Origin of the sequence: Streptomyces chengmaiensis (genome assembly GCF_029846775.1) — a bacterium.
Classification (GTDB): domain Bacteria; phylum Actinomycetota; class Actinomycetes; order Streptomycetales; family Streptomycetaceae; genus Streptomyces; species Streptomyces chengmaiensis.
In genome coordinates this window covers 170,327-284,383 of record NZ_JARWBG010000004.1, presented here as the reverse complement: position 1 = coordinate 284,383, position 114,057 = coordinate 170,327, and the positions used below count along the sequence as shown (strand labels likewise).

103 protein-coding genes, 5 tRNA genes and 3 pseudogenes (1 of these 111 running past the window's edge) are annotated in these 114,057 nt (G+C 70.9%); 57 read left to right on the top strand and 54 right to left on the bottom strand.

Annotated elements, in window-relative coordinates:
- Window positions 1-252 precede the first annotated feature (252 nt).
- Window positions 253-340 (top strand) — tRNA-Ser (locus QCN29_RS06200).
- A 62-nt stretch (window positions 341-402) separates the two neighbouring features.
- Here the strand turns inward: QCN29_RS06200 and QCN29_RS06195 are convergent.
- Window positions 403-1,152: pseudogene (locus QCN29_RS06195) on the bottom strand (tyrosine-type recombinase/integrase); the annotation flags it as partial.
- 2,009 nt (window positions 1,153-3,161) lie between these two features.
- Here QCN29_RS06195 and QCN29_RS06190 point away from each other — a divergent pair.
- Genes QCN29_RS06190 through QCN29_RS06170 form a run of 5 tightly spaced genes read left to right on the top strand, consistent with a single transcriptional unit; the run spans window position 3,162 to window position 7,537 of the window.
- Complete coding sequence (locus tag QCN29_RS06190) at window positions 3,162-4,607, top strand: ATP-binding protein (RefSeq protein ID WP_279926670.1); 1,446 nt, start codon at window positions 3,162-3,164, stop codon at window positions 4,605-4,607.
- Window positions 4,608-4,661: 54 nt separating this feature from the next.
- Window positions 4,662-5,048: a roadblock/LC7 domain-containing protein gene (locus QCN29_RS06185; RefSeq protein ID WP_398859136.1), complete on the top strand. Its 387-nt coding sequence runs from the start codon at window positions 4,662-4,664 to the stop codon at window positions 5,046-5,048.
- Window positions 5,045-5,419: a DUF742 domain-containing protein gene (locus tag QCN29_RS06180; RefSeq protein WP_279926669.1), complete on the top strand. Its 375-nt coding sequence runs from the start codon at window positions 5,045-5,047 to the stop codon at window positions 5,417-5,419. The genes QCN29_RS06185 and QCN29_RS06180 overlap by 4 nt, the downstream gene beginning before the upstream one ends.
- Window positions 5,400-6,023 (top strand): GTP-binding protein, encoded by a 624-nt coding sequence (locus QCN29_RS06175; protein WP_279926668.1) that lies wholly within the window; start codon window positions 5,400-5,402, stop codon window positions 6,021-6,023. Before QCN29_RS06180 ends, QCN29_RS06175 begins: the two co-directional genes overlap by 20 nt.
- Window positions 6,020-7,537 (top strand): cytochrome P450, encoded by a 1,518-nt coding sequence (locus QCN29_RS06170; RefSeq protein ID WP_279926666.1) that lies wholly within the window; start codon window positions 6,020-6,022, stop codon window positions 7,535-7,537. The genes QCN29_RS06175 and QCN29_RS06170 overlap by 4 nt, the downstream gene beginning before the upstream one ends.
- A 33-nt stretch (window positions 7,538-7,570) precedes the next feature.
- Here the strand turns inward: QCN29_RS06170 and QCN29_RS06165 are convergent, their stop codons facing one another.
- On the bottom strand, window positions 7,571-8,830 hold the full coding sequence (locus QCN29_RS06165; protein WP_279926665.1) for a pyridoxal phosphate-dependent aminotransferase: 1,260 nt from the start codon (window positions 8,828-8,830) through the stop codon (window positions 7,571-7,573).
- Between the two features lie 5 nt (window positions 8,831-8,835).
- A complete protein-coding gene (locus tag QCN29_RS06160; RefSeq protein ID WP_279926664.1) occupies window positions 8,836-9,942 on the bottom strand; it encodes a tryptophan dimethylallyltransferase family protein in 1,107 nt (368 codons plus the stop codon).
- Window positions 9,943-10,234: 292 nt separating this feature from the next.
- Between QCN29_RS06160 and QCN29_RS06155 the strand changes: the two genes are divergently transcribed.
- The 6 genes from QCN29_RS06155 to QCN29_RS06130 all read left to right on the top strand — a co-directional run bounded on the left by QCN29_RS06155 (window position 10,235) and on the right by QCN29_RS06130 (window position 17,860).
- The gene (locus QCN29_RS06155; RefSeq protein ID WP_279926662.1) at window positions 10,235-10,822 is read left to right on the top strand and encodes a GNAT family N-acetyltransferase; all 588 of its coding nucleotides are present in this window, start codon (window positions 10,235-10,237) and stop codon (window positions 10,820-10,822) included.
- 180 nt (window positions 10,823-11,002) lie between these two features.
- The gene (locus QCN29_RS06150; protein ID WP_279926661.1) at window positions 11,003-12,649 is read left to right on the top strand and encodes a type III PLP-dependent enzyme domain-containing protein; all 1,647 of its coding nucleotides are present in this window, start codon (window positions 11,003-11,005) and stop codon (window positions 12,647-12,649) included.
- The gene (locus QCN29_RS06145) at window positions 12,646-13,998 is read left to right on the top strand and encodes a pyridoxal-phosphate dependent enzyme (RefSeq protein ID WP_279926660.1); all 1,353 of its coding nucleotides are present in this window, start codon (window positions 12,646-12,648) and stop codon (window positions 13,996-13,998) included. Before QCN29_RS06150 ends, QCN29_RS06145 begins: the two co-directional genes overlap by 4 nt.
- Before the next feature lies 1 nt (window position 13,999).
- Window positions 14,000-15,277 (top strand): aminotransferase class V-fold PLP-dependent enzyme, encoded by a 1,278-nt coding sequence (locus tag QCN29_RS06140; RefSeq protein WP_398859135.1) that lies wholly within the window; start codon window positions 14,000-14,002, stop codon window positions 15,275-15,277.
- A 57-nt stretch (window positions 15,278-15,334) separates the two neighbouring features.
- Window positions 15,335-16,084, top strand: coding sequence for a class I SAM-dependent methyltransferase (locus QCN29_RS06135; RefSeq protein WP_398859130.1), 750 nt, complete (start codon window positions 15,335-15,337; stop codon window positions 16,082-16,084).
- A gap of 408 nt (window positions 16,085-16,492) precedes the next feature.
- Window positions 16,493-17,860, top strand: coding sequence for a sugar transferase (locus tag QCN29_RS06130; protein WP_279926710.1), 1,368 nt, complete (start codon window positions 16,493-16,495; stop codon window positions 17,858-17,860).
- Between the two features lie 663 nt (window positions 17,861-18,523).
- Here QCN29_RS06130 and QCN29_RS06125 read toward each other — a convergent pair.
- Window positions 18,524-19,579 carry a GDP-L-fucose synthase family protein gene (locus QCN29_RS06125; protein ID WP_279926657.1) on the bottom strand — a complete coding sequence of 352 codons (1,056 nt, stop codon included), beginning with the start codon at window positions 19,577-19,579 and terminating at the stop codon, window positions 18,524-18,526.
- A gap of 110 nt (window positions 19,580-19,689) precedes the next feature.
- Here QCN29_RS06125 and gmd point away from each other — a divergent pair, with 110 nt between their 5' ends.
- The 3 genes from gmd (at window position 19,690) to QCN29_RS06110 (ending at window position 24,541) form a co-directional block, all read left to right on the top strand.
- Complete coding sequence (gene gmd, locus QCN29_RS06120) at window positions 19,690-20,703, top strand: GDP-mannose 4,6-dehydratase (RefSeq protein WP_279926656.1); 1,014 nt, start codon at window positions 19,690-19,692, stop codon at window positions 20,701-20,703.
- Between the two features lie 366 nt (window positions 20,704-21,069).
- A complete protein-coding gene (locus QCN29_RS06115; RefSeq protein WP_279926655.1) occupies window positions 21,070-23,748 on the top strand; it encodes a DNRLRE domain-containing protein in 2,679 nt (892 codons plus the stop codon).
- Between the two features lie 79 nt (window positions 23,749-23,827).
- Window positions 23,828-24,541 (top strand): hypothetical protein, encoded by a 714-nt coding sequence (locus QCN29_RS06110; protein ID WP_279926654.1) that lies wholly within the window; start codon window positions 23,828-23,830, stop codon window positions 24,539-24,541.
- Window positions 24,542-24,774: 233 nt separating this feature from the next.
- On the opposite strand, the gene QCN29_RS06105 is transcribed toward QCN29_RS06110, so the two are convergent.
- Window positions 24,775-25,923 (bottom strand): glycosyltransferase, encoded by a 1,149-nt coding sequence (locus QCN29_RS06105; protein WP_279926708.1) that lies wholly within the window; start codon window positions 25,921-25,923, stop codon window positions 24,775-24,777.
- Between the two features lie 14 nt (window positions 25,924-25,937).
- Complete coding sequence (locus tag QCN29_RS06100; protein ID WP_240139357.1) at window positions 25,938-26,477, bottom strand: WcaF family extracellular polysaccharide biosynthesis acetyltransferase; 540 nt, start codon at window positions 26,475-26,477, stop codon at window positions 25,938-25,940.
- A gap of 279 nt (window positions 26,478-26,756) precedes the next feature.
- On the opposite strand from QCN29_RS06100, the gene QCN29_RS06095 reads away from it, so the two are divergent.
- The gene (locus QCN29_RS06095; protein ID WP_279926706.1) at window positions 26,757-28,211 is read left to right on the top strand and encodes a hypothetical protein; all 1,455 of its coding nucleotides are present in this window, start codon (window positions 26,757-26,759) and stop codon (window positions 28,209-28,211) included.
- A 37-nt stretch (window positions 28,212-28,248) separates the two neighbouring features.
- Here the strand turns inward: QCN29_RS06095 and QCN29_RS06090 are convergent, their stop codons facing one another.
- The 6 genes from QCN29_RS06090 to QCN29_RS06065 all read right to left on the bottom strand — a co-directional run bounded on the left by QCN29_RS06090 (window position 28,249) and on the right by QCN29_RS06065 (window position 34,332).
- The gene (locus QCN29_RS06090; protein ID WP_279926653.1) at window positions 28,249-28,629 is read right to left on the bottom strand and encodes a peptidase inhibitor family I36 protein; all 381 of its coding nucleotides are present in this window, start codon (window positions 28,627-28,629) and stop codon (window positions 28,249-28,251) included.
- A gap of 56 nt (window positions 28,630-28,685) precedes the next feature.
- Window positions 28,686-29,345 carry a hypothetical protein gene (locus QCN29_RS06085; protein WP_279926652.1) on the bottom strand — a complete coding sequence of 220 codons (660 nt, stop codon included), beginning with the start codon at window positions 29,343-29,345 and terminating at the stop codon, window positions 28,686-28,688.
- A gap of 12 nt (window positions 29,346-29,357) precedes the next feature.
- A complete protein-coding gene (locus tag QCN29_RS06080; RefSeq protein WP_279926651.1) occupies window positions 29,358-29,795 on the bottom strand; it encodes a hypothetical protein in 438 nt (145 codons plus the stop codon).
- A gap of 147 nt (window positions 29,796-29,942) precedes the next feature.
- Window positions 29,943-31,196 (bottom strand): MATE family efflux transporter, encoded by a 1,254-nt coding sequence (locus QCN29_RS06075; RefSeq protein ID WP_279926650.1) that lies wholly within the window; start codon window positions 31,194-31,196, stop codon window positions 29,943-29,945.
- Window positions 31,193-32,947, bottom strand: a complete 1,755-nt coding sequence (locus QCN29_RS06070) for a lipopolysaccharide biosynthesis protein (protein ID WP_398859134.1) — start codon at window positions 32,945-32,947, stop codon at window positions 31,193-31,195. The genes QCN29_RS06075 and QCN29_RS06070 overlap by 4 nt, the downstream gene beginning before the upstream one ends.
- Window positions 32,948-33,114: 167 nt before the next feature.
- On the bottom strand, window positions 33,115-34,332 hold the full coding sequence (locus QCN29_RS06065; protein WP_279926648.1) for a glycosyltransferase: 1,218 nt from the start codon (window positions 34,330-34,332) through the stop codon (window positions 33,115-33,117).
- A 127-nt stretch (window positions 34,333-34,459) separates the two neighbouring features.
- Here QCN29_RS06065 and QCN29_RS06060 point away from each other — a divergent pair, with 127 nt between their 5' ends.
- Window positions 34,460-34,939 carry an adenylyltransferase/cytidyltransferase family protein gene (locus QCN29_RS06060; protein WP_279926647.1) on the top strand — a complete coding sequence of 160 codons (480 nt, stop codon included), beginning with the start codon at window positions 34,460-34,462 and terminating at the stop codon, window positions 34,937-34,939.
- 66 nt (window positions 34,940-35,005) lie between these two features.
- On the opposite strand, the gene QCN29_RS06055 is transcribed toward QCN29_RS06060, so the two are convergent.
- The 3 genes from QCN29_RS06055 to QCN29_RS06045 all read right to left on the bottom strand — a co-directional run bounded on the left by QCN29_RS06055 (window position 35,006) and on the right by QCN29_RS06045 (window position 37,790).
- Entirely contained in the window at window positions 35,006-35,779 is a 774-nt protein-coding gene (locus QCN29_RS06055) for a CDP-alcohol phosphatidyltransferase family protein (protein WP_398859129.1), read from the bottom strand.
- Window positions 35,780-35,946: 167 nt separating this feature from the next.
- Entirely contained in the window at window positions 35,947-36,666 is a 720-nt protein-coding gene (locus tag QCN29_RS06050; RefSeq protein ID WP_240139365.1) for a flavodoxin family protein, read from the bottom strand.
- Window positions 36,667-36,812: 146 nt separating this feature from the next.
- A complete protein-coding gene (locus tag QCN29_RS06045) occupies window positions 36,813-37,790 on the bottom strand; it encodes an LAETG motif-containing sortase-dependent surface protein (RefSeq protein WP_279926645.1) in 978 nt (325 codons plus the stop codon).
- Window positions 37,791-37,997: 207 nt separating this feature from the next.
- Between QCN29_RS06045 and QCN29_RS06040 the strand changes: the two genes are divergently transcribed.
- Window positions 37,998-38,417 carry a YciI family protein gene (locus QCN29_RS06040; RefSeq protein WP_279926644.1) on the top strand — a complete coding sequence of 140 codons (420 nt, stop codon included), beginning with the start codon at window positions 37,998-38,000 and terminating at the stop codon, window positions 38,415-38,417.
- 102 nt (window positions 38,418-38,519) lie between these two features.
- Here QCN29_RS06040 and QCN29_RS06035 read toward each other — a convergent pair whose 3' ends face one another.
- The 3 genes from QCN29_RS06035 to QCN29_RS06025 are packed head-to-tail and all read right to left on the bottom strand — an operon-like array spanning window position 38,520 to window position 42,065.
- On the bottom strand, window positions 38,520-39,377 hold the full coding sequence (locus QCN29_RS06035; protein ID WP_279926643.1) for a copper chaperone PCu(A)C: 858 nt from the start codon (window positions 39,375-39,377) through the stop codon (window positions 38,520-38,522).
- Entirely contained in the window at window positions 39,358-41,835 is a 2,478-nt protein-coding gene (locus QCN29_RS06030) for a heavy metal translocating P-type ATPase (protein ID WP_279926642.1), read from the bottom strand. Before QCN29_RS06030 ends, QCN29_RS06035 begins: the two co-directional genes overlap by 20 nt.
- On the bottom strand, window positions 41,832-42,065 hold the full coding sequence (locus tag QCN29_RS06025) for a hypothetical protein (protein ID WP_279926641.1): 234 nt from the start codon (window positions 42,063-42,065) through the stop codon (window positions 41,832-41,834). The genes QCN29_RS06030 and QCN29_RS06025 overlap by 4 nt, the downstream gene beginning before the upstream one ends.
- A 180-nt stretch (window positions 42,066-42,245) precedes the next feature.
- Between QCN29_RS06025 and QCN29_RS06020 the strand changes: the two genes are divergently transcribed.
- A complete protein-coding gene (locus tag QCN29_RS06020) occupies window positions 42,246-42,836 on the top strand; it encodes an HhH-GPD-type base excision DNA repair protein (RefSeq protein ID WP_279926639.1) in 591 nt (196 codons plus the stop codon).
- Between the two features lie 153 nt (window positions 42,837-42,989).
- Window positions 42,990-44,534 (top strand): M28 family metallopeptidase, encoded by a 1,545-nt coding sequence (locus QCN29_RS06015; RefSeq protein ID WP_398859133.1) that lies wholly within the window; start codon window positions 42,990-42,992, stop codon window positions 44,532-44,534.
- Window positions 44,535-44,639: 105 nt separating this feature from the next.
- On the opposite strand, the gene QCN29_RS06010 is transcribed toward QCN29_RS06015, so the two are convergent.
- Window positions 44,640-46,304, bottom strand: a complete 1,665-nt coding sequence (locus tag QCN29_RS06010; RefSeq protein ID WP_279926638.1) for a helicase HerA-like domain-containing protein — start codon at window positions 46,302-46,304, stop codon at window positions 44,640-44,642.
- Window positions 46,305-46,411: 107 nt separating this feature from the next.
- Between QCN29_RS06010 and QCN29_RS06005 the strand changes: the two genes are divergently transcribed.
- Window positions 46,412-46,708: a type II toxin-antitoxin system VapB family antitoxin gene (locus tag QCN29_RS06005; RefSeq protein ID WP_003955420.1), complete on the top strand. Its 297-nt coding sequence runs from the start codon at window positions 46,412-46,414 to the stop codon at window positions 46,706-46,708.
- A 156-nt stretch (window positions 46,709-46,864) separates the two neighbouring features.
- Window positions 46,865-47,500: a LytR C-terminal domain-containing protein gene (locus QCN29_RS06000; protein ID WP_279926637.1), complete on the top strand. Its 636-nt coding sequence runs from the start codon at window positions 46,865-46,867 to the stop codon at window positions 47,498-47,500.
- A 76-nt stretch (window positions 47,501-47,576) separates the two neighbouring features.
- Here QCN29_RS06000 and upp read toward each other — a convergent pair whose 3' ends face one another.
- Window positions 47,577-48,212, bottom strand: a complete 636-nt coding sequence (upp, locus tag QCN29_RS05995; protein ID WP_279926636.1) for a uracil phosphoribosyltransferase — start codon at window positions 48,210-48,212, stop codon at window positions 47,577-47,579.
- Window positions 48,213-48,300: 88 nt separating this feature from the next.
- On the opposite strand from upp, the gene QCN29_RS05990 reads away from it, so the two are divergent.
- The 4 genes from QCN29_RS05990 (at window position 48,301) to QCN29_RS05975 (ending at window position 49,918) form a co-directional block, all read left to right on the top strand.
- A complete protein-coding gene (locus tag QCN29_RS05990) occupies window positions 48,301-48,543 on the top strand; it encodes a hypothetical protein (protein WP_279926635.1) in 243 nt (80 codons plus the stop codon).
- 180 nt (window positions 48,544-48,723) lie between these two features.
- Window positions 48,724-49,248, top strand: coding sequence for a tRNA adenosine deaminase-associated protein (locus QCN29_RS05985; protein ID WP_240140013.1), 525 nt, complete (start codon window positions 48,724-48,726; stop codon window positions 49,246-49,248).
- A gap of 77 nt (window positions 49,249-49,325) precedes the next feature.
- On the top strand, window positions 49,326-49,754 hold the full coding sequence (gene tadA, locus QCN29_RS05980) for a tRNA adenosine(34) deaminase TadA (RefSeq protein ID WP_279926701.1): 429 nt from the start codon (window positions 49,326-49,328) through the stop codon (window positions 49,752-49,754).
- Window positions 49,755-49,833: 79 nt separating this feature from the next.
- Window positions 49,834-49,918 (top strand) — tRNA-Ser (locus tag QCN29_RS05975).
- A 65-nt stretch (window positions 49,919-49,983) separates the two neighbouring features.
- Here QCN29_RS05975 and QCN29_RS05970 read toward each other — a convergent pair.
- The 14 genes from QCN29_RS05970 to QCN29_RS05905 all read right to left on the bottom strand — a co-directional run bounded on the left by QCN29_RS05970 (window position 49,984) and on the right by QCN29_RS05905 (window position 60,862).
- On the bottom strand, window positions 49,984-51,261 hold the full coding sequence (locus QCN29_RS05970) for a tyrosine-type recombinase/integrase (protein ID WP_279926633.1): 1,278 nt from the start codon (window positions 51,259-51,261) through the stop codon (window positions 49,984-49,986).
- A 79-nt stretch (window positions 51,262-51,340) separates the two neighbouring features.
- Window positions 51,341-51,574: an excisionase family DNA-binding protein gene (locus QCN29_RS05965; protein WP_279926632.1), complete on the bottom strand. Its 234-nt coding sequence runs from the start codon at window positions 51,572-51,574 to the stop codon at window positions 51,341-51,343.
- A 452-nt stretch (window positions 51,575-52,026) separates the two neighbouring features.
- A complete protein-coding gene (locus tag QCN29_RS05960) occupies window positions 52,027-53,505 on the bottom strand; it encodes an ATP-binding protein (protein WP_279926631.1) in 1,479 nt (492 codons plus the stop codon).
- Between the two features lie 2 nt (window positions 53,506-53,507).
- On the bottom strand, window positions 53,508-54,350 hold the full coding sequence (locus QCN29_RS05955) for a bifunctional DNA primase/polymerase (RefSeq protein ID WP_279926630.1): 843 nt from the start codon (window positions 54,348-54,350) through the stop codon (window positions 53,508-53,510).
- A 132-nt stretch (window positions 54,351-54,482) separates the two neighbouring features.
- Window positions 54,483-54,944, bottom strand: a complete 462-nt coding sequence (locus QCN29_RS05950; RefSeq protein WP_279926629.1) for a hypothetical protein — start codon at window positions 54,942-54,944, stop codon at window positions 54,483-54,485.
- Between the two features lie 23 nt (window positions 54,945-54,967).
- Window positions 54,968-55,432, bottom strand: a complete 465-nt coding sequence (locus QCN29_RS05945) for a hypothetical protein (RefSeq protein ID WP_279926628.1) — start codon at window positions 55,430-55,432, stop codon at window positions 54,968-54,970.
- Window positions 55,433-55,636: 204 nt separating this feature from the next.
- The gene (locus QCN29_RS05940; RefSeq protein WP_279926627.1) at window positions 55,637-57,766 is read right to left on the bottom strand and encodes an FtsK/SpoIIIE domain-containing protein; all 2,130 of its coding nucleotides are present in this window, start codon (window positions 57,764-57,766) and stop codon (window positions 55,637-55,639) included.
- Between the two features lie 93 nt (window positions 57,767-57,859).
- Entirely contained in the window at window positions 57,860-58,174 is a 315-nt protein-coding gene (locus QCN29_RS05935) for a hypothetical protein (RefSeq protein WP_279926626.1), read from the bottom strand.
- Entirely contained in the window at window positions 58,165-58,341 is a 177-nt protein-coding gene (locus tag QCN29_RS05930) for a pRL2-8 (RefSeq protein ID WP_279926700.1), read from the bottom strand. The genes QCN29_RS05935 and QCN29_RS05930 overlap by 10 nt, the downstream gene beginning before the upstream one ends.
- Window positions 58,338-58,655, bottom strand: coding sequence for a hypothetical protein (locus tag QCN29_RS05925; RefSeq protein ID WP_240139640.1), 318 nt, complete (start codon window positions 58,653-58,655; stop codon window positions 58,338-58,340). The genes QCN29_RS05930 and QCN29_RS05925 overlap by 4 nt, the downstream gene beginning before the upstream one ends.
- Before the next feature lie 2 nt (window positions 58,656-58,657).
- Window positions 58,658-59,047: an RRQRL motif-containing zinc-binding protein gene (locus tag QCN29_RS05920; protein ID WP_279926625.1), complete on the bottom strand. Its 390-nt coding sequence runs from the start codon at window positions 59,045-59,047 to the stop codon at window positions 58,658-58,660.
- Window positions 59,047-60,093: a conjugal transfer protein gene (locus QCN29_RS05915; RefSeq protein ID WP_279926699.1), complete on the bottom strand. Its 1,047-nt coding sequence runs from the start codon at window positions 60,091-60,093 to the stop codon at window positions 59,047-59,049. Before QCN29_RS05915 ends, QCN29_RS05920 begins: the two co-directional genes overlap by 1 nt.
- Window positions 60,094-60,149: 56 nt before the next feature.
- Window positions 60,150-60,596 (bottom strand): Pycsar system effector family protein, encoded by a 447-nt coding sequence (locus QCN29_RS05910; RefSeq protein WP_279926624.1) that lies wholly within the window; start codon window positions 60,594-60,596, stop codon window positions 60,150-60,152.
- On the bottom strand, window positions 60,593-60,862 hold the full coding sequence (locus QCN29_RS05905; protein ID WP_279926623.1) for a DUF6284 family protein: 270 nt from the start codon (window positions 60,860-60,862) through the stop codon (window positions 60,593-60,595). Before QCN29_RS05905 ends, QCN29_RS05910 begins: the two co-directional genes overlap by 4 nt.
- A 431-nt stretch (window positions 60,863-61,293) precedes the next feature.
- Here QCN29_RS05905 and QCN29_RS05900 point away from each other — a divergent pair, with 431 nt between their 5' ends.
- The 7 genes from QCN29_RS05900 (at window position 61,294) to QCN29_RS05870 (ending at window position 67,029) form a co-directional block, all read left to right on the top strand.
- Window positions 61,294-62,052, top strand: coding sequence for a GntR family transcriptional regulator (locus tag QCN29_RS05900; RefSeq protein ID WP_279926622.1), 759 nt, complete (start codon window positions 61,294-61,296; stop codon window positions 62,050-62,052).
- Entirely contained in the window at window positions 62,049-62,726 is a 678-nt protein-coding gene (locus QCN29_RS05895; RefSeq protein WP_279926621.1) for an AAA family ATPase, read from the top strand. The genes QCN29_RS05900 and QCN29_RS05895 overlap by 4 nt, the downstream gene beginning before the upstream one ends.
- A gap of 532 nt (window positions 62,727-63,258) precedes the next feature.
- Window positions 63,259-63,423 carry a hypothetical protein gene (locus tag QCN29_RS05890; protein WP_279926619.1) on the top strand — a complete coding sequence of 55 codons (165 nt, stop codon included), beginning with the start codon at window positions 63,259-63,261 and terminating at the stop codon, window positions 63,421-63,423.
- Between the two features lie 9 nt (window positions 63,424-63,432).
- Window positions 63,433-63,726 (top strand): Dabb family protein, encoded by a 294-nt coding sequence (locus tag QCN29_RS05885; protein WP_240139633.1) that lies wholly within the window; start codon window positions 63,433-63,435, stop codon window positions 63,724-63,726.
- 207 nt (window positions 63,727-63,933) lie between these two features.
- On the top strand, window positions 63,934-65,022 hold the full coding sequence (locus QCN29_RS05880; protein WP_279926618.1) for an RNA polymerase sigma factor SigF: 1,089 nt from the start codon (window positions 63,934-63,936) through the stop codon (window positions 65,020-65,022).
- A 235-nt stretch (window positions 65,023-65,257) separates the two neighbouring features.
- Window positions 65,258-66,112, top strand: coding sequence for an RNA polymerase sigma factor SigF (locus QCN29_RS05875; protein WP_279926617.1), 855 nt, complete (start codon window positions 65,258-65,260; stop codon window positions 66,110-66,112).
- 98 nt (window positions 66,113-66,210) lie between these two features.
- A complete protein-coding gene (locus tag QCN29_RS05870) occupies window positions 66,211-67,029 on the top strand; it encodes a hypothetical protein (protein WP_279926616.1) in 819 nt (272 codons plus the stop codon).
- A gap of 8 nt (window positions 67,030-67,037) precedes the next feature.
- Here QCN29_RS05870 and QCN29_RS05865 read toward each other — a convergent pair whose 3' ends face one another.
- Complete coding sequence (locus QCN29_RS05865) at window positions 67,038-67,250, bottom strand: hypothetical protein (RefSeq protein ID WP_279926615.1); 213 nt, start codon at window positions 67,248-67,250, stop codon at window positions 67,038-67,040.
- 219 nt (window positions 67,251-67,469) lie between these two features.
- Here QCN29_RS05865 and QCN29_RS05860 point away from each other — a divergent pair, with 219 nt between their 5' ends.
- Window positions 67,470-67,931, top strand: a complete 462-nt coding sequence (locus QCN29_RS05860; RefSeq protein ID WP_398859128.1) for a MarR family winged helix-turn-helix transcriptional regulator — start codon at window positions 67,470-67,472, stop codon at window positions 67,929-67,931.
- A 23-nt stretch (window positions 67,932-67,954) separates the two neighbouring features.
- Entirely contained in the window at window positions 67,955-69,568 is a 1,614-nt protein-coding gene (locus QCN29_RS05855; protein ID WP_279926614.1) for an MDR family MFS transporter, read from the top strand.
- 75 nt (window positions 69,569-69,643) lie between these two features.
- On the opposite strand, the gene QCN29_RS05850 is transcribed toward QCN29_RS05855, so the two are convergent.
- Genes QCN29_RS05850 through QCN29_RS05825 form a run of 6 tightly spaced genes read right to left on the bottom strand, consistent with a single transcriptional unit; the run spans window position 69,644 to window position 77,445 of the window.
- Window positions 69,644-71,809 carry an ArnT family glycosyltransferase gene (locus QCN29_RS05850; protein ID WP_398859127.1) on the bottom strand — a complete coding sequence of 722 codons (2,166 nt, stop codon included), beginning with the start codon at window positions 71,807-71,809 and terminating at the stop codon, window positions 69,644-69,646.
- A complete protein-coding gene (locus tag QCN29_RS05845; protein WP_279926613.1) occupies window positions 71,806-73,209 on the bottom strand; it encodes a bifunctional glycosyltransferase family 2/GtrA family protein in 1,404 nt (467 codons plus the stop codon). The genes QCN29_RS05850 and QCN29_RS05845 overlap by 4 nt, the downstream gene beginning before the upstream one ends.
- A 26-nt stretch (window positions 73,210-73,235) precedes the next feature.
- On the bottom strand, window positions 73,236-74,882 hold the full coding sequence (locus QCN29_RS05840; protein ID WP_279926612.1) for a sensor histidine kinase: 1,647 nt from the start codon (window positions 74,880-74,882) through the stop codon (window positions 73,236-73,238).
- Between the two features lie 7 nt (window positions 74,883-74,889).
- Window positions 74,890-75,666, bottom strand: coding sequence for a response regulator transcription factor (locus QCN29_RS05835; RefSeq protein WP_279926610.1), 777 nt, complete (start codon window positions 75,664-75,666; stop codon window positions 74,890-74,892).
- The gene (locus QCN29_RS05830) at window positions 75,596-76,588 is read right to left on the bottom strand and encodes an amidohydrolase family protein (protein WP_279926609.1); all 993 of its coding nucleotides are present in this window, start codon (window positions 76,586-76,588) and stop codon (window positions 75,596-75,598) included. The genes QCN29_RS05835 and QCN29_RS05830 overlap by 71 nt, the downstream gene beginning before the upstream one ends.
- The gene (locus QCN29_RS05825) at window positions 76,585-77,445 is read right to left on the bottom strand and encodes a DUF2797 domain-containing protein (RefSeq protein ID WP_279926608.1); all 861 of its coding nucleotides are present in this window, start codon (window positions 77,443-77,445) and stop codon (window positions 76,585-76,587) included. The genes QCN29_RS05830 and QCN29_RS05825 overlap by 4 nt, the downstream gene beginning before the upstream one ends.
- Window positions 77,446-77,570: 125 nt before the next feature.
- Here QCN29_RS05825 and QCN29_RS05820 point away from each other — a divergent pair.
- Window positions 77,571-78,587 (top strand): annotated as a pseudogene (locus tag QCN29_RS05820) (hypothetical protein).
- A 141-nt stretch (window positions 78,588-78,728) separates the two neighbouring features.
- Here the strand turns inward: QCN29_RS05820 and QCN29_RS05815 are convergent.
- A tRNA-Arg gene (locus tag QCN29_RS05815) sits at window positions 78,729-78,801 on the bottom strand.
- 221 nt (window positions 78,802-79,022) lie between these two features.
- Window positions 79,023-79,116, bottom strand: a tRNA-Ser gene (locus QCN29_RS05810).
- Window positions 79,117-79,415: 299 nt separating this feature from the next.
- On the opposite strand from QCN29_RS05810, the gene QCN29_RS05805 reads away from it, so the two are divergent.
- Together QCN29_RS05805 and QCN29_RS05800 are read left to right on the top strand one after the other, a co-directional pair.
- On the top strand, window positions 79,416-79,916 hold the full coding sequence (locus QCN29_RS05805; protein ID WP_279926607.1) for an SSI family serine proteinase inhibitor: 501 nt from the start codon (window positions 79,416-79,418) through the stop codon (window positions 79,914-79,916).
- A 172-nt stretch (window positions 79,917-80,088) separates the two neighbouring features.
- Entirely contained in the window at window positions 80,089-84,198 is a 4,110-nt protein-coding gene (locus QCN29_RS05800) for a hybrid sensor histidine kinase/response regulator (RefSeq protein WP_279926606.1), read from the top strand.
- Window positions 84,199-84,431: 233 nt separating this feature from the next.
- Here the strand turns inward: QCN29_RS05800 and QCN29_RS05795 are convergent, their stop codons facing one another.
- The 7 genes from QCN29_RS05795 to QCN29_RS05765 form a co-directional block, all read right to left on the bottom strand.
- Complete coding sequence (locus QCN29_RS05795; RefSeq protein ID WP_279926605.1) at window positions 84,432-86,078, bottom strand: long-chain fatty acid--CoA ligase; 1,647 nt, start codon at window positions 86,076-86,078, stop codon at window positions 84,432-84,434.
- Between the two features lie 131 nt (window positions 86,079-86,209).
- The gene (locus tag QCN29_RS05790) at window positions 86,210-86,767 is read right to left on the bottom strand and encodes a SigE family RNA polymerase sigma factor (protein ID WP_279926603.1); all 558 of its coding nucleotides are present in this window, start codon (window positions 86,765-86,767) and stop codon (window positions 86,210-86,212) included.
- Window positions 86,768-87,052: 285 nt separating this feature from the next.
- Complete coding sequence (locus tag QCN29_RS05785; RefSeq protein ID WP_279926601.1) at window positions 87,053-88,219, bottom strand: lipid-transfer protein; 1,167 nt, start codon at window positions 88,217-88,219, stop codon at window positions 87,053-87,055.
- Window positions 88,216-88,632, bottom strand: coding sequence for a MaoC family dehydratase (locus tag QCN29_RS05780; RefSeq protein WP_279926600.1), 417 nt, complete (start codon window positions 88,630-88,632; stop codon window positions 88,216-88,218). Before QCN29_RS05780 ends, QCN29_RS05785 begins: the two co-directional genes overlap by 4 nt.
- Window position 88,633: 1 nt before the next feature.
- Window positions 88,634-89,641, bottom strand: coding sequence for a bifunctional MaoC family dehydratase N-terminal/OB-fold nucleic acid binding domain-containing protein (locus tag QCN29_RS05775; RefSeq protein ID WP_279926697.1), 1,008 nt, complete (start codon window positions 89,639-89,641; stop codon window positions 88,634-88,636).
- Between the two features lie 200 nt (window positions 89,642-89,841).
- Complete coding sequence (locus QCN29_RS05770; protein ID WP_240139616.1) at window positions 89,842-90,153, bottom strand: hypothetical protein; 312 nt, start codon at window positions 90,151-90,153, stop codon at window positions 89,842-89,844.
- A gap of 332 nt (window positions 90,154-90,485) precedes the next feature.
- Window positions 90,486-91,637, bottom strand: coding sequence for an isoafricanol synthase (locus QCN29_RS05765; RefSeq protein WP_279926696.1), 1,152 nt, complete (start codon window positions 91,635-91,637; stop codon window positions 90,486-90,488).
- 423 nt (window positions 91,638-92,060) lie between these two features.
- On the opposite strand from QCN29_RS05765, the gene QCN29_RS37035 reads away from it, so the two are divergent.
- The 5 genes from QCN29_RS37035 to QCN29_RS05745 all read left to right on the top strand — a co-directional run bounded on the left by QCN29_RS37035 (window position 92,061) and on the right by QCN29_RS05745 (window position 98,874).
- Window positions 92,061-93,053, top strand: coding sequence for an AAA family ATPase (locus QCN29_RS37035; RefSeq protein WP_398859126.1), 993 nt, complete (start codon window positions 92,061-92,063; stop codon window positions 93,051-93,053).
- A gap of 153 nt (window positions 93,054-93,206) precedes the next feature.
- Complete coding sequence (locus QCN29_RS37030; protein ID WP_398859125.1) at window positions 93,207-95,006, top strand: helix-turn-helix transcriptional regulator; 1,800 nt, start codon at window positions 93,207-93,209, stop codon at window positions 95,004-95,006.
- A gap of 275 nt (window positions 95,007-95,281) precedes the next feature.
- The gene (locus tag QCN29_RS05755; RefSeq protein WP_398859124.1) at window positions 95,282-95,965 is read left to right on the top strand and encodes a hypothetical protein; all 684 of its coding nucleotides are present in this window, start codon (window positions 95,282-95,284) and stop codon (window positions 95,963-95,965) included.
- 705 nt (window positions 95,966-96,670) lie between these two features.
- The gene (locus QCN29_RS05750) at window positions 96,671-98,011 is read left to right on the top strand and encodes an AAA family ATPase (protein WP_279926598.1); all 1,341 of its coding nucleotides are present in this window, start codon (window positions 96,671-96,673) and stop codon (window positions 98,009-98,011) included.
- 5 nt (window positions 98,012-98,016) lie between these two features.
- Window positions 98,017-98,874: a DUF4435 domain-containing protein gene (locus QCN29_RS05745; protein ID WP_279926597.1), complete on the top strand. Its 858-nt coding sequence runs from the start codon at window positions 98,017-98,019 to the stop codon at window positions 98,872-98,874.
- A gap of 243 nt (window positions 98,875-99,117) precedes the next feature.
- On the opposite strand, the gene QCN29_RS05740 is transcribed toward QCN29_RS05745, so the two are convergent.
- On the bottom strand, window positions 99,118-99,795 hold the full coding sequence (locus QCN29_RS05740) for a YdcF family protein (RefSeq protein WP_279926596.1): 678 nt from the start codon (window positions 99,793-99,795) through the stop codon (window positions 99,118-99,120).
- The gene (locus tag QCN29_RS05735; RefSeq protein WP_279926595.1) at window positions 99,792-100,583 is read right to left on the bottom strand and encodes a GntR family transcriptional regulator; all 792 of its coding nucleotides are present in this window, start codon (window positions 100,581-100,583) and stop codon (window positions 99,792-99,794) included. Before QCN29_RS05735 ends, QCN29_RS05740 begins: the two co-directional genes overlap by 4 nt.
- A 546-nt stretch (window positions 100,584-101,129) precedes the next feature.
- On the opposite strand from QCN29_RS05735, the gene QCN29_RS05730 reads away from it, so the two are divergent.
- The 14 genes and pseudogenes from QCN29_RS05730 (at window position 101,130) to QCN29_RS05665 (ending at window position 112,325) form a co-directional block, all read left to right on the top strand.
- Window positions 101,130-101,393: a DUF6284 family protein gene (locus QCN29_RS05730; protein ID WP_279926594.1), complete on the top strand. Its 264-nt coding sequence runs from the start codon at window positions 101,130-101,132 to the stop codon at window positions 101,391-101,393.
- Window positions 101,393-101,671 (top strand): DUF6303 family protein, encoded by a 279-nt coding sequence (locus tag QCN29_RS05725; RefSeq protein ID WP_279926593.1) that lies wholly within the window; start codon window positions 101,393-101,395, stop codon window positions 101,669-101,671. Before QCN29_RS05730 ends, QCN29_RS05725 begins: the two co-directional genes overlap by 1 nt.
- Complete coding sequence (locus QCN29_RS05720) at window positions 101,668-102,639, top strand: DUF2637 domain-containing protein (RefSeq protein WP_279926592.1); 972 nt, start codon at window positions 101,668-101,670, stop codon at window positions 102,637-102,639. The genes QCN29_RS05725 and QCN29_RS05720 overlap by 4 nt, the downstream gene beginning before the upstream one ends.
- Window positions 102,636-102,971 carry an RRQRL motif-containing zinc-binding protein gene (locus QCN29_RS05715; RefSeq protein WP_279926591.1) on the top strand — a complete coding sequence of 112 codons (336 nt, stop codon included), beginning with the start codon at window positions 102,636-102,638 and terminating at the stop codon, window positions 102,969-102,971. Before QCN29_RS05720 ends, QCN29_RS05715 begins: the two co-directional genes overlap by 4 nt.
- A gap of 19 nt (window positions 102,972-102,990) precedes the next feature.
- Window positions 102,991-103,233 carry a hypothetical protein gene (locus QCN29_RS05710; RefSeq protein WP_279926590.1) on the top strand — a complete coding sequence of 81 codons (243 nt, stop codon included), beginning with the start codon at window positions 102,991-102,993 and terminating at the stop codon, window positions 103,231-103,233.
- 94 nt (window positions 103,234-103,327) lie between these two features.
- Window positions 103,328-104,875, top strand: a complete 1,548-nt coding sequence (locus tag QCN29_RS05705) for a hypothetical protein (protein WP_279926589.1) — start codon at window positions 103,328-103,330, stop codon at window positions 104,873-104,875.
- 2 nt (window positions 104,876-104,877) lie between these two features.
- A complete protein-coding gene (locus tag QCN29_RS05700; RefSeq protein WP_279926588.1) occupies window positions 104,878-106,965 on the top strand; it encodes a P-loop NTPase family protein in 2,088 nt (695 codons plus the stop codon).
- Between the two features lie 211 nt (window positions 106,966-107,176).
- Window positions 107,177-107,647: a hypothetical protein gene (locus tag QCN29_RS05695; RefSeq protein ID WP_398859123.1), complete on the top strand. Its 471-nt coding sequence runs from the start codon at window positions 107,177-107,179 to the stop codon at window positions 107,645-107,647.
- A gap of 10 nt (window positions 107,648-107,657) precedes the next feature.
- Window positions 107,658-107,943, top strand: a pseudogene (locus QCN29_RS05690) (hypothetical protein).
- 86 nt (window positions 107,944-108,029) lie between these two features.
- Window positions 108,030-108,935 carry a bifunctional DNA primase/polymerase gene (locus QCN29_RS05685; protein WP_279926587.1) on the top strand — a complete coding sequence of 302 codons (906 nt, stop codon included), beginning with the start codon at window positions 108,030-108,032 and terminating at the stop codon, window positions 108,933-108,935.
- Window positions 108,932-109,291 carry a hypothetical protein gene (locus tag QCN29_RS05680; RefSeq protein ID WP_279926586.1) on the top strand — a complete coding sequence of 120 codons (360 nt, stop codon included), beginning with the start codon at window positions 108,932-108,934 and terminating at the stop codon, window positions 109,289-109,291. The genes QCN29_RS05685 and QCN29_RS05680 overlap by 4 nt, the downstream gene beginning before the upstream one ends.
- On the top strand, window positions 109,288-110,544 hold the full coding sequence (locus QCN29_RS05675; RefSeq protein ID WP_279926585.1) for a DUF3631 domain-containing protein: 1,257 nt from the start codon (window positions 109,288-109,290) through the stop codon (window positions 110,542-110,544). Before QCN29_RS05680 ends, QCN29_RS05675 begins: the two co-directional genes overlap by 4 nt.
- Before the next feature lie 140 nt (window positions 110,545-110,684).
- Window positions 110,685-110,870: a helix-turn-helix transcriptional regulator gene (locus tag QCN29_RS05670; RefSeq protein WP_279926584.1), complete on the top strand. Its 186-nt coding sequence runs from the start codon at window positions 110,685-110,687 to the stop codon at window positions 110,868-110,870.
- Between the two features lie 66 nt (window positions 110,871-110,936).
- A complete protein-coding gene (locus QCN29_RS05665) occupies window positions 110,937-112,325 on the top strand; it encodes a tyrosine-type recombinase/integrase (protein WP_279926583.1) in 1,389 nt (462 codons plus the stop codon).
- Between the two features lie 143 nt (window positions 112,326-112,468).
- Here QCN29_RS05665 and QCN29_RS05660 read toward each other — a convergent pair.
- Both QCN29_RS05660 and QCN29_RS05655 read right to left on the bottom strand, forming a co-directional pair.
- Window positions 112,469-112,553, bottom strand: a tRNA-Ser gene (locus QCN29_RS05660).
- Window positions 112,554-112,626: 73 nt separating this feature from the next.
- Window positions 112,627-114,057: the 3' portion of a S1C family serine protease gene (locus tag QCN29_RS05655; RefSeq protein WP_398859122.1), read on the bottom strand. Its footprint extends 132 nt past the window's final position; the window shows 1,431 of its 1,563 coding nt (coding positions 133-1,563); its start codon lies beyond the right edge, outside the window — the gene reads right to left on this strand; its stop codon occupies window positions 112,627-112,629.

Here is a 114,057-nt window from a genome sequence, read left to right as displayed (position 1 = left end):
TGCGTGAGTGGTCCGGGAGGGTCCCCCCAGAGCGAGCGCCAGGGCGAGAGCCTGTGAGCCGTGAGGCAGGCTTGCGCTCTACGCTCTGTGCATTCGGCAGGTACGGCAAGTGACCCCACGTACCCGTCAGACCACGTCTGACCAGCGCGTTAGGCGAGACGCTTTGTGCCTGGTGTGACTTGACCCACAGATCACCTGGCACAGACACTCGCCGTGTCATCGCACCTCACAGAGTCGGGTACAGTTGTCGGCGGAGGATTCGCCTAGAGGCCTAGGGCGCACGCTTGGAAAGCGTGTTGGGGGCAACCCCTCACGAGTTCGAATCTCGTATCCTCCGCCAGTGCCTCACCGGGCACGATGTCGAAGGGCCCCCTGGAAACAGGGGGCCCTTCGACGTTGTCCTTACGCCTCGTTGTCCTGGTCTTTGTCCACAGTGAGGTTTTCCGGAGCTCCCCAGATGGCGCGCTCGATCTTCCGGGCCGCCTCCTTGAGCATGGGATCGGTCACGTGCAGGTACCGCGCCCGCATCCGGGCGGCGCCGCCCGGCTCCCAACCCATGATCTGGTCAATGACCCGATCCGGAACCCCGAGCAGCATCAGCACGGTGCCCGCGGTGTGCCGCGCATCGTGCAGACGCCCGTCCCGAACGCCGGCGTCTTCCAGCAGCCGCTTCCAGTCGTGATAGTCCGTGTTCGGACTGAGCGGCCCGCCCAACGGCTTGGTGAACACGTACGCGGACTCGGTCCACAGGTTTCCGGCCGCCGCGCGCTCTCGGGCCTGCGCCTCCCTGTGGGAGCGGAGCATCACGACCAGCGGACCCGGGAGGGGCACGGCGCGACGCCCGGCGCGTGACTTCGTGTTCTTCGTCTCGCGCCGCACCTGCACCCGGGTCGGGCAGTAGCCGGCCTTCCGGCCGCACTGCGCTGCCTCACCACACCCGTGCTCGTACTTCGGCCGCAACCGGTTCCGGCGAAGCTTCAGGTACTCATTGTCCAGGTCCGCGTCGGACCACCGCAGGCCGAGCGTCTCCCCCTGCCGCAACCCCAGCGCCAGGGCCAGCATCCAACGGGCACTGTTCCGGCGCTTGTTCACTTCGAGTAGGAGACTCTGCACCTCATCGACCGAGTAGGGCTCCACCTCCGTCTTCTGATCCGACCCTTGCGCGACCGACCATCGCGCCCGCCGGGTCGCCGACCGATTCCTTGGGGGGAGTCACCATGTCCGCTCGCCTTGTCGCAGCCGCCGCCGTCACGGCGGCCACCGTCGGAGCCACGCTCGTTCCGGTCCATGCCTATGCCGCGCCGGCCGCGACCGAAGGGCTTGCGGCGCTCAGCATCGAGCTTGGTGCACCGGCGCCGGCGGGGGCTCTGGAGCGGGGTGGGGCGAAGGCCTCGTTCTCGTTCACCGTGAAGAACTCCTCGGACGAGGCAGTGGACTTCCAGCCCTGGCTGGTCGGGGAGGCGGACGGGGCCAGCCCCGTCCAGCCCGATCAGGTCGCCTTCGATGTGAGCGCCGTGAACGCTCCCGAGACCGCCTCGCGGCTTCTCGGCGAGGGCACGGGGGTTCAGGGGGCCTTCTTCCCCAAGAGCGGTGGAGCGGGCGAGCCGTTCTCGGTGCCGGCCGGGTCGGAGCTCAGCTGGAAGGTCACGGTCGGGCTCGGCAAGGACTTCCCTTCCAACGACGGCAGTCTGAAACTGACCGCCGCGGACCTGAACGGGCCGGTGGGCCGCACCGGCTCGGTGGTCTTCAAGGCCTCCCCGGCGGTCGACGCCAAGCCGCTGGAGGTGTGGTGGGGCAATGGGCCCGAGGGCGTCCTCCGCCCCGGCGGGCCCGCGCGGCACATCAATGTGTATCTGCACGCCCCCGGCGAGGGCGCTTACGACAAGGCGCTGGAGACCCGCGTACGCCTGGTGTCGCCCGGAGACGGCGCACCGCTCCCGAAGCTGGGGGTCGAGCTCTACCGCGACGGGCGCTGGAGCCCGCTGAAGGCCGTTGACGAGGGCGCCGGCGAGTGGCTGCTTCCCGCGGTCCCCAAGGGCTTCGGCGGCGAGAAGCGGGAGAGCTTCCCGCTGCGTCTGACCGTGGTCGACCCGAGGGGACTGACCGCGGACACCAAGGTCACGTTGATGGCCGCGGTGAATCCGGAGGGTGAGAGCGGCCCGGCCTTCGCCGAGACCGAGGGCGTGGTCACCGTGGGGCCCGCCGCCGAGGCGCCCTCCTCGCCCGGCCCGTCCGCGACCGCCGCCCACGCCGAACCGGCCACCGCCGCTGCCGGAGCGGCTGCCGCCGGCTCCGGGTCCGCGAGCGGCAGTGCTCCGGACTCGGCGGCCACCGCACCCGCTTCCGTCTCCGCCGCCCGGGCGGACGCCTCTACTCCGGCCGCCTCGGGCGCCCTCGCCCGCACCGGCGCCTCCTCGACGCTGCCGCTGTACGGCGGGGTCGCGGCGGTGCTGCTGGCCGTCGGCGCCGNCCTCGACGCTGCCGCTGTACGGCGGGGTCGCGGCGGTGCTGCTGGCCGTCGGCGCCGCGCTCGCCTTCGTGGGCATACGCCGCCGTGGGGCCGCACGCGCCTGACAGAAAATTCCATGACGCAAGGCCCCGACCGGCGAACGGTCGGGGCCTTGCGTCATTGTGTGTTCGATACCCGCCAGGCCTCCCGACACCTGCGCCATTACGGCTTTGGCACTAGCGTCGTTGCAGGTCAGCGGCGCTTTCGCGATCGACGTACGGATCATCTAATTCGCCGTTTCGCCGACCGGCCCCCGCCAAACGGATCTTTCGAATTTCGCACATGAGTGCATTCATGTGTTCTATGCATTTGGGGCACATAATCATTCCGACCCCGCTATGCTCGCTGTCGCGCAGCGAGTTGCGACGATTACAGCACGTCGCTGCTGGCTGTCGTGGTGCCGCCGATCGCACGAGGGCTCGGGCGTCCTGGGACCCGGCTCCATGCGCGCGGAACGCCGACGTGACACGCGCCGTGGTCAAGCGCTGGTGAAGCGTGACCCGACAGTCGTCGACAGCCGGCGGTCTTGATCACGCGACCCTCCTCGGCACCCGTATACGCCGTATATGACGCCCTATCCGTTAGCGCTCTGAGGATGCCGATGGTTCGTGCTGGTTCGTCACCCGGGAGGCAGAGGTCCGCCTCCACCTCAATGTGGCTGCTGCCACCCGCTCTACTGGCCTTCTGCACGGTCGCGGCCGTCGCGTTGACGCCCTCGACGGCACGTGGCCAGGTCGCCTGGATGGGCGCCATCGCGACGGCGGCGGTGGCCATCGCGGCCGGAGAGGCCGCACGCCGGGGACATGCGATCGACGAACTGCGCAGGCAGAGCGCCGAGCGAGAGGCTGCCCTGCATCGGCAGCTGGCCGAGCAGGAGTCCGAGACCGTGCGGATGGCCGAGGAGACCCTGCCCAAGGCCATGGGCCGGCTGCAACAAGGCACCCCGGCCGAGGAGGTGCTGCGCGGCATCGACCATGACTCCCACGTCGGCCCCCGGTTCGAAGCCGCGAATCTGGATGTGCTGCGCTACGTGCTCCAGGCCGTCGAGGCCCAGGAAGACCTTCGGGACTCCGCCCAGCGGGCCTTCGTCAACATCGCCCGACGCGTCCAGGCCATCGTCCACCAGCAGGCCCAGGAACTCAGGGAGATGGAGGACCGGCACGGCCATGACCCCCAGGTGTTCGGCGACCTGCTGCACCTGGACCACAGGACCGCGCTGATCGGCCGGCTCGCGGACAGCATCGCCGTACTGGGCGGGGCCCGCCCCGGCCGTCAGTGGCAGAAGACCATTCCGCTGTTCAACGTGCTGCGCGGCGCCATGTCCCGGATCACCGACTACCAGCGGGTCGATCTGCACTCGGTGGCCGAGGTCGGCATCATCGGACGCGGGGTCGAACCGCTCATCCACGCCGTGTCCGAGCTGCTGGACAACGCCACGCGCTACTCGCCGCCCCAGACACGGGTCCATCTCACCGCGACCGAGGTCCAGTCCGGTGTGGCCATCGAGATCGAGGACGCCGGGTTTGGACTGACCGATGAAGCCCGCGTCCGCGCCGAGCGGGCCCTGGCGCAGAACGCCACCAGCGGACTCGACCTCGACGACCTGGGCGAGGCCCCCCGCCTCGGCCTGGCGGTGGTCGGTCGGCTCTCACACACGAACAACTTCAAGGTCGCCCTGCGGGCGTCGGCGTACGGCGGCGTACGGGTGGTCCTGATCGTCCCGCCGAACCTGCTCACCACGACCCCGGTGCCCGGCGGAGCGGTGGCCAAGGCCGCCAGCCTGCCGCCGCCCCGGCACCCCGCCGGTCCGTGGGGGCGTCGCACCGCCCCGCCGACCGTGGAGGAGCCGATGCCCGCTCCGCGCGGCGTCAACGGTCTGCCGCAGCGCAGGCGCCGTACGCGCGCCGTGGCTCCTCCCGTGCGGCGGCCCAAGCCCGCAGTCCCCACAGCTGACTCCGCGTCCCCGGTGTCGGCAGCCCCACCCCCGCAGGCCGGTCTGTGGCTGGCCGCCTTCCAGGAGGGCATTTCCGGCGAGCCCCGAGCTGAGTCCCCAGCACATCGTCGCCATGGCCTGAGCGCTGAAGAGTCCGAGCAGTAACGGAGCCATTAGGTAAGGATGAGTAAGTAAGTGGTGACAAAGCAGCGGCTCAACATGGACTGGATGCTCGAGGAATTGGCATCCAGCGTTCCGCAGACCCGTAACGTCGTGGTGCTGTCCTCCGACGGGTTGTGCATGGCGCAGTTCGGCACGGACGAGGACACCGCAGACCGCCTCGCCGCCGCCTGTGCCGGGCTGCAGAGCCTGTCGACGGCCATCGCCACCGAATTCCCGCACGGCGACGGAAAGATGAAACTCGTCGTCATCGAGATCAACGGCGGCTTCTTCTATCTGATGGCGGCCGGCGCGGGAGCGTATCTCGCGGTGCTGGCAGATGACGACGTCGACGCCGGACTCATGGGGCAGCGTATGCGGGACCTCGTCGCCCGGATCGGTCAGCATCTCTCCAGCCCGCCTCGGGCCGACCGGCGGGTTCCGTGAGCGACCCGACACACGACCAGCCCCGAACCTGGGAAGAAGGCGGCCCCGAACGGCTCTATGTCATCACATCAGGCCGAAGCCTGCCCGCCGAAGACGGCCCTCTGGACGTGGTCACCCTGATCGTGACCAAGAAGGACGTCCCCGGTTCGGGCATGCAGCCCGAGCACGCCGCAATCATCCATATTTGCGACTACCCGCTGTCCGTCGCGGAGATCTCCGCATACCTCCGCCTGCCGGTCAGTGCGGTCACGGTGCTGCTCGCGGACCTGCTGGAGAGCGGCCATGTCGAAGCGAGGGCGCCGATCCCGGCCGCGTCGTTGCCCGATGTCGAACTCTTGGAGGCGGTGATGCATGGACTCCAGAATCTCTGAACCCGTCCTCGGTCCACGGAGCGAGGACACCCTGCCGGCTTCTGTCACCACGGCGGTGAAGGTGGTGATCGTCGGCGGCTTCGGGGTCGGGAAGACCACCCTGGTCGGCGCCGTCAGCGAGATCCGGCCGCTCACCACCGAAGAGACCATGACGCAGGCCGGCGCAGGCGTGGACGACATCGCCGGAGTCGAGCGCAAGACCGAGACCACCGTGGCGATGGATTTCGGCCGGATCACCCTCAGCGACGAGCTGGTGCTGTATCTGTTCGGAACGCCCGGTCAGCAGCGCTTCTGGTTCCTGTGGAACGGCCTCTTCGAGGGCGCGCTGGGCGCGGTGGTCCTGATCGACACCCGGCGTCTCGAAGACAGCTTCGACGTCATGTGCCGGCTCGAGGAGCGCGGCGTGCCCTTCGTCGTCGCCATCAACGCGTTCCCGGACGCCCCCTCGTACCCCATGTCCGAGCTCAGAGAGGCCATGGACATCCCCGACACCGTGCCCCTGATCGACTGCGACGCCCGCAACCGCGGCTCCAGCCGCGATGCCCTGCTGACGCTCCTGCGCTATCTGCACACCCTCACCACCACACCCCCGGAGTCCCGGTGACCGCCTCTTCGTTCCACCAGCCCCGCACCACGTCGGCGTCCGAGCCGCCCCCCGGGTGCCCGGCGCACGCCCGATCCGGGAACCCCGACGGCCTGGCGCGGCTCTTCGGGCCGGAGGCGGCCGAGGATCCCATGGGCTTGTACGAGCGGCTGCGCGCCAGGCACGGACCCGTCGCGCCCGTCCTGCTGGACGGCGACCTGCCGGCCTGGATCGTCCTCGGCTACCGGGAGATCCTGGAAGTCGTCGGCACGCCCTCCCGGTTCAGTCGCGACTCGCGCATCTGGCGCTGGTTCAGGGAAGGCAAGGTCCCGCAGAATTCCCCGCTGCTCCCGATGATCGCCTGGCAGCCGGTCTGCCTGTTCCTGGACGGCGAGGAGCGCCACCGGCTGCGCCTGGCCCTCAACGAGAGTCTGGAGCGGTTCAACCGGCGTGGAATCCGACGCCACATCACCCGGTTCACCCACCAGTTGGTCGACGACTTCGCCGCCCGGGGAGAAGCGGATCTGGCCGACGACTTCGCGGAGCATCTGCCGATGCTCGTCATGACCCAGCTCCTGGGCATGCCCGATGCGTACGGTCCGCAGCTGGTCGAAGCCAGCAGGGACATGGTGGCGGGCACCGAGACGTCGGTGGCCAGCAACGACTTCATCGTCGACACCCTCCAGCAGCTCACCAGGCGCAAGCGCGAGAAGCCGGGCGACGACGTCACGTCGTGGCTGCTCGAGCACTCCTCCAAGCTCACCGACGAGGAGGTCTGGAACCACCTCAGGGTCATCCTCATCGCCGCGAACGAAACCACGGTCAACCTGCTCAAGAGCACCCTGCGGATGGTGCTGACCGACCCCCGGTGCCACGCGTCGCTGGCCGGGGGGCAGATGACCCTTCCGGACGTGGTGGAGCAGGTGCTGTGGAGCGAGCCGCCCCTGATGACCATCCCCGGTCGGTGGGCCGCCGTGGACACCGAGGTCGGCGGGCAGAAGATCGAGGCGGGAGACATGCTGCTGCTCGGTCTGGGCGCCGGGAACCACGACCCCGCGATCCGCCCCGACCTCTCGGTTCCCCTGCACGGAAACCGCTCCCATCTCGCCTTCAGCAGCGGCCCACAGGAGTGCCCGGGCCAGGACATCGGCCGCGCCATCGCCGACACCGGCATCGACACCCTGCTGACGAGGCTGCCCGACCTCCAGCTGAGCGTCCCCGAGGAGGAGTTGCACTGGCAGTCGGGCTGGATGACACGCCATCTGACCAGTCTGCCGGTGAAGTTCACCCCGCCCCGGTCCGATGCGTCCGCCGCCTCTGCCGGTCCGGGCGACACCGACGCGGAGGTTCCGCGTCCGCTCCAGGACACCGCGGACGCCACCGGCCTGGACGCCGGGAACGAACCCCTTGTGCAGGCTCCGTCGGTGCAGGCCCCCTCGGTGCGGGCGCCTTCGGCGTCGGCTCCGACCGCTGCCGTTCCCACGGCGCGCGCGTCGTGGTGGGACTCGCTGAAAGCATGGCTGCGCAGGCGCTGATCCGGGCGCGTCCACCGGGCGCCACGCCGTTCGTCAGGTGCCCGGTGGAAGGCCATGTGTGCGGGGCACGGCGCTCACGGCTCTCCGGGCCGACCCTGCTGAAAGACTCGCAACAGCCCGTTCCATGCGGTCCAGCGCCTCTTTCATCATCCCCCGGGAGGTGGCATAGCTGATGCGGATGTTGCCTTCCGCGCCCGGGCCGAACCACTCGGTCGTACCGGCCACGACCGCGACCCGGGCCTCCGTCAGAAGGAACTCGGCCATCGCCTGACTGCCCAGCCCCGTGGAGGATATGTCGGGGAACAGGACGAACGTCCCGTCCGGGCGGCTGCACGACATGCCCGGGATCGCGTTCAGCCGCGCCACACAGTAGTCCCGCGTCTCGTGCAGATGCTCCAGGAAGGCATCCCGCCACGGCCAGCCGTGGCGGAGCGCGGCCAAGGCGCCGACCTGGGCGAAGGGCGTCAGGCTGTACGCGGCGCCGAGCTGCTGGAAGGCGAGCTGCAGATCGGCCGCCTCACGTGCGTTCGGGGCGATCACGAATCCCATGCGCAGCCCGGGAAGCGCGAACGTCTTGGACAGTCCGATCACCGTGTGGATTCTCCGGCCGGCCGCTGCATCCAGGCCTGCCAAGCTGACATGTGCTGCGGGAGGGTAGACGATCTCGTTCCAGACCTCGTCGGAGAGTATCGGCACACCGTGCGCATCCGCTGTCTCGGCGATCGCCCGGAGCGTCTCCTCCGTGAAGACCGTGCCTAAGGGATTGTGCGGATTGCACAGACAGATCAGAGCGGTGCGCGGCGAAATCAGAGAGGCGAGACGATCCGGGTCGAGCTGTCCGGTGGTCTTGTCCATGGGGCAGTACACCCGCCGGGCTCCTGCGGCGTCGATGGCCTGGCCGAACAGCAGATCAACCGGATCCAGCAGTATGCACTCATCGCCTTCCCGGCACAGAAGGTGCACCACACCCCAGAGCGCCGCCGCCGTTCCGGAGGCCGGCACCACGCAGTCGGGGTCCGCGCTGATCCCGTAGCGGGTCTTCGCCATATCGGAGAAGACCTCACGGAGTTCGCTGATTCCCTCGGGTGAGGCATAGGGGAAGTAGCCGTCGGCAAGAGAAGCCATCACGGCGTCCGTGACGGCCTGGGGTCCGGGGAAGTCGGCTTCCGCCGCCGTCAGCGGGATGACGTCGGGGGGGTATGAGCCCCACCGGATATGCGATCGGCGCCGCAGCAGATCGGGCTGGATCTGCGAGTCGTCGAAGAGCGATCCGGTCGCAGCCTGAGATGACATCGCGATCAGCCTCTCTGATAGCGGGCAGGCGGATATCGGTCGTACAGTTCCGAGGACCAGTACGTGGTCATACGAGGACGCCCCCGGTGGACGCGCACGGAGGCGTAGGTGTGGATGCCGCGCCCGTCCGACAGCGTGCGGCGGGCCATATGGTTCAGCAGCGACCGATAGCGGTCGTCGGAAAGACCCACATCGGCCATCACGGAGCTGATGCGGTCCCGTGCCGCCCTGTCGCTCTCCGCGTACAGCCACAGCGGGACGTACGCCGTGGCTGAGACGGGGGCACAGCCGCCGGCGTCCGTGAAGGTCAGATTGCTCACCAGGGGTTGGTCCCTTATCGCGCCGACCCTGCCGGTCAGCGTACGGCAGAAGCCTCCCAGGAGCCCCGGCTCATGGGAAGCGGCAATCTCCATGCAGGCGTCAAGGTCCGCCGGGGCTATGTCGTAGTGCCGGAAATAGACCTTCACGCGCGACTCGGGCCCCTCGCTCAAGTCGAGCCCGAAGTAGACGATTCGATCGAGGTCGAACCCCCGGCGGGCGTATTCGACGACCGCGTCCCAGGCTTTTCCGAAGCCCAGGCTCTCCAGCGCCTCTCGCGTCCTCTGGCGTCCGGTCATACGACTGTTCGCGTTCGGATTCAGATATATCTTGAACTCAGGTTCTCCCGCCGGTGTGAAAACAGCGGCGTGCATCATGGCGAATCCGGTCGGATCCTCGTCCGGGAGGAACAGGTCGGATACCGCGGCCAGTCGGCCGTCGGCAGCGCCGAAGTCCTCGATCAGCACACGAGTCAGCGCAAGAGCGGACTTCTGCGCGCCCGGAGTGGTGAGCTCGTCCGGCACCGCCTCCACGAGCACCCGGATCTGCGTGCATCGATCCGAGAAGGCGGCGGAGAACTCGATGGGCGAACCGTCGGCGCACACGTCCGAATGCCAGTCGGGGCGCCGGCTGATCGGCCTCTCCCCCCATGGCGAGAGCATCCCGCGGAGAACCGCTCTGCCCTGTTCCACATCCATGCCCGCACTGCCGAGAAGGCGGGCGGCGGTCGCGGTTCCGTAATCCAGTAAAGTACCCTCCGTGGAAACACGTGATTCCGGTCGCGGAAGCTCCATGGAATTCCTCCCCCAACTCTCACCGGGCGCCGGCATGGACATGCGCCCACTGCGGGGCTACCCGGCTGCTGACGTCTGCATTCCTCTGCGTTCCTCGGCGGATGCTGTGCTCGACATGACATGCGGGCTATCAGAATTACGTTGAAGGCGCGGTTGCGTTTGGTCCATTGATAATGAGGGCTCCAGGGAACCGACAGCGGCGCGCGGGGGGCTGGCGAGGCACTCCCCGTCGGTTGTATACACCTTCGCCTGGTGGATGTGGAGGCCGTCGTCCAGGGAGACGGGAGCGGTTGTGAGTGGTCAGTGCGTCGAGTACCGGCAGTTCTGCCGTGATCGTGACATCACCTTGGCACTCCGCGAGCAGCTTGCGGAGTGCTGGCTGGGAGTGGCCAACGCCGGAGGGGCCGTACTCGCCCCGGAGTTCGGGCGGCCTCCGGTGCGCGCGGCGGATGTGAGTCTGGCGGTGGACCGGCTTCTCGGGCACCTGGACCCGCGGTCCGCCCGGCTGCTGGTCGCCGTCGCCCCGGAGGCGGAGACGGAGACGGAGACGGAGGCGGCGGTGGAGGCGGCGGTGGCGGGATGGCTGATCGTACGCAGGGACATGCATCCGCTGGTCGCCCACTGCGGTGTGGTGAACCACGTGCAGACACATCTGAAACACCGAGGTCGCGGGATCGGCGTGGAGCTGATGCGGCGTGTGCGCGATGTCGCCCGGGAGGAGATGGGGCTGGAGCGGCTGCGGCTCTCCACGCGGGGCGGGATGGGGCTCGAGGGCTTCTACCGGAGGCTGAGGTGGGTGGAGGTGGGGCGCTGGCCCGGCCTCCTGCGCCTCGCGCCCGGAGACGACCGGGACGAGATTCTGATGGATCTTCCCTTGTGAGCCCTGCGCGGATGCGGCCCGTGCGGCTGATGGTGCGGCGGACCGTGCGAACCGGCCGTATCCGCCGTGGAAAGCCGTCCGGGGCCTGGAAGTCGGGCATAAAGCGGCCGAGCATGGATATGGTCCTACGATCGAAGGCTGGCGCGGGTCCGCATTCCTCGTCGGGGAGGAACAGCTGGGATGAGCAATGCCCCCATGCACCAGGAACCGCCATCTCCGGAACCGCCGTTTCCGGAACCGCTGTACCTGGAGCCGCGGCTCGAGTCTGCGCTTGAGTCGCTGCTGAAGGAGACCGCTTTCCTCCAGGGGCTGGTGGCCGCCCTGGGCTCGCCCCTGCACATCCTGCTGCCGGAGCAGATCGCATCGAACGCGGAGCGGTTCCGCGATGTCTTCCGCCGCCATCAGCTCACCGGGCGGATCTTCTTCGCGCACAAGGCGAACCGCTCCAGCGCCCTGGTCCGGAGGCTCGCCGCGACCGGCGAGCGGGTCGGCGCCGGGCTCGATGTGGCCTCCCTGGGCGAGCTTCGGCACGGCCTCGGAGCCGGGTTCGCCGGGGAGCGGGTCGTGGCGACCGGCCCCAAGAGCCCGGAGTTCCTCTGGCTGGCGGCGCGTTCGGGGGTGACGGTGAACGCCGACGGCGTACAGGAGGTGGAGGAGGCGGCGCGCCTGGTGCGCGCATACGGGCTGCCGCGCGTCCGGCTGCTGCTGCGGCTGTCGGAGTTCCAGACGCCCGCGTCGGGCACGCGGACCCTCTCCCGCCGCAGCCGCTTCGGCACTCCGGTGAAGGCCCTGGACACGCTGCTCGACGCCGTGGAGCGGCACCGTGACGCGCTGGAGCCGATCGGCGTGGGCTACCACCTCGACACCACCGGCCTGGACGAGAAGGCCACGGCGCTCGAAGGCTGCCTGCGGGCCATGGAGGAGTTGCGGATACGGGGGTTCACCCCGCGCGCCGTCGACGTCGGCGGCGGCTTCGGCACCGGCTATCTGGCCCACGCCGGCCAGTGGGACCGCTACACCAGCGCGCTCACGGACGCGGTCATGGGCGGACGGCCCCCGCTGACCTGGGGCGGCCACGGCTATGGCCTGCGCGTCGAGAACGGCACGCTCAAGGGATCGCTCGCCCTGTATCCGGCGTACCGGTCCGTCGCCGGACCGGGCTATCTCGACGCCCTGCTGTCCCGCCCGGCGCCCTGCTTGGGCAGGCCGCTCGGCACCCTGCTGCTGGAGAGCATGTACGAGCTGTTCGCCGAGCCGGGGCGGGCGCTGGCCGACCAGTGCGGCCTGTCCCTGGCGACGGTGCTGGAGGTGCGGCGGGCGGAGGCGGGCGAGCATCTCGTACGCCTCGCGATGAACGCGGGCGACGTCAGCCTGGAGGATCACGGCGTGCTGATGGACCCCGTACTGCTGCCTCAGCAGGACGGCCGCGGACACGGCCGCGGGGAGGGGCCCGTCGGGGTGCACCTCATGGGGAACCTCTGCCTCGAATCGGATCTGATCACCCGCAGAAGGGTCTGCCTGCCCCGCCTGCCCCGGCAGGGGGATCTGCTCGCCTTCGCCAACACCGCTGGCTACTGCATGGACTTCGGGGCCACGCACGCGCAACAACAGCCGCTCGCCCGCCGGGTCGCCGTCTGGCAGGAGGAGCGGGGGACGGGCGGCTGGCGGTGGATGCTCGACGAGGAGTACTGGCCGGTCACCCGCACACGCACGGACACAGGCACGGACGCAGGCACAGGCACGGACGCAGGCACAGGCACGGACGCAGGCACGGGCACGGACGCAGGCACGGGCACGGGCACACCTACGGGGGGACCGTACGCATGAGGTACGACAGCATCACCGAGGCCATCGGCAACACCCCGCTGGTCCGCATCGCTCCGGATGTGCACGGGCTCCGCCATATCGACCTCTACGCCAAGCTGGAGATGCTCAACCCCTTCGGCTCCCTCAAGGACCGCGCCGCATGGAACATGGCCCGCCCGGGACTGCACGACGCGCAGCGGAGCGGGGCGACGGTCGTGGAGCTGTCCAGCGGGAACACCGCCAAGGCGCTGGCGCTCATCGCGGGCATGCACGGGCTGCCGTTCAAGTCCGTCACAAACCGGATGCGCATACCGGAGATCAAGGATCTGCTCCTGCTGCTGGGCGCGGAGATCGAGGAACTGCCCGGGCAGTCGGAGTGCCTGGACCCGACCGACACCGACGATCCGCTGACCCTGTTCCATCAGCGGCTCAGCCGACCGGGCGGCGCCCATCTGCATACGGACCAGTACTTCAACGACCTCAACACCGAGGCGCATGCGACAGGCACCGGCCCGGAGATCATTGCGGACCTGGACGGCCGGGCCCCGGACTGGCTGATCGCGTGTGTGGGGACGGCCGGCTCGTCCACCGGGACCGCCAGGACGCTGCGGGAGCACGATCCCTCCAGGCCCGTGTCCGTCGTGGGCCTGGTCGGTGAGAAGTCGGACTTCATCCCCGGCATCCGGACCATCGACGAGGTGCAGGAGGTGGGGATATTTGATCCGGGCACCTATGACGCGATCGAGTCGGTGAGCGCCGACGAGGCCATCGACGGGATGCTGACGCTGCTGCGCCGCTGCGGGATGCTCGCGGGGCCCACCGGCGGGGCGGCGTACCACGGGGCGGTGCGGCATCTCACGGCGGTCGACGCGGAGTTGGCGGAGCGGCGGGCTCGGGGGGCCGCGGCTGAGCGCGGGACCGCCGTGTTCATCGTCTGCGACCGGGTGGAGAGCTATCTCGGATACCTGCGGCAGCGGCGTCCCGAGCTGCTGGGCAGGCCCCCGGCGAAGAACTCCGCCGCCTCGGTCACCGAGGCCGAGATCCGCGGGGCGTCCGTCGTCGAGGTCGCCGAGGCACAGAAGTGGATCGCCGAGCAGCGGCCCCTGGTGGTCGATCTGCGCGGGCCGTTCGCCTATGCCGCGCTGCACATCGAAGGCTCGGTGAACATCGTGGACGAACTGTTCGAGGAACTGGTGCGGGGCGGACTGCCGTTCGGCAGGCGGCAACCGGTGCTGCTGGCATGCCCGGTGGGCGAGAAGTCGGCGCGGTACGCGGCGCTGCTGACGCGCATGGGGCATCCCGATGTACGGAGCCTCGCCGGCGGCATCATCGCCTGGCGGGACGCGGGTGCTCCCCTGGTGCGTGACTGAGATGGCCGGCGGACGCGTCGACCCCGCAGAGCCCGCAGATCCCGCAGATCCCGCAGATCCCGTAGAGCCCGTAGATCCCGCTCGGGAGCTGAAGGAGCTGGCGTCGTGGCAGCGTCCGCTGCGCGACGAGTTCCCGATCATCCGCCGCAACCCGGAGCTGGCGTACTGCGACAGCGCGGCCACCACCCAGAAGCCGCAGGCCGTCCTGGACGCCGTCCACCGCTATCTCACCACCTCCAACGCCAACGCCGGCCGGGGCTCCTACCCCTGGGCCAACACCACGACGGCGCTGGTGGAGGACGCCCGCGACCGTGTCAGGCGTTTCCTGGGCGACCCCGATCCCGAACGGTCGTCCGTGCACTTCACCAGCGGGACGACCGAAGGGCTGAGCGCCGTCGCCCGCGACTGGCTGCCGGAGCTGGTGGCCGACGGCGACGAGATCGTCGTGCCGTTCGCCGACCACCAGGCGAATCTGACGCCATGGCTCCAGGCGCGGGAGCTGCTGGCCCGTCAGGGGGTGCGGATCTCGGTGCGGGAGCTGCCGCGCCAGCAGGGCTCCGGAGACTACGACCCCGTGGCGCTCGCCGATGCCGTCGGCCCGCGCACCCGCTTTGTGGCGGCGACCCATGTGCACCATGTGTACGGCGGCGACATGAACGTGCACCGCGTCCGGCAGGCCGTCGGCCCGGAGGTGCCCATCTGTCTGGACGCGGCCCAGAGCATCGGCCATCTGCCCGTCTCCGTGGCGGATCTGGATGTGGACTTCGTGGTCTTTTCCGGCCACAAGGCCATGGCGCTGCCCGGCACCGGGGCGGTCTGGGCGCGGGGGCGGCGCGGGCCTGCGTTCCGGCCGGGCGGCTGGTCGGGCACGCCGAACACGGTCGGGGTGGCCAGTCTGACGGCCGCGCTGGACTGGCTGGACGCCGCCGGAACCGACCGGATCGAGCGCTGGACCACGGCGCTGACGTCCCGGCTCACCGACGGGCTCGGCCGGATGGACGCATATGAGGTCCTGGGCTGTCAGACGAGCCTGGCCGCAAGGTCGCGGGTGCAGCGACGGCGGAGCATCGTGACGTTCCGGCACCGTGAGATCGGCGCTCAGGACCTCGGCTTCATCCTCTTCAGCCGCGGCTTCATGGTGCGGTCGGACGGCCACTGCCAGGCCGGGGGCGCACACGGCGGGGGTAGGACGGAGACCTCGGTTCGGGTGAGCCTGCATGTGCACAACACCCCGGAAGAGGTACAAGAGTTGCTCATAGCCCTCGCCAGTCTGCAATGATTTTCATAAGCAAGACTGGGCCACGACGGCGGAGGCGCACGAGCGGTTATGGGCAGCATGAGCACGGTGACGGCCGCGCGGTGGGTGGAGCGCTGGGAGTGCCAGCAGCAGCGGTATGCGGTCGACCGCGAGGAGAGGTTCACGGTCATCGCGGACGTGGTCGAGCACGCCACCCGCGGTCGGCCCGACCCGGTGATCCTCGACCTGGGCAGCGGCCCGGGGTCGCTGGCCGCACGGCTGGCGGAGCGCCTCCCGCACGCCGAGGTGACGGCCGTGGACGCCGATCCGCTGCTGCTGGCCCTGGGGCGCGCGTGCTACGGCCAAGCCCTGCGCTACGCCGAGGCCGTGATCGGCGAACCCGGCTGGCTGGACGGACTCACCCTGGAGCGCCCGGCAGACGCGGCCGTGTCCACCACCGCCCTGCACTATCTCAGCGAGTCCACCCTGGGCCGTGTCTACCGGGAGCTGGCCGACCGACTGCGCCCGGGCGGCGTGCTCGTCAACGGCGACCACATCAGCCCGGACTCGGCGCGCCTCGCCGACCTCGCCGTCGTCATCGGCCGCCGCCACGCGGAACGGCATCTGGCCTTCGCCCACGAGGACTGGGACTCCTGGTGGACCTGCGCGGCGGCCGACCCCGAACTCGCGCCGCTGCTCTCCGGCATCGGCCCGCGGCGGCATCCGCGCTGCGAGGGCAACGAGCTGACGCTGTCGGGCCATGTCGCCCTGCTGCGGGAAGCGGGCTTCTCGCATGTGGGGACGGTCTGGCAGTTCGGCAACAGCCATGTCCTGGTCGCCGTCCGCTGAGCCTGCGCGAGGGCCGGACCGGGCGGGTCCGGGCCGGCCCGGGGGAGACTCGGCGACCCTGCCCATCACTACGCAGCGTAGCGATGGCGCAAAGCAGTTGAGGACAAAAGTGATGTATCCGGGCCTAAGTGTGAACGTGTTCTGTAGAACGTGCGTGTGGCGTAATGTTCTCTGGCACGCAAGGCGTGTGTAACCCACCGAAGCGGCACGAGCGCCACGAGCTGACGATTCCAAGCCTGGGGGGGCGTGGGCACCTTGGGGGACGTTCACATTCGTACGTATGAGACGCATGAGGCTGAAGTGCCGTCCGTGCGCGGCACACGGCCCCGCGACGGGGCGGCAGCGGCACGCGTGCGTGGACATCGGGTGAAGGCGCGGTGGTATCTGCCCGTAGCGCTGAGCGTGGACATGGCCGTCGCCGCGGGGTCCGTGGGAGCGGTCTTCGACCTCGCTCGGCAGCCGCACCCCGCCCTGTCCGCCGTCCTCGCCTCGATGGCCTGGGCGGGCGTGCAGACGGCCAGAGGGCGGTACGCGCGCGTGGCGCTCGGGGAGTCGCGGGGTGCGCTGCCCGTGCTGCACGACTGGTTCATCCTGATCGCCGTGCTGGCGGTCCTGTCGATCGCCGCCGCGCAGAACCCGGATCCGCTCATCGCACTGGCCGCGCTGCTGCCCGTGCTGGCGTGCACCCTGGTCTGCCGGCGGATGACACACCGGCATCTGACGTCCGTCCGGCGCGAGGCGCAGGCGGTCGACCGGGTGCTGGTCGTCGGCGAGGCGGCCGCCGTGGACAGCGCGCTGGGCCGCCTGGCGACGCGCACCGACCATCCGTACGCCGTCGTCGGCACCGTCCTCGTCGGGGACGGGGCGCCGGCCGACGGCACCCGCGCCGACGGCCGGATCGACCCGGCCGCACTGGACCCGGGACGGGGCGCCGGACAGGGCGGCGGCCGGCTCGTCGTGGAGTCGGCGCGGCGGCACCAGGCGGATCTCGTACTGGTGGCCCCCGGCGCGCAGTTCGCCGGCGACCGGCTGCGCGGCCTGTGCTGGGCACTGCACGACGCCGGACTCGAAGTGGCGCTCGCGCCGGGACTGGTGGAGACCTCCGTCAAGCGGCTCACGGCTGCCTCCGTGGCCGGACTCACCGTGCTGCGGGTGGCGCCGCCGCTGAGCCGGGGTGCGCAGACGGCGCTGAAGACCGTCGCCGACCGGTGCGGTGCGGCGCTCGGGCTGGCGCTGCTCTCCCCGCTGTTCCTGCTGCTGGCCGTGGCGATACGGCTCGACTCGCGCGGGCCGGTCATGTATCGGCAGCAGCGGATAGGGCGGAACCGGCAGCCGTTCACCATGTGGAAGTTCCGCACGATGGTCGCCGACGCGGACCGGATCAAGAGCGAGCTGGCGGAGCGGAACGAACACGACGGGCTGATGTTCAAGATGCGCCGCGACCCCCGGGTGACCCGGGTGGGCCGGCTGCTGCGCCGCACCTCGCTGGACGAGCTGCCGCAGCTGATCAATGTGCTGGCGGGTGAGATGTCGCTGGTGGGTCCACGCCCGCCGCTGCCCGAGGAGGTGGCCGCGTACGACGGCACGGAGCTGCGCAGGCTGCGGGTGAAGCCCGGTATGACGGGGCTGTGGCAGGTGAGCGGACGCTCGGACCTCTCCTGGGACGAAACGATTCAGCTAGATCTTCACTACGTCGACAACTGGTCCTTCAGCAGTGACCTCGACGTGATGAGCCGTACGCTCCGGGCCGTGGTCGACGGCCGCGGAGCGTACTGAGGGGCGGCCGTGCGGACACACCCCGCCGCCGCGGCGCACCGCCCGGCCGAGAGGCTGCCGGGCCGCGGGCGCCGTGAGGCCGTGTGCGCCGACGGCCCGGCCCGGCGCGCGCGCCCTGAACCCGGGGCGCCGTCCCGGACCCCGCACCTCGATCACCCCGGGACTTCGTCCGGGGGTGCCTCCGGGCGGGGCTCCGATGGAGCCCGCCCGGCGACCGAGCACACGGCCGGAGGCCGTACGAGGAGCCGGGAAGAGCCCGGCACGCGCAGGACCGCCGGACGCACGACGGCCGTGCCCGAAGAGCCGCAGAGGGCAGCGCCGGCGCCCGGGAAGGCACGACGGACAGCGCCCGCACCCGAAGAGCCGCACCGGGCACGGCACACATCAGGGAAAGCCCACGGGGCCATGCCCGTGTCCGACGAGGCACACCAAGCGGGGCCCGCACCCGAAGAGCCGCACCGGGCCAGGCCCGTGCCCGGCAAGACGCGCAAGACAGCGTCCGCACCCGGGAAGGCTCGACGGACAGCGCCCGCACCCGAAGAGCCGCGCACACCGCGCAAGGTTCAAAGGACTGCGCCCGCACCTGGAAAGACGCAGAAGGCGCGGCAGCGGCGCGGTCGCGCGGTCGCGCCCCGGGGCGCGACCGCGGCCGTCACGCCGGCGTCAGTCGAGGGACCCCTGCCACCAGGCGTACGTCGACGCGATGCCGTCCCGCAGGCCGATCTTCGGCTTCCAGCCCAGGGATGCCAGCCGGGAGACGTCCAGCAGCTTGCGCGGGGTGCCGTCCGGCTTGCCGGTGTCCCAGGCGATGCGGCCGGTGTAGCCGGTCACGTCGGCGACCGTCTCGGCCAGCTCCTTGATGGTGAGGTCCTCGCCGCATCCGACGTTGACCGGCGCCTCGCCGTCGTAGCGGGCCAGCAGCGTGGCGCAGGCGTCCGCCAGGTCGTCCACGTGCAGGAACTCGCGGCGCGGCGCGCCCGAGCCCCACAGGGTCACCTCGTCCCGGCCGGCCCGGCTCGCCTCGTGGAAGCGGCGGATCAGGGCCGGCAGGACGTGCGAGGTCTCCAGGTCGAAGTTGTCCCCGGGGCCGTACAGGTTCGTCGGCATGGCGGAGATGTACGCCGCGCCGTACTGCCGCCGGTACGACTGCACCTGGCAGATTCCGGCGATCTTGGCGAGCGCGTACGGCTCGTTGGTGGGCTCCAGCGGGCCCGTCAGCAGCGCGTCCTCGCGGATCGGCTGCGGGGCGTGCTTGGGGTAGATGCAGGACGACCCGAGGAACAGCAGCCGGGCCACGCCCGCCGCGTGCGCCCCGGCGATGACGCTGAGCTGGATGCGCAGATTGTCCTCGAGGAACGGCACCGGCTGGGTGCTGTTGGCCATGATGCCGCCGACCTTCGCCGCGGCGAGCACCACGGCGTCGGGCCGGACGTCCGCCAGGAACGCGGCCGTGGCCGCCGCGTCGCGCAGGTCGAGCTCGTCCCGGCCGCGGGTGATCACCTCATGGCCGTCGGATGCCAGCCTGCGGACCATCGCGGACCCGACGAGCCCGCGGTGCCCCGCGACGAATATCCGGGCGCCGGCCGGCAGATACGGCGAGTCGGGCGGGTTGGGCACATGCTCGGTCGGCCCGGTGGACCCGGTCGGCTCGGTGGACCCGGTGGACCCGGTCGGCTCGGTCGGCGAACCGGCGGGCGGCGGCGTCTGCGAATCGGTCATGTGCGGGATCATGCCAGGCTCACCGCCCGCACATCTGCCCGTGCCCATGATTTTCCGGATACATCACAAGATCAGTTGAGATCGTCAGAGAACACACAGAGGATGCCACGATGACCAAGACCGCGCTGATCACAGGCGTCACCGGGCAGGACGGCTCGTACCTCTCCGAGCTGCTGCTGTCCAAGGGGTACACGGTGCACGGTCTGGTGCGGCGTTCCTCCAGCTTCAACACCGAGCGGATCGACCACATCTACCAGGGGCCGCAGGAGACGGGGCGCTCCTTCGTGCTCCACCACGCGGACCTCTGCGACGGTGTGGCCCTGGTGAACCTGCTCCGCGAGATACGGCCGGACGAGGTCTACAACCTCGGCGCCCAGTCCCATGTCCGGGTCTCCTTCGACGCGCCCCTCTACACGGGCGACGTCACCGGCCTGGGTGCGCTGCGGCTGCTGGAGGCCGTCCGCGCCTCCGGCATCGACACCCGCGTCTACCAGGCCTCGTCGTCGGAGATGTTCGGCGCGACCCCGCCGCCGCAGAACGAGAAGACGCCCTTCCACCCGCGCAGCCCGTACGGCGTGGCGAAGGTGTACGGCTACTGGGCCACGGTCAACTACCGCGAGGCCTACGGCATGTACGCCGTCAACGGCATCCTGTTCAACCACGAGTCCCCGCGCCGCGGCGAGACCTTTGTGACCCGCAAGATCACACGTGCGGTGGCGCGCATCAAGGCCGGTCTGCAGAGCGAGCTCTACCTGGGCAATCTGGACGCGGTACGGGACTGGGGGTACGCCCCGGAGTACGTCGACGCGATGTGGCGGATGCTCCAGCAGGACGAGCCGACCGACTATGTCGTCGCCACCGGCGTCCCGGCCACGGTGCGGCAGTTCCTTGAGACCGCCTTCGCGCACGCGGGCCTCGACTGGCAGGAGCATGTGCGCCACGACGCCAAGTACGAGCGGCCCAGCGAGGTGGACGCGCTGATCGGCGATGCGAGCAAGGCCGCGGAGCTGCTGGACTGGAAGCCCGAGGTGATGGTCGAGGACCTCGCCCGGATCATGGTCGACGCCGACGTCAAGCAGGTGGAGGACCAGCTCGCGGGGGCGACGGTCCGCGTCGACCGCTGAACCGGACCGCCGAGGCCGGCACTTGACGCCCCCCAGGGACCCGACGGGTCCCTGGGGGCGCCGGGGAGCCTCCACGAGGTCTCCACAGCGGCTTCACCGAGGCCCATGGGGGCTTCACACGCTGCCGGTTACAAACCTGTGACGCCTGGTGCCCCTGTTTGCCCTTGTTTTTAGCCGGATGATGGCCAGAAATGGCTGAAGAACCGTTACCCTACGCTTCATTCACGCGTGTGGGTGACCCAAGCCCGAGCGGGTGACACCGGGCCGCCTGAGCCGCTGCCCGCACGCCGCCACGACGTCAAGGCGAACTGCCTTGGGGGGTACATGAAGAGATCAAGAGGGCTGAGCGCTGCCCTCGTCCTGTCAATGGCCGCAGGCCTGGGCGCCGCCGCGATACCGCAGGCCGTCGCGCTCACCGAGCCGGTCGGCTTCACCGCGGACGATCTGCCCACCTGGCAGACCAACGGCATCGTCTGGGCGCTCGCCCAGAGTGACGGCGTGGTCTTCGCAGGCGGCACCTTCTCCGAAGTGCGGCCGCCGCAGGGCGCCTCAGGCAGCTCCCGCAGCGCCCTGAACTTCGCGGCACTGGACGCCGCGACCGGCGCGCCCACCGACTGCGAGCTGTCGTTCACCGTCTCCTCCGGCACCGCCACCGTGCGCGCGCTGGCCGTGTCCCCGGACAAGAAGACGCTCTACGCGGGCGGCTACTTCGGGGCGGTCAACGGCGTCCCGGTCTCCAGCCTCGCCGCCATCGACATCGCCACGTGCACCCCGAAGACCGGCTTCAACGCCGCCTTCCCGGCCACCGTGCGCGGACTCGCCGTCACCGGCGACACCGTCTACGCGGCCGGCGACTTCGGCCAGGTCAACGGCGAGACGCGACAGCGCTTCGCCGCGGTCGACGCGACCGACGGCTCGCTGCGCCCGTTCACGGCGAACGCCGACGAGCCGGGCCGCGCCATCGAGGTCACCCCCGACGGAGAGAACGTCCTCATCGGCGGAGACTTCTTCGAGGTCAACGGCACGGACACACACGCGCTGGCCGTGGTCGACGCGGACACCGGCGCCCTGACGAAGGCGTACCCCGGCTTCATCGACAGCCGGTCGGTCGTCAAGGACATCGACACCGACGCGACCGGCTTCTACACCGGCAACGAGGGCACCGGCGGCGGCGTCTTCGACGGCCGCATCGCCCTCGACCTCAACGGCTTCGGCCAGCGCTGGCGCGACACCTGCCTGGGTGCGACGCAGGCCGTCGAGTCGCACGACGACGTGCTCTACAGCGCCTCGCACGCACACGACTGCTCCACCGTCGGCGAGTTCGCGGACGGCCGCCGCTACCACTTCCTGGCGCAGCCGACGACCAGCACGGGCAAGCTCGGCTGGTTCCCGGACACCAACGACGGCCTCGGCGAGGGCATCGGCCCGCGTGCGATCACCGTCTCCGCCAAGGACGGCGTCGAGTACCTCTGGTCCGGCGGCGAGTTCACCACTGTCAACGGCGCCGCCGCACAGGGTCTGACCCGCTTCGCCTCCACCGGCGACACCGGCAGGCCCACCACCCCGGTGGCGAGCGCGGAGAGCGTCAAGCCGGGCGAGGTGCAGGTGCGCTGGCGCACCAGCCTCGACCTGGACGACAGCCGGCTGACGTACAAGGTCTACCGCGACGGCTCGTCCACGCCGATCGGCACGGTGGACGCCGAGTCGCTGCCGTGGGAGCGCCCGCAGGCCTCCTTCACGGACACCGGCCTCGCCCCCGGCTCCACCCACTCCTACCGGGTGACCGCCACCGACGCGGCGGGCAACGTCAGCGGTCTGTCCGCCACCGCCACCGTCTCGGTCGCCGTCTCCGCCCAGCCGTACGCCTCCGCCGTCATCGCCGACGGGGCGGAGCTGTACTGGCGCTATGACGACACGGTCAGCCCGTATGTCGCCGACTCCTCTCCCGGCGACCACAGCGGTGTGCAGTCCGGCGGTCCGGCGCTCGGCCAGGGCCCCGGCGCGGTCGCGGGCGACAGCAAGGCGTTCGGCTTCGACGGCGCCAACGACAAGATCTACAGCGACCACCGCGGCACGGTCGGGGACTCGTACACCATCGAGACCTGGTTCAAGACGACCACGGGCAGCGGCGGCAAGCTCATCGGCTTCGGCGACAACACCACGCGCAACAGCCGCAGCTACGACAAGCACATCTATATGACCAACTGGGGCCGGCTGGTCTTCGGCGCCTACGACGGCAGCACCCGCACGCTCTCCACCTGGCGCTCGTACAACGACGGCGAGTGGCACCACGTCGTCGGCACCCAGGGCCCCGGCGGCATGACGCTGTACGTGGACGGCGAGCGCATCGGCTCCAACGGCTACGGCGGGCACCAGCAGTACGCGGGCTACTGGCACATCGGCGGCGACAACCTCAGCTACTGGCCGTCCCGCCCGTGGAGCAACTTCTTCCACGGCCAGCTCGACGAGACCGCCGTCTACCCGACGGTGCTCTCCGCCGACCGGGTCGCGGCCCACTACAGCCTGGCGTCCAAGCCCGGCGACACCGTCACCGCGGTCCAGCCGACCGAGGACACCTACGTCAACGCGGGTGCGCCGAGTTCCAACTACAGCACCTCGACGTCGCTCGCGGTGCGCGGCACCTCGGCGTACGAGTCGTACCTCCGCTTCACCCTGCCCGAGGCGCCCGCCGGGACGGAGCTCGTCGGGGCCGCGCTGGAGGTCAAGACCAACTCGGCGTCGTACGCGGGCTCTGCGGACCCGGTGCAGATCCGTCCGGTCACCGGCGACTGGACGGTCGGCGAGGTCACCTACGCGACCAAGCCCGCCCTGGGCTCACAGGCGCTGGGCACGCTGACCTCGCCGACGGGACCCGACGCCAGGGCCTCGGTCACGCTGGACACGGCGGCGGTCGAAGCGGCGCTCGGCGGGGAGTACGACCTGGCCCTGACGGGCGAGGGGACGGACTCGCTGTGGCTGTGGTCGACCGAGGCCCCGGCCTCGGAGGGCACGCCGAAGCTGATCCTCACCTTCTCGCACACCTAGGTCACCACTGCACTGCTGCGGCGGGGCGGCGTCGTCGACACCGCCCCGCCGCGCAGTCGTCTATGAGCAGGAGCACGACATGCGACGCACCCATCTCCGACGCCCGGCCGCGGCGTCCCTGCTGCTGGCGGCGGTGCTGGCCGTGACCGGCTGTTCGTCGTCCGAGAAGGATGAGGCGAAGGCCGCGGCGTCGGCGTCCGCCTCCGAGCGGTCGGCGGCCGAACGCGTCGAGGACCAGGTCGACCAGGACGGCGGGGACGGGAAGACGGAGAGTCCTTCGCCGTCGGAGTCGGCCGACTCCGGTCCCGTACGCCCCGACTCGGAACTCAAGCCCGCGACCGGCTCCTTCACCAAGGACGAGAAGGAGTATCTGAAGGGCCGGGTGCCCCAGTCGATCGAGCCGGCGGCCGTCCTGGACGTCGGCAAGGAGGCGTGCCAGCGCATCGAGCGCACGGCCAAGCGGGACAAGGACGCGACCGTCGCGGCCGTGATCGCCGGGGAGATCAAGGACGCGGAGGACGCCGTCAACCACCTCTGCCCGGAGCAGAAGCCGGTGCTCGACGCGGCGAAGGGCGGCTACGCGGACGGCACGCACGCCAACCCTGCGGCGGGCCGCTACCGCACCCTCACGGCGGGGCCTGGCTGCACCTGGTCCGTCATGGACGCCAAGGGCGGGGAAGTGGCGTCGGGCCCCGGGCCCGAAGGGGGCGACCAGCACGAGCTGACGATCCCCTCCGGGGCGAAGGAGTTCACCTCGAACGGGTGCTATGCCTGGGCGCGGGTGACCGGCTGAGCGTTCTTTCTTTCCTCTACCCGCCCCTTCCCGAAACCGGGGCAGGCCCCGGACCCCTGTACGGCCTGAAGGCCGTGTCCTCAATCGCCGGACGGGCTGAAAAGGCACCGCCTGGCGCGGAAATCCAGCCCCGTGAGGGCGCCCCCGGACGGAGTCTGGGGGAGATTGAGGCGCGGGGGTCCGGGGGCAGCGCCCTCAGTTACGGGACGTGGGGGCAGCCCCCGCCGGTGGCGCTACCCGTGGGCGCGGGCCGCCGCCCGGGCCTGCGCGCGGTCGTAGACGCCGATCAGCGTGTCGACCACCGCGTCCATCGAGAACGCATCGACGGCCAGCTTCCGCGCCGCCTCCCCCGCGGCTTCCCCCGCCGCCGGCTCCAGCAGCTCCAGCACCGCCGGAGCCAGCCCCGCCGCGTCGTCCACGACCCGGCCCGCGCCCGCGGCGCGGACGTCGGCGGCCAGACCGTTGGAGACGGTCACCACGGCCGGCGTGCCCACGGAGAGCGACTCCAGGACCGACATGGGGAACGGCTCGTCCACGGACGGCAGCACGTAGACATGGGCCCGACGCAGTTCGTCCAGCACCTCGGCGGAGGTCAGCGCGCCGGTGCAGACGACTCGGTCGCGGACCCCCAGCTCGTCGACGAGGCGCTGTACGGCGGGCAGCTCGCCCTCGTCCGGGCCGGCGATGACGAACTGCGCCTCGGGATGGGTGCGCAGGATCTCCGGGACGGCCGCCACGAAGTCGCAGGGGCGCTTGCGGGCCTGGAGCCGGGCCGCGTACAGGATGCGGGGCGGGGCATCGGGCGGATACGGCGGCGTGGGGCGCGCGGGCTGCGCGGGCACGCCGTTCACCAGGCGTACCGCGTTGTCCAGCGGCACGCCGAGGACGGCGTCGAGGCCGCGCCGCTCATGCGCCGTCAGATGCAGCACTCCGTCGGCGCCGCGCAGCAGCCTGCGCACGGCCAGCGCGTCCAGCGCCTTGGCGAGGATCCTGTCGCTGGGGTCCACCATGCCGTGGGTCTGGAGCACCAGCGGAACGCCCGCGCGGAGCGCGGCGAGCGCGAGGGGCAGGGTCACCAGATCGCGGGCCAGATGGACATGGACGACGTCCGCGCCGCGCACCAGCCGGTCGGCCTGGCGCAGCAGGGCGGGGGACGTGATGCCGCTGAAGCCGAGCGGCAGCAGCCGGCGGGCGGGGTAGAGCCGTGCCGGGACGCCCTCGACGTCGGCGGGTGGCGGTCCGTCGAAGCCGTCCGCCAGGGCGATCAGACGCGGCTCGTGACCGCGCTGCAGCAGCCCGTGGGAGAGGTTGAGGGCGACGCGGACGGGGCCGCCGAAGGCGCCGGTGAGCGAGTGCAGCGTGACCGCGTGCAGCACGCGCAGCGGTGCTCGGGGGGTCATGCGGGCTCCTTGACCGCGCGGCGCTCGCCGTCGGCGGTGTGCAGGGTGAGTTCGGGCAGGTTCTTGTGGAGCACCGCGCCCGCGCCGACGACGGCGTGCCGGCCGACCGTGACTCCGGCGAGCACGGTGGCGCGGGCGGCTACCCAGGCGCCGTCCTCGACGGCGATGGGGGCGTTGCGGTACCGGAAGTCGGCGGCCCGGTGGTCATGGCTGCCGGTGCACAGCAGCGCCTCCTGGGAGATGCAGGCGTGTGCGCCGACGGTGATCGGTTCGAGGTTGAGCAGCCAGGCGCCCTCGCCGATCCAGGCATGGTCGCCGACGGTCAGCTTCCACGGCCACAGGACCCGCACCTTGTGCCGTATCAGCACACCGTCGCCTATGGTCGCGCCGAACGCGCGCAGCAGCCCGGTGCGCAGCCGGGCGGGGCACCACCAGGCCATGAAGACGGTGTTCATGACGGCGAACCAGAGCGCCTGGGTCAGTTTGCCCCGGCCCTTGTCGTATCCGGCCAGCGTGAAAGCCGACAAATCCCTCATACTGCCCCCAACTCGCGCTTCTCCGCCCTGGAACCCCCGCTGCGGCCATGAAGAGCTCAGGCTAACGGTTGACTGTCCGCATCGTTAGACTGCGCCGAACGGGACGAAACGAGGGGTAAAACGGGAGTGACGGCCGACAGCACGTCGACAGACGTACGCGACGGTGTCCCACCGGCGGTGCGGTCCGGCGCGGTCGTCCCGCTGCCCCCGCCGTTCGCGCCGCGCACGCTGCTCTCGCGCGCCCTCGCGGTACCGCTGGTGCTCGGCCTGTCGGTGTTCATGCCGCTGGTGGTCATCTCCCAGCCGGGCGGCGGCGCACGGGACGCGGCTTTCTGGCTGCAGCTCGCGCTCACCGTGTACTGCGGGGTGCGGCTGGGCGCGATGATCCTTACCAGCCGCCGCAAGCTCCTCCAGGGCTCCTTCTGGCTGTTCTGCTACATGGCGATGGGCGTGGCCCCGCTCGCCCAGGCCGTCCTGGGGCAGGTGCCCACCCCGGTCGTCGGCCCGCGCGAGGACCTCGTCCAGGCGGTCTCGCTGGTGCTGCTCGGCTGTTTCGCCTTCGACGTGGGTGCGCTGATCGCCCGCCACCGGCCGGTGCGCCACCGGCGCGCGGCGCGCGCAGGCGGCCACCCGGGCGGCCACCCGGGCAGTCACGCGGGCGGCCACGGAGGCGTACACCCCGGGGAACGCGCCGGTGATCCGGAGATCGACCGTCCGCCGCTGCTGATCCACCGCCGCCGGCTGTATCTGCTCACGTTCTTCGCCTTCGTCTGCGGCGCCATTCTGATCGTCAAGCTGGGCGGCCCCGCGGTCTTCTTCTCCAGCCGCCAGGAGATCATCGCCGGCATCGAGGAGGCGGGCGTCTCAGGCGACGGCGGCCAGGCGGGCCAGGCCTTCCTGCGCGGCTTCGGCACCGTGCCGCCGCTGATCGCGCTGCTCGTCTACACCCGCTGGCTGGTCACCTCGCGGCGCGCCCGCCGCACCTGGTCGGTGATCGCCGTCTTCGCCGCGCTCGTCGTCCTCAACGGCATCGTCAACAACCCCGTCTCCAACCCGCGCTACTGGTTTCTGACGGTGATGTTCGCGCTGCTGTTCGCCGCTTTCCCGGTGAGCGCGGCGATGTACCGGGCGTCGCTCAGCCTGGGCGTGATCGTCGCCCTGTTGGTCTTCCCGTTCGCCGACCGCTTCCGCTACGACGAGAACAACACCCGGCAGATCGAGACGACGTCCTTCCTGGAGCCGCTGGCCCTCAAGGACTACGACCAGGTCGGCATGTTCGCCAACACCATCACCTACGTGGAGTCCGGACACGGCCATTCGTACGGCTACCAGCTCGCGGGCTCCCTGCTCTTCGCCGTGCCCCGCTCCGCCTGGCCGGACAAGCCGACCGACACCGGTGTGACGGTCGGCGAGTGGATGGGCGCGCGCAACACCAACCTCTCCTCCCCCGTATGGGCCGAGCTGTGGATCGACTTCGGCCCGGTCGGCATGACCGCGGGCCTGGGCGCCATCGGCTATGCAGCCGCCCGCGTGGACCGCCGCATCGCCCGCCGCGCGGTCCGCCGCTCCCCGCCGGGCAGCCTGATCCTGATCATCGCCCCGCTCCTTGCCGGCTACTCCTTCATCCTCATCAGAGGACCGCTGCTCCAGGCGATGGGGCGGGTCGCGATCGCGGCGGTGTGCATCGCGCTGATCGCGACCTACAAGAAGGACTGGGGCGCACGGCTCGGCTGACCCGGTCCCCGCGCCCGCAGGCCGTGCGGGGATGCGCTCAGCAGCTCATCGCCCAGGTGTGGGAGTCCCCGTCGTCGTTGGCGGCGGCGCTGTAGCCGACCTCCTGGCCGGGGGCGAGGCAGATGGTCATATGGCCGCCCTGGTGGGCCCCGGAGTAGACCTTCACATGATCGGGGATTCCGGGGCCCGAGATGCCGTGGTTGGCCCAGGACGAGTCCTCGTCGGCGATCCAGCTCTCCCACCAGTCGTCATCGCCCGACCAGTTGGCGCGCTGGCCGTCGAAGTCGGTGTGCTCCCAGGCGCAGAAGTGGCCGCTCGGGCAGTCGGCGGCGGCGGCCGGGGCCGCCGTGGCGAGGGCGCCGGTGAGAAGCAGGGCGGCCGCGGCGGCCGGGATCAGGGACTTGGTGAGCAGCTTCATGGGAGGTTCAGGCCTTCCTGGTCGGTGGTGCGTCAGGTGGTGCGTCAGGTGGTGGGTCAGGAGCGCGCGGGGACGACGTCCAGCGCGCGGTGGAGTGCGCGGTTGCGCAGCTGCCGGTAAGCGGTGAGTTCCTTGTCCCGCAGGGTGCGTACCTCGGCCAGCAGCTCGGGTTCCAGCCGGGATCTGACCTCGGCCAGTTCGGCTTCCTCCCGTGCGCACCGCTCGGCGGCGGCGGTCCGCGCGGCGGCCGTGCAGCGGTTCCGCCGGGCGAGCGCCTCCTGGAAGTCCGGGTCCTCGTTCATCCGGGCTCCGGCTTCGGCGCGCAGGTTGTTGACGGTGACCTCGGCCGTGAACCAGCTCCGCTCGTCGTCGCCGTACAGCGTGCGCCGGGCATCGGCGAGGCAGCCGTCGGTGTGGGCGGTGACGGTGTGGCCGGTGGGCAGGGTGAGGGACAGCTCGCTGGGGCCGGAGCCGAAGAGCGCGGCCTGGAGCCGGCGGTCCTCGGCGGCGGAGGCCTTGCGTTCGAGGGTGAGGCCCCGGTCCTGAAGGCAGCGGGTGACCAGAGTGTGCTGGGCCGACTTCAGCAGGTCGTCCCCGGCCCGCTCGGCAGCGGGGACGTCCGGGGGCCGTACGCCCCCGGGCGTCGAAGCGCAGCCGCTCGTCAAGGCGGCGACTGCGGCTGCCGCGCAGAGCGCGCGCAGCGGAAGAGGCGGCAAACAGGGCATGGCTCAGGCGGCCTCGCAGCCCATGGTCGTATCGGCGACGCCGTCGATGCGGGAGCCCCAGGACCAGTTGTCGCTGAAGTCGTACGGGCGGATCAGCCGGTGGTGGCAGCCGTTCCTCCCCCAGTCGATCGCGTACACGCTCCGGTTCGCGTCGGAGCGGAAGGACGCGGTCTTGTCGTGGTGGGACGCGGGGACGTCCGCATACCCCGGTGGTCTGTAGCACCAGCCGGAGCCGTGCTGGCCCGGCTCGGTCCAGAAGCACACTTCTCCGGGGCCGCGCTCCTCGGCGGAGGCGGAGGCGGACGTGGGAGACGCGGACGCGGCAGACGCGGACACGGGAGACGCGGACACGGGAGACGCGGACGCGGCGGAGGGAGACGCGAGCGCGGGCGCCAGAGCGGTGAGGACGACCGCGGCGGACAGGGCGAGCGTGCGGTGCATGGGCACTCCCGTGGGACGGGCAGGAAGGGGTGTCCCGCCCATGGCCGCAGACGGGGCACCGGCAAGCTGCCCCGGCTCCGAAGACGCCATTCCGCCGCACTCGGCAGCTCACACCAACGAGGGATCCAGCAGCACGACCGGCTCTCGTCAGCGGTCGTGAATGCGCTCCTTCGCGCCTTCCGGCGCGTCCGACGCCGCCGGGCGGCGCCGGACGCGGGACACGCGCCACCAGGCCGCCGCCGCCTTCGCCGCGGAGCCCGCGGCCAGTCCCCACGCCGCGCCCAGGGCCCCGCCCCACACATACCCCAGCGCCAGCAGGGCCACGGACAGCAGAGAGAAGACGACCTGGACGGAGAGGGTGTCCCGGGGACTCAGGACGCGCAGGGTGAGCAGCGCGCTGACGCCCAGTCCCATCAGCGTGTACTGCGCGCCCGTCGCCGGGAGGAGTGCGGCGACCGCGGGCCAGGTGTCGCCGAGGACCTGACGGCCCCAGCCCTCCGGGAGCAGCCCCCACGCCAGCGCCCACACCGCGGCCGCCGCCGCCAGGGCGGCGGCCAGCACGGCCGTGGCGCGGACGACCGCGCGGCCCCCTCCGCCCAGTCGGTTGAGCAGGGGCGGGCCGAAGGCGTTGGCGGAGCCGAAGAGGACGTTCAGCGGGCCGAACAGGGTGGACGCGCCGCGCAGCGCGCCCACCGCGAGGGGGCTGCCGAAGACGCCGAGGCCGAGCACCGCGAGCTGGCTCGAGCCGTTGCCGACGGCGAACTCGACCGCGAAGCGCTGCCCCAGATGGCCGCGCCGCACATAGGGCCGCAGATCCATGCGCGCGCCCGCGAGCGGACGGCGCAGCAGCAGGGCGGCGGCGGCGAGGCTCGGCAGCGTCGCCAGGCCCCAGGCCAGGATCAGCCGGGCGGGCGAGGAGTCCTGGGGCTGGGCTGCGAGCGCCGCCACACTGCCCAGCAGCCGCAGGGTGTCCGCCGCCAGCGCATGGTGCGGGCGGGCCAGCACGGAGAAGCAGTAGCGGGAGCCGTCCTGGAGCAGGACGAGCGGCAGTACGGCTCCGAGGGCGACCAGTCCCGCGCCCGGGCCGGGGAGCACCGCGCCCGCCGCTGCCAGCACCGCCCCGGCGGCGAGCGACGCGGCGGCCGTGAAGCCGAGTGCCGAGCGGCAGGCCGCCGCCGTGTCGGCGGACTCGCCGCGTACGAGGACGAGGGCCTGTCCCACATACGCCATGAACAGGCCCAGCAGCACGGTGAACACCAGGTACACCATGGAGAACTGGGCGAATCCGGATGCCGTGGAGAGCCGGGCGGCCAGTACGAGGACGAGGATGTTCGTCAGGCCCGTCGCCGCCTGGTCCAGCACCGAGGCGAGGGCTGCGCCCGCCCCCCGGCCGCCTCTCATGAGCGGTTGCGAGGCGGTACGGCGGCGCGCAGCGTGACCGTGGCGGTGCCGTCGCCGAGGTCCGGCTCCTGCTGCCGCTCCCGCTGGGCGCGTTCGCCCGGGGCGGGGCTCGGGGCCGCGGCGGGTGCCGTGCGCCCGGGATTCTCAGCCGGTGCGCCGCGCTTGCCGCCGCCCCGCCTGCCGCCGCCGCTGCCCTTCCCGCCGCGCTGGCCGGGGCCCTCGCCGCGGTGCATCACCGTGCCCAGGACCGTGCCGCCCGCACCCGTGATCAGATCGCGCAGCCGGGCGAGCTGCGAGCGGTGCACACCGCGCGGGTCGCACACCACGAGCACGCCGTCCACCCGGTCGACGAGCGCCAGCGCGTCCGCGTACGCGAACACCGGGGGCGTCAGCACGATCACGGTCACCCGCGGGTCGTCCGCCTCGGCGACCAGCCGGGACATCTCCGGCGAGGTGAGCGCCCGAGCCACATTGCGTACGTTTGCCCCCGGCACCAGTTCAAAGCTGCCCGACTCCCCGGCGTCCACGGTCAGCCGCCGCCGGCCCGGCCAGCTGTCCGCGTCGCCCTCGTGCCCGTGGCCCTCGTAGGTCCACGCCGGACGGCTGACCTCCTCGGCGTCCAACTGCCGCTCCAGGGAGGGCCTGCGCAGATCTGCTTCCACGATCAGCGTGCGCTTGCCGATCTCGGCGAAGGACGCGGCCAGGTTCACCGCCACGGCGGCGGCGGTGCGGCTGGAGCCGCGCGGCGCGGCCACCAGCAGCCGCCGCCGGTCGGCGAACCGCTGGTCGTAGGCGAGGCGGTAGGCGATCGAGCGGTACTCCTCGGCGAGCGGGGACTCCTCGCGGTCCTCGGCCAGCAGCGGATCGCTCTCATAGGCCCGCGGCAGCGAGCCGAGGACGGGGGCGCGCAGGGCGCGCGCCACATCGCCCTCGGAGCGCGCCGCCGGGTCGAAGACCAGCCGCACCCAGGCGATCAGCAGACCGAGCGCGACGCCGACGGCCCCGCCGAGACCGAGGGAGAGCGCCCAGCCGGGGCCGTCCGACGACTTGGGCGCGTCGGCCACCCGGATCACCTTGCCGGGGGTCATGTCGAGCGCTTTGAGCTTGCTGATGCGGTTGCTCAGCTCGGTGATGCGGTTGAGGAGGTTGGCCTTGACGGTGTAGTCCGCCTCGTTCTCGGAGGACGTCGTGCTGCCGTCCAGTTTCTCGGCCAGTTCGTCGTGTTGCTTGGAGATCGGGTCGAGCTGCGTCTGCAGCCCTTTGATCATGGTGTCGCGGGTGACCTTCGTCTGCTCCTCGCGGTCCTTGAGGTACGCCTGGACCAGTGCGTTGGCCCGCTTCGCCGACACGCCGGGGTCGTTCGAGGTGTAGCTGAAGCGCAGCACCAGCGACTGGGGCGGGGTGGTGACCTGGAGCCCGGAGGTCAGCTCGGCGACCGTTCCGGTGAAGTTCAGCTCCTTGGCGGCCCGTTCGGCGGTGCGGCTGCTCATGGCGGCCTGCCGCTCGGAGTTCATGTTGAGCGTCTTGTCGACCGCGATGCTCGGGTTGAAGGGGTCCTCCGTCGGGGTGCGGAGCACCACATCGCTCGTGGCGACATAGGTGTCGGCGGTGCTGTAGCCGAGCCAGCAGCCGCCGAGGAGGCCGAGGAGCACTCCACCCGCGATGAGGCGGGGGTAGCGCAGGAGCTGCCGGAACTGGTCCCTCAGCAGATCCGGTTCGTCCTCCGCCGCGGACACGACGGGGGTGTGCACGGGTATCTGCCGGGGCGCGGGCGCGGGGTCGTGCGGCGCCGGGTGTCCGCCGTGGCCGCTCCTGTCGCCATGACCGCCGCTCTGGCCGCCCCCGTGACCGCCGTGGCTGCCATGGCTGCTGTGGCTTCCGTGACCGCCGTGGCTGCTGTGGCCGCTGTGTGCGTCCGTCACCTGTCCGACTCCCTTGCCGCTTCTTCGATCAGCGCGTCATAGCGGGCCAGCCCCGCCGCCCGGCCGAGATGGGCGGCGACATGGCGGGGACCGGCGGCCCCCAGCTTCCGGGACGCCTCGGGGTCGGCCGCCAGTTCGCGTACGGCCGCCAGCAGCGCCGCCGGGTCCTCCGGCGGCACCAGCACTCCCGCGCCCGAGCGCCGTACCTCCTGGGCGGTGCCGCCGGAGTCCGCGACCGAGGCGACGACCGGCCGCCCGGCGGCGAAGTACGAGGTCAGCTTGGACGGCACGCTCATATCGAGCACCGAGGCCCGCTGGGTCACGGCCAGCACATCGGCCGCCGCCAGCACCTCGGGGAAGTCCTCGTCCCCGACCGGCTGCATCATCTCCAGATTGGGCACATCGGCCGAAAGCCGCTCCAGCGGCTGCCGCTGGTTGCCGTCACCCATGAGCACCACACGTGTCTTTGGATCGAGGCGGGCGGTCTCCACCAGCACTTCCAGGCCCTGCTTCAGGCCCATGTTCCCGGAGTGCAGCACAATCGTTTCACCCAGCCCCCAGCCGAGCCGTGCGCGCATCTCGTCCCGGGGGCGCGACGGGGCGGACACATGCGACCAGTTGGGGACGATCCGCATCCGCTCCCGCGGCACCCCCATGGCGGCCACGCGCTCCGTGAAGGTCTCATGGATCATGCCGACCAGCGTCGCCCTGCGCAGCGCGTATGCCTCGACCCGCCCGGCGACCGCGGCCGCCCTGTCTCCTCCCTGGATGCCGCTCTGCTCGGCGGCCGCACCCATCAGATCCTGGACGACGGGTATGTACGGGACCTTCCAGCGGGCCGCCAGACGCGCCCCCGCGATGCCGCCCGCCAGGCTGGGCAGCTGGGCGACGACGGCGTCCGGCCGCCCCATCCTCGGCGGCGCGGCGAGCGAGTGGGCCAGCACCGAGCCCTCGAAGAGCGCGCGCTGCACCGCCGTCTGCCGGCGCGGCACCGTGTGCCGTCTGCGGTGAATCGTTACTTCTGCGCGCAGCTCCGTCTGCCGCCACTTCCCCGCGTACGCCGGGTCCACCGACCAGGCCGGATAGTGCGGCATTCCGGCGAGCACATGCGTCTCATGGCCCTGCGCCGCCCAGTGTTCGGCGACCTGAGTGGCGTACGGACCGATGCCGGTGTGCTCCGGCGCATAGTTGGTCGACACCAGCAGCAGCCTCATCACAGGGCCCCCTCTTGACTAACGATCGCCCATGAACCCTAATCGTTCACGCATGCCTCACGTAACGTGCACGGTAATGTCGGCCGGGACGCACGGGGAGCGACCGGTCCAGAGGGGGCAATTCAGCGTGCAGCAGGAACGCAAGCCGTATCGGGTGGGATACGCGCCCGGCGCCTATGACCTCTTCCACATAGGCCATCTGAACATCCTCCGCCACGCCCGACAGCACTGCGACTATCTCGTGGCCGGAGTGGTCTCCGACGAGATGGCCGAACTCGCCAAGGGCCGCCGCCCGGTGATTCCGCTCATCGAGCGGCTGGAAATCGTCCGGAACATCAAGTACGTGGACGCCGCATTCGTGGAAACCGTCCCGGACAAACTGGACACCTGGCAGCAGGTCCGCTTCGACGTCCTGTTCAAGGGGGACGACTGGCGCGGCACCCCCAAGGGCGACAAGCTGGAGCGGGACTTCGCCACGGTCGGGGTCGAGATCGTCTACTTCCCGTACACCGTGCACACCTCCAGCACCCAGCTGCGGCGCGCGCTCGACACCCTGACGCAGCCGCCGGACCCGGCGACGGCCGGGCAGAGCGCCGAGCACTCGTAGCCCGCGCGGGCCCCGGGCCTCCGGGGCCGCACTCGACGGGCGATCGCGGCAATTCCCGCGGAGCGCTCAGGCGGCAGCAGCCACCGGCCGGTCCAGTTCGCGGAACCACTTGACCAGGAAGAGCGGCAGATACAGCGCCGCGGCCGCGCCCAGCAGCCCGTACCCCCACAGGAACAACGGCCCGCCGCCGAGCAGCAGGAACACCAGACAGAACACCCCGTGATCGACCGGCAGCAGCGCGACGGCGCGCAGCGTCGAAGGGGCGGGCGGCGCGCTGCCCGGAGCCGGCCCGGGCTTCAGCTTCTCGGTGAGCAGCCCGCCGAAGAACGTCACGACCGTGGCGAACAGGAACCCGAGCGGCAGGAGCAGCCAGCCGTCCGAGCCGCCGATGCCGAAGTGCTCGGGATGGCGGTAGAAGGCCACCAGCACGGCCGTGTGCAGTGCCGTGATCTTCGCGCAGTCCACCACATGGTCCAGCCACTCGCCCGCCGGGCTGCCGCCGCCGCGCAGCCGCGCCAACTGGCCGTCGGCCGAGTCGAAGGCGAAGCCGACCGCCAGGGCCAGCCACAGCAGGCCCCCGGCCCACCAGGCGGGCGCGGCGAACGCGAGCAGCGCGACCCCGGTGAAGCTGAAGACCGCGCTGACCAGTGTGACCTGGTTCGGGGTGAGGCCGAGGGCGTAGGAGCCCGCGGCCAGATAGCGTCCGACGGGCCGGTTCACCAGCCGTGAGTACAGCGACACCCCCTTGGCCGCCTTCTGCGCCCCACGCAGCCGCTCCAGCGCCTCGCGCGCGGTCATCGCCGCGGACGTCCCGGCCACCCCGCCGCTCGCCTCCGCCATCGAACCTCCTTGCACATCTCGTTCACCGATTCGCCACATGATGTCAGGCCGCAGGGCCGCCGGGGCGGGGCGAGCGGGAGTTGGCGGATCAGCGATGGTCGCGATGTCCGGTGACCGTCAGCAGTGGCGTCAGCAGTGGCCGTCAGCGGCGGCCGGCGGTGGTCTGGTCAGCGGTGTTCCGGGTTCGGGAAGTCGGAGCGGCAGCCGGCGTCCCACGCGGAGCGCTGGTTTCCGTGGGCGGGGATGCCTCCGGCCCGCTTCAGCATCAGCGCCAGATGCATCAGGTTCCAGGTCATGAAGGCGGTGTTGCGGTTGGTGAAGTCGTTCTCCGGGCCGCCGGAGCCCGGGTCGAGATACGAGGGCCCCGGGCCCGCCTCGCCGATCCAGCCCGCGTCCGCCTGCGGGGGGATCGTGTAGCCGAGGTGCTGGAGGCTGTAGAGGACGTTCATCGCGCAGTGCTTGACGCCGTCCTCGTTTCCGGTGATCAGACAGCCGCCGGCCCGTCCGTAGTAGGCGTACTGCCCCCGGTCGTTGAGGAGGCTGGAACAGGCGTAGAGGCGCTCGACGACCTGCTTCATCACACTGCTGTTGTCGCCCAGCCAGATCGGCCCGGCCAGGACCAGGATGTCGGCGGCCATCACCTTCTCGTACAGCCGCGGCCACTCGTCCGACGCCCAGCCGTGCTCGGTCATATCCGGCCAGACCCCGGTGGCGATGTCATGGTCGACGGCACGGATCAGCTCGGTGGCCACGCCGTTCTGTTCCATGACGGCCCGACTTCTGTCGATCAGGCCCTCGGTGTTGCTGACCTCCGGCGAACGCTTGAGGGTGCAGTTGACGAACAGGGCACGCAGGTCGGCGTAGCCGACATCGGTCTGAGCGGTCATGGGGGCAAACTGCCGCATGGGGGCCGCGGACGCCATCAGACGCGCCCGGCGGCCCCACGGCGATACGGGAGAGGTCCCCGACCGGCGTACGCTCGGGGACCTTCCGCATCTGCCTTCCGTCGGCTGTCGGCTGTCGGCTGTCGGCCTCAGGCGTCGGCGGCCGCCTTGCGGCGGCGGACGACGAACACCGCGCCCGCGCCCAGCGCCACGGCGGCGCCGCCCACCAGGGCGATCTGCGGCAGGGCGGAGGACGAACCGGTCTCGGCCAGGTTCCCGGACGACGTGGTGTCCTCCACCGGCGTGCCGGATGTGCCGCCCTGCTCCTTCACGGCCTCGTCGGCCTTGCCGGGCACGGCCAGTTCGGCGGGTTCGGCGTCCTCGACGCCGGAGCCCGCGCCCTCGCTCTTGCCGCCTTCGCGCTTGCCGTCGTCGGCCTCGTTCTCAGCCTTGCCGTCCTCGGCCTTGGCGCCGTCGCCCTGGTTCTGGCCCTTTGCTTCCTCTTCAAGGGCCTTCCTGGCATCGGCCAGGGCCTTTTCGGCGGCGTTCCTGTCGGCGAGCGCCTCCTCCGTGGCGTTCTGCAGCGCTGAGTACTTCCGCGCGACGGCGACCCGCGCGTCGTCCGAGGCCTTCCCGGCATCCTTCGCCTCGGCGTGGGCGGCGGCCGCTTTCTCCTTGGCAGCCGTGGCCGCGGCCTCCGCGTCAGTCACCTTCTTCTCCGCGGCGGCCTTCTCCTCCGCGGTCGCCGACTCGTCCAGCGCGGCCAGAGCGGACTGAGCGTCGGCGAGCGCCTTGTATGCCGCCACCTTGGCCTCCTGGGCTGCCTTCGCCTCCTCCCTGGCGGCCTTGGCGGCCATGTCCTGCGGGGTCTTTGTGGACATGATGTGGTCGAGGGTCTTCCGCAGCTCCGCCTCGGCCGCGGCTGCCTTGTCGTATGCCTCCTGCGCCTCCTTCGCCGCCTTCTCCAGCTCGGCGATCGACGGCTTGGCCTTCTTCTCCCCCGTCTCCGACTGCACCGCGGCGGTCGACGGCTTGTCGTCGGCGAGCGCCGGTGCGGCGGACAGCAGAGCGAGCGGCGCGGTCACGGCGACGGCGACGGCGGTGGAAACAGTGCGGCGGAGATTCACATGAGCCCTTTGGTCGAAAGGCGGAATGACAAACGGCGTTGATCGTATGACTTCACGTCAGGCCGCGAACAACCGGATTCCGCCTTTTCCGACGCCGCACCTCGTCATTGTTCATGCCCATAGACCCTGAAAAGGGACAGTTGCCCGCATGTGATGCGATTCTCCTGTGAGTCATGTCATTCGTTTGTCCCGAGGAGTGAGTGAATCGTGAAGTATCTGGTGATGGTGCAGGGCGCGCAGGCCGACTACGACGCGATGAACGGAAAGGCGTCCGCGTACAGCCCGGCCTGGAACGAGCAGGACCTCAAGACGATGTTCCTCTATATGAAGGCCGTCAACGACGAACTCTCCGAGTCCGGCGAGCTGATCGACGGCAACGGCCTGGCCGAGCCCGCGCAGACGCGGTTCGTCGGCCGCGACCCCGACGGACGGCCGGTGATCACCGACGGGCCGTACCGGGAGACCGAGGAGGTGCTCGCCGGGTACTGGGTGCTCGACTGCGCGAGCCTGGATCGGGTCACCGAGATCGCCGAGCGTGTGTCGCGCTGCCCGGTGCCCGAAGGCGTCCCCGAGTACCCGGTGGTCATCCGGCCCATCCCGGACTCCCCGCCGGTGGGCGAGTGGTGAGAGCCGCGCCCGGGGCGGAGGGTGCCTGTCGACCGGGAGTAGACGGCCAGGCGGAGGGCGTCCAGTCGACCGGGACCGGCGGTCCGGCTGCGGGCGCCGACCTCAGGAGCCGGGCAGGACCACCACCGCGCGGGCGCTCACCGTGCTCCCGTCACGGAAGCGCAGCAGGAACTCGACCGTCTCGCCCAGCGTGAGCGAGGGCGGGTCCTCGATCATCACATCGGCGATCGACGGGCGTGCCTTCTTCTCCTCGTCCGCCGGGATGCGGAGTGCCGGGACCGCCTTCATCAGCCCCTGGTCATTGGCGATCACATCCCGCGAGAGCAGATTCGCGGTCCCCGTCAGCGGGGCCTCCACGGACACGAGCGTGGCGTCCGTGCCGCCGGTGTTGCGCAGATCGATGTACGCGATGGTGTCCCTGGAGTCGATCGGCTGCACGACACGGGCGCGGACCACGCTGATCTCGGCCGGGGGCTGTCCCGCGGCCCCGGTCGACGTATAGGCGGTGAGCAGCCCCAGCGTCACGGCACACGTCCCCACGGGCACTCCGACGGCTCCGGCGAGCGCGGCGACGCGCCGCGAGCCGCCGGCGGGTCGCGGCCGCCCGCCGTCCGGGTCGCCCGGCCCGACGCCTCCGGTGGCCGCGGCCGGGTCCGTCGGCCGTCCTGCGTCCGAGTCCCCCGGCGCAGCGGAACGCACCCGCGCCCCGCGGCCGGGTCCTGCGGCCGGGTCCGCGTCCGGCCCGGCGGCGGACGGCAGCGACGCGCCGCCCCGCGCCCCGGACTCCTCGTTCGGAGGGTCCGGGGCCGAGTCCCGCTCGGACGGGCCTCCCTTGCCGGCGCCGCGGCTGGAGCCCGTGCTCCGGGGATGATCCGCGTCGGCGGCCGTGGCCGGGCCGGAGCCGGGCGGGAGCGCCCGGCTCTTCGGTGCGCCGACGCCGTCAGCGGAGGCTGTGGTCATCGGAGCCCCCCTTCGGGCCGGAGCCGGAGCCAGGGCCGGAGCCGACAACGGTGCCGGAGCCAAGAGCGGCAGCGGAGCCGAGAGCAGAGCCGGCACCGGTGCCGGAGTCCGAACCGGAGTCCGGGCCGGAGTGCGAACCGGGGTCGGCGGCCGGTCGCGCCGCCCCCGCGGGAGGGGCCGCACCCGTCCCGTACGCCCGCAGCCGCAGGCTGTTGCCGACGACGAGGACCGAGCTGGCGGACATCGCGAGCGCCGCGAACATCGGGTTGAGCCAGCCCGTGGCCGCCAGCGGCACGGTGACCGCGTTGTAGCCGAAGGCCCAGCCGAGATTGGCCCGGATCGTGGTGAGCGTGCGCCGGGTCAGGCGTACGGCGGCGACGACCGCGGACATGTCCTCCCGTACGAGCGTGATGTCGGCCGCCCCGATCGCCGCGTCCGTGCCGCCGCCCATCGCGATGCCCAGGTCCGCCGAGGCCAGCGCGGCCGCGTCGTTGACGCCGTCGCCGATCATCGCGACCCGCCGCCCGGCGGCGCGCAGCGCGGCGACCAGTTCCGCCTTGCCCTCGGGGGAGACGCCCGCGTGGACCGTCTCGATGCCGGCCTCGCGGGCCGCGGCCCGCGCCGGGGCCTCGGCGTCGCCCGTGACCAGGATCGGCTCGATGCCCAGGGCGATCAGCTCGGCGACCGCGTCCCTGCTGGAAGGCCGCAGGCGGTCCCCCACCGCCAGCACGCCGACCGGACGGCCGTCGAACTCCACGACGACCGCGGTGTGCGCGGCCGACGCGGCGCGCTCCAGGGCGCTGCGCAGTTCTCCGGGCAGTTCGGCGTCCTCCCGCGGCCGCCGTACACCGACCTCGCGCCCGTCCACCTGCCCGTAGACGCCCTCGCCGCGCACCGCGCGGAAGCCGGACACCCGCGGCAGCGCCGCCGGGGGCTCAGCGCCGCCCCCGGCCGCGGCCGCCGCCACGGCTCGCCCTATGGGGTGCTCGGAGCCGTACTCCACCGCGCCCGCCAGCCGCAGCACGGCCGCCGCGTCCGGCCCGCCCTCCGTCACGGTCGTCGCGGCGAGCGTCATACGGCCGGTGGTGAGCGTGCCCGTCTTGTCGAAGACGACGGTGTCGACTCCGCGCAGCCGCTCCAGCGCCTCGGGGCCCTTGATCAGCACGCCGAGCTGTGCGCCCCGGCCGGTCGCGGCCAGGAAGGCGGTGGGGATGGCCAGGCCCAGCGCGCAAGGGCAGGCGACGACGAGAACGGACACGGCGGCGGTGACCGCCGTCTCGGGTGCGGCGCCCGCGCCCAGCCAGAAGCCGAGGACGCACGCCGCGACGGTGACGATCGCCGGCACGAAGACCCCGGCGACGGCGTCGGCGAGCCGCTGCAGCCTGGCCTTCCCCGCCTGGGCGTCCGTGACCAGTCTGGTGATCCGGGCGAGCCGGGTGTCCGCGCCGACCGCGGTGGCGCGGACGACGAGCAGCCCGCCCGAGTTGACCGCGCCGCCCACGACCTTGCTGCCGGGGCCTGCCTCCACGGGTGTGGACTCGCCGGTGACCAGCGACAGGTCGAGCGCCGAGCTGCCCTCGACGACCTCGCCGTCCGTGGCGACCTTCTCGCCCGGCCGGACGGTGAACTCCTGCCCGGTGCGCAGCCGCGCGATGGGGATGCGCACCCCGGGACGCCCGTCGGGGCCGCGCACTTCGACGTCCTTCGCGCCCAGTTCGGCGAGGGCTCGCAGCGCGGACCCGGTGCCGCGTCTGGCCCGCGCCTCCAGTCGCCGCCCGGCGAGCACGAACAGCGGAACGCCTACCGCCGCCTCCAGATACAGATGCGCCCCGCTGTGTCCGCCGTCGCCGGGCAGCCAGGTGAACGGCATCCGCATGTCCGGGTCGCCCGCGCCGCCGAAGTAGAGCGCGTAAGCCGACCAGAGGAAGGACGCGATGACGCCGAGGGAGACGAGGGTGTCCATCGTCGCGGTGGCATGCCTCAGTCCGGCCAGGGCGCGGGAGTGGAAGGGCTGCGAGCTCCAGATGACCACGGGGGCGGCGAGGGTGAAGCAGAGCCACTGCCAGTAGTCGAACTGTAGGGCGGGCGCCATCGACAGCAGCAGGACGGGGGTCGCGAGCAGCGCGGTGATCAGCAGTCGCTCGCGCTCCTCGGCCTGCTCGTCGTACGCGTCGGACTCCGCGGCCGCGCCTTCGTCCCCGCCGTCCTCGGCTTCGTCGTCCGGGGGCGGCAGCTCGGCGGTGTACCCGGCCCGCTCGACGGTCTCGATCAGCACCTTGACGCCCACCTCGGGCGGATGCGCGACACGGGCGGAGCCGGTGGCCAGATTGACCGTGGCGGTCACGCCCTCGACCCGGTTGAGCTTCTTCTCCACGCGGGCCACACACGCGGCGCAGGTCATTCCGCCGACCAGCAGATCGGTGTGGGTCACCACGGAGGCGCCGAGCGTGTCGCTCATGGCCGCACCGCCCCGGGCGCCCGCATCCCGTGGTCATGGCCTCCGGCGCCGCCCGGCCCGTCCCAGCGCTCGCCCTCCTCCACCCGGTGCAGACCCGGCGAGACGGGGCCCGCGGCACGTCCCACGGCGAAGGAGACGGCCGTCAGCGCCAGCAGCAGCAGCACGAAGCCCGCCAGGGCCAACGGCGGGGTCACCCCCCGACGGGGTCCGGGGGAGCTCGCAGTCCTCATGGAGTCATACCGTACGGGGGTATGAGCGCTCCGGCGAAGCCCCAGCGGCTGTGAGAAACAACGGGCACCCCGCCGGGAACTCGCCGCCCCCGGAATCCGACCCTCCCCCAAGGGCCCCTCAAGCGATCTTGCGGGCCGTCCTCACTGGCGACCCGCACCGCACGGGGTGATCATCGGTCCATGACCACCTCGATCCATCTGTCCCAGCAACCCGAGGCCGACGAGCTGCTCAGCCGCAGCCCGCTCGCCGCCCTCGTCGGGATGCTGCTCGACCAGCAGATCCCGATGGAGTGGGCGTTCACCGGGCCGTACACGATCGCCCGACGCCTCGGGGCCGACGACCTCGACGCCGGGCAGATCGCCGCATACGACCCCGACGCCTTCGCCGAGCTGCTGAAGGAGAAGCCGGCCGTCCACCGCTACCCCGGCTCCATGGCCAAGCGTGTGCAGCAGCTGTGCCGGTACGTCGTCGACGAGTACGACGGCGACGCCCGTGCGATCTGGCGGGACGCCGCCGACGGCACGGAGCTGCTGGCGCGGCTGAAGGCGCTGCCGGGCTTCGGCGACCAGAAGGCGAGGATCTTCCTCGCGCTGCTCGGCAAGCAGTACGGCGTGCGCCCGGAGGGCTGGCGCGAGGCGGCCGGGGCCTACGGCGAGCTGGGCGCCTACCGCTCGGCCGCCGACATCACCGGGCCCGAGTCGCTCGCCAAGGTGCGCGCCCACAAACAGGAGATGAAGCGCGCCGCGAAGGAGGCGAAACACACACCCTGACGGACCGGAACATCCCCGATGAGACAGGGCAACGAGAGGAAATATGCAGTGAGTTGCGGCACAAGTGTTCACAGGACACTCAAAGATCGCTAACTTCCCCTCAACTCTGACCGCACGGGAAGGAACTCTGTGAACTCATCCCATCGCAGAGCCGTGGCCGCCATGGCCGCAGCCGCACTCGCGACCCCGCTCCTGCTGGCCTCCGCCTCCCCCTCCTCCGCGTCGCACCGCCTCGACCCCGGTGAGCGGGCGGCGAAGGAAGCGTCGAAGCTGGCCAGGAAGCTGGTGCAGAAGTCGTCCGCCGAGGACGCCTACCGGCACCTGGAGAAGTTCCAGCAGATAGCCGACTCGGCAGGCGGCCACCGCGCCGCGGGCTCGCTCGGACACGACGCATCGGCCGCGTATGTGTACCAGCAGCTGAAGAGGTGGGGCTACAACGTCTCGTATCAGCAGTTCGAGTTCATGTACACGGAGACGCAGGCCGAGAAGCTCTCCGTGGTCGCGCCCGAGTCCCGCGACGTCGAGATCAACGCGATGACGTACACCGCGTCCACCCCGGTGGGCGGCATCGAGGCCGATCTCACCGCGGTGCCGGTCGACGAGGACGGCACCACCGGCTGCGAGCCGGGCGACTATGCCTCCGGGACCTTCACCGGAAAGATCGCCCTGATCAAGCGCGGCGGATGCACCTTCGCCCAGAAGCAGGCCACCGCGGCCGAGGCCGGCGCCGTGGGCGCCGTCATATACAACCACTCCGAGGGCCCGCTCAACGGCACCCTCGGAGAGGCGGGCGCGGGCAAGATCCCCACCGGCGGCATCACGCTCGCCGAGGGCGAGAGGCTCGCCGCGGACCTCGACAAGGGCGCGGTGAAGCTCTCCCTGGAGATCCGCCAGCTCCAGGAGAAGCGCACCACCAACAACGTCATCGCGGAGACCCGGCACGGCAACGCCGCCAATACCGTGATGCTCGGCGCGCACCTCGACTCGGTGACCGCGGGCCCGGGCATCAACGACAACGGCTCCGGCTCGGCGGGTCTGCTCGAGGTCGCCCAGGAGCTGGCGAAGAAGGAGAAGCGGCCGACCAACAAGGTCCGCTTCGCCTGGTGGTCCGCCGAGGAGAACGGACTGCTCGGCTCCGAGCACTATGTCGCCAACATGAGCAGCCTCGACCGCAAGGAGGTCAAGCTCTACCTCAACTTCGACATGATCGCCTCGCCGAACTACGGCCTCTTCGTCTATGACGGGGACGACTCCGACGGCGTCGGCGCGGGGCCCGGCCCGAAGGGCTCGGCGCAGCTCGAGCGCGATATCACCGACTTCATGGACAGGCGCGGACTGCCGCACGAGGGCACGGACTTCACCGGCCGCTCGGACTACGGCCCGTTCATCGAGGTCGGCATTCCCTCGGGCGGCACGTTCACCGGCGCGGAGGGCGTCAAGACCGAGAAGCAGGCCGAGAAGTTCGGCGGCGAGGCCGGGGTGGCGTACGACAAGTGCTACCACGACGCGTGCGATGACCTCGGCAACGTCAACATGGCGGCGTTCGACGCCAACATCGACGTCATCGCCAATGCCGTGGGCACCTATGCCCACGACCTGAGTTCGCTGCGCAAGCCGGTCGAGTCCGTCCCGACCCAGGGCGACGAGGGCAGCGGCGGCGGTCTGCACGACGAACACGGCCGCGAGGTCACCGAGTAGGTCCAAAGGAGGGCGAGTTCTCCGGGGTGGGCGGCTGCCGTCGGCCGCCCACCCCCACCCCGCTCGCCCCCACTCGGCTCGCCTCCACCCCGCTCGCCCCCGCCGTCACCGCCGCCTGCGGCCCGCCGTTCCGAACAGCGAGCGGCCGATCTCCCGGCCGAGCTGGGTGCCGATCGACCGGGCGAGCGAACGGAAGACCGCGCTGCCCACCACCTGCTGCGCCAGCGGCGGCTCCTCCGCGGGCCGCCCGGGCGGCGGGGCCTGACCCGCCTCCGCCTCCTGGGCCAGCTCCACCTCCCGCGCCGCCCGCACCGCGGCCTCCTCTGCCGCCTGCTGCTCGTCCGAGAGCCGCTCGTACGCGGACTCCCGGTCGACGGCCTCCGCATAGCGCCCGTACAGCGCCGAGGACTTCACCGCCCGCTCCAGCACATCCGCCCCGACGGGCCCCAGCAGGGACCGCGGCGCCCGCAGCCGGGTCGCGGCGACCGGGGTGGGCGCGCCCGACTCGCTCAGCACGGTGACCACCGCCTCGCCGGCGCCCAGCCCGGTGAGCACCTCCTCGAGCCGGTACTCCGACCGCGGGTAGGTCTTGACCGTCTCCCTCAGCGCCTCGGCGTCATCGGGGGTGAAGGCGCGCAGCGCGTGCTGCACCCGGCTGCCGAGCTGTCCGAGCACCTCGGGGGGCACGTCCTGCGGGGACTGCGTGACGAAGAAGACGCCGACTCCCTTGGAACGGATCAGCCGCAGCGTCTGCACGACCGACTCCAGGAAAGCCTTGCTCGCCCCGTCGAACAGCAGGTGCGCCTCGTCGAAGAAGAACACCAGCTTCGGGCGCTCGACATCCCCGACCTCCGGCAGATCGTGGAAGAGATCAGCCAGCAGCCACATCAGGAACGTCGAGAACAGCCGAGGCCTGTCCCGCACGGCGGGCAGCTCCAGTACGGAGACGAGCCCGCGGCCGTCCGGCGCGGTGCGCAGCAGATCGCGCGTGTCGAACGCGGGCTCGCCGAAGAAGCCGTCCGCGCCCTGCTGCTCCAGTGCGGTCAGGGACCGCAGGATCACCCCGGCCGTGGCGGTCGAGAGCCCGCCGATCCCACGCAGCTCGTCCTTGCCCAGGTCGGAGACGAGGAAGGCGACCACGGCCCGCAGATCCTTCAGACCCACCAGCTCCAGGCCCTTGGAATCGGCGTAGTGGAAGATCAGCCCCAGTGACTGCTCCTGCGTCCGGTTGAGTTCGAGGACCTTCGCGAGCAGCAGCGGCCCGAAGTCGGTGACCGCGGCGCGCAGCGGGATCCCGGCGCCGTGGCCGCCGAGGGCGTAGAACTCGCACGGAAAGCCCTCGGCCTCCCAGCGCTGCCCGACCTGCCGGGCCCGCTCCCGCACCTTCTCGCCCGCCCCTCCCCGCCCGTCGTCCGCGCCCGGCGCGCTCTCGCCGGTTTCGGTCCCGCTTTCGCCGGGTTCGGCCCCGCCCGGTGCGCAGATCCCCGACAGGTCCCCCCTGACGTCGGCCAGGAAGACGGGCACCCCGGCGCCGCTGAGCTGCTCGGCGATGAGCTGGAGGGTCTTGGTCTTCCCGGTGCCGGCCGCGCCCGCGACCAGCCCGTGGCGGTTGAGCATGGCCAGCGGAAGGCGGATCGGGGCCTCGGCGCGGCACCGGCCGTCCCAGAGCAGGGCGCCCAGTTCGATCGCCTCCCCGGCGGGCGGATACCCGGCGGCGATCTTCCGTGCGGCCTCCGGAAGCTCCGGGGCGGCCTGCTCGCTCGCGCTCATATGAACCCCTGCTCCCCACGCTGATTGCCGGAAAAGACACGCTTGCCCAGGATTGCACTCGAGTCTCCTGGCTGCGCCCGGAGCGCCTTGACCGGTAGGCTTTCCGTGTGATCTTCAAGCGCATCGGAAACGGGCGGCCGTATCCCGACCACGGCCGGGAAAGCACCCGGCAGTGGGCGGATGTCGCGCCGCGGCCGGTCCGCCTCGATCAGCTCGTGACGACCAAGGGCCAACTGGACCTGGAAACGCTGCTCGCCGAGGACTCCACGTTCTACGGCGACCTCTTCGCCCATGTCGTGAAGTGGCAGGGCGACCTCTACCTCGAGGACGGTCTGCACCGCGCCGTGCGGGCGGCCCTCCAGCAGCGCCAGGTGCTCCACGCACGCGTGCTCGAACTGGGCTGATCGCGCCGCTCCTACCCGGATCGGAGCTGCGAGACCCGTCGGCATCGGCCGCACGCACCAGTCGAATGCCCCTTTCGGACCCTTTCGGGACCGTACGGACGCACTCCATTGATCATCTAGTAGGCATCGCCGACAGGCCGCACTACGCTGCGCCTCATGAGCATGCTCACACCCCCCGGCATGGGCGGAAAGTACCGCGTGACGGGGGACACGTACCCACGCATGCGACGTCCCCGGCGCCGCCGCAGGATCGTTCTGGCCGCCCTCGCCGCGGCGGTCGCCCTCGGTCTGGCCGGCTGGGGGACGCTGCAGCTCATCGATGTGTTCGGCGGCGGGGACGAGAAGAAGACACAGGCCGCCTCCGGCCGCGCGTCCGACTGCGTACCCGTCCCCACCCCCTCCGCCGCGCCGGCGCCGCCCAAACCGGGCCAGATCAAGGTCAACGTCTACAACGCGACCCCGCGCACGGGCCTCGCACAGGGCGCGGCCGACGAGCTGAAGAAGCGCGGCTTCGCGATCGGCGAGATCGGAAACGCCACCGAGGAGTACGACAAGAAGGTTGCCGGCACCGCGATACTGCTGGGCGCGCCGGCGTCGTACGAGGGCGCGTTCCGGGTGCTCGCCACCCAGGTCCGGGGCGCACAGCTGAAGGCCGACACCCGCGAGACGGCGGATGTGGACCTGATCCTGGGCACGGCCTTCAAGAACCTGACGGCGAAGAAGGACGCGGACGCGGCGCTGGCCGCGCTGACCAGGCCCGCACCGCGCCCTTCCTGCGAGCCGGCGGACTGACGCGGCCGGCGGACTGACGCAGCCGGCGCGCTGCGGGTCGCGGCCCGCAGCGTCGCGCTGCCCGGCGCCGCGCGTGCTACTCGGCCGCGCCGTACATCCGGTCGCCGGCGTCGCCGAGGCCCGGGACGATGTAGCCGTGCTCGTTCAGCCGCTCGTCGACCGAGGCGGTGACCACGGTGACCGGGGTGCCCGCCAGCTCGCGCTCCATCACCGCGACGCCCTCGGGGGCGGCGAGCAGCACGACGGCCGTCACATCGTCCGCACCGCGCTTGATCAGCTCCTGGATCGCCGCGACCAGCGTGCCGCCGGTGGCCAGCATCGGGTCAAGGACGTACACCTGCCGACCCGACAGGTCCTCGGGCATCCGCGTGGCGTACGTGGACGCCTCCAGCGTCTCCTCGTTGCGGATCATGCCGAGGAAGCCCACCTCGGCCGTCGGCAGCAGCCGCACCATGCCGTCGAGCATGCCGAGGCCGGCCCGCAGGATCGGCACGACCAGCGGCCGCGGGTGGGAGAGCCGCACGCCCGTCGTCCCGGTGACCGGGGTCTCGATGTCGACCTGGTCGGTGCGCACATCCCGGGTGGCCTCGTACGCGAGCAGGGTGACCAGCTCGTCGGCGAGCCGCCGGAAGGTCGGGGAGTCGGTGCGCTTGTCGCGCAGCGTGGTGAGTTTGTGCGCCACCAGCGGGTGGTCGACGACATGGATCCGCATGGCGTCCACAGTAGCGGGGCTCGCATCAACCGAGGCCACAGAGGGAAGGTGGAAGCAACAGGGACCCAGTGGCGGGGTGGTGCGGCCGATGCCGAAGCCGGATTCAGAACCAGAGCCGCGAGCGGAGGCGGAACGGGAGCAGGCCTCCCGCGGGCTTGAGGACCCCGAGGCCGTCGCGGCCATGGAGGCCGACGCGGAGCGCCGCCGGCGGCGCGCCCAGTTCCTGCGCGAGCTGCACGAGGCGAGGGCGCTGCGCGACCGGGTCCAGCCGCGGCGCGCCCGGGCCGCCCGGATGCGCCAGCAGATGCGCATGCGGACCTTCCGCTGGTAGCCGCCGCACCTCCCCGGACGCACGGGAAGGCAGTATGGAAACCGCACTCGTGAGAACTGGTGGACGACGCAACGACGGAAGACCTCTCGCATCGGCCCGGTTTCTGCCACGATTCCGAGTGGGCGGGGCACGAGCAGCGCACCGCCGGTCGTCACACCTCTGATCAGTGGGAGAGTCACGGTGTACTTCGCCGCACTGCTCGCGCGCACTCCGGAAGGGTGGGAAGCGAGCGACACAGAGCTCGACGATGTGGAGACCCTGTCGGATCTGACCGACCTGGCCCGCGAGGCCTCGGTGGACGAGGACACGGTGCTCGTCTTCATCGAGCAGGAGGACGCGTGGTTTGGCGTCGTCCGAGTGGAGGGCGAGGACGACCCTCGCATCTACGTCTCGGACGCGGCCGCCGCCGCGCGCTCCTCGTATGGAGAGATCCTCACCGACGAACTGCTCGGCGGGGACGACGACGACGCGGCCGACGAACTGGACGCGCTGAACCTCGACGGCACCGAGGAGGGCGAGCCGGAAGCGGCCGGCGAGGACGACATGGCGGACTCCGAAGCGGCCCCGGCAGGTCCGCTGGGCGACCGCGAGATCCTCGACGACCTCGGAGTCTCCGCAAAGGAACTGCTGTCCATCGAGGAGGACGGGCTGATGATCATCGCCGAGGCGCTCGGCGCCTCCGAGGTCCTGGAGACCGTCCGCTAGTGACCGGTGCAACCTCCGCCACACCTCCGCCGTCCGGTTCCGTGCACGACCCCGTACGCGGGCCGTGGGAGGCGTCGATGCGCCTCGCCCTCAAGGAGGCGGAGCAGGCCGCGCTGTCCGGCGATGTGCCGGTCGGCGCCCTGGTGCTGGCCGCCGACGGCACGCTCCTGGCGTCCGGGCACAACGAACGCGAGGCGACAGGCGATCCGACCGCCCATGCCGAGGTGCTGGCGATCCGCCGGGCAGCGGAGCGGCTCGGCCGATGGCGGCTGACCGGCTGCACGCTCGTGGTGACGCTCGAACCGTGCACGATGTGCGCGGGGGCGATCGTCCAGTCACGCGTGGACCGGCTGGTCTACGGGGCACGTGACGACAAGGCGGGCGCGGCGGGCTCGCTGTGGGACCTCGTACGGGACCGGAGGCTCAACCACCGCCCCGAGGTCGTCCTCGGCGTCCTCGGCGAGGAGTGCGCCCGGCAGCTGAGCGCCTTCTTCCGGGAGCGCTGAGCCCCCGCCCCGGACCGCTCCGGGGGCTCGGCGGCCTATCGATTTCGGCGCAGGGCCCACTTGGGCTAGGATCTCTCCCGGTAGCGTGTCCGAGCGGCCGAAGGAGCTCGCCTCGAAAGCGAGTGTGGCGCAAGTCACCGAGGGTTCAAATCCCTCCGCTACCGCTGGTGAGAGAGGCACCCGGTTCCTTGAACCGGGTGCCTCTCCGTCTTCCGTCTCAGTTCCCGTCTCAGTTGGCCGGTGCGAGCACCCCGGCGGCCCCGTCATCATCGTCGTCCGGCCGGTCCCCAGTCGGCTTCCAGATGAGTCCGTCAACCTGCCGGGCCACGTCATTGCGGACGCTGTCGACCATGTGCTGGTATCGCGCGGCCATGGCCGTTGTGGACCACCCCATGAGCCCCATGACTGCCCGCTCCGAGACTCCGAGGATCAGCAGGACCGTGGCGGCGGTGTGCCGTGCGTCGTGCAGCCGGCCGTCTCGTACCTTCGCGTTCTCCAGTAGTTCCTTCCAGTCGTCGTAATCCGTTCGGGAGGATGTGCCCCGACCAGTCGGTGTCGCGAAGAGCCACCCTTCGTCCGTCCAGTCGCCACCGGCCGCCGCGCGTTCGGCCTCCTGCTTGGCCTGGTGCGTCCGCAGCAGGTCTACAAGCTGTGCGGGCAGTCCGACCGCGCGCCGTCCCGCACGAGACTTCGTATCGGCGGTCTCCGGGTTGGTCCGTTGACGCTGCGGGCAGTACCCGGCCTTCCTGCCGCAGGTGTCACCGCACCCGTGGGCGTAGCGCGGCCGGCGGCGGCTCCGGCGGACCATCAGCACGCCTCGTTCCAGGTCGACGTCCGTCCACTTGAGGCCGAGTGCCTCCCCCTGTCGGAGTCCGAGGGCCAGCGCGACAGCCCAGCGCGCGGAGTTGCGACGGTTGTCCGCCGCACGCAACAGGCGCTGCACCTCGTCAACGGTGTACGGCTCGATCTCCTCTTCGCTGACGCGAGGAGCCTTGGCGAGCTGGACGGGATTCCGGGCGAGGTGTCCCCGCCGTACCGCCTCGTTCAGTGCGGTGCGGAACGTGCGGTGAATCTGGTGGATCGTTCCCGCCTTGCGGCCGTCGGCCACCATGCGCCCGTAGAAGTTCTCGATGTACTCAGGCTTGAGCTTGTCCAGCCGGTGAGCGCCGAGGGCGGGAATCAGATGCTTCCGCACGGCGACGCCGTACCCGACCATCGTGTTCTCGTTGACGGCGAGGGGGGCGATGTTCTCGACCCAGTGGGTCAGCCACGTTCTGACTGTCCAGGGGCGGCCCGCCTTCCGGATGCTCTTGGCGTCGCGCTGCCGCTCCAGCTCACGGACGGCGGTGGTCACCTCGGCGCGGGTCTTCCGCTCGACGTGGCGGCGGTCCGGCTTGCCGTCGTCGCGGATGCCGACGGTCACGCGACCGTGCCACTTGCCGTCCTTGCCCAGGTAGATGGAGCTCCGACCATTGGGCTGCCGAGTGCGCTTCTTCTGTTCCGCCACAGGCGGGACTCCTTCGGGTAGAGGCAGGTGAAAACGACCGGAGCGCTGCCTTCGGGGCAGCGCTCCGGTGGGAAACGGGTCAGGCGGCCCTACGCTCCGCGCGGCGCCGGGCGAGGTAGGCGGCCGGCGCGTCGGCGGGGACGCGCCTCAGCCCACCGATCATCAGCGACTCGAGCTCTCCCGAGCGGATGAGGGCGAAGCAGGTGGTTCGGCCGATTCGGAGGCAGCAGGCGGCCTCTTCCACGGTCAGGAGAACGGGGGCCGGACCGTTGGCCTTGGAAGCTCGTGCGGTGTCCAGGCGGGTGACGCTCATGTGGGCACTCCTGTGGGGCAGTCCTTCGGTGGCCTGTCGGGTATGCGTGTGTCCGAGGTGCGGATTTCTGCGTCACCCGCGTCATCTGCGTCATTCGTGCCTCTGACCTGCGGTTTTTGGGTGACGCAGGAACCTGGGGTGTGTCACCGATGACGTAGACCCTCGTCATCCGATGACGCAGGTGACGCGGGGTGACGCAGGAATGGGCTGTGTGCGTCACCGCTGTTTCGGCAGGTCACCGGCCGTTTGCGGGGGGTGGGTGACGCAGGTGACGCAGGGTCTCTCCACTTCGGACAAGGGAGGGGTGGTGTCTGTTTGGTGTGCGGCTCAGAGAGTGAAGAAGGAGCCGCTTCGCGGCGCGACCATCGCGGGGCGGCGCCGCCGCCGAACAGCAAGAAGAGCACGCGTGCGCCGGGTGCTCTTCTTGCTTGTGCGGTTGTGGTGCCGCGCGGTCAGAAGGCCGCTCCTTGCTCGTGCGGGGACGGTCCGGCGGACGGCCGCGCGATTTCGATGTAGCGGGACGCCTTGGTGCGGCCCCAGTCGATGAGGACGCCCCGGGCAGCGAGGGTGGGCTGAAGGCGCTTGAGACGGTCGGAGAGCACCTTGCCTGTGGTCGGCCACCCTTTCGGCAGGGGACGGCACTCCTCACCCGCATAGAGGCCCGTCAGGCTGTACAGCCATTCGGCGGACGTCATCCGCTGCTCGGTGCCCGGGTCGATGCCAGCGGCGTGCTTGAGCACGGTCTGTGCCAGGAGGTCGCCCTCAATGACGTCGTCGTTGAGGTCGTCCAGGCTGGCCCGGTAGGCGGCCAGCGCCCCCAGACCGGTGGCCGCGTCGAGCTGCGCGCACAGGTGGGCGAAGTCGGCCATGCGCAGGTCCGTCGGGATGTCCGCTTCCGCCGCGCGTACCTGCACGGTGAGGTCTAGGAGAGAGCCGAGGATGACGGACAGCACCTCTGCGAAGTCGGACCACAGTTCCGCCTCGGTGCGCCGGACGCGGGGGCGTTCCAGCCGCAGGGGCAGTAGCCGTTCGGCAAGGTCGGGGCGAATGACGCCGACGTCGATGCCGGTCAGGAGCAGGGGGCGGCGGTAGCCGACGCGGAAAACGTCCCCGTCGGTGAACAGGGCGCGCTTGACGTTCTCGGCACCGGTCACGATGCAGCACATCGCGTCGGACAGGTCCGGGGTCATGTGGGAGAGGTTGTCCAGGGCGGTGACCCAACCGGCCGCAACCGCAGCAATCAGGTTCTCCTCATCCTTCGGTGCCCGGCGTAGGTCACCGCTCATGCCCTCGATGATCCGCACGAGCATCCGTCCACCGGTGGACTTACCCGCCCCCTGCGGACCGGTGAGGAACGGCGCGGGAACCGGCACGTCCGGACCGAGACAGCCGATGAGCCAGGCGATGGCCAAGCACTCGGTCTCGGCGGTGGCGAAGTTGCACAGCCGCATCAGCAGGTCGATTCCCTTGCCGTCGGTGTCCTTGACCGGCAGGGGCAGTTCCCCGGTGAGCTGAGTACGGCGCCAGCACACCTCACGCGGGTCCGGGGTGCGGATGTCCCAGCCGGTGGGGTGGATCCGCACGGACTGCCCGTCGCTGCGCCCGAGGTCCAGCCACGTCGCCCCGTCGAATCCGGAGGCGACGCGGATGTGCACGGGCTGGACGTCCTCGGTCAGCGCCAACGCTTCGATCAGGTCGAGTGCTTCCTTCATCGCGGTGCCGTTGAACACGCCGATACCGTCCTTGAACAGTCCGACCATGAGCTCCTGCCGGTGGCTTCCCGTGGTGCCCTGCGAGCGGATCGGACGGGCCACGGGGTGACCGTTCCTCTGCGCATACACCGTGCCGTCGGCGGTGCGGAAGTACCGAAAGTGCGATTGGGCGTAGTCGGTGATGACCTCGCGTGCGGGGCTTTTTTCGTCGTCGGACATGGTCACAGCCCCAACGTGGTGCGGGCGTTGGTCCACGCGTCCGTGCAGTGCCGGGCCGTCTCGCCCTTGCTCTGCGCGGCGGTGAACAGGCGGGCGACGTGGGTGTCGGTGAGGCAGGCGCACCGGCCGTGCGTGGACAGCACGGCGAGGAACGTTCGGTACACGGTCGCGTGCACCGCGCTGCGGGCCTCGGTGATGCGCTGTTCCGCCATGGCGATGCCGCGTTCGAGGTAGGCGGGCGTCCGGTGCGGACACCCCCCGCCGCCAACGGGCACGGCGACGGCCGATGCCACCGGGCGAGCAGGGGCGGGTGTCTTCACCGCGAGCGCACGTACGGCGTCCGACAGGTCGACCATTTGGCCGGTGCCGGGACCGAGGTAGCGGGCGTAGGACATGGACGACTTGATGTCGACACCGGGACGCACCGCGTTGGAAGAGCCCATGGTGCCCCTGTAGATCCAGTGCTCACCGCGCGTCGTCGCCACCGTGCGCGTGGCGGGCAGGGCGGTACGGGCCCACGCGATGGCATCCGCGTCATCCAGGTCGACCACGGTCAGGCCGGCGCCGCCGGGGTGGTACGCGACGCACACCGCCTGCCGCCACGCAGCCGCCCACTGAGGCGACACGATGACGGCCGGCTCGGTGGTGGCGGCGGCCCATCCGTGGCACGGGGCCAGGCACCGGCAGGGACCCGGCACCTTCATGTTCGGCCGGTCCCCACAACCGCTGTTCTTGCAGTCGGGGCAGTTGCCGAACGGCACCTTGCCCCGCCGCAGGGGCAGCACGGGCACGCCGGACGCGGCGAGGCTCAGCGCGGTGTGTCGGGGGTAGGGCGTCTCGCTCATGCCGCACCCGGCGGACACTCGTCGGAAGTCGGTGGATTGCGTCATGCTGGGGTATCTCCAGTTCCTTGATGGGTTCTGGTTGGCAAGGGCGGCCCCGGTTCTTGGCGGAATGGGGGGTCGCCCTTGGCGTAGCTAGTGGTGCGTGGCCCAGTGGGCGTACTGCTGGCGGACGTAGCGGCGCGGGTCGCAGATCACGGGCGTGTCGTCCAGGCCCATGAGGTGGCGGGCGGCCTCAGTCGCGGCGCAGGCGATGTCGTCGGCGTCGCGACTGTCGGCGGTGAGCGCCATGCGGTCCAGCACGGCGGCCTTGCGCAGGAAGTACTCCCGGTCCAGGCCCTGACCGATCGGCGTGTGTGCGCTCGTTTCGGTGGTCCAGCCGATCTCGTTGCTGATCCTCGGGGCGTCGGCGTAGGCCTGCTCGGGGGTGGGCCAGCCCGCCGGGGTGGGGCGGTGGTCGGCGGTGAGGTAGAGGCGGGCGCGCTTGCCGTCGCGGGTCGGATACCGGCGCACGTCACCGGTCGTGAACGCGGCGGCCAGCGCGGTGGTGACGCGGTCGGTGTCGATGGGGTCGCAGATGACGCGGATCTCGAACACTCGGGGCTCCTTGTTCTGGCTGGTCAGCTGTGGAAGTGGTTGCGCTTGAACGTGGCCTTGCGGATGTTCACGGTGGTGGCGCTCTGGTGGCCGCGTGCGCTGAAGATCTGGACGGCGATCCAGCCGCCGAAGATGACGGCGGCGAGGATGATGAGTTGGGTGATGAGCGCGGTGAGTGCGGTGATGAACGAGGTGAGCAGCAGCAGTCCGCCGCACACGGCGAGGAAGCCGACGCCTCCGAGGGCGACGTTCACGGCCGTGCGGGAGACGGCCGGTTTGGCGGCGACGGGTTCGGGTTGTGCGGGGTTGATGGCGTAGCCGGTGACGATGCGGCCGCCGGGCAGGACGATGCTCGCCACCGCGGGAACACTGCCGGGCTGCACCGGAACGAGGGACGTCGACACGGCTACGGCGGGCGGATGCGGGGTGGGTTGGTGGACTTCCACGGCCCGGTGTGTGGGCGCGTGCGGGGTGTGGTCGGGGTGCATGCGGAATCCCTTCCGGTGCTCGGTTGGGGAGGTGGCGGCACCCCCTTCGGGGTGCGGTGTGGAGGGGTGTTTCGGGGGTCTGAGCAGGCAGGCTCCCCGCCTCCCTGAAGCGATGTTTGTGCTGATCAGTGCGGGGAGGTGGGCCCGGGGAGGTGGTTGGGGAGTTCTCCCCGCCTCCCCGGGGCGGAGGGTTGTTCCTCCCCGCTACTGGGAGGCGGAAGCGGAACTGGCGGTGTCGCGGTTGGCGAGCGCGCGGGCCACGTCGTCTCGGCGCACGACCATGACCCCGTGGGACTTCTTCGGCCCCTCGCCGTGCTCCTCCAGCAGCCGCTTCAACCGTCCGTTGTTCCACTCGCGGTAGACGGCCATGTCCAGCGCGTGCAGCCGCTTGAGGACCTCATCGGTGCGCAGCCGTGCCGCGTCGCCGATGACGGTGGCGATGTCGGCGAGCGGGTCCCGCTCCTCGTCGCGTTCGATGACGCGCAGGGTCGTGGCCCCGTCGCGCAGGGCCTTGGCGCGGGCGGCGATTTCGGCGGCGGGGTCGTCGTCGATGAAGTGGGTGCGCACGGTGATGGAGGATTGCCCGGCGGGGATGGCGATGCCGTCGGAGGCGACGACGAGGGTTCCCTTGTCCAGGCCCTGCCGGAGCAGGTGCGGGGCGGCGCCGCCGTTGACGGCCTTGTCCCCGAGCGCCATGCGGGCCTGGGTGTCGGTGCCCAGGACGAGGGAGGCGCGGGTGTGGGCGCCCTCGCGGACCAGCTTGGGAAGGTTCTGGTCGGTGGGGTCCTGGGTGCCCTGCCACATCAGCACGTCCACGGCACGGCCCTGGTTGTGCAGCTTGCGCACGGCCATGAAGTACCGCGAGGTGGCCTTGGAACCGCCGTAGGGCCGCTTGTCCTCGCCGACAACCGGGCACATGAACGCCAACTGCGCCTCATCCACCACCACGACCAGCGGCTCGAACACCACGGTCGGGTCCTGGCGGCGTGCCTCGATCCGCCGGTTCATCTCCTCAACCGCGGCCTCAACCATCTCGGTCGCCTGAATCACGTGCTCGTCGGAGGGGCCCTCGATCAGGACCTTGGCAATGCCGTCGAACATGGCCCAGTCCCCGATCCCTTTCAGGTCAGCAATCCAGAACTGCACCGTGCGGTCCAGCGCCAGCCACAGAGCCAGAGCCCGCAGCGCGGCGGTCTTGCCCTGGTTGGACAGACCCGTGACCAGCAGGTGGCGCTGATACACGCTCAACTCAGCAGCGTCCCCGCGCAGATCCTGCCCCCACGGGGCGCGGCCGGTCTTGTAGTTCGCGGTCAGCGTCTCGTCGGTGACCAGCGGAGAGGGGCCGATCGGCTCATCCAGCGCGCCCGAGTCGGCGATCCACAACCTGACCGTCCGTGCGGCTTCCGGGATGGTGATGAACACCTCGTGTTCGTGCCGGGTCAGGTTCTCGGCGAGCTTGCGGCGCTTGTTCTGCACCTCGTTCGTGGCCACCCCGGAGGGAAGGGTCACATCGACCTCGACCCCGCATCCGGCGATGGTGATCGGTCCGAGCATGGACGCGCCGGCGTCGCCCATCTCCTTGATGGCGTTGCGCAGGGCGGGCACTCCGAGGTCGCGCAGGGCCTTAACCACGATGGACGGGGTGATCGGCTCCCCCTCGTCACTGCGGACGTTCGCCGGCAGCGCCCACGCGGGGGCGGCGTGCTGCTTGCGGCCGACCGACCACAGGGCCAGCAGAGCGAGGAACGGGCCGATCGTCAGCGCCGGGCCCCACACGATCTGCACGATCCGGATCAGCAGGGCGATGAAATCGATCGTCGCCGACAGGGGGGTGATGACGTCTCCGACGTGGCCGGTGTTGAGGGCCATGACGATGCCGAGGGCGACCAGGGTCCCGATGCTCATGCCCGCGCCGACGGCCACGCCCTTGGCGGCCTCCACGGGCGAGTGCAGGAGGTCCATGCGGCGGTGGTGGCGGGCGGCGCGGAAGCGCTGAAGGCGCTCCTCCCACTCCTCGGCCGCTTCCAGGTTCCCCGCTGCCTCTGCCGCCCGGATCATCCGCTCATACCGCGAGCCGGTGCGGCCGTCCCACGCGCGGCGGGCCACGATCCGCCCGCCATTGAACGTGTACAGGCTGTGCCGGACCACCGAACGGCCGGCCGACCGCGTCCGCTCGTGCGTCACGGCCGTCCTCACCGCGCGGCCGGAGCGGACCCACAGCGGCACGGGCCGCGCGGGCGGCGCGTCCGGCACGACCGTGAGCACGGTGGGGGCGGTGCCGTCGGAGGTCGGGGGTTCGGTGGGCTTGTGCAGGTGAACGACGTTCTCAGACATGCTGAAACAGCTCCTGACTACCCCGTAACGGGGCCGGAAGTGGAGAGAGGCGCCGGGGCCCCGCCCGGTATGAGCACGGGCGGGGCCGGGGCGTCAGAGGTGAGCGCGGGCCCGGTTCTCCGCGCGGCTGAGCTGCGACGGCTCGGTGCGCGGGCCCTCGATCCAGCAGAACGGGCGGATGCCGTCGGCGGCCTTGAAGACGCGGATGGCGGCTCCGGTCGGGGCGTCGGGGAGGGCGTAGACGCGGCCACCGGCCAGGGAGGCCAACAGCCGGGCACCGTGGTGCTCGCAGCCGTTCGCTCCTGCGTTCGTGGTGTCCAGCACGGTCACGGCGACCGGGCCGGTGCACGGGGTCGGGTCGTCCGGGTGCGCGGCCGGGCAACGGCGGTGGTCCATGCTCACCACCACTTCGACTCCTTCTTGGGCACGATGTGGGGGTGGCCGTTGACCATGTGGTCCACGCACTGCGGGCAGTCCTCCCGGGGCCGGAGCTTGCGGTGAATGCTTCGGTCGTGGGCGTGCTGCCAGCACTGCGGGCACTCGCCCGCAGGCGTCTGCGTGCGGGTCACGGTCACCACCACCCCGAGGACTTCTTGGCGGCCTTGGCGGTCGCGTGCTCGTTGACGATCCGCTGCCGCTCGGTCCGCAACGCGGTGAGTTCGGCGGTCAGCCGGATCTGTGCGGCGTTCCAGACGTTCTCCAGCGTGCGTTCGGCGCGGCCAGTGCTCTTGCCACGCACGACCCGGTAGGAGCCGCCGGCCAGAGCGCCGACGACCTTGCGCCGCTCCGCGCTGTTCAGCGGCCACATCTCCTCGTTCTGCACCGCTTCGAGCTTGCGTTCCGTCAGCCGGATCTCCTTGTCCAGGCGACGGGTGTTGGGCTTGCCCATGGTCAGCTCCCTGTCGGGGATGCGCAGTGGTCGGGGTGGGCGCACAGCAGGCACATGCCGAGCGAGGTCGGCAGGCAGTAGCTGTAGGTCACGCGGCACTTCGGGCAGGTGCGGCGGGCGAGCATGGCCAGCGCCAGCGCGCCCCACTTGCGCGACGTCATCGGCCGCACGGGCTTGGCCCGGTCGACGCGGTAGAGGTAGGCCACCCGGTCCGTACCCGCCCGGCGGTTAGTCCGCATGACCTGCGCCACCACCTCCTGACCGCCGGGCCGTAACCCCCTGGCCCGCAATTGCCGACGGGTGGCCAGGCCGTCGGGCGCGTAGCGCCACGGGTAGGTGGGGATGCCGTACCGGGCCCCGTTCGGGTCGAAGCACTTACCGAACGCGGTCATCACGCCACCGCCTCAGCCGCCGCAGCGGCACGTTCGGCAAGGAGCATGTCCCGCAGCGACCGGGCATTCGCGGGCGAGGTGTGGATGGCGCGGCGGATGCCCTCGCCGGTCACCTTCGCATCCGGCCAACCGGCCGTCGCCTGGCGTGCTTCGGCCAGCAACTGATCAGGCGTGCGCTTCGGACGGGTCGACCTCGCCACCGCCGGGAGGCGGCCCGTGGCGCGGCGCGGCCGGGTCGACTCAGCCGCCACAGCGGGCGACTCGATCGAGGCGATCGGAGCGGGGCCGACCGGCGGGAGGGGCTTGAGCTGGGTCGACTTGCCCAGGTCGACCGCGACCGGATCGGGCAGAGTCAGCCGGGCCAGTGTCACCACCGGGTCCGGGGTCGATTCGGGCAGGCCAGCCGTAGACCGCTTCCTCACGGTCTCGGTCGATTTCTCCGTATTCGAGACCGGGGCAGGATCGAGGGCGATGCCGCCGAACATGGCAGCGAGCGCGGCATCCGCACCGGCGGTGACGCGGTCGCGCTGCACGTCCAGCAACCTCGATCCAAGCGCCACGTCCCCGACCCCGACCTTGCGAGCCAGCCGCCACGACGCCCGATCGGACCGCTTGCGCACCCGGTCGGTTGGGTGGTGCGCGGCGCGGGCACGGTGGTAGGCCAGCGCCTGCACCAGATCGGCGGTGTGGCGCTCGTTCTCCGCGTCGCGGCCGTCGGTGTGCACCACGATCCGCCGGGCCAGGAACGCCATGCCCTCAGCCGAGACGGACATGCCCATCGGGGTCAGGGCGTAGATCACGGTGCGGCCCGGATCGGGGGCGGCCATCGCCCCCATCACGGCGGCGGCGGCCGGCAGCGCCCACAAGCCGAGGCGGACAATGCGCGGGGAGGACTGTCCCAGCATGGTCAGCCCGAGCAGGACCAGAGCGAGCACGGCGGTGGCACCCTCACCTGCGGCAAGCGCACCCAGGGCGGTGCCCTGGCCGTAGGCGTGGCCGATGTTGCTGTACGTGCCGATCCCACCGAACACACCCGTGGCCAGCATCGGCACGAACGCGGCAGCCAGCACACCGACCTGTACGCGGGTCAGTTTCGTGCCGGTCACCGCGCACCCCCGAGGGTGAGCAGCGCGGCGAGGATGAGCAGGGCGCCGCCGGTCATGGTCAGGTCGACCGCCCGGCGCAGGCACATGAACTTGGCGACCGCGAGCCGGGACAGCCTAGCGACGTCGGCGGCCAGATCACGGGCGACAGCCGCGCCGATCTCGTCGGCGGACAGGGTGGCCCACAGCGGGAAGCCGTGCCGACCGGCCAGGTTCGGGCGCACCGACCGCAGCAACAGCCCCGCCGCGCCGACCAGCAGCGCCAGCCCGGCCCCACCGGTGACGAGGGCGGGCACGGTCAGCGGCACGTCGCGGGCGACGGTCCAAGCCCCGGCGACCACCGCGCCGACGAACGCCAGCAGCAGCGCCGTCTTGGTGTCCGTCCGTGTGATCTCCGCCTTCACCTCCGCATGCGCGGCGATCAGGTTCTTCTCGGCGGCACTCACGCGACACCCCCGAAAAGGTTCGCGCCAGCCGTGCGGTTGACCAGCGCGACCCGGGCGGCCAGCGCGCGGCGGCGGGCCCGGCGGATGCGGCGCTCGTCCACCTCGGTCGGCGTGCGGTCAAGGGCGACGATCTCCGCGTCCAGCAAGTCGACATCCGCCAGGATCACGGGCATCTCCCACTCGATCGCGACCAGCTCCGCGCTCGTGGGTTCCATCCACGGCTCGAACGCGGTAACAGCCTCCTGAACAGTGACGATGTGATTCATGGGTCGTGCTCTCCCTCGCAGGTGAAACGGCCCGAACGCGGCTCCCGGGAGGCACCCCGGGAGCCGCTCGCCGTTGAAGTCGGAATGTCCGGCTCCCCTCAGCGCTGCACGCACGGGACGTGCAACGGAGGCAACCGGCCCGCAGCCACACTGCGGACGTTGGGTCGCGCTGTACCTCACGCGGAGATCCCGCGTGGCCGCCTACTTGGCCGAGGAGAGGCGGCGTGATCCCCATTCAGTTGTCAAGGAGCCGGCGCTTTCTTCGAGCCCGTTTCACGGAGCCCTCCAGGCGGCGGACACAGGTGTGTCGGGGCACCCTCCGCTCGATCGATCCGACCGGCGAGCACATCCCTAAGGTTCCCTAGGGTTCCCTGCGGTGTCAAGCGGTAAGGTAGGGAACCTCAGGGAAGTCACAAAAAGGAGCAAGCGACATGGCAGGCCAGGCCGACAATCGGGCCCCGTACGCGAAGATTGCCGCCCACTACATGGAGCTGATTTCGTCCGGTGAGCTACAGCCGGGAACGCTCCTGCCGAGCATCAAGAACCTGTCGGAAGAGTGGAAGGTCAGCACTGCGACAGCTGAGAAGGCGCTTCGCAAGCTGCGCAACGAGGGTCTTGTGCGAGGCATCCACGGCATCGGTACCGAGGTCCTGGACCGGCCGACCCCGATGTCCTCGGGAGCCCAGCGGCAGGACCGGGGACGCCGCACCGGTTCTAGCTGGGGGGCGGGCGAACGATCCGACTCGCATCAGGCGGCCGTCGTGCCCGCGCCTGCCGAGGTCGCGCAGGCACTGGACATCGAGCCCGGCTCGGACGTCGTACGGCGTAGCCGGGTGTACAGGGACCGGCACGGCATCGTTGCTCACAGCACGTCGTGGATCCCCGCTCGGTACGGCAGGCTCATCCCACAGCTAGCAGCGAGCGAGCGCCTGACAGGGGGAACCTCACTCCAGCTCATCGCCCAGGCGACCGGCCACCCGATCAGCCACCGTGTCGACACGGCCTCTGCCCTCACGCTGACGCCGGAGTACGCACGACTCTTGGAGCTGGACCCTGAGAACCCGCCGACGGAACCGGTGGTCGTGATGACCGCGAAGTTCGTCGATAGCGAGGGCAACATCGTGGAGTACGGCGTCGACCTCGGAGGGCCGGGCCGTACATGGCGCACAGAATCGGAGGTCACCACGTGACGGTCGTGGATGACACGCTCGTGAGCGTGCTCGAAGACCGACTGGATGCACTGCTTGCGGCCCGGCGGACTGGCACAATCACGCCGGAAGCCGATGCAGAGGTGGCCACCATCTCCCGAGTCATGACGAGACCGATGTCCCCACGCCCTCCGTTCTGCGTCCTGATGGCCGGACTCCCCGGGTCAGGCAAAACCACGCTTTCCCGCGCCCTCACGGATCGCGGATTCGTACGGCTGTGCCCAGATGAGGAGATGTACCGCCGGCACGGCGTCTATGGGGTCGACTTCCCCCGGGGCACCTTCCCCACCCTTGAGCGGCCGGTCCTGGAAGACGTGGCGGTCGACCTCCGGGAACAGCTCAAGGCCGGACACGATGTCGTCGTTGACCACGGCTTTTGGACTCCCGAGGATCGGGCCAAATGGCAGGCCATCGCCACCGACGCCGGCGCGGTCCCTGTACTCGTCTACCTTGCCGCCAGCCACGACGAACTGTGGGCGAGGATCAGCAAGCGCAACGAGTTCCACGCAGAGGATCCGAACTCGATCTACTTCGCGGAGAGCGACCTCCAGCGGTACCGCAGCCGGTTCATACCTCCCACGGCAGACGAGCCGCACTTGTTGTACGAGGGTGACCCCGCCGCCGTGATCGCGGCCGTGGAAGGGTCCGGCCGCTGACACTGCCAGAGGTAGACGCCCAGGTCAGCCGGTCCGCACTCCGTCTCAGTTTCCGTCTCATTCAGCCCCGTTCGGCATCGTCCAGAGCCGTTCACGCGGCGTGCGAGGAACCGGGAACGAACGGGGTTGAACGACCCTGGACAACCCCCTGACCAGCACGAACAGACCTCGAAAGCGAGTGTGGCGCAAGTCACCGAGGGTTCAAATCCCTCCGCTACCGCTCTTCCACGAAGGGCCCCGACGCCGGACGGCGCCGGGGCCCTTCGTCGTAGGCACCGGTCCCACAGGTCCGGCCGCAGTCAGAGGGAAGAGGGGGAAGGCCGCGGACGGGCCCCGCACGAGGGCCGGTCCCCGCCCGCGGGATTCCTGACGGATCCTTGCGGGCTCGCCTCCATCCTGCGTCTCCGGGACAGGGACGCGGGGCGGCGAAGGGCCCCGAAGTGCAGGCCCTTGGTCCTTAAAGATTCAGTCAGCTCGGTTAGACTCACGCGACTGCGCGGGACAGGCGATGCGGAAGGGGAGGAAGCGGCCCATGGTGCAAGCGAAGAAGATATCGCTGTACATCCTGGTTGTCTTCGTCCTGTACACGATCATCACCTCCCCCGAGCGGGCGGCGGACCTGGTGCAGGTAGGGTTCGAGGGCATTTCGAGCGCCGCTCAAGGCGTGGGAGAGTTCATGACCGAGCTGGTGAACTAGGAGCGCCCGTTGATCCGCCATCTGGTCCTTCTCAAGCTCAACGAAGGCGTCTCGCGCGACGAGCCGCGCGTGATCGCCGGCGCGCGGGCGTTCCAGGAGCTCGACACGCTGGTTCCGGAGATCGAGTTCTGGGAGTGCGCCTGGAACATCACGGACCGGCCGATCGCATATGACTTCGCCATCAACTCCGCCGTGGCGGACCGCGACGCCCTCAAGCGCTATCTCGAGCACCCTGCGCATCAGGCGGCCGCCGCACAGTGGCGCGAGTTCGCCACGTGGGTGATCGCCGACTACGAGTTCTGAGCGGCCCCGAGGAGCTCTCACCGCCCCTGCCGCCCGGACGTCCCGCCCCTCGCCCATACGGCGAGGGGCTTTCGCATGCCATCGGCCGGGTGTTCCGTCAACACGACGTAATGCGATGCTTGCACACAGTGGACATGTCTTGTGATGCTATGACCGCTTTTGATGGATGAGTTGACCGTAAACGATCGCAAAGGGGTGGCGTAAACAGTGCCGGCCAGTACTGCGCCTCAGGTGCCGCCCCAGAACGAGCGGCCGGACGACGGGTCCCCGTCCCGGGCGGCGGAGGCGTCAGCTCCCGCGAACGCCGCATCCGGGAGCGCCCGCCGACAGGGCCGGCGGAACCGTCAGGAGCAGGCAGGACAGCCGGACACCCCCCAGAACGATCACACGCGGAAGGACCACACGCAGACGGGTCAACCGGAGAGGGACCGCCCAAGGAGGGACCCCCCGGAGAGGGGCCAACCGGAGAGGGAGCAACGGGAGAGGGACCGCCCGTCGGCAGGCGGCCCCCAGGGCGGGGGCAGCGGCCGGAGCCGGGGTGCGGACACCCGCGCCCTGACCCAGGTGCTCTTCGGCGAGCTCAAGGCCCTCACCCCCGGCACCTCGGAGCACTCCCGGATCCGCGCGGCGCTCATCGAGGCGAACCTGCCGCTCGTGCGGTACGCGGCCGCCCGCTTCCGGAGCCGCAACGAACCCATGGAAGACGTCGTCCAGGTCGGCACGATCGGCCTGATCAACGCGATCGACCGGTTCGACCCCGACCGGGGAGTGCAGTTCCCGACCTTTGCCATGCCGACCGTCGTCGGCGAGATCAAGCGGTACTTCAGGGACAACGTCCGCACGGTGCACGTCCCGCGCCGGCTCCACGAGCTGTGGGTCCAGGTCAGCGGCGCCACCGAGGACCTGACGACGACTCATGGGCGGACCCCGACGACCGCCGAGATCGCCGAACGGCTGAGGATCTCCGAGGACGAGGTGCTCGCCTGCATCGAGGCGGGCCGCTCGTACCACGCCACCTCACTGGAGGCGGCCCAGGAGGGCGACGGCCTGCCGGGCCTGGTGGACCGGCTCGGCTATGAGGACCCGGCGCTCGCCGGGGTGGAACACCGCGATCTCGTACGCCACCTCCTCGTACAGCTGCCCGAGCGCGAGCAGCGGATTCTGATGCTCCGTTACTACGGCAATCTGACGCAGTCCCAGATCAGCCAGGAGCTGGGAGTCTCCCAGATGCATGTCTCCCGGCTGCTGGCCCGGAGTTTTGCCCGACTGAGATCCGCAAACAGGATCGATGCATAGCTGAGACGGGTAGACCGCTTCCGAGCCGATGTTGACGGTGTAAAAGGCGCAGACACCCAGCTTCCTGCGCACTTCCACCCGATACTTGTCGACATGTCACTACAGCGTGTTGCCGACATGTGACATTCTGCTGGAACCGCGTTTGCCGCAGCTCCGCCTCCGGTATTCAGGTGGAGGCTGCGTTCCTCCGACGGTCGCGGCCGCCGCGACCGTCCCGCGACCTCAAGGGGGTGGCATGTCCGCAGAACAGGGCAGCTCGAAGGTGCTCACGCTCACGAAGAGCGCACCCGCGCCTGTCGTGCCTGACGGCTCCGAAGCCATCGACACCCGTACCCTGTCCCGTTCCCTGTTCCTGCGGCTACGCGCGCTGGACGAGCAGGGCACCGGCGAGACTCCGGAGCGCACCTATGTGCGCGACACCCTGATCGAGCTGAACCTCCCCCTGGTGCGGTACGCGGCAGCGCGCTTCCGCAGTCGCAACGAACCCATGGAAGACATCGTCCAGGTCGGCACGATCGGTCTGATCAAGGCGATCGACCGGTTCGACTGCGAACGGGGCGTGGAGTTCCCGACGTTCGCGATGCCGACCGTCGTCGGCGAGATCAAGCGATTCTTCCGCGACACCTCGTGGTCGGTGAGAGTCCCGCGCCGGCTCCAGGAGCTTCGGCTCGCCCTCACCAAGGCCAGCGACGAGCTGGCGCAGAAGCTCGACCGCTCGCCGACCGTCTCCGAACTGGCCGCGGCGCTGGGGGTGTCGGAGGAGGACGTGGTCGACGGGCTGGCCGTGGGCAACGCCTACACGGCTTCCTCGCTGGACTCCCCGTCCCCCGAGGACGACGGCGGCGAGGGCTCCCTGGCGGACCGCCTGGGCTATGAGGACAGCGCCCTGGAGGGCGTCGAGTACCGCGAGTCGCTGAAGCCCCTGCTGGCCAAACTCCCGCCGCGCGAACGGCAGATCATCATGCTCCGCTTCTTCGCCAACATGACCCAGTCCCAGATCGGCGAGGAGGTCGGCATCTCTCAGATGCATGTCTCCCGGCTGTTGACCCGCACGTTGGCGCATCTGCGGGAGGGCCTGATCGGCGACTGACATCCGGAACGCCCGCCCGGACAGCCGTCCGGACGCTTCCTTATTGACGGACCGTCAGACACACTGGCGCGATGCGACGAGGAGGACACGGACGGGACGTGCGGCACACGCATCGCTGCCGGGCCGCCGCCGTGGCGGTCGTCGCGCTCCTCCTGGGCGGTGGAGCGCTGACCGCGTGCGGCGGCGGACCCGGCGACGGCTATGCGGCCGTCGCCACCCCGGACGACGCGCCGACGGCGACCGTGCCCCCGACGGGCGATGTGCTGCTCGTCCCCCTGGACGAGGGCCAACGCGAGAAGCGCGGCGAAGGCCTCCACGAGGACCGGGGCCCAGACCTCGGCGCGGACCGCGAGGATCACCGGAATCAGCAGCGGGGAGGGCGGACCGGCGGCGCGGAGGGGAGGCCGCCGGACGGCACGTCCCCGGACGGAAGGGAGGGCGGGCCGCCGACCGCCGCTGCTCCGTCGCCTCAGGGGAGCAGAGGCGCGGCCCCGCAGGCGCCCGCGCCCGCGCCGTCACGCCCCTCGCCGCCCCGGGCTCCCGCCCCGTCCCCGCCCGCATCTCCGTCACCGTCACCGTCGCCGTCGCCGTCACCGACGCCGTCTGCGGGTCCGGCCGAGCTGCGCATCGTCAGGGCCGGCCGCGCCCCGCTCGACAAGCGCTGGTGCGAGAAGGTGACAGTCGAGTTCCGCAACACGGGCGGCTCGGCGGCGACATCAGGGCAGGTCGTGTTCGGCACCCATGTCATCGGAGCGCTGGGCATCGACTGGGCGACGGTGGAATCGGCCCGGCCGCTGCCCGCGCCGATCCCTCCGGGCGCCGTGCGCACGGCGTCCTACACGGTGTGCGTCGACGCCTGGCGGGTGCCGCCGGGCATGCACATCGAGACCCGGGACATCAGCCTCGCGGGGGCATGAGCGAGACGTCAGCCGAGGGCGAGCCAGGCGACCGCGACGACGACGGCGATCGCCGCGACGACGCCTGCGATCAGGCCGACGCGCGGACCGGAGGACTGGTCGGGCGTCGCCTGACGGCTCTGCGGGGCGCCCTCGTCGACGAAAGCGCGGAACATCTGGGTGCTGCCCGCGGGGTCGTGGTTGCCCTCCGGGCCCTGGCCGTGCTGGGGGTTGTGTGCCATGGGGCAGGACCCTAGCGAACCTCCCGTTCCGCTCCCAAGCCCGGGGCGCGCGTGCGCGCGAATAGCAGGAACGGTCCGATGTGCGCCATGACGGGAAGCATGCGAAGACTTTTGGCTTCCTTTACTCCATAAAACCTGCTTTCGTTTGCCTGTAGCAACCAATGGCTTCTATGGTTGCCCTAAGCAACAAGATAAGGCCGTGGGGAGGACGGGCGGACCGTGGCTGATCAGCACACCGACCGGTACGCGGAGCTCGCCCGGCAGCTCAGCGCCATCGGGGCCGTCAAGCGGGGCATCGCGCGGATGCTGCCCGTCGAGTGCCCCTCCGGGCCGGCCGCCGTGCTCACCCTGCTCGACCGGCACGGCGAGATGCGGATGAGCCGACTGGCCGAACTGCTGTCCGTCGACATGTCGGTGACCAGCCGGCATGTCGCCCATGCCGAGGAGCGCGGCTGGATCGAACGGCTTCCCGCCCCCGGCGACCGGCGCTCCCGGCTGCTCCGGCTGACACCCGAGGGCCGGGACATGTTCGACGGCCTTGCACGGCGGACCGCGGACATGTTCGCCCGCACGCTCGACGACTGGTCCGACGACGAGGTCGGGCAGCTCATCGCGATGCTCGCACGGCTGCGGGAGTCGTTCGGCGACTGCCGGGCCTCCGCGGACCGCATCACCGCGTGACCGACGTACAACGAAGGATTTCCATGGCTACAGCCACACCGGCCGGTGCGGCGCGGGCCGGGCGCGCCGAGCCCGAAGACCCGTCGCCCGAAGACCCGTCGCCCGAAAGCCCGACGCCCGAAAGCCCGACGATGACACACCGGCAGATCATGGAGGCGCTCTCCGGGCTGCTGCTCGGCATGTTCGTCGCCATTCTGTCGTCGACGATCGTCTCCAACGCCCTGCCGCAGATCATCACCGACCTCGGGGGCGGACAGAGCGCCTACACCTGGGTGGTGACGGCCTCGCTGCTGGCGATGACCGCGACCACCCCGCTGTGGGGCAAGCTCTCCGACCTCTTCTCCAAGAAGCTGCTGGTCCAGATAGCCCTGGTGATCTACGTCCTCGGCTCGGCGGCGGCCGGTCTCTCGCAGAGCGCGGGCACGCTCATCGCCTGCCGCGTGGTCCAGGGCGTGGGAGTCGGCGGGCTCTCCGCGCTCGCGCAGATCGTGATGGCCGCGATGATCTCGCCGCGGGAGCGCGGGCGTTACAGCGGCTACCTCGGCGCGACCTTCGCCGTGGCCACCGTGGGCGGGCCCCTCCTCGGCGGCGTGATCACCGACACGGACTGGCTCGGCTGGCGCTGGTGCTTCTACGTCGGCGTGCCCTTCGCCGTGATCGCCCTGATCGTGCTGCAGAAGACCCTCAGGCTGCCGGTGGTCCGGCGAGAGGTGAAGGTCGACTGGACGGGCGCGTTCCTGATCAGCGCCGCGGTGTCGCTGCTGCTGATCTGGGTCACCTTCGCGGGCGACAAGTACGACTGGATCTCCTGGCAGACGTATGCGATGACGGGCGGCGCGGTCGCGCTGGGCGCGCTCTTCCTCGCCGTCGAGTCGCGGGCGAGCGACCCGGTCGTCCCGCTGCGTCTGTTCCGCAACCGCACCATCGCGCTCGCCTCGGTCGCGTCGCTCTTCGTCGGCGTGGCGATGTTCGCGGGCACGGTTTTCTTCAGCCAGTACTTCCAGCTCGCCCGGGACAAGTCCCCCACCATGTCCGGCGTGATGACCATCCCGATGATCGGCGGACTGTTCCTCTCGTCCACCGTCTCCGGTCAGATCATCACCAAGACCGGCCGCTGGAAGGCCTGGCTGGTCGTCGGCGGTGCGCTGACGACGGCGGGCCTCGGTCTGCTGGGCACCATGCGGTACGACACCGAGTACTGGCACATCGCGCTGTTCATGGCGCTCCTCGGCCTCGGGCTCGGCATGATGATGCAGAACCTCGTGCTGTGCACCCAGAACCAGGTCGCCCCCGAGGAACTCGGCGCGGCCAGCTCCGTGGTCACGTTCTTCCGCTCGCTGGGCGGCGCGGTGGGCGTCTCCGCGCTGGGCGCCGTGCTCGGCAACCGGGTCACCCACTACGTCGAGGACGGCCTCGCCGCCCTCGGCCCGCAGGGCGCGGCTCTGGGGCACGGCGGCACGGGCGGGGGCGGCATCCCGGACCTGGACCTGCTGCCGCCGCCCGTCCGCACCGTGATGGAGAGTGCGTACGGGCACGGGGTGGCGGATGTCTTCCTGTACGCGGCGCCGTTCGCGTTCCTGGCGTTCCTGGTGACGCTGTTCATCAGGGAGGTCGCCCTCAAGTCGAAGGCGCACTGATCCCCGGGGCGGCCGCCCTGTAGCGGAGGCGGCCGCCCCGGTTTCCCGTCCTCCCCGCCCCGGGCGAACCGCCCGCTACACCGGCCGCGTGAGGTCGTACAGCGTCGCGCCGTCTGCCGTCACCCGGGTGAAGTTCTCCTCGACGTACGCCGTGATCGAGGCGCTGGCGTCGCCGCCGCGCCCGCCGCCCATGCCGCTGCTCACGATGTAGTAGTGGATCTTCCCCTCGGAGACGTACTGCTTGAACCGGGCGAGCGTCGGCGAGGGGTCCGTTCCGTTGAAGCCGCCGATCGGCATCACCGGTTCCCCGGTGGCGAGCTGGTAACTCGCCGCGTTCTGGGCGCCGATGGCGGCGGCGACCCAGGTGTAGTCGTCGGCGTTCTCCTTGAGCGCGGCCTGGGCGGCGGAGCTGACGTTCGCGCCGTTGATGAGACCGCCCATGCCGCGTCCGCCACTGCCTTCGGCACCGCCGCCGGGACCACCGGCAGGACCACCCGCAGGACCGCCGCCGGGACCACCGGCAGGACCACCGTCGCGGTTGCCGTCGCGGCTGCCCTGCTGTCCCTGGCCGTCAGGCCCCTGCATGCGCCCGTCACCGCCCCCGCGCGCAGCGCCTCTGTCAGCAGCTCCTACGGGACCGCCGCCGACACCACCGGCGGCGGGGCCACGGCCGCCCGGACCGCCGCCGCCTGGGCCGCCACCGCGGGCCGACGCGGGGCCGGCCATGACGAGCGAGCCGGTGTGCCCTTCGTTCACCGTCGTGAGGGAGTACGCGACCGGCCCCGCCAGCGACACCGCGAGCCCGGCCCCCGCGGCCCCGAGCGCCAGCCATCGGACCGGCCGCCGGCCGCCCGAACGCCCCAGCCGTCCGGCGAACGGCAGCGCGGCGAGCACCACGGCCGCGGCCAGCCCGCCCGCCAGCACCGCCCCGCGCAGCCACGGCAGATAGTCCGGCGTCCGGCCCAGCAGCACATACGCCCACCCGGCCGTCACCGCGACCGCGCAGCCCAGCGCGGCGGAGGCGAGCGGCCTCGACCGCTCCTCCCACAGCACCGTCGCGCCCATGCCGACGAGCGCTGCGATATACGGGGCCAAGCCCACGGTGTAGTACTCGTGGAAGATCCCGGCCATGAAACTGAAGACGCCCACGGTCATCAGCAGCGCGCCGCCCCACACCAGGAACGCCGACCGTGCCGTGTCCGTGCGACCCGCCCGCCAGGTGACTACAAGCCCGGCGACGAGGAGCAGCAGCGCGGCAGGCAGCAGCCAGGAGATCTGGCCGCCGACCGAGTCGTTGAACATCCGCCCGAGTCCGGTCTCACCCCAGCGTCCGCCACCGCCGCCGGCGCCGGTGCCCCCGGGGCCGCCCGGGCCGCCGCCGCCCACGCTGCCGACCTCATTGCCGTTGATGCGCCCCAGCCCGTTGTAGCCGAAGGTCAGCTCCAGGAAGCTGTTGGTCTGCGAGCCGCCGATGTACGGGCGGGAGGCGGCGGGCCACAGCTCGACGATCGCCACCCACCAGCCGCCGGAGACGAGCAGCGCGAGCCCGGCGAGGGCGAGTTGGCCGAGCCTGCGCAGCAGTGTGGCCGGTGCGCACACCGCGTACACCACCGCCAGCGGCGGCAGGATCAGAAACGCCTGGAGCGTCTTCGTCAGAAACGCGAACCCGACGGCGACGCCGGCCCACACCAGCCATGCCGTCCGCGCGGCCTCCAGCGCACGCAGCACGCAGTACACGGTGACGGTCATCAGCAGGGTGAGCAGCGCGTCCGGGTTGTTGAAGCGGAACATCAGGGCGGCGACGGGCGTCACCGCCAGCACCGCGCCCGCGATCAGCCCGGCGGCAGCGCTGAAGCGCCTGCGGACGGCGGCGTACAGCACGGCGACCGTCGCCACGCCCATCAGCACCTCGGGCAGCAGGATCTGCCAGGAGCCGAGACCGAAGAGCCGCACGGACAGGGCCATGGGCCACAGCGCGGCCGGCGGCTTGTCGACGGTGATGGAGTTCGCGGCGTCGGACGAGCCGAAGAAGAACGCCTTCCAGCTCTCGCTGCCCGCCTGGACGGCGGCGGAGTAGAAGGAGTTGGCGTAGCCGGAGGCGTCCAGGTTGTACAGGTACAGCACAGCGGTGGCGAGCAGCAGCCCGAGGAACGCGGGCCGCACCCAGCGGGCGTCCCCCTCGCGCTGCCCCGCCGTGCTGAGCTCGGGCGGCCGGGCGGCCGCATCCATGGTCGCGGTCATCGCCTCGCGCCCTCCGTCATCTCGTCCTTCTCGCTCTCGTTCGTCTCGATCTGAGCCGCCTCGATCTGAGCCGCCTCAACCCGGTGCGTCTCAACCTGAGCCGCCTCGACCCGGTTCGCCTCGAACCGGTTCGTCTCAACCCGGTTCGTCTGGTGCGTACGCCCCTCCGGGAACACCCACGCCCGGTAGAGCAGGAACCGCAGCACGGTCGCGGCCAGATTCGCGGCGATCAGCACCGCGAGCTCCGTGCTGTGGGAGGGTTCGCCCGCGGCCGCCTCCAGAGCGGCCAGCGAGCCGCTGGTCAGCGCGAGGCCGATGCCGAACACCACCAGCCCCTGCGCCTGGTGGCGCACCGCGCGTTCCCGGCCGCGCACCCCGAAGGTGAGGCGGCGGTTGGCCGCGGTGTTGGCGACGGCGGACAGCAGCAGCGCCGCGGCGTTGGCCGGTTGCGGCCCGACGCCCAGCCGGAAGCCGGAGTACAGCAGCAGATAGAGCACGGTGGACAGGACTCCCACCGCGCAGAAGCCGACCAGTTGGCGGGCGAGCCCGCCGGGCACCCCGGTGAGCCGCCGGTCGCGCGGATCGTCGCCGAAGGGGCGGGCGAGCCGGTCCAGCGGCAGCGACCCGGTGGCGAGGGCCCGCCCCACCCGCCAGACGCCCTTGAGGTCCTCGGTCGCGGTGCGCACGATGTGCACGGTCGAATCGGGGTCGTCGACCCAGTCCACCGGCACCTCGTGGATGCGCAGCCCGGCGCGTTCGGCCAGCACCAGCAGCTCCGTGTCGAAGAACCAGCCGGTGTCCTGGACCATCGGCAGCAGCCGTTCGGCGACGTCCCGCCGTATCGCCTTGAAGCCGCACTGGGCGTCGGAGAAGCGGGCGGCGAGCGAGGAGCGCAGGATCAGGTTGTAGGCGCGGGAGACGAACTCCCGCTTGGGCCCGCGGACGACCCGCGACGAACGGGCGAGACGGGAGCCGATCGCCAGGTCGGAGTGGCCGGAGATCAGCGGTGCGACCAGCGGCAGCAGCGCGTTGAGGTCGGTGGACAGATCGACGTCCATATAGGCGAGCACGGGTGCGTCGGAGTGCGACCACACCGTGTGCAGGGCGCGTCCGCGTCCCTTCTGCTCCAGCCGCCACGCCCGTACCTCCGGCAGGCCGGACTCGAGGCGGGCGGCGATCTCGGGCGTGCGGTCGGTGCTCGCGTTGTCGGCGACGGTGATCCGGAAGCCGTAGGGGAAGGTGCGCGCGAGGTGCTCACGCAGCCTCAGCACACAGGGTTCGAGGTCCTTCTCCTCGTTGTAGACGGGGATCACGACATCGAGGACGGGCACGTCGGCCGGGTCGTCTGCGCGCAGGTGCTCCCGGGCGGGGAGGGTTCCTGGTGGGATGTCGGTTCGCATGGCACCGACACTCGACGAACCCGCTGTCACACCTGTGTGGTGCGCCTGTGGCCCGCCTGTGAGTCGGCACGCTGCTCGTCCCGTGAGTCGGCAGGCCTGCTGACCCACGAGTCGGCCCGCCCCATGTCCGATGAGTCAGCCCGCCCCCTGTCCGATGAATCGGCCCGCCCCTCGCCCGGTGGAACGGCACGCCCCTCGCCGTCCACGGGCAGCCGGACCGCGAACACGGTCCTCCCCGGCCGGGACCGCACGCTCACCGCCCCGCCGTGCGCACCGACGACGGCGTCCACGATGGCCAGCCCCAGCCCGGTCGACGAACCGTCGCGCCGTGTCCGCGAGGCGTCGCCGCGCGCGAAGCGCTCGAAGACATGCGGCAGCAGCTCCTGCGGGATGCCCGGTCCGTCGTCCTCGACCTCCAGCACCGCGGCGTCCTGGCCCCCGGACACCCGGGCGGTGACGGCGGTCCCCGCAGGTGTGTGCGTACGGGCGTTGGCCAGCAGATTGACCAGCACCTGGTGGAGCCGGGCGGGGTCGCCGCGTACGACGACGGGTTCGTCGGGCAGCTCCAGCCGCCACCGGTGACCGCCGTCGGCGGCGCGGGCGTCGGAGACGGCGTCCACGACCAGCGGTGCCAGGTCGGTGCTCTCGTACGACAGCGGCCGTCCGGCGTCCAGCCGGGCGAGCAGCAGCAGATCCTCCACGAGCCCGGTCATCCGCTCCGCCTCCGACTCGATCCGCCCCAGCGCGTACCGGGTGTCCGGCGGAGTCTCCTCCCGTCCGCGCCGGGTCAGCTCGGCGTAGCCGCGGATCGAGGCCAGCGGGGTGCGCAGCTCATGGCTGGCGTCCGCCACGAACTGCCGTACGCGCGTCTCGCTCTCCTGGCGGGCCGCGAGCGCCGAACCGACATGTCCCAGCATCCGGTTGAGGGCAGCGCCGACCTGGCCCACCTCGGTGCGCGGATCGGCCTCCGCCTGCGGCACCCGTTCGTGCAGGGCGACCTCACCGCGGTGGAGGGGGAGTTCGGAGACCCGGGTGGCGGTGGCTGCGACCCGACGCAGCGGCCGCAGCGCCACCCCCACCAGGGAGGCGCCGGCGATCCCGGCAGCGACGAGACCTGCGCCGGTGACGCACACCTCGACGAGGACGAGCGTGCCGAGGGCGTCCTGCACCTGGTTCGCGGGGATGCCGACGAGGAAGCCGCCGCGGAAGCCGGAGACGTACTCGACGCGGTAGTCGCCCTTGCCGGGCAGTTCCACGGTGTGCGGCCGCCCGTCACGAGGCACGTCCGCGAGAGCCTGCGTCTGGGCGACGGACAGCCCCGTCCGGACGACGCCCGGCCCGCCCTCGTCGGCGTTCTCCCGCTCGCCGCTGCCCGCGGCCTCCCGCACCGTCCCGTCGGCAAAGAGCAGCGCGCCGACCGTGCCGACGGGTGCGCCGCCGCCGATGACGAAGTCCAGCGGATCCTTGCGCTTCCCCGGGGAAGGGAGGTCGCCGGGAACGGCCGGAGGCCCGGCGGCCCTGGACCCGATCGCATCCAGCTGACCGTCCAGCTGACCGTAGAGATACGTACGGAAGGCGATCGCGGTGACCGTTCCGATCACGGCCGCCACGACGGCGATCAACGCGACGGCGGACACGACGAGCCGGGTCCTCAGCGACTGCGGTCTGCCCATGGCGCGCTCACTCCCCGGGCTTGATCAGATACCCGGCTCCCCGACGGGTGTGAATCATCGGCGACCGCCCGGCGTCGACCTTCTTTCGCAGATACGAGACATAGAGCTCGACCACATTGGCCTGTCCGCCGAAGTCATAGCTCCACACCCGGTCGAGTATCTGCGCCTTGCTGAGCACCCGCCGCGGATTGCGCATCAGATAGCGCAGCAGCTCGAACTCGGTGGCGGTCAGATGGATCGACTCGCCGCCGCGGGCAACCTCATGGCTGTCCTCGTCGAGGGTGAGATCGCCGACCGTGAGCAGCGACTCGCTGCTCACGGTCGCGGCCCCGGACCTGCGGATCAGCCCGCGCAGCCGGGCCACGACCTCCTCCAGCGAGAACGGCTTGGTCACATAGTCGTCTCCGCCGGCCGTCAGGCCCGCGATCCGGTCCTCCACCGCGTCCCGGGCGGTCAGGAACAGCACCGGCACCTCCGGCAGCTCCCGCCGCAGCCGCCCGAGGACGGCGAGCCCGTCCATGTCGGGAAGCATCACATCGAGCACCACGGCGTCCGGCCGGAACGCCCGCGCACAGCGCACGGCGCCCGCGCCGTCTCCCGCGCTGCGCACCTCCCACCCCTCGTAGCGCAGCGCCATCGACAGCAGCTCGCTCAACGCGGCCTCGTCGTCGACGACGAGCACGCGGACGGGGCTGCCGTCGGCGCGGCGCAGCTCATGGCGTTCGAGGCGCGGCTGGTCGAGGCGCTGCTGGTCGAGGCGCTGCTGAGAGGGGATCGCAGTCATGGGACCCGACTCTGCGCGCACGGGGTGAGAGCCGCCTTGCCGGACCCTGTGAATTCCCTGAGAAAAACCCCGGAAAGAGCCGGACCCCGTTCTCGTGGCACACCCGCCGCAGCCAGTCGTCGCCCAGCTCCAGCCTCTCGAGGGCCTGGAGTTGATGGACGTACGGATACGGGATGTTCGGGAAGTCGCTGCCGAGGAGGATCCGGTCGCCGAGGGCCGCGAGACGGGGCTTCTCCTGCTCGGGGAAGGGGCACAGGCGCTCGCTGAAGTCGGTGAAGGCCATGGTGGTGTCGAGGCGGACCTCGTCGTACCGCTCCGCGAGGTCGAGGAAGTCGGCGTACTCGGGCATGCCCATATGGGCGACGATCAGCCGCAGCCGGGGGTGGCGGGCGAGCAGCCGCCCGACCGGCTCGGGCCCGGTGTGCTCGCCCGGCACGGGTCCGGACCCGCAGTGCACGACGACAGGGGTCGCGCTCTCCGCCAGCGCCCCCCACACCCCGTCGAGCAGCGGGTCGTTCGGGTCGTACCGCCCCACCTGAAGATGGGCTTTGAAGACCCGCGCACCGCGGTCGAGGGCCTTCGCGACATACGACTCCGCACCCGGCTCCGGAAAGAAGGTGGCAGTGTGCAGACAGTCGGGAACGCGGGCTGCGAAGCCGGCGGCCCACTCGTTGAGCCAGGAGGCCATGCCGGCCTTGTGCGGATAGAGCATGGCGGTGAACGCGGTCACCCCGAACTCCCGCAGCAGCTCGACACGCCGGTCCTCCTCGTGCCGATAGGTGATCGGCCACTCCATCCCGGTCAGCGGCCCGGCGGCGTCGAAGTACGCCCACACCTTGTGCAGCACGCGCTCGGGCATGAAGTGGGTGTGGACGTCGACCAACCCGGGAATCCCGAGACGCGCCGCAAACTCCCTGCTCAAAACAGCCCCTCCTGTCTGTCCTGCCCGCCCGCACTCTCGACGGGCACGGTGAGAGCGCTCCGGGCATCGGCGCCCGCCAGCTCCCACCCCACCGCCACTCGTGTGTCGCACACCACCATGCTCCCGCCGACCGTCTCCAGATGGAGGTCGGGGCCGGCGACGGCGGCCAGTGTCCCCGCGACGACCCCGCCGTCCACCAGCTCCCGCACCACCGCGTCGGCGGGGGCCAGCCCCTGGAGTCCGAAGACCTCCGCATGGTCGACGGCCTCGAACTCCAGCGGCTGGAGCGTATCCGCCCACTCCCTGCGTCCCCTCGCCCTGCGGTGCAGCGCCGCCAATTCGGCGGCCCGCTCCGGGGCGGGGGGCAGCCCGGCCCGCGCGGCGCGCTTGGCGGCGTACGGAATGCGGTCGGGCACCCCCAGCGCCGCCCGCACGACCTCCTCGGTCCGCCGCGCGGCCATCAGCGGCCCCCGCCCCAGCCAGCTGAACACCACGGCCCCCTGCTCCAGCAGCCGCGCGCTCCCCCGCTCCTCGGCGGTGATCCCGACCTTCACCATCCCGGGCCCGAACCACGCGAGATACACCCGGTACGTCCGAGGGTCGTCCACCGCGGTGTCGGCCGCCACGGAGTGCGCCCGCTCCAACCGCGCGCACTCACCGCACCGCGGGTTCGTCACGCCCGCCGCGACCACGGCCCGCCGGGCGCACGCATGCCCCCGCGCCCCGACACACCTCCGCTCCCCGACGGCCCGGAACCCGAGCGCCCTCCCGACGCCCAGCGCGCTCTCCCGCCCGCCCTCCCACCGCAGGACGGCCCCGTCCTTCCCCCACCGGACCCCCGCACACCGCCAGCCCACCGCCCAGCCCTCCGTCCAGCCCCGTCCAGTCCCGTACAGCCTCTACGGACACAACGCGGAAAGCCCCCGATCAACTCCTGCAGCGCAGCCGTCCGCCGCATCCGCCGAGCGCTCAAGGTCGCCCCATGACGAGGACGACGCCTCCGCGCCCGCTCGATGTCGAAGCGCTCTTCCCCGAATTGGCCGCTTACCGGGGCACCACGACCCGACTTCACCCGCGGCCCGGCAGCCCGGACGTGTCGGCGAGTTCCGTGGGCGGCCCGACGCTGTGGCCGGCGGACGAGCCATGGCCGTTGTGCGAGGAGGCCCACGGCCGCGGGCGAGGGCGACGTCCTGCGGACATCCGCCGGAAGCGGCAGGTGCTGGCCACCGCCTGGGCCCGCGAGCCCTTCTGCGGACTCACGGACGACGAACGGCAGCTCGTGGACGAGCTGAGCCGCACCCGCCGGATCCCGGAGGCCTCTGACACCGACCCACTGCCGCTGGTCGGCCTCGCGCAGCTGTACCGGCGGGACATACCCGACCTGCCGGCCGGACCGGACGGCTGCGATCTCCTTCAGGTGTTCTGGTGCCCCTTCGACGCGCACGGGGCGGGACGCCACGATCCGCTGGCGCAGGTCCGCGGAGGTCGGCGAGCCACTCGCCGCGCCGCCTGAGCCGCAGCTCGTCGGCTACGAGTGGTACGTGCCGGAGCCATGCGTGCTGCACCCGGAGCAGGTCCCACCTACCCCTTCGCCGGCCTCCTCCCCGAAGAGCTGTGCGCCCGCCTCGACGCCTGGGACGAGGCCCAGGAGGACGAGGCCGAGCAGTCCGACGGGGAAGACCGGGCAGAGCCGCTCGGCTACCAGTACGACCTGTCCATCCCACCCGGCTGGCGCGTCGGCGGCTTCGCGTCCTGGCACAGGACCGACCCGTACCCGATGAACTGCCTGACCTGCGCGACCCCGATGAACCTCCTGCTGACCGTCGACAGCACCGAGTGGGACGGAGGCAGCGGCAGCTGGACACCACTCGAAGAACGAGGTCTCCCCCCGCACCCGTTCGCTTCCCCCACCGAGTTCCATGTAGGCCGCAGCGGCGAACTCAACTTCTTCACCTCCCCCGTAGCCCCCGGACACCCGCACCGCTGGAGCCTCCAGTAGGCCCTTGCTCTCCCCGCTGCGGCTGCACCGGTCGCATGCGAGAGGCAGCTCCCCTCGAGCGGACACGGTTGCGGCACCCGCGCTTCCGTACGGCACGACAAAGCCCCCTCCGGGATGATCCCGAGGGGGCTTCGAACTGTGTGCACTCGGCAGGATTCGAACCTGCAACCTTCTGATCCGTAGTCAGATGCTCTATCCGTTAAGCTACGAGTGCTTGTGCTTGGCGTTCCGGGCTTTTTGCCCCGGTCGGCGTTGCGGGAACAACATTACATGACCTGCGCCGTCACGCGAAATCCATTAGCCGGACCCCACCCGACCTGCACAAATGCCGATGCCAGGGGTCGATCGCCTACGAAGCTGAGCCACGCGGGAGCGGAGGGCGCCGCAGAAGACACCGAAGCCCCGGCCGGGCGGCCGGGGCTTCGGTGATCTTGATGGCGGAGGCGGAGGGATTTGAACCCTCGATGGGCTTTAAGACCCAAACCGCATTAGCAGTGCGGCGCCATAGACCGGACTAGGCGACGCCTCCAGCACACCACCGGGCCACGCCCGTGGGCGCGAGGTGGTGTGTGCAGATGATGACACAGCATTGCGGCCAGTCACCAATCGCTGTCCACGGTACAAGGCGCGCGGCCCGCAGGGCAAAGCAATCCGCGGTTGCGCAACGCCCGGGGCCCCGGCGCGTTAGAGAGGGTGGGGCGCACTCTCCCGTGCCTGCCGACCCCGTGCCGGACCACGGGACGGCAGAGGCCGGCAGGGCCGCCCCGGAGGGCGGGCCCAAGGGCTCGTGGGCCCGCCCGGACCCGTAGCCGACACATGGAGCTGCACATGTTGCGCCGTCTCGCTCTCACCGCTACCGCGTCCGCCGCCGCGCTCACCGGAGTCGGCATCGCGGTCGGCCCGGCCGCCGGGGCCGCAGCCGCGGCGGCCGCCGCCCAGTCGCCCGGGCCGCTGTCTCTGGGCTCGCTGCTGTCGTCGCCCGACCGGCTCACCGTGACCGTCGAGCGGTCGGGGAACCGCATCGGCGACGGCACATACAAGCTCGAGTGCGGCCCCGTCGGCGGTACGCACCCCGCGGCGGAGAGAGCCTGCGCGCGGCTGGACGAGCTGGCCCGGGAGCGGAAGGACCCGTTCGCGCCCGTGTCCAAGGGCAGCATGTGCACGCACCAGTACGGCGGGGACGCCACCGCGCGGATCACCGGCACCTGGCGCGGCCAGCGGGTCGACGCCCGCTTCAGCCGTGCCAACGGCTGCGAGATCGCCCGCTGGCGGAATCTGGAGCCGGTGCTTCCGAACGCCCGCCCGAACGCCCGCCCGAGCGGCCGGTAGCAGGGCCGAGAGGGACGCCGCGCGCATCGGAGCTCCGTGAGAGCTCCCCCTCATCCACCGCCGCACCCGCATCCGCTGCCCTTAGACTCCCTCCAGTGACAGGCTGCGGCCCGAGGGGCAAGATGGGAGCGGCCGTCCGCACTGTGCAGTAGGTCAGGGAGGAACCGTCGTCGTGAGCAGCAGGCCATCCCGAGGCGCTGCTCGCCTTGCCGCCATACTCGACGCGCTCCCCGACGGCCTCGTGCTCGTCAACTGCAACGGCACGGTCGTCAACGCCAACACCATCGCGCTGGAGCTCTTCGAGGCCCCCGGCACCGCTCTGGTCGGCCGGGGACTGCTCGATCTGCTGCCGTCGTTCGACTCCCAGCTGATCCCGGGCTCCATGCGGCGGCCGGAGGCGGCGGACCCGCGCGGCCGCACCAAGCCGACCCGGATGATCGCACGGCGCACGGACGGCGCCGAGTTCCCCGTCGAGGTCACCAGCGCCAGCCTTGAGGACGGACGCGAGGCCTACGCCTCCCAGTCCGGCTACACCGGCGACGAGCTGCTGATGCTCGTTGTACGCGATCTCTCCGGGACGGTCGACACCGAGGCCGAGCTGGCGCGTTCGCAGCGCCAGACCGAGATGATCCTGCGGGCCGCGGCGGAGGGCGTCGTCGGCACGGACACCGAGGGCAGGGTGGTGCTGGTCAACCCGGCCGCCGCCCAGATCCTGGGCTTCAGGGCCAGCGACCTCGGCGGCCAGGAGCTGCACCCGCTGATCCTGCACTCCCGCCCGGACGGCGAGCCCTTCCCGTACGAGGAGTCCCCGCTCGCGGACACGCTGAAGTCAGGCCGCAAGCACCGGGTGCGCGGCCAGGTGCTGTGGTCGAAGAACGGCGCACGGGTGCCGGTGGATCTCACGACCGCGCCGGTGCGGGACGGGGACCAGCTCGTCGGCGCGGTGATGACCTTCACCGACCGGCGGCCGTACGAGGACCTGGTGGAACGGCATGCCGCCGAGCTGAAGGAGACGGCCGAGCAGCACGCCGCCGAGCTGGCCGACAACGCCGACCGGGCGGCGGCCGAACTGGAGGCGAGCCAGGAGCGGTACGCGGAGCTCGCCGCCCGGCACGCCCAGCTGACCGCCGTGCTCGGCGGTTCGCTGCGCGGCCCGCTGGAGGAACTGCGCGCCGAACTCGGCACGCTGGCCGCCGACCCCGCCGGACAGCTCTGGCCCGAGGCGAACCAGATCCTCCACCATCTGGCCGCCGGATACGCCCGGATGACGACGCTTGTCGACAATGTCCTCAGCTTCCAGCGTCTCGACACCGGAGCCGAGGGGCTCCAGAAGGCGAAGACGCTGCTCGACGAGGTCGTAGCGGCCGGGGTCGAGGGCGCGGTCGAGCTGATCGGCCCGGGGCGCGCGCAGTTCGCCGTGCACGCCCCTCCGGTCGAGGCCGAGGTTGACGGAGCCCGGCTGGCGACGGCGCTGGCGCATCTGATCGCGGATGTCGCGGGGGTCGACTCGACGGGCAAGGCCCGGGCCGTCCCGGGCGGCGGCTACGGGGACTCGACGATCGTGGTGGCCGCGGCACAGCGAGGCGATGTCGTACGGATCGAGGTGCGCGGGCCGTATGCCGGGGGAGACCCGGTGCACGAGCCGATCGTGCGCGGGATCGTCCTGGCGCACGGCGGCCTGCTGCAGACGCACGAGATGCCGGGGATGGGCGGCAGCGCCTATGTGCTGGAGTTGCCGCTGGGCGAAGGCGCCGGAACGGTGGCACAGCCCGCCGCGGCGACGCCGGGGACCGCACTCGCCCTGCCCGGGCAGCAGACCGCGGAGCCGGTGGCCGCTGCTCCGGCCGAGACGGGGACTCCCGAGGCCGCCGCATCCGCTGAGGCCGTCTCACCGGTCGAGGCCACCGGCCCAACTGCCCTGGCCCCGGCCCAGGCGCTGACGCCGGCGCCGACGCCGGCCGCCGCGCAGGGTTCCGCCTCCGTTTCCGCAGGCGGAGGAAGGGGCGGTCGGCGGCGTGCTCGGCGCGCCTCCACGGACGCGTTCCTGGAGAGCCCGGTGGCCGCGGAGGACCCGGTGGCCATGCGGCCGACCGGCCGCCGTCGGGCGGCTCCCCCGGCCGAACCGGCCACGCCTCAGGAGCTCATTCCCGCCCAGGCGGCAAGCGGCGGCAGCAGCGGTGGCACGGGACGCAGGCGCGGACGGCCCAGCCCTGCCGAGGAAGCCCTGACGGCCTCAGGCCCCGGGGCCGCGGTGCAGCCGGCCGAGGGGTCGGTGGTCACGGCCGCGGAGGGCGCCGCGTCCACCGGACGTCCGGCGCTGGGCGAGACCGTGCCGCCCCAGGGCGTGCCCGTCGCCCCCCACGGAAACGCGTATCCCAACGCGCACCTGAACGGCAGCGCCCCGTCCGGCCGCCCCGCCCGTGCCGAGCTGCCCGCACCCGGACCCGTGCCCACGCCCGCACCCGTTCCCGCCGCGCAGCCCGCTCCCGCCGGGCGGCGCGCCAGGCGGGCTCTGGCCGCGGCCTCCGTCGAAGCACAGGAAGCACCGGAAGCACAGGAGGCGCTGGAAGCACCCGCAGCCGTCGAGGCACCCGAAACACTGGAGGCAGCAGAGGCGCCGGCGGCCGCCGAGGCCAGGGAGAGTGCCGGGAGCGTGGAGAGGGCTGTCCCGCACAGCGCGTTCGCGCTTCCCCCGGCCGCCTCGGACCGGTCCCGGGTGCCGGAAGCACCCGCCCCGGCCGGGGACGCATCCCCCCGTGACGTGCCGGCCCGGCACGAGGCCGTCCGTACGGAGCCGGGCGTGGACCACCACCACACCCCGCCGCAGCCGCATCCGCTGCCGACGGGGCGCAGGCGGGCCCGCCCCGCCGCCGAGGCCGCCCAGCCCCTGCCCGACCCGGCGGACGCCACGAGCCCGGCGGACACAGGTTCGGCAGACGCGGCGACTCCCGCGCCCGGCACCCCCGTGCCGCAGGAAGCCGCACCCGTGCCGTCGTCAGCCACGGGCGCCGGGGAGGGTGAGGGCATCGGGCCCGTGTCCCGGCCACTGCCTCCGCCGCAATCACAATCACAACCGCAACCACAGCCTCAGCCCGCGGCCCAGCCGCTGCCTGCCGAGGCCCCGGCCGCCGCCGCGCCCGCCCCGGCACCGGCGCCGACCCCGGCTCCCGAGGCGTCCGGCACCGATACGCAGGGCAGGGCGTTCAGCGTGCGCACGCTGGGGCAGGGCGTGCCGTACGCCCAGCAGGCCGCCCAGCAGGCGACGCCTCCGCACGGCCAGCCGAGCGCCGGCTCCGGCCGACGCCGCAAGCTGGCCACCCGGCCCGATGCGGAGCACGCCGAGGCAGCCGCCCGCCGGCACGCGACGCAGCCGCCGTCGCCGTCCCAGCCGCAGCCGCAGCCGGAGCCCGCGAAGCGCGCCGCCGACCGCTCCGAGGGCCGCGCATATGCGATCTCCGCACCCGACGAGGGAGCGGAGGGCCCGGAGCCGCTGGACGGCCCCGGCGGCGCGGTCGAGGTGTCCAACCGCCCGCAGCCGCAGCCCGTCGACGACGAACTCCCCCCGGAGCCGCTGGACAATCCGCGTCGACTGCTCGTCTGGCCCGCGCCGGACGTCTCCACCCAGCAGGCGCTGAGCGACCGCGGCTACCGCCCGGTGGTCGTGCACTCGCGCGAGGAAGTCGATGCGCAGATCGCCGCGTTCCCGGCGGCGCTGTTCGTGGACCCGCTGACCGGCCCCATCACGCGCACCGCCCTTCAGTCCCTGCGCCAGGCGGCCGTGGCCGCCGAGGTGCCGGTGCTGGTGACCGCGGGCCTGGGGCAGGCGACGCGGGAGGCCGCGTACGGGGCCGACCCGGCCGTCCTGCTCAAGGCGCTGGCCCCCCGCGACAGCGAGCAGCACCCCTCGCGCGTCCTGCTGATCGAGGAGAGCGAGGAGATCGCGCTGGCGCTGACGGAGACGCTGGAGCGGCGCGGCATGCAGGTCGCGCGGGCGGGCGCGGACGCCGACGCGGTGGCGCTCGCCACGCAGGTGCGGCCGAACCTGGTGGTCATGGACCTGATGCAGGTACGCAGACGGCGCGCGGGCATCATCGACTGGCTGCGTGCGAACGGGCAGCTCAACCGCACTCCGCTCGTCGTCTACACCTCGGCGGAGCTGAACCGGGCCGAGCTGCCGCGGCTGTCGTCGGGGGAGACGGTGCTCTTCCTCGCGGAGCGTTCGACGAGCCCGGAGGTGCAGACCCGCATCGTCGACCTGCTGGCCAAGATAGGGACGAACTGACCGGAAGCCGAGCCTCGTGACGGTGCGGCGAGCCTCGTGACGGTGCGACGAGACCCTGACGGTGCGGCGAGACCCGTGACGGTGCGGCAAGCCCTGGTCGGACGGCAAGACCCCTGACGGGACGGCAGACCTCCTGGCCGGACGGCAGGCCGCTGGCAGGGAGGTGCCGCGACGTATGCAGACGGCCGCCCTCTGGGTGAGGACGGCCGTCTCGCGTCAGACGGCGACGCCGCTCAGATCCGGGTGACCTCCAGCTCTCCGTCGGCGTACTGCTTTCGGATGACCTTCTTGTCGAACTTGCCCACGCTGGTCTTGGGCACCGACTCCACGACCGACCACCGCTCCGGCAGCTGCCACTTGGCGATCCTGGCCGCCAGGAAGTCCTTCAGCGCGGCCAGTTCGGCCTTGGCCCCGTCCTTCCACACCACCGTCGCCAGCGGCCGCTCGCCCCACTTCTCGTCCGGCACCGCGACCACGGCCGCCTCCGCGACCTCCGGGTGCGCCATCAGCGCGTTCTCCAGTTCCACACTGGAGATCCACTCTCCACCGGACTTGATCACATCCTTCGCCCGGTCGGTCAGCGTCAGATACCCGTCCGGGCTGATCACACCCACGTCCCCCGTCTTCAGCCACCCGTCCTCGCTGAACTTGTCCTCGGGACGCAGCGTCTCCGCCTCGGCGCCGCCGTAGTAGCCGCCCGCGATCCACGGGCCGCGCACCTCCAGCTCCCCCGCCGAAGCCCCGTCCCAGGCCAGCTTCCTGCCGTCCGGGCCGATCAGCCGCGCCTCCACGCTCGCCGGGAACTTGCCCTGGGTGAGGCGGTACGGCATCTCCTCCTCCGCCGACAATCCCGCCGGGGGACGCGCCATCGTGCCCAGCGGCGAGGTCTCCGTCATCCCCCAGGCGTGGCACAGTCGCACCCCGAGCTTGTCGTAGGCCTCCATCAGCGACGGCGGACAGGCCGAGCCCCCGATCGTCACCTGCCGCATCGACGACAAGTCACGGGGTCGGGCCGTGACCTCCGCCAGCAGCCCCTGCCAGATCGTCGGCACCGCGGCCGCATGGCTGGGCTTCTCCTGCTCGATCATCTCCGCCAGCGGGGCCGGCTGCAGGAAGCGGTCCGGCATCAGCATCCCGATGCCGGTCATGAACGTGGCGTGCGGCAGCCCCCAGGCGTTCACATGGAACTGCGGCACGACGATCAGCGAGGTGTCCTCGTCCGTCAGCCCCATCGACTGCGCCATGTTCACCTGCATCGCGTGCAGATAGACCGACCGGTGGGAGTAGGCCACGCCCTTGGGGTCGCCGGTGGTGCCGGAGGTGTAGCACAGCGCGGCGGCGGACCGCTCGTCCAGCTCCGGCCAGTCGAACTCCTCCGGCCGGCCCGCGATCAGCTCCTCGTAGTCGTGCACCTGGGCCTGCGCGTCCGCGAGCGCCGAGCGGTCACCGGGGCCGGAGACCACCACATGCTCGACGGTGGGCAGATGCGGCAGCAGCGGGGCCAGCAGCGGCAGCAGACTGCCGTTGACGATCACGACCCGGTCGGCGGCGTGGTTGACGATCCACGCCAGCTGCTCCGGCGGCAGCCGCAGATTCAGGGTGTGCAGCACCGCACCCATCGAGGGGATGGCGAAGTACGCCTCGACATGCTGGGCGTTGTTCCACATCAGCGTCGCGACCCGCTGATCCCCGGTGATCCCCAGTCCGTCGCGCAGCGCGTGCGCCAGCTGCGCCGCCCGCGCCCCGGTCTCGGCGAACGTGCGCCGTTGCGGCTCCGCCTCCCCCGTCCACGTCGTGATCAGCGACGATGCATGCATCGTCGTCCCGTGTCGCAGGATGCGAGACACGAGCAGCGGTACGTCCTGCATGGTGCTGAGCACGGCGACCTCCCGGTGGGCGCTGGCTACGCGGCAGTAAAGGTTGGAGCAGATTCTGCTCACATACCAAGCGGTATGTCACTACCCGGAGGTAAGGAAATCGCCAGTCGATCTTGTAGGGGCCGGCATACGCGTCACCGCATGGGGGAGAGCTCCGGGTCCTCGCGGAGCTTGCCCAGCGCACGGGACACGGCGCTCTTCACCGTGCCGACGGACACTCCGAGCACCTCGGCCGTCTGTGCCTCGCTGAGGTCCTCGTAGTAGCGCAGCACGACCATCGCCCGCTGCCGGTCGGGCAGCTTCAGCACGGCGCGCCACATCGCGTCGTGCAGCGCCTGCCGCTCGGCCGGGTCGGGTGCGGGCGAGATCTCGCGCTCGGGCAGTTCCTCGCAGGCGAACTCGTCGACCTTGCGCTTGCGCCACTGCGAGGTGCGGGTGTTCAGCAGGGCGCGCCGGACGTAGCCGTCCAGCGCCCGATGGTCCTCGATCCGCTCCCAGGCGACGTAGGTCTTGGTCAGCGCGGTCTGCAGCAGGTCCTCCGCGTCGCTCGGGTTGGCGGTGAGCGAGCGCGCGGTCCGCAGCAGCACGGGCCCCCGCGCCCGTACGTACGACGAGAACGATGCGTAGGACACAAAGCGTGCGGTCGTCGGCTCGGCGGCCGTGGCAGCGCTTGTGCAGACAGGCGTGGTCATGGCTCAACGCTAGAAGCGGGCCGTGCCCCGCGGATCGGCCCCAGGTCCCGAAGCCTTGTCCCTCTCAGGTTGTACTGGGGGCCGTGGCCGCACCTCCTGAAGGTGGAGGCCTTCTCAGGGTCGCCACGCAGCGCAGCCGCCGCCACGCGCCGCCCCGCCCGGATGCCCGACGGCGCCGCCGCCGGGGCCGGTCGCCCCGCTCTCCGGCCCGGGTCGCCCCGCTCACCGGCCCGGAGTGTCCCGTCCTTTGGCCCCGCGGACCTGACGGCGTCCCTGCCGCCGGGCTCAGCCGTCCGCACTCAGGATCAGCCCCGACGTGGGCACCCCGGTACCCGCCGTGACGAGAACCCTCGCCGCACCCGGCGTCTGGTTCGGCGAGGTGCCGCGGAGCTGTCTGACCGCTTCCGCGATGCCGTTCATGCCGTGCAGATACGCCTCTCCCAGCTGGCCCCCGTGCGTGTTGAGGGGCAGCGCGCCGGAGGCGACGAAACCGGCCGCCTCACCGGGCTTGCAGAACCCGAACTCCTCCAGCTGCATCAGCACGAACGGAGTGAAGTGGTCGTACACGATGCCCACGTCGATATCGGCGGGCGCAAGCCCCGAGGTCTGCCACAGCTGCCGGGCCACCACCCCCGACTCCGGCAGCCCGGCCGGATCACCCCGGTGGAACCCGGTCATCTGCTCCTGCCCGCGGCCCGCGCCCTGGGCCGCGGCGACGATCACCGCGGGCGGCTGCGGCAGCTCACGGGCGCGCTCCACGCCAGTGACGACGATCGCCTGCCCCCCGTCGGTCTCCTGGCAGCAGTCCAGCAGCCGCAGCGGCTCCGCTATCCAGCGCGAGGCCGCGTGCTCGGCGAGGGTGATCGGCCTGCCGTGGAAGTACGCGGCGGGGTTGTTCGCCGCATGGCGGCGGGCGACCACCGCCACCTGACCGAACACCTCCGTCGTCAGCCCGTGGACATGGAGATAGCGCTGCGCCGCCATGGCGACCCAGGAGGCGGGGGTGAGCAGCCCGAACGGCATGACCCAGCCGAGCGCCGCGCCCTCCGCCGACGGCTCACGCCGCTGCACCCCGGCCCCGAAGCGGCGGCCGGACCGTTCGTTGAACGCGCGGTAGCAGACGACGACCTCGGCGATTCCGGCGGCGACGGCGAGCGCGGCCTGCTGCACGGTGGCGCATGCCGCGCCGCCGCCGTAGTGGACGCGGGAGAAGAACGACAGCTCGCCGATGCCCGCCGCCTGCGCGACGGTGATCTCAGGGCTGGTGTCCATCGTGAAGGTGACCAGTCCGTCGACGTCGCCGGGGGAGAGGCCGGCGTCGTCGAGCGCGGCCCGCACGGCCTCGACGGCGAGCTTCAGCTCACTGCGCCCGGAGTCCTTGGAGAACTCCGTGGCCCCGATGCCGGCGATCGCCGCCCGCCCGCCGAGCGCGTCCGCTCCCCGAAGACTCATACGATGACACCCCCCGCCGGGAAGTCCTCCGGCACGGACATGGTCACCGTGCCCGTGACATGGGCGCCGACGCCGTTCACGCCCGTGACCCGCACCGTGACCTCGCCGTCCGCGACCGAGACGACCGTGCCGCGCAACACCATGGTGTCTCCTGGATAGTTGGGCGCGCCGAGCCGTATGGCCACCTTGCGCAGCCGCGCCCGCTCGCCGAAGAAGTCGGTGACATACCGGCCCACCAGCCCGTTGGTGGTCAGGATGTTCATGAAGATGTCCGGGGCGCCCTTCTGCCGGGCGAGCTCGGGGTCGTGGTGGACGTCCTGGTAGTCGCGCGAGGCGATGGCTCCGGCGACGATCAGGGTGCGGGTGACGGGAACGGTGAGCGACGGCAGCTCGTACCCGGGGAGCACGGCCATGTCACACCACGCTCCCCCCACGCAGGGCCCGGAAGACCGGCAGTTCGAGCTCCTCGTCCACCTGCCGGAATTCCAGCCGCACGGGCATGCCGATGCGCACCTGGTCATACGGCGCCCCGACGACGTTGCCGACGGTGCGCACGCCCTCGGCGAGCTCGATCAGCCCGACCGCGTACGGGGGGTCGAAGGCGGGGAACGGCGGGTGGTGCATCACCACGTACGAGTAGACCGTGCCCGCGCCGCTCGCCCGGACCGTGTCCCACTGTTCGCAGCCGCAGCCGTTGCACCCCGGCAGCCAGGGGAAACGCAGGGTCCGGCAGCTCAGGCAGCGCTGGATCAGGAGCGTGTGCCCTGCCACGCCTTCCCAGAACCCGGCGTTGTCCCGATTGACCACGGGCCGCGGGCGACGGGGCTTCCCGGCGTCGTGCGCCGGGCGGGGGGCTGCAGGAGCTGCCGGGGCCTCAGGAGCTGCCAGGTCCTCAGAGGCTGCCAGGGCTGCAGGCGCGTACTTGAGGATGCGGAAGCGGTGTGTGCCGGCCGGCTCCCCATCGGCCCGGATGTCCGTCCGCGTGGTGATGAAGTGGCCTGTGCCCAGCTTGGTCGTCTTCCTTGGGGAGACGGATTCGATCACCGTGCGGAAGGTGATCCGGTCGCCGGGCCGGAGGGGCCTGAGGTACTCCTGCTCGCAGTCCGTGGCGACCACCGAGGTGCAGCCCGCCGCTTCCAGCAGGGCGAACAGCTCGTCCTGCGCTCCGCCGCCCGGTGAGTGCCCGGTGAGGCCGCCCATCGTCCAGGCCTGCAGCATCGTCGGCGGCGCGATCGCGCCGGAGCCGGTGTACGCGGGGTTGGCGTCGCCCATCGCCTCGCACCAGTGCCTGATCATAGGCTCGTTGACGATGTCCTTGCCGACGCCGGGGGCGGCCGCCGGCCGCCCCTCGTACGCCTTGAGCCGCCGGTGGAACGCCTCGTCGGCGGCCGCGTCGCCGCGTCGCCGCCCCTCTTCGTCCAGCGCCTCGGTCACCACATCACCGCCAGTCAACGCCGCTGCACTGAGGACTGTCTGACTGTCCGTCAGATCAAGTCCGGCTGTCAAGGCGGCGAGAACGCGCGGCAGCCTGCGCAACGGCGCCGAAGCACCGCCGCACAGGCTGCCGCTCACCCCTCGGTCACCCCCGCCGGGCCGTCGCGCTCACCACAGGTTCGTGAAGGTCACCACAGGTTCGTGAAGGTCACCACCGCGTTCACCTGCTCGACGTTGACGTCGTCGGCGTCGTTCACAGCGGCGGTGTTGTTCTGGTTGGTCGCGCCGGAGCCGTTCGCGACCTGTTGGGTCGTGGTGGAGTTGCCCTTGTTGTCGTCACCGACGCCGCTTCCGACGATGGCGGCCGTGATCGCGTTCGAAATCGATCCGTCGTCCGCACCCGCGCCGTTGTCGGCCTGGGCGACGCCCGAGAACATCAGGGCCGTCAGGGGCAGGGCGGCAACAGCGGCGAGAACGCGGGCGGTACGGATGCTTGCCATGTCTTTCCTCCATGAACCGGCACTGCGGAAGTGCGGATTGCTCGAAGTGAGCCTTGTTCCAAGGCAGTTGGCCGGCCGCCCCGGATCGTTTTCACGACGTCGCAAGATCAGGTTTGCCCACCGAACCCCCGGCGAACCACCCCTGACGGCATGATTCGCCCTCAAGCGTGATGACTTGTCGATAAACCCCTTTCATCACCTGAAAGCCCCCTGAAGTCCCGGATCGGGCGACCGGGCATGGCAGATCCACCCCCGGCCCGCGCCGCGCGCATCCTCTGCACCATCCGCACCCGCTGCCACGCCCGCACCCCGCGGCATGCCTGCGCCTGCCGTCACGCCCGCGCCGTCCTCCCCACGGCCGCGGTTTCGGCGCCGTCCGCGGCCAGCTGCGCCCAGGGGCGCTGCCGGCCGCCGCTCACCGCGGCGACCCCGGTCTCGTCGTAGCGGGACGTCGCCAGGGACCAGGCGAGATTGCCCGCCATCAGATGCCCCATGCCCTCCACATAGTGCTCGATGTGCCCGCGGACCTCCGCGGGCACGCAGCACCGGCTCAGCCTCCTCGGCAGCGATGCGGCGAGCTGCGTGAAACGGGCGGCCCGCGCATTGGCGAGCGCGGCGATGTGCTCTATGGCCTCCGCCGTCGTACATCCCCGCTGCGCGGTGCGGATGATCACGCTGTTGTTCACATCCCCGGCCGCCAGCTCCTTGCTCAGCGAGACGATGTCATTGACGAAGATCACCACATCGGCGGTGATCTCCCGCAGGTCCGGCAGCGGCGGCATGCCGTACAGCTCGTCCGGCAGGCTGTAGCCCCCGCACCGCTCGGTGAGGTCGAGACAGGGCTGCACACCGATGGAGTCCCGCCTGACCTCGAGGAAGCGCTCCAGGGACGGCAGGCGCTCCGCGTTCCGGTGCTGCGCCTCTCCTCGGTACGCGGCCATATAGGCCGTCCAGTGCGCCCGGAACCGGCGCTGCCAGCAGGCCGGCCGCCCCGCGACGGACCGACGCCAGATGTCGCGGAACGCAGTGACGAGGGGGCGGACGCCGCCGTCGGCGGGGACCACGGGAGGTCGGCGCACCCCGCGAGGAGCGCGCCAGTCGTGCTGCCGGGGCACGCCGTCCGGCGTCATCGTCCGCGCCAGGGTGCGCACCAGCCCTTCGACGGCGCCGGGCCGCTTCCCCAGCCAGCCGTCGAACTGGTCGTCGAAGATGAAGAACCAGGCGTTGAAGTCCGCGGCCAGCTCCAGATCGGCGGCCGTGGCGTCGGGGTAGAAATAGGCCATCAGCCGCTCCAGCCGGAGAGCGTCGTACTCCCCTGCTGCGGCGTCCCCCGTCAACAAGCCCATCCCCTGTACCCACTGCAGGGTATGACGCCGGGCGCGCTCCGCATGCGGACTGAAGCGCACGGGGAACGGGAGCCTGACGGCGGCGGTCCGCCGGGTGGGATCGGAACATGTCGAAGTCCGGCCGGACGACGGCGGAATGTTCGAATCGATCCGAGGACTTTCGGGAGTCGGTGCGTCCGCCATGAGTCCCCCTCGAGTCCCTGCACCTCTGCCGATCGACGGTGCAGGTCTGAGCGTTGTCCCCGCGCTACCAGGCTAGGCAGGTCATATGGTCTGCATACCCGAGCACAACCGGGCACGTGGAGCGCGAATCACGCGCGAACGACGGCGCACGCGCCCCTTCGCACCTAGGTGCACGCACGTGCGCCTGTGACAGGTGAAACCACAAGGAAGGCCCCGGTGTTACCAGATTCCGGCCCTTTCCGCGAGCAGATCCCGCGCACTGGACTACAGACCGTCTCGACGGGCGTACGCTTCGCTTATCCGAGACGAATCACGGCAGTTCGGCGACCCACGACTGAGATCCACCACGACACATACGCGACGTTCAAAGGAACGGATGTGGCCAACACGGGATACGGAGCGGGGCGACCGCACCGGCCACTGCTGGAACGTGACGGGGAACTGGCGGCACTCGACGACCTGTTGAGCGAGCTGTGCGGGTCGTCTCCCGGGTCCCGATCACCCGGCACGGGCGGATTGGCGGCATTCGCCGGACCGGCCGGACTGGGCAAGACCGTACTGCTCGGGGAGGTCCGCAGGCGGGCCGCGGCACGTGGCTGCACGGTGCTCTCCGCCCGCGGCGGCGAGCACGAACAGGGCATGGCGTTCCATGTCGTACGCCAGCTGATGCAGCCGGCGCTCGCGTCCGCCACCGAGGAGGAGCACCGCGCGATCCTGGGCGGCTGGTACGACATCGTCGCCCCCGCCGTGGGACTGGTGGCGTCGGGCACCGCCGGGGTGCCCGATCCACAGGGCGTGCGGGACGGCCTGGACTGGGTCGCCACGCGCTTCGCCGTGCAGCGCGCGCCTCTTGTGGTGCTGCTGGACGACGCCCACTGGGCAGATGCCGAGTCGCTTGCCTGGCTCACCGGCTTCGCGCCGCGGGTCGCCGAGCTGCCGATGCTGCTCGTCGTGGCCTACCGGCCCGAGGAACTCCCCGCCGACGCACTGGCCTTCGCCAGGCTGTCGGAACGACACGGCACGCGGCCCTTCGAACTCGTGCCGCTCACGCAGGGCGCAGTGGGCAGCATCGTCCTGGAAACCCTCGGAGAGGAGGCCGACGAGGCGTTCTCCCGCGAGGCCTGGGCGGTCACCGGCGGCAACCCCTTCGAAATCGTCGAACTCACCGCCAAAGTCGCCGACCACGGACTGAAGCCGCAGGCCATACACGTTCCGGAGCTGCGCGAACTCGCCTCCGCCGTGAAGGGCAGCGGGCTCGTCGAGCGACTGGAAAGGCTCGGCACCTCGGTCGTCCGCTTCGCCTGGGGCGCCGCGGTGCTGGGCGCCGACGCGACCCGCGCCCTGGCCGCGAGCGTCGGCGGACTGGGCTAGGCCGAATCCGCCGACGCGGTAGCGCGGCTGCGCGAGGGGCGCATCCTCGCCGCCCCGAACCCGGAGGCGCCCGACGACGACCGGCTGGAGTTCTTCCACCCGCTGGTCGCCACGGCGGTCTACCGGGCGATCCCGGCGACGTTCCGCGTCGCCATGCACGGCCAGGCGGCCATGATCACCTCCCGCTCGGGGCTGGGCGTCACCTCCACCGCCCGCCACATGCTGGAGATGCACCCCGAGAGCGACGCCTGGGTCGTGCAGACGCTGCGCGCCGCCGCCCGCGAGTACATACGCTCCGGCGCTCCCGAAGCAGCACGGCGCTGTCTGGCCCGCGCACTGCGTGAGCCGCCCGCCCTGGAGGAACGGGCCAGCGTCCTGTTCGAACTCGGCTGCTCCGCACTGCTGACGGAACCGACGACGACGGTCAACCATCTGCGGGCCGCACTGGAGGAGCCCGTCCTGGACCCCGCCCTGCGCGAGGCGATCGTCTACCGGCTGGCACAGGCCCTCGGCCACTCCGACCGCATGAAGGAGGCCGCGGACACCGTCGCCGAGGCCGCCCGCGAAGCCACCAACGCCAGGACCCGGCTGCGGATGCAGGCGGAGCAGTTCATGTGGAACGCCTTCCGGACCGACGAACCGGACTCCCCTGCCCGTTCCCGCCGACTGGCCAGGCTCGCCGAACACCTCAGCGGGCGGGGTCTGGCCGAGCGCTACATCCTGGGGCTGCGCGGCTGGGACGCCATGGTGCGCGGCGAACCGGCGGCCACCGCGCTCCACTATGCGCAAGCGGCCCTCGGCAACGGGCTGAAATGGACCGACGAGGAGTGGGGCTTCGAGGTCCCCGTGCTCGTCGCCCTCACCTTCATGTACTGCGACCAGCCCGGACGCGCCGAGGAACTCTTCAACAAGGGCATCGCGGAATGCGAGGAGAAAGGCTGGCGCGGAGCGCACCTGTCCTTCGGCTTCACCCTCCTCGGCTATATCCGCTACCGCCGCGGCCAGCTCGACGAGGCAGAGGGCCTGGTCCGCAGCGGGCTGCGGATCGCCGACCGGGTCGGCCACCAGCTGCCCGCCCAGTACTTCGCCATCGGCATCCTCATCGAGATCCTGCTCGCCCGGGGCCACACCCCGGACGCACAGAAGATCGCTTCCACCTACAGCTACGGCGAGATCGTGCCCGGCGCCGTGGTCTATCCGGACTCCCAGACCGTCTACAGCGAACTGCTGCTCGCCCTCGGCATGCGCCGGGAAGCCGAACAGCAGCTCGTCCAGGTCGGCGAACGCCTCGAACCACGCGGCATGCGCAACCCCGCCTGGTGTCCCTGGCAGCTCCATCTGGCCGAGACCCTCAAGAACACCGACCCCGAGCGGGCCCGGAGGTACGCGGACGAAGGCGTCCGCAGGGCGCGCCGCTTCGGCACCCAGGGCGCCATCGGACAGGCGCTGCGCGCCACCGCGGCCGTGGCACACGGCGAGGAGCGGCTCACCCTGCTCGCCCAGTCCGTCGAGCACCTCGAACGCTCACCCGCCGGCTACGAACTGGCCTGCGCGCTCGTGGACCACGGCATCGCCCTGCGCCGCGCGGGACTGCCCCGCGACGCCGCCGAACAGCTCCACCGCGGCCTGGAAGGCGCCGTCCAGTGCGGCGCGGACGGCCTCGCCGCCCGCGCCCGCGAACAACTGGACAAGTCCGGCCTCTGGCCCCTCCATCCGCGCACCACACCGGCCGACTCCCTGACCACACAGGAGAAGGCAGTCGCCGAATGGGCCGCCCTCGGCTGGTCCACGACCCGCATCGCGGAAGCCCTGGGCACCCAGAACCCCGTGGTGACCCGCCTCCTGTCGGACATCTACCGCAAGGTCGGCTCGGACCACGCGGGCCTCCCCCACCTGATCGGCAAACAACCCGCCCGCTCCCCGATCCGCCTCCCTGACCCACCATCCTCCTGAGCCAACCCACAAGGGCGTGCCGCCCGGTGGACGGCACCCCTTTGTGCACCCCCTTGTGCACACCCGTTCCCCGTCTGCTCCCACCGCGCCCTGCCAGCCATCCCGGCGGCGGCCGCAGCACCCGTCTCGGAAACCGGTAGAGTCGCGCTCTTCGGCTGGCGGGAGCCACCCGGAGTCCCCCTGAGGCTGTGCCGACGCCGATGAACCCCGAAGACACTCCCCCACTTCTCCGACTCGACCGTGCTCTGGACTGCTTGGCCATCACCTTTCGCGGAATGACCGCCCGCAGCGACGAGACCCAGTGCGACTGCCACTGGGGCAGCGAAGAAGAGCTCGCCCGGCTGAAGGTCCCGGATGTGGAGCTCGACCCGGACCTGCTCCATCGCACCTGGAGTGCCCCCGACTGGAACGACCACGGCGCGGTGCTGCGCCGTATCCTTCCTCAATTCGCCAGAGCGCTGGTCACCGGCCTTGTAGAGCCCATGTTCGGCATGGCCGAGGTCGGCCATGCGTTCGCCCGCGGCAGCTGGCGGGAGTGGCCGGCGCGCCAGACCGTTACCGTGTGGGAGTTCCTGCATGCCTGGTGGGCGCACAGCCTCACCCAACCGAAACCCGCCGTCCCCGTGCACGAGCTCCTCGCACTGTGCGCCGAAGCATCCGGCACGCTCAGGCCATGGCTCAGCGCCTGGGAAGCACTCGACCACCGCACCGCCGACCGCCACCTGGCCGATGCGGCCGCCCACTGGGAGTACGAACTGCTGGGAGACCGACTCCCATGGGACGCGTGGGACAACGCAGACGCTCTGCGCACCGAGCTCTCTGCCTGGCTGGTCCGCCACGCCCCCACCCGGCTGCAAGCCCAGGACGTCCCCGAAGAACTGCTGCACCGAATCCGGCTGATGGGGCTCACGGGGCCCGCTCGCTGGGAAGACCCTCACTGGCCCGACCACCGCTACTGAGCCGGCTCCACCGCGCCGCCTAGCCGAGTGGCACACGCTTCAGCGCCCCCGCCCCCCGCCCGGCGCACCCAGAACCCGACCCGGCCTTCGCCGCCATCAATCCGAACCCGACCGAACCGGCCCGCCACTGGCCCACAGCCCTTGATCAGACTCGGGGCACGGGCGAGAAACCGTGGGACGACTCGCATACATCAGGGGTGCCGTCCATCGGACGGCACCCCTGCTGACCTGGGCCTTGTGGCTCCTGTGGCGGTGGGTGTGGGATTTGAACCCACGGTGGCTCGCGCCACGACGGTTTTCAAGAGCGCTGCCGTCCGAGCGCCTGCATCGCTCTGACCTGCGCGAGAGCGCTGTACGCGGCCTGGAAAGCTCAGTCTGGCCCACACATGGCCCATTGGGATGCCATATGCGAGGGCACGGCAACCGATTGACACGGTCCCGGGAGTTCCATCGAGCCCCAGGGTTGGCATCCTGCGGCCCGTACCCACGGGATCCGTGCGCAGCTGCCGTGATGCACTGCCGTTGGTGTCAGCGTCAAGTCAGATACTTCCCCAGTCCACTCTGGCAGCCGCCCAGCAGGCAGGCACAGTTTCGGGCCCGGCATACGACGAACGCCTGTGGGTAGCAGCGAGGCTCAAGACTCCGCCTGTAGAGACAACTTCAAAGCTGCCGCAACCACCGGCGTCAAGCGATAGCATCCCGCTCATGACGCTCCGATCCATCACGGTAACGAAGCTTTTCGGTGAACTTGACCACTATATCCCGCTGCGGGTAGCAGAGGGCTTGACGTTGCTTCACGGCCCAAATGGAGTCGGCAAGACTTCCATCTTGAAAGCCGTCGACGCTCTTTTCAATCAGCAATTTTCAAAATTGCGGTCTATGCCCATCGAGAAGCTCGGCGTGGAGTTCTCGGAGGGGGGGCTAATCGAGGTCTCTTGGCAGACGCCCAAGCCAGACAGGGGACCCCAGTCTCTTTCCACGGCCAAGAACCTCGTATTCCACTACCATCCACATCACGGGCGGGGTGTGCGCTGGGTATACGAGGGCATCTCTCGACGTGAGATCGATTTTCCGTTGGCGGCGATCGACGATTTCGTCCCCCACCTGTCCAGGATCGGCCGATCCGAGTGGCTCGATGCGCACACGAATCGCTCACTCGATCTCGATGACGTACTGCACACCTATGGACAAATGATTCCTTTCGGTCGAAGGAAAGGAAAACCGACGCCAGATTGGCTAAGAAGGCTACTCTCCGATAACCCAGTGTATTTGATCGAAGCGCAACGGCTTGTTTCGACGGGCGATCCTTCTGGTCGCGTAAGTAGGCCCAAAGCCGAACAGATGCAAGTGGCCACCGTCTCGTTGTATAAGAGGGATCTGGCTGCAAAGATCCGAAACACCCTAGCCGATTACGCCGATTACAGCCAATCCCTCGACAGCACATTCCCCAATAGACTCCTCTCACGCTCCAGCCCATCGGGTCCACGAGATCAAGAGGTAAGGGATCGCTATACCCAGCAAGCCGAGCGTCGAAAAAAGTATGTCGAGATTGGATTGCTTGACGCAGGGGACGTTCTACTGTTGCCAGAGAATTTGGACGACCACGCGCTTGGCGTCTTGGGTGTTTATCTGGATGACATCGATGACAAGTTGACTAGGCTAGATGACCTGGCTGGTCGACTCGAGCTTTTTCTTGACATCGTAAATCAGAAACTTAGGCGGGTATATGTTGAGGTGGATCGCGAAAATGGCCTCGTAGCCAAGACCAGGAAGGAGGAGGCGGAAATTGCACTGGAATCCCTAAGCTCAGGCGAGCAACAAGAAATCGTCATCGCTTATGGACTGCTATTTCGCGAGCAGGCCGGCACTTTGGTACTAGTGGACGAGCCCGAACTCTCGCTGCACGTCAGTTGGCAGCTTGACTTTATCCCAGATCTCCTGCGCATCGCACAACTGGCGCGGTTGAATTTCATCGCAGCGACGCATAGTCCACAGATTATCAATGATCGTTGGGATTTGACTGTCGCCTTGAGCGATGGGGCCTGATCGGTATGCACGATCTGATTACTGCAGACACCATCGCCAACCAAATTTCCATGCTCCGCATGACGATGCGTGGACCTATCGTTCTGGTCGAAGGAAAGACGGATACACGAGTCTATCGGCGGTTTTTCCTTCCAGCGCCACACGTTCGAGTTATCTATTGCAACGGGAAGCCCATACTTCGGGAGGCGATGGCAAAAGTCCACAGTCGCCGTATGCACCATGGAGTGGTTGGGATCTGTGATGCTGACTACGAGAGGCTAATCGGGCAGCATCACAGCGAGAGCACTTTTTATGCAGACTGGCACGACGCAGAAATTATGATCTGTCACTCCGATGCGTTCGACCGAGTCCTTGAGGAATTGCTTGATCGGGAACCGGCACCTTCGGAAAAGCAGGCAGTACGAAACGAGCTGATGAAAGTCGCCTCTACTGTCGGGGCGATACGCCTATGGAATGAGCAAAATAGAGCGTCGCTGAAATTTCACGGCGTTGACATCGGTAAGCACTTGCTCGATCGGCGACAGTTCGACATAGATGGATATGTATCAGAGCTTCTCGATAACAGCCCCTACGCCACTGTGAATGGCAGCGACTTGATCAGTGTCGCTTCCAGTGGAGGGCACCTTAGTGCTGGCGCGGAGCTGGCGTCTGGTCACGATTTTTGTGCGCTTCTCGCTTCGGAGGTGAGGCGGGTGAAATCTGATGATGACACTCGAATCGAGTCGACGATGGTGGAGGCCATGCTTCGCTTGAGCTTTGATAGCGAATGCTTCGCAAAGACCGAACTAGCTGTCCACCTCTCGCGATGGGAGCAGGTAAGCGGCATGGATCTCATGAGGGACGAAGCTTGCCCAGCGTTGTGATCAAGAAGGGGATGCCGGAAGATCCTGCGCCGTACGCCGGGAACCAAGCCGAGGAACCGACCGCCCCAGCCATGCCGGGGTTCACGCCCCATCAACCCTTCGCCGGCCGACAGGCCGTGCCAAAGCGGGGCGCAGACAGGAGCGCGGCCCGAGCCGTCGGCCCGGCGACGCCGCGCCGTACGCGACGAGGCGCCTTGACAAGGTAGGGAAGCTCGCGCCGCGGAGAGGCCGACGTGGCTCTGCTCAACTTGAGCCGGATGGGCGCCAAGGACGCGATGGAGCGAGACGGCTCGTGAATCCTGCCGCGCAGAGGCGCTCATAAGCCGCTCTGACGGATGCGGGGATCTCCTGGCCCACCATAAAGCCTTGTTCTGGGTAGATCAGCAAACGTTGCTGGGCTCCTACGAGCATGTCCAACACGAGGTGCGGGTCCCCGATCGAATCGACGTACTCCACGAGCGTCATCGGTGCGGAGGCGCTGACGATCTCGACGTCCGGCCAGAGTTTGCGCGCGGTCGCGTGGGCCCGGCGTTCCTCGTACGGCTTGCTGATGAGAAGGACGGACGAGACGTCCACCCCCCACTCCTCAAGCAACGCCCGCGAGAAGCGGATGTTCTCGCCGGTGTTTCGTGCGTTCGGTTCGACAAGGATGTCGTCCGCCGGCACGCCCAGCTCTAGGGCCCGCTCTCGATAGTGCTCCGCCTCGCCGCGAGGCATGCGCTCCTGGGTGGTGCGGCTCGTAGCGCCCGTGAAGACAATGAGCGGCATCATGTCGCGCCGGTAGAGATCGACTGCCACATCGGCCACGCCCAGATCGTGGCTGCCCAGTCCGATGCCTACTGAACAGGGGCGCGGATCGTGGTGCATTTGCTGGTAGTCCCATAGAAGTTGGGCGTCGGACCACGCCTGTGCCGAGATCATGCCGTCACCTCCCCCTGAGCCGAGTCGGGCACCTTGAAGTCGTACTCCCACGCAAAGCGCGAGGCGGCGTGGATGCCGATGGCGAACTCAACAACCGTGCCGTCAGCCGTGAAAGTGGTGCGGTGCAGCTCCACAACCCACTCGCCGGGCGCCAGCTGGAGGAGCTTCGCCTCTTCCGTCGTGGGGACACGCGCAAAGAGCTGCTCTCGCATGTGGTCGATCTCGTATCCAGCGTCATACAGAACGCGGAAGCCGCCGCCGCGGCCTGCCGGGCCGGGCGAGGGGTCAACGATGCGCGTGCCCTCAACGTGCTCGGGCCGGTAGTAGCTGGTCAGCGTGTGCGTAGGCTGGTCACCCTCCTTCACCAGGCGGGCACGCGCGTACACGTCGGCGCCGACCGGCAGGCCGTGCGCATCAGCAACCGCCGGCGGGGCTTCAACACGGGAGACCGTCTGCGTCTGCTCTCCGCGACGGTATGAACGTCCCGATGCCACCCGGTCGGCGATGAACGCCACCTGATCACCGTCGCGCCACTTCGCCTTGTCGTACCGAGCGATGCCGAGTCGTTTCAGCGGAGCCTGCTGCCGCACCACCGTGCCGTGGCCGCGTGACGAGGTGACCAGCCCTTCCGCTTCCAGCGCCTTGTAGGCCGCGTGGACCGTGGACTTTGAGCCCTCCCCGGCCTCGACGAGGTCTCTGATGTGGGGCAACTGCTGACCGGGCGCGTACTCGCCCGACCTGATCCGGTCCGCCAGCTTGTCCGCCAGCTCCCGCCACTTCGGTGCCATTCGAGCCTCCTCTCGACGCAACCAGTCAAACACAGTCCCAGGACTGTTGACAGTCCTGGGACTACGGGTGCATTGTCTCACTAGCGGCCACGTAGTCCCAGGACTACGGAGCTGCTGCGCTCCGATGGGCCTTCTTTGGGCTGCTCGGACCTTGCTCAACAACTGGACAGCGTGATCCACCGCAGCACCACGGCCGTGAGGACGCCGGCCGAGACGAGTGGAGAACAGCCGACCGAGACCGGGCCCGCGTCACAACCGGGCCCCACACCCCGTGCAGGGGGACACGCCATCGGCTCTAAAGAACCGCGTGGCCGACATTGACGCCGCGACGCGCCCCGGGAACCAGACCTCCCCGGGGTCAGCGGACCACGCGAATCGGAGGTCTGAACGACCGCGCAGCAGACGCTGCGGCCGGTTGCCTCCGCTGCTCGTCTCGTACGAGCGCTGAGGGGAGCCGGATCTACCGACTTCAACGGCGTGCGGCCCCGGTGTTGGAGCACCGGGGCCGCTTCTTTGAGCCGTTCCTACGCGAGAGGAACACGACTCATGGAGCACATCGGTGCTGTTCAGGCGGTTGTTACCGCCCTCGACTTTGACTGCGAGCCCACGGCCGCGGAGTTGGACGCGATCGAACTGGAGATGCCGGTCATCACGGCGGAGCTGGAGCTGCTGGACGCGCAGATCGTCACGCTGGACCGGGAGCCGTCGCCGCTGGACGTGCGCCGGATCCGGCGGGCGCGCCGGCGGGTGCTGGTCGCCCGCCGTGAGCTGACCAACCGGGGCGTGGCCGGTGCGCCGGAGGTGGCGTGATGGCCGCCGCGTTCACGGCGCAGATGTCGCGCCGCCGGGGCCGGTGGCGTCTGTATGTGGTGCTGCTCAACACGTGTGTGGCGTGGCCTGAGCGGGACCTGGGCGGCGGTGCGGTGGTGCTGACTGTTCAGGCGCGTTCACGGGCGCTGAACGCGCTCGGCTACGCGCTCACGGACGGGGCGCGGTGGGAGTGGACCGAGGACAGCGAGAGCCCTGACGACCCGTCGTCGGCGGTGCTGCTGATCGCGTCGGTCACGGTGCGGGAGGCGACGTGGTGAACAGTGTTCAGATCCGTTCAGCCGAGCGTGCGTTGTCGGTCGGGACGTGGCTGATCGTGGCGGGGGCGATGCTCTACTCGATCCTCACGGTCACCCCGCTCGCCGCCGCGCACACCCCTGATGAGTGGGACTGGACCGCGCCGATTCTGCCGCTGGTGGTGGACGCTGCGGTCGTCATCGTGGTCCGCCTCGATGCCGTCCTGGCCCGCCTGGGCGGCAACGGCGGGCGGTGGCCGGTCGTGCTGCGCTGGATGACCGGCTGCATGACCCTCGCCCTCAATGTGGCCGACTCCGCACTTAGGAAAGACCTGGTCGGCGTGGCCGTGCACGCGGTCGCGCCGCTGCTGCTGATCGTCACGGCAGAGACCGGACTCGCCTACCGCCGCGCCATCACCGCCGCTCTGGACGCGCAGGAAGCGCAGCAGAAGGCCGAGCAGACCGAGCGTGAACGCGCGGCGCAGCAGCGGCGTGAGGCGGCCGAGCAGCGGGCCCGCGAGGAACGCGAGCACGCCGCCGCGCTCGCCCGTGAACAGCGCGAGCACGAAGCCCGCCTCGCCCGTGAACAGACCGAGCGGGAGGAGGCGGCACGGCGCGAGGAACGCGAGCAGCGGGAGACGCGGGAGCGTGCCGATCGTGAAGCCCGTGAACACCGTGAACGCGAGCGTGAACAGCAGCAGCGCGAGCGTGAACAGCTTGAACGACAGGCCGCCCAGCGCCGCCAGGAGGAGCAGCAGCAGCGCGAGGAAGCCGCCCGCCGTGAACGTGCGGCACTGCTGTCCGGCGGCCCGGTGAACGAGAAGCTGCCCGAAGACCACGCGCGCCGGATCGTGCACGCCGCGTTCGGTGAAGGGCTTCCGGTGCGGTCGGCTGCCGAGCTGTGCGGCTGGTCCATCGGCTGGGTCTCCACCCGCTACCAGGAGCACCGCGACGCGGTCGCCGGCCGGACGCTTGAAGGCGCGACGCCGTGAGCACGCTGCCCACCTTCCGGTGGCGGCTCGCCCCGGACGGCTACGCCACCTACCGCCAGCTGCGCACCCTCGGGCTGCGGCCCGGCGGACAGGACGTCGCCGCCGAGCTGCAGCGCCCGCGCCGCCGTCGCGGCCCGCTGGTCGCCCACCTGTACCGCATCGATGAGGCCAAGCCCGTCCGGCCCATGACCCCGGCCCGCTGGGCGGCTCTCGCCAAGGCGAACGCCGCACAGCGCATCTGTCCGAACTGCCGCCGCGACGCCGGGTACCGCATCCCGCGCTCACTCGGCATGTGCACCCCCTGCCACGACTCACCCACCCTCGCCGCCTGACACGACAGGAGAACACCCCATGAGCAGCCAGACTCAGCAGAGCACCGCCCCGGCCGCCACGAACCAGGGCAGCCACCACTACGTGCTCACCCTCGAACTCCCCGGCCGGATGTCCAGCACCTGGTACGGCACCTTCACCCCGACCCCCGGCGCCAGTCGGCACGACGTCTTCACGGCGCTGCGGAACCAGATCGGTGAGCAGAACCCGGAGCTGTCCACGGGCAACGTCGTCTTCTTCTCCCTGGAGCCGAACCGGCTCTGACCTGCACCGCACCACCCCATGAGCAAGGCCCGGACGCGCTGCCTTCCCAAGCCCGCGTCCGGGCCTTTGATCTCCCGAAGGGAGTGCACACAGCATGACCGACACCACCATCACGCCGGTAGCGGGCCCCGACGCCCCGCCGGACATCACCCCGCCCCCGGCACCCGACCCGGTGCCCGCCCCGGCCGCTGCCGACGTCGACCACACGCCGGGCGGGTGGCCGGTCGTCCCGCTCGCGTTGACCGGGACGAACGCCACCACGTCCGTGATGGCCGCTGCCGCGATGGTCGGCGGCCCGGCCGCACTCGCCGTCGTCGCCACCGGCGCGGTCGTACTCGGCACCGCCGCCGCAGCCCGCAACCGCCGCGACCAGAAGGGCAAGGGTGCCGCTCGCGGCTACCGCACGGGCACAGCAGCCGGAGCCGCACGCGCGCGGCGACCGGGTGCCGGGCGGGTGCCGGGCCAGTCCCGTACCGGAAGCGCCGGCACCACCAGGGCCGCTGGTCGCGGCTGGGGTAAGCCGCGCACGGCTGCGATCGGTTCCCTCACCGGCACCAAGTCGGAAGGGCTGAACCGCGGTGGTCGCAAGGCTGCCGCGGGGTCGCCGTCCGCTGCGTCCGGCAAGAACAGGGGCAAGGTCGGGCAGGTCAAGGCGCTGCGGGAAGCGGCCCGGCAGTCGTCGCCGTCGCGGGCCGCTCGCCGGAACGAGACGACGGGCGCGCGGCGCTCGGTCGCTGATACCCGGCGGCAGGCGAAGGCCGACCAGCGGTCCGCCGGCCTGGCCGCTAAGGGCCCGGTCGGTCGGGCCGTGGGCAAAGCCGCCGGACGCGTCGGGAAAGCCCGCGGCGCGGCGATAGAGCGTTCCCGTAAGGCGCGTGACCAGCGGGCCGCCGGGCAGGTCGCTGCCGAACGTGATCAGGCGCGCAAGGCACCGGCCCGCCAGAAGGCGCGTAAGGCGCTGCTGCGGTCGGCGGCCCGGTTCCAGCGCCGCCGCCTGCTCGCCGCGCTGCTGGCCGGTGCCCTGGGTCTGGTCGGTCTGATCACGTCCCCGATCGGCCGCAAGCTCGGGCTCCCCTGGCTCATCCACCCCGGCCGCCGCCTCTACGCCCGGATGATGCGCACCGCCGCCGAGCAGCGAGAGCAGCGCGACGAGGCCACCCTCGCCGCTCTGCAGGACGACGAGGCCGCCGCCGACGCGGAAGCGAACGACGCCGAGCAGATCGGGGACACGGCCGAGCGTCCGGCCGGTGTCGTCCCCGCCGCACCCGACAGCAGCACGACGAGTGAGGGAGAGATCGTGTCCGGTTTCCGGTTCGAGGAGTACGCGGCGGAGATGGAATCCGCCGCCAACAACTACGACCCCGACAACGCCATGGAGATCCTGGCCATGGTCGAAGGACTGCCCGCCGCGCTGACCAGCGTGGCGAATGTGATGCGGATCCTCGCCGAGCGCGCGGACTCGGAGTTCCCGCTGGAGAAGGAAGTCGCGGACGGCTTCAACGACATCTTCGGCGCCTTGATGAGCGCGGTGGCGGTCGCGGAGGACATGGGCCCGCTGTTCCGCACCGCGCACGAGCAGGACATCGCCCGCCACGAGGACCCGCGCAACGGGCCCGAGGCCGAGAAGGGATGGAACGTCTGACCATGGCAAACAACACCGCCACGAACACGGGGCCGGTGTGGGACTGGGCGGCCGGTCACGGACCCGTGACCGGCGCTCTGTCCGCCACCACCGGATGCCTCGCCGTCGCCACCACCGGCGCCGCCGCCGGAATGCCGCCCGGCTGGGCCCTCGCCATCGGCACGGCCGGAGCCATCGGCCACACCGTCACCAGCCTGCGCGAACGCCTCTCCGCCCGCACGATCGGGATGCGCGCCGCCTCCTGGCTTATCGGCGCCGGGTGGACAACGTGGGCCATGACTACCGGCCCGCTCAACTGGGCCGCCCTCGGGTCCCTGGCCACGTTCGGGGTCGGCATGGGGGCCGCCGCCCGCGCCACCCTCCTGCGCGAAGAGGCGCGGGAGCTGGAGGCCATCGCCGCTGCTGAGCGGCAGATCTCGCGGGAGCTGTCCGCCGAACGTCGGGCGATCGCCACCGAGTGGGTCGACCGGATCAAGCGCGTATGCGGCATCACCGTCCGGGTGCTCGCAGTCGAGCAGTGGCCCACGGGTGCCGGGTTCACCATCGACGCCGAACTCCCCGCCGGCGGCACCACCTACGACAAGATCGCCCGTGAGTCGGCGCGGCTGTCCGCCGACGCACGCCTGCCGCACGGCTGCACCGCCACCGCCTCCCAGGGCATCGACCAGGGCCGCGTCCTCATCGACGTGACCACGGTCAACGTGCTCGCGGCCGAGGTCACCTACCCCACCGACTACGGCCCCCTCTCCCTGCACACCGGGATCCCGTGGGGGCTGCGGACGAACGCGGACGAGGTCCGCGCCTACCTACGCGAGCAGTGCGCGCTGGTCGTCGGGCCGACCGGCTCGGGCAAGACGAACATGGTCCACACGATCCTCGCCGGGTTCGCCCGCACCACCGACGTCCTGACCTGGGTGATCGACCTGAACGCCGGATCGGCCGGCCTGCCCTGGGTACGACCCGCCCTCGCGGGTGACGGGGAGGGGATGCGGCCCGGCGTGGACTGGCTCGCCTCCACTGCGGAGGAAGCCGAGCTGATGCTCGATGCGGTGGTGCGGGTCGCCAAGCACCGGAAGATGGCCTACCAGGACCTCATGTCGAAGGCGAACACGGACCTGCTGCCCGTCAGCGCGCAGATTCCGCAGATCATGCTGGTCATCGATGAGGGCGCGGAGATCCTGGCCGGTACCGACAAGGAATCCCGCAAGCTCGCCGCCAAGATCCTGGAAGTGATCCGGATCGCCCGCGCCATGGGCATCCGCACAGTCCTGACCGCGCTCGGAGCCACCGGGGCCGTGCTCGGGAACCTGATGATCCGCCGGGAAGCCAAGGTCCGCGTTGCCCTGACCGGTGGCGAGACTGAGGGCATGGACCTGGGCAAGCAGTTCCCCGGCTCTCGCGGGCTGCGCGTCGACCAGGCCCCGTACAAGGGCGCCGGGTTCATGGGCACCCCCGAATCGGCCCCGGCGCTGTTCAAGTCGTGGCGGATCCTGCCCAACCAGATCCGCGACATCGTCGCCGCCACATCCGACCGGCACCCCACCCTCGACACCGTCTCGAGCAAAGCGGCCGGGCCCGAGTACGCCCGCCGCTGGGACCACGCCCGCACCGCATGGATGCGCGACGACCAGCCCGCGCCCCCCACACAGCGGGAAAATGGCAGCACGGGCGGGCTGAATCTCTCCGCGCTCCGCGATGAGCAGCGGCCCGCGCGCACGTCCGCCGAGGAGGAGCTGGCGCGCCGGTTCCGCGAGCAGATCGACGCCCAGTTCGCCACCGCCCCCGAACCCGGCACCACCGAGCCGGGCGCGGCGACGGAGCAGCCGCCCACGGCGGCCGGGCTGAACCTGTCCGCTCTGCGGGGTGAGGACAACGCCGCGAAGGATGCCGCGCTCGCGCTGCTGCTCGCCGCCGGCCCGGAAGGAACCGGGGCGTCCGCGATCGCCCGAGCGCTCGCGGACGAGCACGGCACCACCCGGCAGACCGTCGTCGGATGGCTCAAGACGTGGACCGACGACGGCACCGCCGTCCGTGTCGGAGCGGGTACCAAAGCCCGCTACGTCCACCATCGCCACGCCCCCGAAGCGTGAGCCCTTGTCACCTGTCACCCGCGCCCGCAGGAACGCCCCCGGGCGGCTCTGTGAGGGCCGGAAACGGCTTGTGACCTGCAAGGCGACAAGCGACAAGACAAGACAAGCGACAAGCCGCACGACAAGGCAGACGACAAGCGACACGACAAGCAAGGCACCGGGCAGCACCCCACGGCGGGGTGCTGCCCTCCGTCGTTGAAGGGACCCCGTTGTGCCCTCCCAGACCCCGTACGAGATCACCACCGTCCCTGCGCAGCCGTCCGTCCGGCACGATGAGATGCTGCCGCACGAGATCCCGCCCGGCGTTCAACTCGTCACCCTGCCGGGCGGTATCCGCACCCTCGCCTACACCCAGTCCCTGGCCGCGCCCGCGCCTCAGCCGGTACCGGTCGCGCAGCCGATTCCGACGTGGGCCAAGACCACCGCTCTCCTCGCGCCGACGATCGGGAGCGGCGTCGCCGCCGGCGGCATCGGCCTCTCCTACGCCGCACCGGGACTGATCGCCATGAGCCAAGCCCTGTGGGCCGCCGTCGCCCTCATCGCCGCCGGAGCCATCGCTCTCCCCCTGCTCCTCGGCACCGCCCGCCGCAGCCGCGGCCGGGCCGCCCCCACGCAGATCACACAGAACATCACCGCCACCGGCCTCTTCGGCCGCGCCAACGGAACCATCAACCACCGCTGAGGAGACGACAGTGCCCCGACTGCGCATCCGCCGGGTTACCTGGCCCCGGCCCCGCGCTCATCCTCGCCGACACGCCCCGCCCCGACTGCGCCAACTGCGCCGGGGAGAGCGGCTTCGAGCACGACTACGGCGACTACGAGACCGGCGAGTACGCCGGAACCGACTGGGAGCCCTGCCCCTGCTGGAACGAGGACCGCACGTGGGTCCTGCTCCCGCTGCCGCGCCTGCCACGTCGTCGTCGCACGCACACGGACCCGTGGGGCCCCGGCGGCTACAGCGACGAACCGCCCTTCTGACAAGCCGAGAGCGGCCCCCACTCACGCCAATGAAGCGGGGCCGCTCTCGTCCGCCAGCACTTCTCACAGAACTGGAGACAACTAGCATGACCCATGACCGCAAGTCCGCGCTGCTCGCCGCAGCGCTCGACGCCGCCGCTCGCGGCTGGCCCGTCCTGCCGCTGGTGCCCAGCGGCAAGCGCCCCGCGCTGCACGGAGAGAACGCCTGCACCCGCACCGGCCCGTGCGCCGGCGGGCACGTGAAGTGGGAGCAGCGCGCCACCAGCGACCCCGACCGCATCCACGCCGCCTGGTCCGCAGGGGCGTTCAACGTCGGCATCGCCACCGGCCCCGCCGGACTGCTCGTGATCGACCTCGACAAGCCCAAGACCAACAGCAATGCGGACACGCCTTGCGGCGTGACGACCTTCAAGGCGCTCTGCGAGCGCGCCCGACAGGCCGTCCCCACCACTCGCACGATCCGGACTGTGAGCGGCGGTCGGCACCTGTACTTCACCGCCCCCGCCGGTGTCCGGCTGGGCAACACGGCGGGTGCCCTCGCCCCGCTGGTCGACACCCGCGCGCACGGCGGATACGTCGTCGCCCCCGGCAGCACCACCCCCGGCGGAATGTACGAGGTCATCCACGACGGCCCCGTCCTGCCGCTGCCCGGGTGGCTGCTGGACGCGCTCAAGCCCGCCCCGACGCCCGACCGGCCGGTGCAGATCGCGCGGCCGGTCACCAGCGGCTCGCGGGTGGCGGATGTGGCGTTCGAGCGGGAGAAGGCCGCGATCCTCGCCTCCCGCGAGCCGAACCGCGAGGACACGCTCTTTCGGGCCGCGCGGTCCATGGGGCGCTTCGTCGCGTGGGGCGACATCCCCCGCCACGTGGTCGAGGAGGCTTTTCAGAGCGCGGGGGAGTCGGTGGGACTCAAGCCGTACGAGTGCCGCTCGACTCTGCGTTCCGCTCTGAACTGGTCGATCCGCACCTGCCGGCCACGGGAGACGGCATGAACAACCCGCCTCCCCGCCCCTCTCTGAAAAGCCTCCCCGCCATCCACCGGCCGCCCGCCGCCGAACGACCCACGCCCGAGCGGGCCGTGGGCGTCCCGAAGGGCGTCGCCGAAGGCGTCCCTTCTGCTGTTCGCCCTGACCCGCAGCCGGGAGACGGCCGGTGGCCGGTCGCGTGGCTGCACATCACCGCACCCGGACGCGGCGCTATCCCCACCGCCGCCTCGAAATGCGCGTGTGGCCGGGACCGCAGCGCGGTCGGCCACCGCAAGGTGCACGACCTGATCACCGACCACACCGCCCACCGCGACCTCTGCCCGCTCCGCACCGCTTCCCCGGAAGGGAGGACCGCCGCATGACCAGCAACACCCCGCCCGCGCCGTCCATCGACGGGGCCGCGCTGCTCAACGAGGTCGAGCAGTTCCACCGGCGGTTCAACGTCTTCCCGACACAGGCCGCCTACGTCGCGGTCGCCCTGTGGGACGCGCACGCCCACCTGCTCGACGCCTTCGACTCCACACCCCGCCTGGCGTTCCTCTCCCCCGAACCGGGCTCGGGCAAGTCCCGCGCGCTGGAGATCGTGGAAACCCTCGTACCGCAGCCGATGGTGGCCGTGAACGCCTCCCCGGCAGCCCTTTTCCGGGCCGTGTCCGGCACCGAGGGGCGGCCGACGATCCTCTTTGACGAGATCGACACCGTGTTCGGCCCCAAGGCCGGGGACAACGAGGAACTGCGCGGCTTCCTGAACGCCGGACATCGCCGTTCCGGCGTCACCTACCGCTGCGTTGGGGACGGCTCGAACCAGAGCGTGCAGCCCTTCCCCTCCTACTGCGCCGTCGCGGTCGCCGGACTCGGCTCCCTGCCGGACACGATCCTGACCCGCTCCGTCATCATCCGCATGCGGCGCCGCGCGCCCAACGAGCACGTCCAGCCCTACCGGCAGCGCCGTGACGAGAAGGAGGGGCACGCCCTGCGGGACCGGCTCGCCCGCTGGGCCGACCAGGTGCGCAAGCCCCTGACCGGGGCATGGCCGGAGATGCCGGAGGGGGTCACCGACCGGCCGGCCGACGTGTGGGAGCCCCTGCTCGCCGTCGCCGACGCCGCCGGTGGCGACTGGCCGGCGCGGGCCCGCGCCGCCTGCCTGGAGCTGGTCACCGCCGCCGCGCAGGACGACGAATCCTCGCTCGGTATCCGACTGCTGACCGACCTGCGCGACACCGTGTTCTGCGGCATCGACCGCATGCCCACCGCCGCGATCATCGAGTGCCTGACCGCGATGGACGACGCGCCCTGGGTCGACATGGGCGGCAAGCCGCTCACCCCGCGCGGACTCGGACGGCTGCTCAGCGGCTACATGACCTCAGCCAACCGGCCCGTCAAAGCCCGGCCCATCCGCACCCCCGGCGGCACCGTCCCGCGCGGCTACTACGCCGAGGACCTGGCCGACGCCTGGGCCCGCTACTGCCCCCCGGCCCCCGGAAAGTCCGCTACATCCGCTACATCTGCTACAGCCCAGGTCAGCCGGGGTGAATCCGTAGCAGAAGAGATCCCCGGCATCTGCTACACGGCCCCGCAATCCGCTACGCCAGGCGCGGCCACCGCCGCCCCGTAGCAGCAGCTATCTGCTACATCCCGCACATCTGCTACACGAAGCAGGCCCCTGACCTGCGGTGTAGCAGATGTAGCGGATGTAGCACTTCTGACAGGAGAGGGCCGGGCCCCGCTCCCTTCCCAGAGCAGGAGAAGTCACCGATGGCACGTCCGCAGATGCTCAAACTCCCGGAAGTTCTCAGCGAACTCGGCATGAGTCGCGCCGCCTTCTACCGAATGCGCGCCCGCGGTCAGGGTCCGCGCCTCATCAAGCTGCCGAACGGGCAGATCCGCGTCCGCCGCAACGATCTCGACGTCTGGCTCGCCAGCTACGAGGAAGCCGCCTGACCACCACGCACCACCGCGACTTGAGAGGGGCCCGCCATCGGCGGGTCCCTCTCGGCATGGGGAGACATGCTCACGTACGACGTAGACATCTGGTCCATTCGGCAACGCAAGGGCCGCCCGAAGCCGTTCGAGCTCCGGTGGCGCGTCGGCACGCGCCCGCACTCAAGGAGCTTCAAGCTCAAAACACAGGCAGACGGACGGCGTTCGGAACTCATGGCGGCGCTCCGCGACCGCCAGCAGTTCGACGAGGTCTCCGGTCTGCCCGCGAGCGAGTTGGAAGCGCTCAACACGCCTACCTGGTACGAGCACGCCAAGGCGTACGCGGTCATGAAGTGGCCCAAGGCCGCCGCCAAGCACCGAGCGAGCATCGCGGAAGCGCTCGCCACGGTGACGCCGGCGTTTGTGGCGACGACGCGGGGTGCACCGGAGCCGGAGGTGCTGCGCATCGCCCTGTACTCCTGGGCGTTCCGCGCGGTCCAGGCCGACGACGGCACGTTCGTCTCCCGCGCCGACGTGGACGAGCCGCCGGCAGAAGTGCAGTCGGCTCTCACCTGGTTGGCGAAGCACTCGTTCAAGGTCACCGACGCGGCCAAGTCGGACCGGATGCGAGCCGCCCTGGACGCTCTTTCCCGAAGACTCGATGGGAAGCCCGCCGCCGACAACACCGTTAGCCGCAAGCGGATGGTCCTCAGCAACGCCATGCGCTACGCGATCGAGAAGGACATCCTTTCGGTCCACCCGCTCGCCCGTGTCGACTGGGAGCCGCCGACCAAGGACGACGAGGTCGATTTCCGGTACGTCCCCAACCCCAAGCAAGCCGCCGCACTCATCGCGGCCGTGCGCGACCAGGGAACCAGGGGCGCGCACCTGGCCCCGTTCTTCGGCTGTCTCTACTACGCGGCCATGCGGCCGTCTGAGATCGCGGCCCTGACCGAAGCGGACTGCAAGCTGCCTGAGACCGGGTGGGGTGAGCTGATCCTCGCCGGAAGCCGCCCGGAGGTCGGCTCCGGGTGGACCGACGACGGCGCATCGTTCGAGCAGCGCGGGTTGAAGCGCAGGGCGCGAAAGGCGACCAGGCCCGTGCCGATCCCGCCCGTTCTCACGGCGATGCTCCGCGACCACCTCAAGGCGTACGGCACTGCCGAGGACGGACGGCTGTTCCGCGCGGCCCGCGGCGGCCGGGTGCGGTCCACCGAGTACTGCGAGATCTGGGACACGGCGCGCGGCGAGGCCCTGACCGAGGCGGAGGCAGCGTCGCCGCTCGCCGACGTCCCGTACTCGCTCAGGCACGCCGGCGTCTCCCTGTGGATCAACTCCGGCGTGGACCCGGTCGAAGTCGCCCGGCGGGCGGGGCACAGCCTCACCGTGCTGTTCCGCTTCTACGCGAAGATCCTGCGCGGTCAGCAGACACTCGCCAATGACCTCATCGACAAGGGGCTGAGCGGCGACGAGTGACCCGAATCTTGGCCCACAGATGGCCCACACGCCCTGATCAGAGGTGGGATACGGGCGGCGCAGGGTGAGACAAGGTGAACGCAGAGGGCGCGGCTCCGAATCGGAGCCGCGCCCTCTGACCTGCTACTTCTCTGACCTGCAAGCGGTGGGTGTGGGATTTGAACCCACGGTGACTCGCGCCACGACGGTTTTCAAGACCGTTCCCTTAGGCCGCTCGGGCAACCCACCCTCGCCCCGTCCGGCCTGCGGTGGGGCGGCCTACAGCCTACCGGCCTCGGGTGGGTGGTGAGGGTGGGGTTGGTCAGCTGTCGCCCTTGCGTTCGCCCAGGGTGAGGGTGACCTTGCGTTCCTTGCCGTCGCGTTCGTAGGTCAGGGTGACCTGGTCGCCCGGCTGGTGGGTCCAGATCTCGCTGATCAAGGTGGGGCCGCTGTCGACCGGCTTGCCGTCGAACCCGGTGATGACATCGCCCGCTTTGAGGCCGGCCTTGGCGGCAGGGCCGTCGGGGGAGACGGCCGGGGTGCCGTCGGCGCCGCGGTCGGCGATGCGGGCGCCGGTGTCGCGGCCGGTCATGTCGACTGTCGCGCCGATGACCGCGTACACCGGCTCGCCCGTCTTGATCAGTTGCCGGGCGACGGTCTGCGCCTGGTTTATCGGGATGGCGAAGCCGAGGCCGATCGAGCCCGCCTGGGACTGGCCGAAGCCGTTTCCGGAGGACTGGATGGCGGAGTTGATCCCGATCACCGCGCCGCGCGCGTCCAGGAGAGGGCCTCCGGAGTTGCCGGGGTTGATGGAGGCGTCCGTCTGCAGGGCGCTCATGTAGGAGTTGCGGCCGCCGGTCCCGTCGCCCGAGGCGACCGGGCGGTTCTTGGCGCTGATGATGCCGGTCGTCACCGTGTTGGACAGGCCGAAGGGCGCGCCGATCGCGATGGTCGAGTCGCCGACCGCGACCTTGTCGGAGTTGCCGAGGGGCAGCGGTTTGAGTCCCGGCGGCGCGTTCTTGAGCTTCAGCACGGCTACGTCGTAGCCCTGGGCACGGCCGACGACCTCGGCGTCGTAGGTCTTGCCGTCGGAGAAGGTCGCCGAGAGGGCGCCGCCGTCCGCGGCGGAGGCCACGACGTGGTTGTTGGTGAGGATGTGGCCCTGCTTGTCGTAGACGAAGCCGGTGCCCGTGCCGCCTTCGCCCTGGCCGGAGAGGTCGTCGTCGCCGCCCGACTTGGCCTCGATGGTCACCACGCTGGGCAGCGCCTTGTTGGCCACTGCGGCGACCGTGCCGGGATCACGCCGGAGTTCGCGGGGGGAGTCGGCGGCCGAAACCGTCGTGGTGCCGGCGCTGTTGTCGTTGCGCTCCGCGGCCCAGTAGCCGATGCCTCCCCCGACGCCTCCCGCGACGAGCGCGGCGGCGAGCACCGCCGCGACCAGCCCGCCGGTCCTCCTGCGCGGAGGTGCGGGGGGAGGCGGAAGCGGCGCACCCCACGTGTGGTCGCCGCCGCCCCCGCCGCCATAGGAGGGGAGGGTGGTGGGCGGGGACGGCGGCCACGGCGGCGGCGTCTGACCGCCGTAGGCGGCGGGCGGCGTCTCGGACGCGGGGTCGGGGGCGTGTCCGGACTGGGGGGAGTGTCCGTGCGCTCCCGCCGCGGTCGCGGGCATGCCGCTGTCCGCTGCCGGCTCATCGAGGGCGGGCGCAGAACCGTAAGGAGCCGGGGCAGAGGCCGGAGGGGCAGAGGCCGGAGG

Coding starts and splice junctions, on each gene's coding strand:
- QCN29_RS06190 (WP_279926670.1), top strand. CDS start 3,162: ATGTGGCTGCTGCCACCCGCTCTACTGGCCTTCTGCACGGTCGCGGCC.
- QCN29_RS06185 (WP_398859136.1), top strand. CDS start 4,662: ATGGACTGGATGCTCGAGGAATTGGCATCCAGCGTTCCGCAGACCCGT.
- QCN29_RS06175 (WP_279926668.1), top strand. CDS start 5,400: ATGGACTCCAGAATCTCTGAACCCGTCCTCGGTCCACGGAGCGAGGAC.
- QCN29_RS06165 (WP_279926665.1), bottom strand. CDS start 8,830: ATGTCATCTCAGGCTGCGACCGGATCGCTCTTCGACGACTCGCAGATC.
- QCN29_RS06160 (WP_279926664.1), bottom strand. CDS start 9,942: ATGGAGCTTCCGCGACCGGAATCACGTGTTTCCACGGAGGGTACTTTA.
- QCN29_RS06150 (WP_279926661.1), top strand. CDS start 11,003: ATGAGCAATGCCCCCATGCACCAGGAACCGCCATCTCCGGAACCGCCG.
- QCN29_RS06145 (WP_279926660.1), top strand. CDS start 12,646: ATGAGGTACGACAGCATCACCGAGGCCATCGGCAACACCCCGCTGGTC.
- QCN29_RS06140 (WP_398859135.1), top strand. CDS start 14,000: ATGGCCGGCGGACGCGTCGACCCCGCAGAGCCCGCAGATCCCGCAGAT.
- QCN29_RS06135 (WP_398859130.1), top strand. CDS start 15,335: ATGAGCACGGTGACGGCCGCGCGGTGGGTGGAGCGCTGGGAGTGCCAG.
- QCN29_RS06130 (WP_279926710.1), top strand. CDS start 16,493: ATGGCCGTCGCCGCGGGGTCCGTGGGAGCGGTCTTCGACCTCGCTCGG.
- QCN29_RS06125 (WP_279926657.1), bottom strand. CDS start 19,579: ATGACCGATTCGCAGACGCCGCCGCCCGCCGGTTCGCCGACCGAGCCG.
- gmd (WP_279926656.1), top strand. CDS start 19,690: ATGACCAAGACCGCGCTGATCACAGGCGTCACCGGGCAGGACGGCTCG.
- QCN29_RS06115 (WP_279926655.1), top strand. CDS start 21,070: ATGGCCGCAGGCCTGGGCGCCGCCGCGATACCGCAGGCCGTCGCGCTC.
- QCN29_RS06110 (WP_279926654.1), top strand. CDS start 23,828: ATGCGACGCACCCATCTCCGACGCCCGGCCGCGGCGTCCCTGCTGCTG.
- QCN29_RS06100 (WP_240139357.1), bottom strand. CDS start 26,477: ATGAGGGATTTGTCGGCTTTCACGCTGGCCGGATACGACAAGGGCCGG.
- QCN29_RS06095 (WP_279926706.1), top strand. CDS start 26,757: ATGCCGCTGGTGGTCATCTCCCAGCCGGGCGGCGGCGCACGGGACGCG.
- QCN29_RS06090 (WP_279926653.1), bottom strand. CDS start 28,629: ATGAAGCTGCTCACCAAGTCCCTGATCCCGGCCGCCGCGGCCGCCCTG.
- QCN29_RS06080 (WP_279926651.1), bottom strand. CDS start 29,795: ATGCACCGCACGCTCGCCCTGTCCGCCGCGGTCGTCCTCACCGCTCTG.
- QCN29_RS06075 (WP_279926650.1), bottom strand. CDS start 31,196: ATGAGAGGCGGCCGGGGGGCGGGCGCAGCCCTCGCCTCGGTGCTGGAC.
- QCN29_RS06065 (WP_279926648.1), bottom strand. CDS start 34,332: ATGAGGCTGCTGCTGGTGTCGACCAACTATGCGCCGGAGCACACCGGC.
- QCN29_RS06055 (WP_398859129.1), bottom strand. CDS start 35,779: ATGGCGGAGGCGAGCGGCGGGGTGGCCGGGACGTCCGCGGCGATGACC.
- QCN29_RS06050 (WP_240139365.1), bottom strand. CDS start 36,666: ATGACCGCTCAGACCGATGTCGGCTACGCCGACCTGCGTGCCCTGTTC.
- QCN29_RS06035 (WP_279926643.1), bottom strand. CDS start 39,377: ATGACCACAGCCTCCGCTGACGGCGTCGGCGCACCGAAGAGCCGGGCG.
- QCN29_RS06030 (WP_279926642.1), bottom strand. CDS start 41,835: ATGAGCGACACGCTCGGCGCCTCCGTGGTGACCCACACCGATCTGCTG.
- QCN29_RS06025 (WP_279926641.1), bottom strand. CDS start 42,065: ATGAGGACTGCGAGCTCCCCCGGACCCCGTCGGGGGGTGACCCCGCCG.
- QCN29_RS06020 (WP_279926639.1), top strand. CDS start 42,246: ATGACCACCTCGATCCATCTGTCCCAGCAACCCGAGGCCGACGAGCTG.
- QCN29_RS06010 (WP_279926638.1), bottom strand. CDS start 46,304: ATGAGCGCGAGCGAGCAGGCCGCCCCGGAGCTTCCGGAGGCCGCACGG.
- QCN29_RS06000 (WP_279926637.1), top strand. CDS start 46,865: ATGAGCATGCTCACACCCCCCGGCATGGGCGGAAAGTACCGCGTGACG.
- upp (WP_279926636.1), bottom strand. CDS start 48,212: ATGCGGATCCATGTCGTCGACCACCCGCTGGTGGCGCACAAACTCACC.
- QCN29_RS05990 (WP_279926635.1), top strand. CDS start 48,301: ATGCCGAAGCCGGATTCAGAACCAGAGCCGCGAGCGGAGGCGGAACGG.
- tadA (WP_279926701.1), top strand. CDS start 49,326: ATGCGCCTCGCCCTCAAGGAGGCGGAGCAGGCCGCGCTGTCCGGCGAT.
- QCN29_RS05965 (WP_279926632.1), bottom strand. CDS start 51,574: ATGAGCGTCACCCGCCTGGACACCGCACGAGCTTCCAAGGCCAACGGT.
- QCN29_RS05960 (WP_279926631.1), bottom strand. CDS start 53,505: ATGTCCGACGACGAAAAAAGCCCCGCACGCGAGGTCATCACCGACTAC.
- QCN29_RS05955 (WP_279926630.1), bottom strand. CDS start 54,350: ATGAGCGAGACGCCCTACCCCCGACACACCGCGCTGAGCCTCGCCGCG.
- QCN29_RS05945 (WP_279926628.1), bottom strand. CDS start 55,432: ATGCACCCCGACCACACCCCGCACGCGCCCACACACCGGGCCGTGGAA.
- QCN29_RS05940 (WP_279926627.1), bottom strand. CDS start 57,766: ATGTCTGAGAACGTCGTTCACCTGCACAAGCCCACCGAACCCCCGACC.
- QCN29_RS05925 (WP_240139640.1), bottom strand. CDS start 58,655: ATGGGCAAGCCCAACACCCGTCGCCTGGACAAGGAGATCCGGCTGACG.
- QCN29_RS05920 (WP_279926625.1), bottom strand. CDS start 59,047: ATGACCGCGTTCGGTAAGTGCTTCGACCCGAACGGGGCCCGGTACGGC.
- QCN29_RS05915 (WP_279926699.1), bottom strand. CDS start 60,093: ATGCTGGCCACGGGTGTGTTCGGTGGGATCGGCACGTACAGCAACATC.
- QCN29_RS05905 (WP_279926623.1), bottom strand. CDS start 60,862: ATGAATCACATCGTCACTGTTCAGGAGGCTGTTACCGCGTTCGAGCCG.
- QCN29_RS05900 (WP_279926622.1), top strand. CDS start 61,294: ATGGCAGGCCAGGCCGACAATCGGGCCCCGTACGCGAAGATTGCCGCC.
- QCN29_RS05890 (WP_279926619.1), top strand. CDS start 63,259: ATGGTGCAAGCGAAGAAGATATCGCTGTACATCCTGGTTGTCTTCGTC.
- QCN29_RS05875 (WP_279926617.1), top strand. CDS start 65,258: ATGTCCGCAGAACAGGGCAGCTCGAAGGTGCTCACGCTCACGAAGAGC.
- QCN29_RS05865 (WP_279926615.1), bottom strand. CDS start 67,250: ATGGCACACAACCCCCAGCACGGCCAGGGCCCGGAGGGCAACCACGAC.
- QCN29_RS05855 (WP_279926614.1), top strand. CDS start 67,955: ATGGCTACAGCCACACCGGCCGGTGCGGCGCGGGCCGGGCGCGCCGAG.
- QCN29_RS05850 (WP_398859127.1), bottom strand. CDS start 71,809: ATGACCGCGACCATGGATGCGGCCGCCCGGCCGCCCGAGCTCAGCACG.
- QCN29_RS05845 (WP_279926613.1), bottom strand. CDS start 73,209: ATGCGAACCGACATCCCACCAGGAACCCTCCCCGCCCGGGAGCACCTG.
- QCN29_RS05840 (WP_279926612.1), bottom strand. CDS start 74,882: ATGGGCAGACCGCAGTCGCTGAGGACCCGGCTCGTCGTGTCCGCCGTC.
- QCN29_RS05835 (WP_279926610.1), bottom strand. CDS start 75,666: ATGACTGCGATCCCCTCTCAGCAGCGCCTCGACCAGCAGCGCCTCGAC.
- QCN29_RS05805 (WP_279926607.1), top strand. CDS start 79,416: ATGTTGCGCCGTCTCGCTCTCACCGCTACCGCGTCCGCCGCCGCGCTC.
- QCN29_RS05790 (WP_279926603.1), bottom strand. CDS start 86,767: ATGACCACGCCTGTCTGCACAAGCGCTGCCACGGCCGCCGAGCCGACG.
- QCN29_RS05785 (WP_279926601.1), bottom strand. CDS start 88,219: ATGAGTCTTCGGGGAGCGGACGCGCTCGGCGGGCGGGCGGCGATCGCC.
- QCN29_RS05780 (WP_279926600.1), bottom strand. CDS start 88,632: ATGGCCGTGCTCCCCGGGTACGAGCTGCCGTCGCTCACCGTTCCCGTC.
- QCN29_RS05770 (WP_240139616.1), bottom strand. CDS start 90,153: ATGGCAAGCATCCGTACCGCCCGCGTTCTCGCCGCTGTTGCCGCCCTG.
- QCN29_RS37030 (WP_398859125.1), top strand. CDS start 93,207: ATGCACGGCCAGGCGGCCATGATCACCTCCCGCTCGGGGCTGGGCGTC.
- QCN29_RS05755 (WP_398859124.1), top strand. CDS start 95,282: ATGACCGCCCGCAGCGACGAGACCCAGTGCGACTGCCACTGGGGCAGC.
- QCN29_RS05750 (WP_279926598.1), top strand. CDS start 96,671: ATGACGCTCCGATCCATCACGGTAACGAAGCTTTTCGGTGAACTTGAC.
- QCN29_RS05745 (WP_279926597.1), top strand. CDS start 98,017: ATGCACGATCTGATTACTGCAGACACCATCGCCAACCAAATTTCCATG.
- QCN29_RS05740 (WP_279926596.1), bottom strand. CDS start 99,795: ATGATCTCGGCACAGGCGTGGTCCGACGCCCAACTTCTATGGGACTAC.
- QCN29_RS05735 (WP_279926595.1), bottom strand. CDS start 100,583: ATGGCACCGAAGTGGCGGGAGCTGGCGGACAAGCTGGCGGACCGGATC.
- QCN29_RS05730 (WP_279926594.1), top strand. CDS start 101,130: ATGGAGCACATCGGTGCTGTTCAGGCGGTTGTTACCGCCCTCGACTTT.
- QCN29_RS05725 (WP_279926593.1), top strand. CDS start 101,393: ATGGCCGCCGCGTTCACGGCGCAGATGTCGCGCCGCCGGGGCCGGTGG.
- QCN29_RS05710 (WP_279926590.1), top strand. CDS start 102,991: ATGAGCAGCCAGACTCAGCAGAGCACCGCCCCGGCCGCCACGAACCAG.
- QCN29_RS05705 (WP_279926589.1), top strand. CDS start 103,328: ATGACCGACACCACCATCACGCCGGTAGCGGGCCCCGACGCCCCGCCG.
- QCN29_RS05700 (WP_279926588.1), top strand. CDS start 104,878: ATGGCAAACAACACCGCCACGAACACGGGGCCGGTGTGGGACTGGGCG.
- QCN29_RS05685 (WP_279926587.1), top strand. CDS start 108,030: ATGACCCATGACCGCAAGTCCGCGCTGCTCGCCGCAGCGCTCGACGCC.
- QCN29_RS05680 (WP_279926586.1), top strand. CDS start 108,932: ATGAACAACCCGCCTCCCCGCCCCTCTCTGAAAAGCCTCCCCGCCATC.
- QCN29_RS05675 (WP_279926585.1), top strand. CDS start 109,288: ATGACCAGCAACACCCCGCCCGCGCCGTCCATCGACGGGGCCGCGCTG.
- QCN29_RS05670 (WP_279926584.1), top strand. CDS start 110,685: ATGGCACGTCCGCAGATGCTCAAACTCCCGGAAGTTCTCAGCGAACTC.
- QCN29_RS05665 (WP_279926583.1), top strand. CDS start 110,937: ATGCTCACGTACGACGTAGACATCTGGTCCATTCGGCAACGCAAGGGC.